Below are 111,779 nucleotides of genomic sequence, written 5' to 3' on the forward strand. Positions count from 1 at the left end.
ATCGACAGGTTGTGCAGGATCCGCTCGACCACCTTCTTCTCCCACTCGCCGTCGAAGCGGATCTGCTCGTCGAGCCAGCGCTCGAGCCATTCCGGATCCGGCAGGCGCGATTGCACGGTGTCGCGCGGGAACAGCGCCTGGTTCACGTGCAGGTTGGTCGGGTGCAGCGGCTTCTCGGTGCGGCGCGCCGACGCCATCAGCACGCCGATCTTCGCGAAGGCCGCACGTGCGACGTCGCCGCTGTTGTTCAGCGCCTTCTTCATGTAGCGCAGATACGCGCCGCCATGACGCGCCTCGTCGCGCGAAATCGTTTCGTAGATCTGCTTGATGACGGGCTCGGTGTGCCAGTCGGCCGCGCAGCGGTACCAGTGGTTCAAACGGATCTCGCCGCAGAAGTGCAGCATCAGCGTCTCGAGCGGCGGCGCAGGATCGAACTGGAAACGCACCGCGTGCAGTTCCTCCTCCATCGGCACCAGCTCCGGCTTGAAGCGGCGCAGGTATTCCATCAGCACGAGCGAATGCTTCTGCTCCTCGAAGAACCACACGCTCATGAACGCGGAAAAGTCGCTGTCGTGCTGGTTGTCGCGCAGGAACATTTCCGTCGCGGGCAGCGCCGACCATTCGGTGATCGCGTTCATCTTGATCGTCTTCGCCTGCTCGTCGGTGAGCAGCGAAGCGTCGAACCTGTCCCACGGAATGTCCTTCTCCATGTCCCAGCGGACAGCTTCGAGCGACCTGAAAAGTTCCGGATAGAGCATCGTCGTCACCGTCGTCGCCATGCAATCCGCACCGGCGCTCATGCCGACTGCGTCGACGCCGGCGCGGCGGCTTCCGCATCGGGCTCGCGATCGTCCCGATCGTCGTCCACCGAACGCGGCGCGAGCCGGCCGCGCAGCAACGCATGGTAGAACTGCCGATACGAGCGGTGGTAATAGCGGATGCGCGGCGCGATCGCGCCATGCAGGTCGTGCAACCGCTCGATCGGCAGGTTCGGCATCATGTGATGCTCGACGTGATAGTTGTTGCCGTTCGTGAACCACGTCATGAACGCGTTGCTCTCGATCGTCCGCGTGTTGCGGAACGGGTCGGTGCTCGTCAGGTCGCAGCGGTAGTGCTCGGGCATCTCGACCAGCGCGTGCACGGGCGCCGCGACGAACACGAGCGGGACGACCCACACCCAGACGACGAACCACGTGTGCAGCACGAACGACAGCGCCGCGAGCAGCGCGATCGCGGCCGCCATCAGCAGGTAGTCGCGGCGGATCGAGCGCGACACGAGCGCATTGTCGCCGAAGCGCGCACCCGGCACGACGAGCTTCACGACGTTCCTCGCGAACTGGATATAGTGCGCGGCCATCGACAGCCGCCACATCCACAGCCCGACATTGACGACGGGGCTCGCGCCGTACTGGTCGCCGTAGTCGAAGAACTCCTTGTTCTCCGGCGTGCCGAGCAGCCGGTGGTGGCGCAGGTGGCTGTCCTGGTATGCGTGGAACGACACGAGCATCGGCATGCCGAGCAGCACGCCGAACACCATGTTCAGGCGCTTGCTGCGGAATCCCTGGTAATGCAGCGCCTGGTGCTGCAGCTCGACGCCGTGCGCATACATCGCACCGATCAGCAGGATGCCGACCGCCTTCAGGATCACGAGCGCCGACAGCGCGAACATCATCCCGTGCGCGACGAGCGCAACGTATACAACCAGCTTCAGCGAGAAGACCACGCCGCTCGGGCGGCTCTTCATGTCTGTAACCGGTTTCGGCCGGGCGACAAGCGATGAGGTGACGGACAAGACGCTCTCCTTGGGCCGGGTTGCCCGGCACGATGACGCGGCGACGCTGGCGCGCTGCCGGGTTGCCATTCTTCTGTGAGTCGATGTTTCGGACAAACGAATTTTCCGAACGCATTGCATGACGCCCGCGCATGAGCGCACCACATCGTGAACTAGACGACCGGTCGAATGAGACCGACCAGTCACCTCGTGGATGCGTACCGCTCATGCATAGCCTGCATAGATTCCGTTTGTCGCCGCCGATCGATCCGGCAAGAATCCTCCTCACTCGACGAACGGCGCCGCCGGCACCGTGGCGCGAGCGGCCGTGTTCCTCAAGGGGAGAACCCTCGTGACGAAGTACGCATCCACCATTCATCGCCTGATCGAATCGCTCGAGGACGTCGCGGGCGCCATGCATCGCATGACGTTCGTCGATGATGCGGGCCGCGAAGCGGGCATCACGTACCGGCACTTCGCGCAAGAGGTGTTTCGCCAGGCCGGCGCGCTGCACGAGCTCGGCGTGCGCGAGAACGATCTGGTGATGCTCGCGCTGCCCGCGTCGGTCGAGCATGCGGCCGCGATGATGGCCTGCGTGATGACGGGCGCACTGCCCTGCACCGTGCCGGTTCCCGTGCGGCGGCCGACGGCCGCGCGGCAGGTGGCGGACGTCGCGTGCGAGCTGTACCGGCCGCGCCTCGTCATCGCCGCGGATGCACAGGCCGCGGCGTGGCGAGACGACGCGTTTCCGGCGGCCGCCACGCGCGTCGTCGATCTCGCGACGCTGTCGAGCGCCGCGAATGCCGGCGCGCGCGCGCCAATCAGCGCGAAGAGCGGCCACGATCCGCATCATGTCCAGCTCACGTCGGGTTCGACGTCGCATCCGAAAGCCGCGGTGCTGAGCCACGAGAACGTGATCGCGAACGTGGTCGGCATCGGCGGGTCGGTGCGCTTCGATATCGCGGCCGGCGACGGCACCGCGTCGTGGCTGCCGCTCTATCACGACATGGGGCTGCTCACGCTGCTGTCCAACCTGCATTACCGTGCGCCGCTGCTGATGATGCAGCCGAACAGCTTCATCCGGAATCCGCTCGGCTGGCTGAAGCGCATCGCATCGGCACGCGCGACGACGACGTCCGTGCCGACCTTCGCGCTGCGCTACTGCGTGCGCCGCTTCAACGCCGCCGCGATGGACGGCGTCGATCTGTCCGCGTGCCGCAACATCTTCATCGGCGGCGAACGCGTGGACGACGCGACGCTGCGCGATTTCGCCGCGACGTTCGCGCCGTACGGGCTGGCGGCGTCGGCGCTGCAGCCGTGCTACGGGATGGCCGAATCGACGCTCGCGGTATCGATGCATCGTGCATGGCACGAAGGCGCGGTCGAGGGCGCACCGTACGTGATCGCCGACACGCTCGACCGGCGCGCGCTGATCGAGCGCCGCGACGCGCAGCCGGCCGCCGCGAACGACGGGCGCGAGACGGAGACCGAAACGGTGCTCGCGATGGGCACGCCGATCGACGGGATGGCGTTCTGCATCCTCGACGACGGCGACCATGCGCTGGGCAACCGCGCGGTCGGCGAAGTCGCGATCCGCGGCACGTCGGTGATGCTCGGCTACCTGGCCCCCGACGACGGCACGATCGCCGCGCCGCTGACGGCCGACGGCTGGTTCCGCACCGGCGACATCGGCTACGTCGCGGACGGCCAGCTGCATATCCTCGGCCGCAAGAAGGAAGTCATCATCATTCGCGGCAGCAACTATTTCCCGCACGAGATCGAGGAAGCGCTCGCGTCGCACAGCGCGCTGCGCAAGAGCACGTGCATCGCGTTCGGCCTGCCCGACCCCGAAACCGGCACCGAGCGGCTGGTCGTCGCGATCGAGGCACGGCCCGTCGACGCGACGCCGCAAACGCGCACCGAGTGCCAGCAGTTGCTCGCGTCGCGCATCGGCTTCGCCGCGCAGGATCTGTGCTTCGTCGAACCCGGCTCGCTGCCGCGCACGACGAGCGGCAAGCTGCAGCGCCTGAAATGCCGCGATCTCTATGCGAACGGCGCGTTGCCCGTGATCGCCGCATCGGCCGCCGTCGCCGAAGCCGGCCAGGGAGCGTTCGCATGACGCCCGCGTCGCTTTCGCCGGTGCTCGAACTACGCGACGTCACGCGCGTGTACGAAGGTGCGGGCCGTGTCGTCGCGGTGCGCGGCGCAACGATCTCGATCGCTCCGCGCGACGTCGTCGCGCTCGTCGGCCCGTCGGGCAGCGGCAAGAGCACGCTGCTGAACCTCGCAGGCTTTCTCGACGTGCCGAGCAGCGGCGAACGCTGGCTCGAAGGCCGCCGGATCGACGACGCGCCGGACACGCTTGAACGGATTCGCCGCGAACGCATCGGCTTCGTGTTCCAGCAATTCAACCTGATTCCGGTGATGTCGGCGCTCGAGAACGTCGAGCTCGGCTGCTTCGCGTGGGGCACGCCGCGCACGCGGCGCGAACGCGCGCGCGCGATGCTCGACGCGGTGGGGCTCGCCGCGCGCGAACGGCATCGCCCCGGCGAGCTGTCCGGCGGCGAGCAGCAGCGCGTCGCGCTGGCCCGCGCGCTCGCCAAGGAGCCGGCGATCGTGATCGCGGACGAGCCGACCGCGAGCCTCGACAGCGCCAACGCGCGGGCGGTCGCCGAGTTGATCCTCGACACCAACCGCACGCTGGGCACCGCCTTTCTGATTGCGTCGCACGACGATCGTCTGTGTGCGCACCTGCCGCGCCGCATCGAGATGCGCGACGGCGTACCGGGAGTGAATCGTGAACTGGTCGACGTTTGCGTGGCGTAACCTCTGGCGCAACAAGCGCCGCACCGTGCTGACGATGGCGATGATCGGCGTCGCCGCGTTCGCGTCGAGCCTCGCGCTCGGCTACGTGATCGCGACCTTCGACGCGGTGCGCGAAGGGTCGATCGACAGCGGCGTCGGCCATGTGCAGGTGCTGCACCACGGCTATCTCGACCTGATCGGCGAGCGGCCGCTGCAGTACGGGCTGACCGCCGACGAGCAGGCGGCCGCCACGCAGGCGATTGCAAAGCTGCGCGGCGTCGCGACGACCGCGCGCGGCATCGACTTCGACGGCCTCGTGTCGAACGGCGACCTCAGCTACGGCTTCGTCGGCGAAGGGATCGAGCCGAACCGCGAGCCGCCCGGCTTCTTCGACTATCACACGGTGCTGTCGGGCCGCTACCTGTCGCCGACGAATGCCGGCACCGAAGTCGTCGTCGGCGCGGAACTCGCGCGCAAGCTCGGCGTGCGCGTCGGCTCGGTCGTGCAGTTGATGGCGTCGACCGCGCACGGCGGCATCAACGCGACCGACGCGCAGATCGTCGGCGTGATGAGCACCGGCAACAAGGACGTCGACGAACGGATCGTCGACGTGACGTTCACGGCCGCGCAGGCGCTGCTGCGCACCGACCGCGCGTCGCGCATCGCGGTGTTCCTCGACGACACCGCCGGCACGCCGGCCGCCGCCGCGACGCTGCGCGCCGCGCTGCCGACGCTCGACGTGAAGACCTGGGACCAGCTCGTGTCGCTCTATCACCAGGTCGTCGCGCTGTACAAGAACCAGTTCTCGGTGTTCGGCGCGATCCTGTGCGTGACGATCCTGCTGTCGATGAGCAACTGGATCTTGATGAGCATCGTCGAACGCCGCCGCGAGATCTCGACGCTGCGCGCGCTCGGCGTGCCGGCCGCGACGGTGCGCGGCGTGCTGATCCAGGAAACCGCGCTGCTCGGCCTGCTCGGCGCGGCCGCCGGCATCGCGCTCGCGCTGCTGACGATGGTCGCGCTCAATCACGCGCAGATCCACCTGCCCGCGCCGCCCGGCCGCGTGAAGCCGATCCTGCTCGAATTCACGGTGTCGCCCGCCGCCGTGGCCGCCGTCGAAGCCGCGTTCGTCGTGCTCGGCGTGGCCGCGGCGCTGCTCGCGACGCTCGGTCTCGCGAAACGCAACATCCTCGAAGGACTCGCCCCATGAATCGCATTCGCCTGACGTTCGCCGCGCTCGTCGCGTGCGCGCCGCTCGCCACGCAGGCGGCCGACACGCCGACGGCCCAGACCATGCTCGCCCGTGCCGACGCGTACCGCAGCACGGCCGCCGATACGCAGACCAACATCGAGATCACCAACGAGGTCGGCGGACAGTCCGGCGACGCGACGCGCTATCTCGTCTACACGCGCGGCAACGGCGACACGCTCGCGCTGACGCGCAGCGGCGAGAACGACGGCCAGAAGTACCTCGCGACGACGCGCGGGCACTGGTTCTACGTGCCGAACACGCGCAGCGCGGTGCGCATCAACGGGATGCAGCGGCTGCAGGGCGAAGTCGTGATCAGCGACATCACGCGCACGCACTGGGCGGACAGCTATCGCGCGACGGCCGCCCCCGGCACGACCACGATCGCCGGCAAGCCGGCCACCGAGCTCGACCTGAGCGCGACCGATCCCGACAACGTCTATCCGACGATCAAGCTGTGGGTCACGCCCGACACCGACGTGCCGGTGCGCGCGCAGTTCTTCCTGGCAAGCGGCCTGCTGTTTCGCAGCGCCGATTTCTCGGCGCCGGTCGACGCGAACGGCCGCAAGGTGATCCGCAAGATCACCTATCGCAACGAGGTCGAGAAGCAGCGCGCGAGCGTCGTCGACATCCTCGACGGTCAGCCGCGCAAGATCCCGTCGGGCTGGTTCAACCCCGACACGCTCGCCGATGGCCAGTGAGTACGACGCCGATGCCGATGCTCATCGTGACCGCCTCCGCTCATCACCCGATCGCGCCCGCCGCGGCTGGCCCGGTGTCGCGCTCGCGATCCCGCTCGCGCTCGGCTGCACGCTCGCGCATGGAGAATCGCTGATGGACCAGCTCGGCACGCTCAACGGCATCGGCTACGCGCGCTCCGTCGACAGCATGGACGGCCGCGCATTGCTCGGCCGCCTGATCGGCGACTCGCCGCGCAACCAGCAGGAAGCCGGGCTGCTCGCGCGCATCGATGGCGAGAACCTGTTCGTGAACGCGCGCGTGGTCGCCAGCAATCACTCGCTCGGCGCGCAGGCGAGCCGCTTCAACGAAGCCGGCGTGCGCTACGCGTTCGACAACGGCATCACGCTCACGGCCGGCAAGCGGATCGACGCGCTCGACACGTCGCAGGCGTTCTTCCCGCTCGGCTTCTTCCAGAAACGGGCCGCGACGGCCGACATCTACGATCGCTACGGCGACGTCGAAGGCACGCCGCTCGTCGAAGCGAAATGGGCGGGCGAGCAAACCACGCTGCAGTTCATCGCCGGCGAGAACCGCACGCTGCGCAACGACGTCGACAACCGCGACGTCGAAGGCGCGACGCAGCTCCTACGCGGCGCCTACAACTGGTCGGGCGGCTCGGCCGCGCTGCTCGCGGGCCATCACGCGGGCCGTGGCGGCGCGGGCGCGACGCTGTCGTTCGACGTCGCGCGCTCGAACACCGTCTATGCGAGCGCGTGGCTCGAACGCGGCACGACGCGGCCGCTGCCGGCCTTCATCGCGAACGGTACGCCGCTCGATTCGGCGGCCGCGTACGACGCCGTCGATCGCCGCAACGATCGCCAGTACATGTGGCGCAGCGCGCTCGGCATGCAGAGCGCGCTGCCCGGCAACCTGTCGCTGATCGTCGAGTGGTCGCACGACGAAGCGCGTTACGACGCAAGCCAGTGGCGCCGGATGGTCGGCGCGGCGCAGGCGAACAACGCGCTGCTGCCCGTCGCGCCCGGCGCCGCGCTGGCCGGCCTCGGCGGCACGGCCAACTTCGTGAGCGTCGACGGCAACCTGCGCGACTACCTGTTCGCGCGGCTCGGCAAGAAGATCGGCCGCGTCGAGTATTCGCTGCGCGGCGTCTATTCGCCGCAGGACAAGGGCCTGCTGGCGATCGCGCAGGTCGTCGCCGACGTGAACAAACGCGTGAGTGTCGATGTCGCCGTGTCGCACGCGTTTTCCGACAGCAGTTCCGAGTACCGGATGGTCGGTCTCGGCACCCGCATCGACGCCGCCGTGCGCGTGCGTTTCTGACTGGAACCCTGCCATGTCCACGCTTTCCGCCCCCACCCCGATCGCACCGCCGCTGCGCCTGCGCGTGGCCGACCAGGCCGCGTATCCGGTGCTGCGCCACCTCGACGCGATCGGCACGCCGCCGCACGCGGCGGCCCGGCTCGTCGAAGCCGCCGCCGTGCGGCTGCTCGACAGCGAGATGGTGATCGCGCTGCGCACCGCCGTACCGGACGTACTGCCGGATGCGTCCGCGTCGACACCGCTGCGGCACGACGAGGCGCCGCTCACCGAAGCGCTGCTCGAACAGATCGGCCGCGAAGGATTTCATCACCTGTTCAAGCCGTTCATGCGCGCGTTCATCCGCATCATGTTCGGGCTGTTCTTCTCCGACGACCAGAATCGCCGCGCATGCGAATGCATCGACGCCGGCCACCACTTCGCGTTCCTGATGAGCGATGGCGGCGGCCCGACCCTGGCTGCCTGGCGCACGGTCGTGCGCAGCGACGACAACGGGCTCGCGCTGACCGTCGACAAGGTATGGGGCATCGAGGCGCATCGCGACTGCATGGCCGTCGTCGCGGCACGCGTGCCGGGCGTGATGTTCCCGGCCGCCTATCTCGTGTGGCCCGACGAGTATCGAAAACTGAAACGCACGACCTGCGGCGCGCCGTTCCTCGCGGGCAACCTGCAGCTTGCGAACGTTGGCGGCCAGGTGCGCGTCGCCGCCGAGGATCGCCTGCGCATCGGCGGCCCGACCGTGTTCAACAAATACCTGACCGTCGTGCGGCCGTACTTCGTTCGCGCGCTGATGGCGCACGTCGGCTGGCTCGAACGGACGGGCCGCATCGAGCTCGACGCCGACGCGCGCGCCGTGCACCGCTTCATCGCGGACGCCGCGCGCGCCCAGACCGACGACGCGCATTACAGCTTCGGCAAGGTGCAGCGCGTGCTCGCGATCAAGCTGCTGTCGAACGAGTTCCTGTCCGCGCTCGTGCGCGACGGCAAGGTGCAGCTGTTCGACGACCAGCGCGACCTGCTGGCGTTTTCGAAGATGGAAGGCAGTTCGTACCGTTGTTATCACGAGCTTCGCAAGAGCCTGCGCTGCGAAGCCGGCAGTTGACCCACGCGACAGGCCGATCGATCCCGATCAAACCCACTCAACTCCAGGAGCTCCTCTCATGACGACCCAGAACGTTCCGGCCGACGCGCTCGACATCCTGTCCCGCGAAGTCGCGAAGATCCTCAACGTCGAAACCGTCGACACGGACGCCGGCATCGGCGAACTCGGCATCGATTCGCTGAACATCGTCGAGCTGATCGTGTTCTGCGAACAGCTTTACGGTTCGATCGATCCGGAAGCGCTGAACATCACGCAGTACACGACGCTGCAGCAGCTCGACGCGCAATTGCGCAGCCAGCAGCACGCGGCCTGACACGGCGATGCTCGCGCCCCTCGCCCCCATGGCGGCCGCCGCCGTCCAGCCGGCCCCGGCCACTGCGCTGACCGTGCAGGCGCTCGCGTACCGGCGCGTCGCGCCGTCGCGCGACGGCGTGGCCGCGCCGCTCGACGACACGGCCCGCGCGATCGGCACGCTCGCGTGCGCCGAACGCGAGCGGCTGTGCGGCGCGGTCGGCGCGGACGACTACGTGGTCAGCTCGACGATCCTGTCGATGCTGCTGATGAACGATTCGCCGCAGCATCGCGTGTTCGCGCAGGCGCTGGCCGGCGCGAACGACTACACGCCCGACTGGATGACCTGCTCGTACGAATGCGCGGGCTGGGGCTACGTGCTGCGCCGCACGCTCGCGACCGCGGCCGAGACGGGGCCGCGCACGTTGCTGCTGCAGATCGTCGACGTCGACGTGCACGGCTATACGTACTGGCACGGCAATCCCGCATGGGGACGCTCGGGCTTCGGCATCTGCACGCTGCTCGTCGACGTCGGCCGCGAACCGGCGCAGTCGGTGACCGCCGACGCCGCGCCGCCGGCCAGCGCGGTCGTGCGGCTCGGCCGCGACATCCGCACGTTCTGCGCGGCGCGCCCCGGGCTGCACGCGGCGCTGCCGTTCTTCCCGGCCACGTCGCGTCGCGCGCTGCTCGCGTCGGTCGGCAAGACACCGCTGCTGCCGGACGGCCACGGCGTGTTCGGGCATGCGTTCGGCAGCGACCCGTGGCTGTCGGTGCTGCTCGCGCACCGCGACGGCGACACGCCGCGCCGCGCGGCCGTCTGCTCGCTCGCGCTGAACGGCTATTACGCGATCGCGGACGTCGCGTTCGCGCCGGACGCGACGTTCTTTCTCGACGGCGAGGCATGACATGGTGCGTCCCGTTCATTTCACCTACCGGATCGAGCGCGACGCGCGGCAGCCGGTCGCGGTCGCGGCCAGCGCGTACCGGATGCCGCTCGGCACGCCGGCCGACTATGCGCGCGCCGCGCTCGCGGAAGCGGCCGGCGACGCGTACGACGCGGGCAATGCGTACGACGCGGCCGGCGGCGAGCGCCGCGTGCTGCTCGACCACGTGCAGTATTTCGGATTCCTCGCGGAAATCACCGCGCGGATCCGCGACGCCGTGCATCCGGATGCCCGCGTGTTCATCGAAGTGTGCGCGCCGTATTTCGGCGCGCTGCCGGCCGAACTGCTCGCGCCGCACGTGCTGCTCGGCGTGCACCTGTACGACGAAGCGTTGCGCGACGCCGCGCGCGGCGCACCGGTCGTATGGATCGGCGACCGCATTCTGCGCGATGCGGAATTCGCCGGCGACAACCGCGTGTGCTGCGCGATCTGGCCCGCGCGGCTCGCCGACGCGTTCGACGCGCAACTGCGCGGCGCGTGGCCGTCGTTCGCGATCCGGCTCGAACCGCATCCGGGCGCGTCGCGCGCCGCCGCCCCGCTCACCGATTCCGCCCATCATTCCGGCGCCGCCGCGCGGCCGGGGAGACCCTGACATGAATGACACGCTTACCGTGATGCAGGACACGGCCGATATCCGCTGGTCGATGCCCGTCGACGCGCTGATGTCGAACGACTACGCGCTGCGCGAAGAGGCGCTGAACCGGCTGTACGAGAAGGCGAAGGCCGCGCAGTGGGACGTCGCGACCGACGTCGACTGGCGCCACGACCTCGATCCGGCCAACCCGCTCGGCATGCCCGACCCGACGCTCCTGATCTACGGCACCGAGCTGTGGGGCAAGCTCGCCGACGCCGACAAGCGCGAGGTGCGCCATCACGCGCAGGGCTGGCTGCTGTCGCAGATCCTGCACGGCGAGCAGGCCGCGCTGATCTGCGCGTCGAAGCTCGCGTCGGCCGAGAGCGGCCTGAGCGCGCGGCTGTGCGCGGCCGCGCAGATGATGGACGAAGCACGCCACGTCGAGGCGTACGCGAAGCTCGTCAACGAGAAGCTCGACGTCAGCTACCCGATGAGCCGCTCGCTGAAGGGGCTGCTGCACGACACGATCACGAGCAGCGCGCTCGACATGACGAACCTCGGGATGCAGGTGCTCGTCGAAGGCATCGCGCTGTCGATCTTCCAGAGCGTCGTCGCGTACAGCACCGACCCGTTCATCAAGGACTTGTTCCTGCGGATCCAGCGCGACGAAGCGCGCCACTTCGCGGTCGGCCGGATCACGCTGTGCCGCGTGTACGCGGAAATGAGTTCGCACGAACTGCGCGAACGCGAGGAGTTCATCTGCGAAGGCGCGGCCGTGCTGTACGAACACCTGTGCGCGGACGACATCTGGGAACCGATGGGGCTGTCCAAGCGCGAATGCAGCGCGATGGTGCGCGAATCGCCGGTGTCGAGCTCGATTCGCCGCTCGATCTTCCGGCGCCTCGTGCCGACGATCCGCGAAATGGGCCTGCTCACGCCGACCGTGCAGGCGACCTTCGAAAAGCTCGACGTCCTCGACTACGCGGCGATGCCGCTCAACTGACATGACGATGCCCTCTTCCCACGCATCCCGCGACGCCGGCTTCTGGATCGGCATCGACGCGGTGGCCTACGAGCTGCCGGGCCCGCCCGTCGACATCGAGGCCTGGGCCGCCGAGCGCGACTATCCGGCCCAGCGGGCGGCCGCGATCGCGCAGTCGGGCAGCCGCTATTTCCACATGGCGCTCGACACGAGCGAGACCGATCTCGCGATCGCGGCGGTCGGCCGGCTGCTCGACACCGCGCGCGTGCATCCGTCCGACGTCGGCGCGATCGTGCACGTGCATACGCAGCAATTCAGCGTGCCGCCGGCGCCGCGCAGCCTGCCGCACGAAGTGGCCGCGCAGTTCGGCATCGAGCCGCTGTGGCTCGGCTCCGTCGCGCAACTGAACTGCGTGTCGGTCGCGGCCGGCATCGAAACCGTGCGCGCGCTGATGCGCCGCCATCCGCGGCTCGACGCGGCGCTCGTCGTGTCGTCCGACCGCGTGTACGGCGAGGACTACCGGATGCGGCAGATGACGGGCGTGCAGTGCGACGGCGCGGCCGCGATGCTGATCGCGCGCAACAGCACGAAGAACCGGCTCGGCGGCATCGCGATCGAAACGCACGCGAAATGGCATCGCGGGTCGGACACGGTCGCCGCGAACGAGGCCGACCTGATCATGATGGAGTGGCCGTACACGCGCCGTGCGATCGACGCGGCCGTCGCGCTCGAGCCGCATGCGCTCGACGCGTACGACCTCGTGCTGCCGCACAACGCCGACCTGCCCGGCTGGAACGCGCTATGCCGCGCGATGCGCGTGCCGGCCGAGCGGCTCTATGCGGACAACATCCATGCGCGCGGCCACGCGTGCTGTTCGGATTTCCCGATCAACCTGGCCGACGTCGGGCTCGATGCGCTCGCGCACGGCAAGCGCGTGCTCGGCGTGATGCAGTCGAACTGCGGCGCGTATGCGGCCGCCACACTTCATCCGGTGGGCCGCCATGACGCCTGAACGCCCGCTTCCGCCCGCCGCCGATCACGCGTGGATCGCCGACCTGCGTACGCCGTGCTACGTGTACGAGCCGGAGGTCGCGATCGCGCGCTACCGGTCGCTGAAGGCGCGGCTCGGCACGCGGCTGATCGTGTCGCTGAAGGCGAACCCGAACCAGGACATGCTCGCGCGCTGCGCGCATGCGTACGAGGACGGCGTCGAACTCGCGAGCCGCGGCGAACTCGATGCGGTAATCGGCCGGATCAGGACGCCGCGCTACCTGAACAATCCGTCGATGGACGAGATGTTCATGCGTGCGGGGCTCGCGTCGCGCTGCCATTTCGTGCTCGACAACCCGGACGCGGTCGCGCGTTTCGTGCCGCTCGCGCGCGAAGCGGCGGCCGGCGGCAGCACGCCGGGCGCCGTGCTGCTGCGCGTGAACGCCGGCGCGCTGGCCGGCGTTCATGCGCGGGCGCAGTGGCACGACCACTTCGGGATGACGCCGAACGAGGCGCACGACGCGGTGCGCACGCTCGCGGCCGCCGGCTTGCCCGTGGCCGGGCTGCACGTGTTCTCCGGCCCGCATTCGTTCATCCGCCAGGACCCGGCGCAGCCCGACACGCTCGTGCTGCCCGAACTGCTCGCGGCGCTCGCCCGCGATCTCGCGCCGGCCAACGGCGCGCCGCTCGGCTCGTTGAGCCTCGGCGGCGGCTTCGCCGACGATCATCCGGGCGATGCCGCGTTCGAGCGCTATGCCGCCGCGCTCGCGCCGCTGGCCGGCCAGTATTCGCTCGCCCATGAATCCGGCCGCGCGATCTTCGCCGATGCGGGCGTGTTCGCGACGCGCGTCGTCGCGGTGAAGGCGTGGCAGGACCGCACGATCGCCGTCTGCGACGGCGGGCTGTCCCATGCGTTCCTGCTCGCGCAGACCGAATCGGTGATGCGCCGCCTGGCCGCGCCGTCGCTCGTGCGCCGCGCGCCCGCGCCGCCGTCGCGCGGTGTGCCGACGCTCTACGTCGGCAGCACCTGCAGCCGCGCGGACGTGATCGGCCGCGACGACACGGGCGCGCCGCCGCAAGTCGGCGACATCGCAGTGTTCGCACGCTGCGGCGCGTATCACCGCACGTACTCGATGGCGCATTTCCTGTCCCACGAAGCCGCGCACGTGTACGTGCGGCCTGCCTGAACCAGAGGAGCCGATCATGAACGCATTGATCAGCATCGCCGACCTGCTCGAACATGGCGCTGCGCGCTGGCCGCATCGTCCGGCGTATGCCGACGGCGGCGGCACGCTGACTTACGACCAGCTCGCCCGCGCCGTCCGGCGCGCCGCCGCCGTACTCGCGGCGCGCGGCGTGCAGCCGGGCGAGCGCGTCGCGATCTACGCGCCGAAGCGCATCGAAACCGTGGTCGCGATGCTCGCGGCCAACGCGCTCGGCGCGATCTTCGTGCCGGTCAACCCGCAGTTGAAGGAAGCGCAGATCGAACACATCGTCGCCGACAGCGGCGCCGCGCTGTTCGTGACCGGCGCGCAGCGGCTCAAGCGCCTGCCGGCGCTCGCCGCGCTCGTCGGCACGCGGACGCTGCTGATCGAGGAACTGGCCGATGCGATCGATTCGCCCGGCACCGACACGCCGGCGTCGGCAGCCGCCCCCGCCGGCCGCCCGGTCGACGACGATCCGGCCGCGCTGCTCTACACGTCCGGCTCGACCGGCAAGCCGAAAGGCGTCGTCGTATCGCACCGCAACCTGGTGTCGGGCGCGTTCAGCGTCGCCGCATACCAGCAGCTCGCCGACGACGACGTCGTGCTCGGCGTGCTGCCGCTCAGCTTCGATGCGGGCCTGAGCCAGCTGACGACCGCGCTGGCGTCCGGCGCGTGCTACACGCCGCTCGACTTCCTGCAGCCGGCCGAAGTGCCGCGCCATTGCGACGCGTTCGGCGTCACGTCGATCACCGGCGTGCCGCCGCTGTGGATGCAGCTCGCATCGGCGGGCTGGAGCGACGCCGCGCGCACGCGGATCCGCCGCTTCGCGAACACCGGCGGCCATCTCGCGACGCCGCTGCTGCACCGTCTGCAGGCGCTGTTCACGCACGCGTCGCCGTACCTGATGTACGGGCTGACCGAAGCATTCCGCTCGACCTACCTGCCGCCCGCGGATGCGGCGCTGCGCCCGACGTCGATCGGCAAGGCCGTGCCGAACGCGGAAATCCTCGTGCTGCGCGCGGACGGCAGCGAATGCGCGGCCGACGAGCCCGGCGAACTCGTGCATCGCGGCGCATTCGTCACGCTCGGCTACTGGAACCGGCCCGAGCTGACCGCGCAGCGCTTTCGCCCGCTGCCGCGCCGGCACGGCGAGATTCCGCGCCCGGACGTCGCCGTATGGTCCGGCGACATCGTGCGGCGCGACGCGGACGGCTACCTGTACTTCGTCGCGCGCGGCGACGACATGATCAAGACGTCCGGCTATCGCGTAAGCCCCACGGAGGTCGAGGACGTGCTGTTCGCGCTGCCGCACATCCGCGAGGCCGCGGTATTCAGCGTTCCGCATCCGGCGCTCGGCGAGGCGATCGCCGCATGCGTCGTGTCGACGCTCGACGCCGACGCGTGCCGCATCGACATCGCCCGCGCGTGCCGCGACGCGTTGCCCACCTACATGAACCCGCTCGTCGTCGAGCCGCTGCCGGCGTTGCCGCGCAACCCGAACGGCAAGATCGACCGACCGGCGCTGAAAGCGCAGTATCGCGACGCGTTCGCGCGCCCGAACCTCGAGGAGACCGCCGCATGACCCCGTCGACGCTCGATGAACCCTGTGTCGGCGCGCCGCGCGTCGCCGCGCCCGGCACGCTCGCGTTGTCCGGCGGCGTCGTGGTGCTGCCGCCCGCCGTCGTGTTCAGCGCGATCCAGGCGCAGGAGCGCCATCCCGGCTACCGCCATCTGCTGCTGCCGCAGGCGCGCTTTGCGCGGCCGCGCGGCATGGGCGCGCTGACGCCCGACGAAGGCACGCGCCTCGCGCCGGGCGGCCGGCCCGCGCTGCGCGTCGCGCCGCCGGGGCGCAGCCTCGCCGATCTCGCCGCCGATGCGGCGCTCGACCTACGCGACCAGCTCGGCTCCGGCGCGCTCGCGCGCACGACGCATCTGATCGTCGCCAGTTGCGCGCTCAACGAAGGCATCGGCGACTCGGTCGTCGGCCGCATGCAGTACGAACTCGGGCTCCAGCGCGTTACGCCGTTCGCGCTCGGCCAGAACGGCACGCTCGGCTGGTATTCGGCGCTGATGCTGCTCGACGGGCTGCTGCTCGACGAAGGCGACCAGGCGCTCGTGATCCTCAGCGACAAGTGGCTCTACCCGTTCTTCCGCCAGTTCGGCGATCTGGTCGGTTACGGCGATGCGGCCGCCGCGCTGCTCGTGTCGCGCGCGGGGCCGGCGCCGGAGCCGGCCGCGTGGGGAGGCGTGCGCGCCGTCGCGATGGAGTTCGGACCATCGGTCGCCGATCCGTGGGCCGATGCGCCGGCCGCGCTGCGCGACACGCTCGCGCCGGTCGCCGCCCGCGCGATCCGCCGCGCGCTCGACCAGGCCAACCTGCGCGCGAACCAGATCGACTGGTGCGTGCCGCCGGGCTTCGATCCCGGCTTCGCGGCACGCGTGGCCGACGCCGCGTCGATCCCGGTGGGCGCGCGCATCCAGCACGACGGGGCCGGCCATCTGTCGTCGGCCGAATCGGCTGCCGCGCTGATCCGGCTCGCGGGCGCGCTCGATGAAGGCGAACGCCGCACGGTGCTCGTATGGGACGCGGCGCTGCATGGCGCGGCGGCGGCGGCCGTCGTCGATCTGGCCGGCGGCCTCGACGCCGCGCTCGATATCGAAGGAGACGCATGATGAGCGCCTACAAGGTAAGCCTGCGCGAGCTGCGCTTCTTTCTGTGGGAACTGTTCGAGGCCGATCGGCACTTCCTCGAACACGGGCCGTACAGCACGCACGATCGTGCGTCGATCGATGCGCTGCTCGAACGCGCACGCGACTTCGCGCTCGATCTCGGCCGCAGCTACCAGCAGGCTGACGTCGAGGGTTGCACGCTGCTCGACGACGGACAGGTACGGATTCCTTCGCATTTCCACGCGCTCTGGGCGCGCTTTCGTGACGAATGGTCGAACACGTTGTTCGGCACCGCGCACGGGCTGCCGCCGATCGTCACGCAGATGATCTACGAGATGTTCATGGGCGCGAATCCGTCGTTCATGACGTACGGTGGCTTCACGCGGCCCGCGGTCAAGCTGCTGCAGATGCACGGCACGCCGCACCAGAAAGCGCTCATCGCGCCGCTCGAAGCGTACCGCTGGGACGCGTGCTTCTGCGCGACCGAACCGCAGGCCGGCACCGACCTGACCGCGGTCGCGCTGCGCGCGACGCCGCTCGAACGCGACGTCTACGCGATCGACGGCGAGAAGGTCTATATCTCGGCCGGCATGCACGAGCTGACGGAAAACACGCTGTATTTCGTGCTCGGGCGCATCGATACCGCGTCGCCAGATTCGTTCTCGCTGTCGTGCCTCGTCGTGCCGCGCTTCTGGCCGGACGAGGAAACCGGCGAGCTGCGGCCGAACCACGTCGACTGCATCGGCCTGCCGCGCAAGATGGGGCTCAAGGGCTGCGCGAACACGCATCTCGTGTTCGGCGCGAACGGCACGACGAAAGGCTGGCTGCTCGGCGGCCGGCGCAACGTCGGCCTGCTGCAGTTGATGCCGCTGATGAACCAGGCGCGGATGAGCACCGGGATGTTCGGCGTCGGCGTCGCGTCGAGCGCGTACCTGCACGCGGTCGAGTATGCGGGCCGCCGGCTGCAGGGGCGGCCGATCGAGCGCGCGTCGAACACGAACGCCGCGCGCGTCGCGATCGTCGAGCATGCGGACGTGCAGCGCATGCTGGTCGACATGAAAAGCCGCGTCGACGGTTGCCGCGGCCTGCTCGGCAAGCTCGCCGCGACCGCGACGCGCGCGGCGATGCTCGAAGCGACGCCCGACGCCGACCCGGCCGAGATCGAACGCCACCGCAAGCTGCAACTGCTGCTGACGCCGATCTGCAAGGCGTTCATCTCCGACCAGGCATGGCGCATCTGCGAGACCGCGATCCAGGTGCATGGCGGGCTCGGCTATACCGACGCGAGCCCCGTCGAGCAGAATGCGCGCGACGTGAAGATCCTGTCGATCTGGGAAGGCACAAACTACATCCAGGCGCAGGACCTCGTGCGCGACAAGCTCGGCTTCGGCCGCCATTCTCGGCTGATCCAGTACTACCGCGACGAACTCGACGCATTCCTCGCCCAGCAGCATCACGCCGGCACGCAAGCGGAGCTTCGGCCGCTGTTCGACGCGCTGCGCGCGGGCGCCGACCGGATCGCCGCCGCGCTCGACGACATCGCGCGCGACGTGCAGGACGGCCACACGCATCGCAGCAGCCAGTTCTACACGCGCTTTCTGGAGATGTTCGGCGTGGTCACGTCGGCGTGGGTGCTGCTCGAATCGGCGACGATCGCCGCGCGCCGGCTCGATGCGCCGGAAACGGCCGACATGCCGGCCGAGCTCGCGTTCTATCGCGGCAAGCTGAAAAGCGCGCGCTACTACTTCGCGAACGTGCTGCCCGTCGTCGACCAGCACGCGGCCGTGATCGCCGCGATGGCGCACGCGGCGATCAGCGTCAGCAGCGACGAACTCGCCGCGGCGGAATGACATGGACACGACTCTCGATTCCGGCATCCCCGCTGCCCCGACCGCCGATGCGCCGCGCAACCTGCTCGGCCGCCCGACGACGCGCCATCGCGGCACCGACATCGACGGCGCGACGCTCGACCCCGAAGCGCTGCGCGTGCGCGATCTCGACCTGAACGCGCTGATCGGCGCGACGACGTTCGAAGGCGCGCTCGCGCATCTGTGGTTCGACGTCGCGCCCGGCCGCGCCGACCATCGCGCGCACGAGGCCGCGATCGCCGCGCGGCTCGCGGCGTTCGCCGACGCGCTGGCGCCGGGCTCGGCCGCCCAGTCGGTCGCGGCCAACCTCGGTGCGGCGGGCGTCGCGCCGGTGTTCGCGGCCGCGTCCGGCCTGCTGCGCGGCCTCGACGACGTGCTCGAACGCATGCGCGGCCCGGCACCGGACGATGCCGATCTCGACACGATGCTGCTGTGCGCGGCCGCCGCGCCGTTCCTGCTGCACGCGGCGATCGAGGGCCGGCCGTTCGCCGCCGGCCCGCGCGCCGGCGGCGGCACGGCGCTCGATGCCGCGCGGACGCAAGCGCAACGCATGCTCGCGCTGACCGGCGCGACGCGCCACGACGCGCCGGCGCAAGCCGCGATGGACATGCTGCTCGTCGCGTGGCACGCCGGCTTCGGCTACATCACGCCGACCGTGCTCGCGCCGCGCGTGGCGATCGGCACCGGCGTCACGCTGACGCAGGCGATCGCGTCCGGCTTCCTCGCGAGCGGGCCGTCGCACGTCGGCGCGGCGCTCGAAGCGATGCAGTGGCTCGCGGCGCTCGCGCGATCGGTGCCCGGCGGCGCCGGCGCACCGTCGGCCGCGCTCGACGCAGCCGGGCGCGCGGCGATCGATGCGGCGCTCGACGCGAAACGCACGCTGTACGGCTTCGGCCATCCGCTGTTCGTCGCCGATCCGCGTCCGCCGCACATGCGCGGCCGGTTCGCGGCCTGCGGCTTCGGCGGCGGCTACGTGACGCTGTTCGACGCGTGCTGCGCGCAGGCCGACGCGCGCCGCGCGCTGCGGCCGAACATCGATTTCCTGACCGCCGCGACGCTGCTCGAACTCGGCGTCGCCGCGCCGTCGTGGGGCGTCGGTGTCGGCCTCGGCGCGCGCATCGCGGCGATGGCCGCGCATGCGGTGGAACGGCGCCGCCGCCCGGCGTTCGGCGTCAACAGCGCGACCGCGCGACGGCTGCTGGCCGCCGTGCCGGTCGGCTGGCTGTGAACCCTCACCCTTTCGCACAAGGAACGTCATGCTGCTCAAGAACCTGCGCCCGGCGAACGACTACGATCGCTTCGCCACCGAAACGCTCGAACCGTGGGACCTGCTGTTCATCAGCCGCATCCGCCAGCTCGCGCGCGGGATGACGCCCGGCACGATCGCCGACATCGGCACGGCCACCGGCGTCGTGCCGGTGCGGCTCGCGACCGATCCGGCGATGCGCGGCTGGCGCTACGTCGGCATCGACCTCGATCCGGCAATGCTCGACGAAGGCCGCCCGCGCATTCGCGAACTCGGGCTCGACGACACGATCGAGATGCGCGTCGGCGACGCGCTCGCGCTGCCGTTCGACGCCGGCACGCTGACGATGGCGGTCGGCCGCGCGACGCTGCACCATCTGCCCGACAAGGCGTTGAGCCTCACCGAGATGTACCGCGTGCTGGAGCCGGGCGGCATCGCGCTCGTGCACGACATGCGCCGCGACGCGCCGCAGCACCTGCTCGACCGCTTCACCGAGATGCGCGCGGCCGCCGACTATCCGCCGACCCACGTCGAGGAAAAGATCACGCTCGACGAGGCGCATGCGCTAGTGGCAGAAGCCGGTCTGACGCAGGTTGCGTCGATCTACAGCCCGAGCGCGGGGCTCGGCGCGCTCGGCTTCGAAATCCTGCTGAAGAAACCGGCGCTGGCCTGAGCGATGACCGATCTCGCCTTCCTCGCCGCACATGCCGCCGTGCGGCTCGGCGCCGACGACGTGCACTGCGCGCCGGTCGCGCCCGGCGCGACGCTGCCGCTGTGCGTGAGCCCGCGCAGCGCCGAACTCGCGACGTCGCCGGAGACGTTCGTCGCGTGGTACCGCTCGCGGCTCGACACGATCGACACGCTGCTCGATGCATGCGGCGCGCTGCTGTGGCGCGGCTTCGCGGTGCCCGACACCGCCGCGTTCGGCCGCCTCGGCGCGCTCTACCCGGCGCACGCGAACGGCTACACGGCCGGCGCCGCGCCGCGCCGGCAGATCGACGGCCAGGTCTACGAGTCGACCCGCATGCCGCCGCCGTTCAAGATCGGGCTGCACCAGGAGATGGCCTACATGCCCGCATTCCCGCGCCTCGTCGCGTTCTACTGCCGGCAGCCGGCCGACGCCGGCGGCGAAACGCCGATCTGCGACATGCGCCGCGTGACCGCGCGCGTGCCGGCCGCGCTGCGCACGCGGTTCGCGGAACGCGGCGTGATGTACCTGCGCAATTTCGCGGCGCCGGGCGACCGCGCGGACGGCCTCGCCGCCAATCCGAACCTGCCGTTCGCCGCGTACCACCGTCCGTGGGACGACGCATTCGGCACGACGGCGCGCGACGAAGTGGAACGGCTGTGCGCGGAACGCGGCGTCGGCTGCCGCTGGCTCGACGACGGCAGCGTGACCGTGTCGCACGTCGGCAGCGCGCTGCGCACGCATCCGCGCACCGGCGAGACGGTGTGGTTCAACCAGGCGAGCGCGCAGCACCCGAACCCGCGCTCGATGGGCGCGCTCAGCTATCGCTACCTGCAGCGCATGTACGGCACGCGCGCCGCGTTTCCGTACGAGATTCGCTACGGCGACGGCTCGCCGATGCCGTTCGACGATCTGGTGGCGATCTACGACGCGCTCGACGAAGAGGAACGGGCGTTCCCGTGGCAGGCCGGCGACGTGCTCGTCGTCGACAACATGCTGGTCGCGCACGGCCGCAACCCATACCGCGGCGTGCGCGACACGCAGGTCATGCTGTTCGACTGAGGATGCCGACGATGAGCGTTTCGTTTCTTGCGTCCGTGCGCGCGATGTTCGGCCCGCCCGCCGCGTTCGACCGGCCGCGGCGAGCGGGCACGCCGCCGCTGCCCGACGCGCATGCGCCGGGCGCGGCGCTCGGCGCGCGCGCGATCGACGTCGCGGCCGGCGATTTCCGCTTCTCCGCGCGCCACGTGCGGTTCCGGCTCGGCGCGATCACCGCGATCGTCGGGCCGAACGGCTCCGGCAAGACCACGCTGCTCGAAACGCTGCTCGGCTTCCGGCGCGGCGGCAGCGACGTGCGCGTGCTCGACGTGCCGGCCGAACGCTTCATGCGCGATTCGCGCTCGCTGCAGCGGATCGGCGCGCAATTGCAGAAGGTCGAGTATCCCGATCACCTGCGCGTGTCGGAGATCGTCGCGCTGCACCGCGCGATGTACGCGCACACCGATGCGGCGATCGCCGACGCGCTCGGCATCGCCGAACTGCTCGACAAGCCGTGCCGCGCGCTGTCGAAGGGGCAGCGCCAGCGCGTGGACCTCTACGTCGCGCTCGCGCATCGGCCCGAGCTGGCCGTGCTCGACGAACCGTTCACGGGCCTCGACCGCCGCTACGCGGGCGTCGTGATCGACCTGCTGCGCCACCGCGCAAGCGGCACGAGCATCGCGATGATCTGCCATTCCGAGGAAGAACTGAGCGTGGTCGACGATCTCGTGTGGGTGCGCGACGGCGGCGTGCGCTACCAGGGCGACCAGGACACGCTGCGCGCCGAGCTCGTCGGCGATGCGCGCGCGGTCCTGCATTGCCGCGACGAAGCCGATGCGCGCGCGCTGCGCAAGCGGCTCGCGGCGCTGCCCGGCGTGACCGGCGTGCGCGTGTCGGCCGCGCACGTGGTCGAGGCGTTCGGCGATGCGACGCTGCATCCGAACGTGCACCGGATCGTCGGCGAACGGGGCATCCAGCATCTCGCGCTCGCGCCGAGCACGCCGGGCGACCTGCTGCGCCTGTGCACCGAGGGCCCGAGCCATGACTAAGGTGTTCCTGATCCTCGTGCGCAACGAGCTGCTCGGCTATCTGCGCAGCCGCTCGTCGCTGTTCTGGACGCTCGTGTTCCCCGTGTTCCTGCTGAGCGTGATGCTGTTCGCGTTCGGCGGCTCCGGTTCGCTCGGCACGGCCGACATCGCGTTCGAGTTGCCCGGCGGCGCGACGCCGTACAACCAGGCGTGCCAGGCGCAGATCGTCGCCAGCCTGTCGCACAGCGACACGGTGAAGGCAACCTTCGGCGGCCACGGCGCGCCGGCCGAGCGCGTGACCGTCGTGCTCGGCGCCGACGAGCGCGCGCCGGCGACGATCCGCTACGACTTCAACGGCTCGCTCGCGGTCAAGGCGGCATCGAGAGTCGTCGAGATCGCGCTCGCGCGCTGCGCCGCGCAGCGGCTTGGGCTGCTGGCCGCGCAGGCGCGCTTCGAGAACGCGGCGCCCACGCGCCGCCCGTTCGACTACGGCGCGTTCTTCGCGACCGGCATCCTGGTGATGGCGTTCATGGCGATCGGCCTGAACTCGACGACCACCGCGATCGCCGCGCTGCGCGAGCGCAATACGTTCAAGCTGTACGTGTGCTTCCCGGTGTCGCGCGGCGTGTTCCTCGCCGCGCTGATCGTCGCGCGGATGGCGATGATGGCGCTGTCGGCGCTCGTGCTGCTGACGGTCGCGCGCGTCGCGTTCGGCATCGCGCTGCCGATCGCGACGCCGGACGGGCTGCGCGCGTTGCCGATCGTGCTGCTCGGCGCGGCGATGGTGCTGAGCATCGGCGTGCTGCTCGCCAGCCGCACGCGCTCGCTCGCGGCCGCCGAGCTCGCGTGCAACGTCACCTACTACCCGCTGCTGTTCTTCAGCGACCTGACGATCCCGATGCACGACGCGCCCGCGTGGCTGAAGGCCGGGCTCGCGTTCCTGCCGACCAACCAGTTCGCGGTCGCGCTGCGCGGCGCGCTCGTCGACGGCGCGCCGTACGCGCAGCTCGCGCCGCAACTGCTCGGCATGACCGCGTGCACCGCGCTGTTCCTGTTCGCCGCCGCGCGGCTGTTCCGCTGGCACGACGCGTGACGCGTCGCCCCGCTGTTTCGACGAAGGAGAGACACAGATGAAATCGACCCATCCCATAACCGGCTACCTGCTGCACGCGAGCAACTTCCTGCCGGCGATCGTGTTCCTGTTCTACGGCCGGCTCGGCCCCGAACAGCCGGACCTGCGCTGGACCCACGCGTTCCTGATCGGCGGCGTGCTCGCGCTCGTGCACGGCGCGTGGCTGATGCGCCGCGCGGAGCGCAACAGCATCGCGCTCGGCGTCGACCTGTTCCTCGTGATCGGTGCGGTGCTCGCGCTGGTTTCGCCGACAGGTAGCCGTCTGTGGGGCGAGGAACTCGGGCCGGCCGCGATGCTCGTCTGCGTGCTGGTGGTCGGCATCGTGCATACCGCGTGGTCGGACGGCGGCTTCGTCGACGGCACGCTCGTCGATCGCGCGCGGGCGCGTTCGCTGTCGCTCGTGCTGCTCGCCGTCACCATCGTCGCGCTCGCGGTGTCGATCGCGATGCGCAACAGCCCGCTGTGGGGCGGCGTCGTGCCGCTGATCGCGCTGGTCGTCGTACGCGGCCGGCTGCGCAAGCAGCTCGCGCGGGCAGGCTGACGATGAACGCGCTGCCCGCACACGCGGCACACGCCGCGCCGCGGCACGCGCTCGCCGCGGCGCTCGGCGACGGCTGGCTCGAAGGCGCCGCATGCGAGCCGTATGCGACCGACGTCCTGCATCACGGCGGTGTGCCGCTCGGCGTCGCGCGGCCGGCATCGACCGCCGACGTGCGCGCGCTCGTTCGCGCCGCCGTCGCGCACCGGATCGCGCTCGTCGCCCAAGGTGCGCGCACGGGCCTCGTCGGCGCGGCCGTGCCCGATCGCGGCGGCACGCAATGCGTGGTGTCGTTCGAGCGGATGCGCGCCGTTCGCGCGTTCGATCCGGCCAATCGCAGCATCACGGTCGAGGCCGGCGTGCGGCTGTCCGACATCAATCGCGTCGCGGGCGACGCCGGGCTCTGCGTGCCGATCGATCTCGGCAGCGATCCGGCGGCCGGCGGCCTCGTCGGCGCGAACGCGGGCGGCAGCCGCCTGATCAAGTACGGCGACGTGCGCCGTCACGTGCTCGGCGTCGAAGTCGTGCTGGCGGATGAAGCCGGCACCGTGATCGACGCGCTCGCGCCGCTGCGCAAGCGCAACGCGGGCTTCGACGTCGCGCAATGCTTCATCGGCGCGAATGGCGCGAACGGGCTCGTCACCGCCGTGTCGTTCGCGCTCGCGCCGCTCGAACGGTCGTCGTGCGCGGTGTTCGTCGCGTTCGCGTCGTACGACGCCGCGCTCGCCGGCCTGCTCGCATTCGAACGCGCATTCGGCGAGATGCTGTCGGCGTTCGAATTCATGTCGGCGGCGGCGGTCGATTGCATCGCCGCCGCGTTTCCCGCATTGCGCGCGCCGTTCGAGGCCGGCACGGCCGCCTGCTACGCGCTCGTCGAGATCGCGACCGGCATGCCGGGGCTCGATGCGCTGCTGGAGGAGCGCGCCGTCGCGACGCTCGACGCGCTCGCAAGCGATCGCGCGGTGCTCGACGCCGCGTGCGGGCCGGCGGAACGGTTCTGGCGCATTCGCGACGCGCTGCCGGCCGCGGTCGCGCAGGACGGCCTGCCGCTGTCGTTCGACGTGTCGTTTCCGCGTGGCGCGCTGGCAGGATTCGTCACCGATGCCGAGCGGTGGCTCGCCGCCGCGCATCCGTCGCTGCGCTGTCATGCGTTCGGCCATTTCGGCGACGGCGGCTGCCATCTCGTCGTGTCGATTCCGCATGCCAACGCGGAACGCTACGGGGCGCTGCAGCAGGTGGCGCTGCGCGGCGCGCTGTACGACCGTGTCGTGCAGGCTGGCGGCTGCTTCAGCGCGGAACACGGCATCGGCCCGGTCAATATCGCGTACTACCGCAAGCACGTGCCGGCCGCGCAACGGCAACTCGCCGGCGCCGTCCAGCACGCGATCGATCCGCTCGGCCTGGTCGGGCGGGTCCGTTACTGATGCACCGCTTCGACACCCCACGGAGAATTCGCATGATGTCGCCATGCCCGCCCTGCCCAACCGTCGCCGCCGAGCCGGACGACGATCCGTCGTCCGCGGGCATTCCCGCGCTGCCCGACTCGGGTGCGGTGGTCAACGTACGTGGCGTCGCGTATGTCATTGAATTGCCGCCGCGTGACCATGCGCGGCCGGCGCTGTGGCGCGAGCTTGCGCACTGGCGCAACGATCGGTCGGGCGATGACGCATCGGACGGCGATGCCGAGCGCGATGCACCACCGGGTTAGGTGAGCGTTCGCGTCGCTCCGTGCGGTCGTGACGAGCGGCCGCACACGGTCGTCGTCGATGTCGATACAAGCGGGACTGCTGCTACCGGCGCCGATGCCGATGACCCACACCGCTTCACGCGGCGCGCCGAACACGGCCGCGTCGGCAGGCGGCTCACCCCGCCCGCGCCACCCGGAAGACCGACATCGCGACCTGCATCGACCCGGCCTGCTGCTCGAGCGCCGTCGCGGCGGCACTGGCCTGTTCGACCAGCGCCGCGTTCTGCTGCGTCATCTGATCCATCTGCGTGACGGCCTGGCCGACCTGGTCGATGCCCGCGCTCTGCTCGACGGTGGCCGTCGTGATCTCGGTCATGATCGTCGCCACGCGTCGCACCGACGACACGATCTCGTCCATCGCGCGCCCTGCCTGCGTCACGAGCGCATTGCCGTCGCGCACGTCGTCGATCGACGCGCCGATCAACTGCCGGATCTCCCGCGCGGCGCTCGCGCTGCGTTGCGCCAGCGTGCGCACCTCGCCCGCGACGACCGCGAAGCCGCGCCCGTGTTCGCCCGCGCGAGCCGATTCGACCGCCGCGTTGAGCGCGAGGATATTGGTCTGGAAGGCGATCCCGTCGATCATCCCGGTGATCTCCGCGATCTTCTGCGAGCTCGCGTTGATCACGCCCATCATGTCGACCGCGCGGCCGACCAGTTCGCCGCCGTGCTGCGCGAGGTCCGCCGCGCTTGCCGCGAGCGTGCTCGCCTGCTGCGCATTGTCCGCGTTCTGGCGCACCGTCGACGTCAACTGCTCCATGCTCGCGGCCGTTTCCTCGAGCGACGCCGACTGCTGCTCGGTACGGCTCGACAGGTCGAGGTTGCCGGCCGCGATCTCGCGTGCGGCCGTATGGATCGCATCGCTGCTGTCGCGCATGCCGGTGACGGTCGCCGCGAGCCCCGCCTGCATCCTCTTCATCGCCGCGAACAGCTGGCCGATTTCGTTTCGGCCGGCATCGGGCACCGTCACGGTCAGGTCGTTCGACGCGATGCGGTCGAGCAGCGCGGCCGCGTTCGCGAGCGGCCGCGACACGATCGCGCGCAGCGCGAAGTGCGTCGTGACGATCAGCGCGAGCGCCAGCGCGACGCCGATCCCGACCATCGCGATGATGCGCGTATAGGCGGCGTTGTCGGCGTCGATCGAGTCTTGCGCGAGCTGGTTGGCGATGCGCTGGAATTTCTCGACGTTCGCCGAATACACCTGACCGGCGAGCGTGATCTCCTTGTCGTTGATCGCCGCATACGCGGTGGTGTCGCCGTTGCGTAGCGCGTCGGCCGCACGCGCGAGCACGCTCGCGAGATGCGTCGACGACTCGACGAGCGCCTGCTTCAGGTCCGCGCCGAGGTTGCCGACCGGTGCGGCATCCTTGAACGCCTGCGTTTCCTTCGCGGAAAGATCGAACGTGCGTTGCGCGCTTTGCAGCGCCGAGTCGCGCTGCGCCGGATCGTCGTGCTCCTTCAGCGCCGAATACGCACGGACGAGCGCCGAGCGGGTACGCGTGCTGTCCTTGTAAGCGTCGTTGACGAGCGACGTCTGCGTCGCGATTTCGTGCAGGCGCTTCGCGTTCGTGTTCGCGCTGCCGAGCGCGACGATCCCGACGATGCCGCCGACGACGATCATCGCGGCGAACGCGGCGAGCACGGCAAGCAGACTGCTTTTCACTTTCAGATCACGCATGGCGAATCGACTCCCGAAGTTATCCCTTATCGGTTAACGACGGCGGCTGCTCCAACTTGAGTCGATCGACCGGTAGTTCGCGGCGCGGGCGAGTGTGCGAGTGCGGTTGCATTCCGTTCGCGAAACGGGCGGCACGCGATCGATGCCGCCCGTTGCGCCGCACACCGAATCAGTTCGTCCCGTCGTACGTGACGATCTCGACCCAGTTTGCGCCCTTGCCGACCGGATACTTGCCGATTGCGTCGAGATGTCCGGTAACGCGATCGATTCGGTACACGGCCAACGTCGGCGACAGTTGCCCGGCCGCGAGCAGATACCTGCCCGACGGATCGATCGCAAAGCCGCGCGGCTGCGGTTCGGTCGCGAACGTGCCGATCTGCGCGAGCGTGCCCGACTTCGCATCGACGCGATACGCGGCGAGCGTGCTCGACGTGCGCTCCGATGCGTACAGGAAGCGCCCGTCCGGCGTCAGATGCAGGTCGGCGCCCCACGGCTTGTCGCCGTGAAAATCGGGCGGCAGGATCGACACGGTCTGGATCGCCCGCGCATCGGCGCCGCCGTGCGACAGCGCGAGCACGTGCAGCTTGCCGTCGAGTTCGTCGATCAGGTAGGCGAACCGCCCGTTCGACGAGAACACGAAATGGCGTGGACCGGATTTCTCCGGCAGCCGATACGCAGGCTCGCCCGTGTCGGTCAGCGTGCCGGTCGACGCATCGAACGGCAAGCGCAGCCACGCGTCGGCGCCGAGCACCGACGCGAACGCATAGCGGCCGTCCGGCGACGGGCGGATCGCATGCGCCATCGGGCCGGTCTTCACCGTCTGCTGCACGTCGCCGGCCACGCCGTCCGCGCCGATCCGGTTCACCGCGAGCAGGTTGCCGCCATACGACGCCGAGAACAGGTAACGGCCCGACGCATCGGTCGACACGTACGCCATGCTGTCCGCGAGCGGCGCGCGGCCCAGCTCGCTCAGCCGCCCGTCGAGCGGATTGATCGCGAAGCTGACGACGCGATACGGCGTCGAACGCAATGCCGCGTACAGGCGCCGATGATCGGGCGACAGCGCCATCGGCATCACGGCGCCGCCGACCGGCACGGTTTCGATCGCGGTCAGCGCACCGGTCGCCGTATCGACGCCGAACACCGAGATGTCGCGGCTGTCGCTGTTCGACACGTACGCATACGTCGCCGCGTGTGCCAACGAAGCCACCATCGTCAACGCGGCCGCCGCCACGGCGCGCCGCAGGAGAGTCGTTTTCATGGAAGTGACGTGAAGTGAAGAAAGTGAACCGTGGATGCGACCGCGGCGCCGGACACCCTCGGTCGTCCGGCGCCGCGACGGGCGAAGCGTGCGATCAGAACACGGCGTGCCCGCTGATCACGCTCGGCAGCCACGTCGAGAAGAACGGCATGTACGTGACGATATTGATCGCGCTGAAGATCGCGAGGTAGTACGGCCACGCCATCTTCGTGGTCTCGCCGATCGACACGTTGCCGATCGCGCAGCCGACGAACTGCACCGAGCCGATCGGCGGGTGCACGAGGCCGAGCGAGCAGTTCAGCAGCAGCATGATGCCGAACTGCACCGGCCCGACCCCGCACGCCATCGCGATCGGCAGGAACAGCGGCGTCGTGATCAGGATGTGCGCGGCCATGTCGACGAACGTGCCGAGGAACACCTGGATGATGTTGATGTACAGCAGCATCAGCCAGGGCGCGGCGGTCGACTGCTTCAGCAGCCCTTCGATCGCATCCGGAATCTCCAGGTACGACATCTGGAAGCGCAGCATGTTGGACACCGCGATCAGCAGCAGCACGACGCCCGTCGTGCGCGCCGCATGCGACAGCGCGCGGCGCAGCTTCTCGGCCGTCAGCGTGCGGTAGACCACCGCGGTCAGCACGAGCGAGTAGACCACGGCGATCGCGGCCGCTTCGGTCGCGGTGGCGATGCCCTTCGCGACGCACACGAGAATGATCGCGATCACCATCAGCCCGGGCACCGCGCCGACGAAGCTGCGCAGCACCGCATACCAGCCGGGAAACCGCGGCAGCGCGGACGAGCCGTCCTCGCGGCGCGGATAGCCGTGACGCACGGCCTGCCAGTATGCGGCGGCGAGCACGAAGCCCATCACCCACAACACCGGCAACAGGCCCGAGAACAGCAGGTCGCCGATCGACACGCCGCTCACAGGCTGGCCGTGCAGCATCCCGGTGATGCCCTGCGCGGCGAACGCGTAGATGATCATGTTGGTCGACGTCGGCATCAGCGCGCCGGCGAGCGACGCATGCGTCGTCACGTTGACCGCGTACGCGGCGCTGTAGCCTTCGCGCTTCATCAGCGGAATCACCACGCCGCCCATCGCCGACGTATCGGCGGTCGGCGAGCCCGACACGCCGCCGAACAGCGTGCACGCGACGACGTTCGCCATCCCGAGGCCGCCGCGGAAGTGGCCGACGGTCGCCTGCGCGAAGCGCAGGATCCGGTCCGCGATGCCGCCGTGCAGCATCAGTTCGCCGGAGAAGATGAAGAACGGCACCGCGAGGAACGAGAACGCGTTCATCCCCGAGATCATCGCCTGCATCGCGGTCGCGATCGGCAGGCCTTCGACCATGTAGGTCAGTACGCACGCAATGCCGAGCGCGAACGACACGGGCACGCCGAGGACGAGAAAAATCAGAAAACTGACGGACAGGATCGCGAGTTCCATGGCGTTATTGTCCCGACGAAGAACGACGAAGCGCGAGCAGGTGCTCGAGCGAGAAGAGGATGATCGCAACCGCCGCGGGCATCGTGATCAGGTAGCGCACGCCTTCGGGCAGCCCGATGATCGGGATGCGGTCGCCCATCGTCTCGGCGGCCATGCTGCCGCAGCCGATCACGATCATGATCGCGAACGCGATCAGGCTCAGGTGCTGAATCGCGATGACGACCGTGCGCGCCTTCGGCGACAGCCGGCGCACCAGCGAATCGAGGCCGATATGCCCGCCGTCGCGCACCTTCATCGCCGCGCCGAACATCGCGATCACGATCACGAGCAACAGCGCGATCGGCTCGACGAAATCCGGCGCGTTGTCGAACACGTAGCGCATCACGACCGCGTAGAACACCAGCACCGTGAGCACCGCGAGACACGCCGACGCGATTCCCGCCAGCACGCGGAACAGCACGTCGTTCACGCAGCGCAACAGCGGCGCGGCGTGCGGCCGCGCGGGCCCCGCGCCGTCCGGGGCGGCAGCCGGCGAGCCCGCGGCCGCCGCGCCGTTCAGGGAAGTGCGACGCGTCACTTGGTTGCCTCGATCTCGTCGACGATCTGCTTCATCTGCGGCGTCTTTTCATACTTGGTCCACAGCGGCTGCATCGCCTTCACGAACGCCGCGCGGTCGACCTGCGCGGCCGGCACGATCTTCGCGCCGCCTTTCGTCACCAGTTGCTGCGCGGACGCCTCGCGCGCGGTCCACAGCTTCTGGTAGTACGGTACCGAATCGGCCGCCGCCTTCCTGATCGCCGCCTGCTCCTGCGGCGACAGCGTGTCCCAGACTTTCTTCGAGAACACGAGCACTTCGGGCGTCATCGCGTGCTGCGTCTCCGAGTAATCGGGCGCCACTTCGTAGTGCTTGGTTTCCTCGTACGACGGCAGGTTGTTTTCCGCCGCGTCGACGAGGCCCGTCTTCAGCCCCGTGTACACCTCGGCGAATGGCATCGGCGTCGGCGTGCCGCCCATCGCCTTGATCTCGTCGACCATCAGGTCGGACGGTTGCACGCGCACCTTCAGCCCCTTCATGTCGGCCGGCGTGCGCACCGGGCGCTTCGCGTAGATCGAGCGCGCGCCGCTCTCGTAGAACGTCAGCGCGATCATCCCCTTCGCGGTGAACGCGTCGAGGATCTTCTGGCCGGCCGGGCCGTACATCGCCTTGCGGAAATGGTCGACGTCGCGGAACAGGAACGGAAACGACGGGATCAGCGATTCCGGCACGATCTCGTTGAACGACGCGCCGTTCACGCGCGCCATGTCGATCGCGCCGATCCGCACCTGGTCGACCGTGTCCTTCTCCGAACCGAGCGCGCTGTTGCCGAACACCTTGATCGAATCCTTGCCGCCCGTCTGCTTCGACAATGCCTCGCCCATGAACTTCACGGCCATGTTGGTCGGGAAGTTGTCGCCGTGCACGTCCGCCGAGCGGAACACGCGCGCGTGCGCGGACATCGCGAAGCCGGTCATCAGCGCAACCGCCAGGGCGGTACGGGAGCCGGTGAATCGGTGCTTCATGGTGAGTCTCCTTGATGGTCGATCGTTGTTGTGCGGCGATCCGTCGGCACGCACCTGCGTCGCCGGGGCGCTTCGTCGGACCGCGGAGTCATACGTCGTATGATGTGTTGAGCGAATGTACGTCGGTTAATCGTTTAACTCACTCGGTGCATACCCCTATAACCTTTACCATCACGGGTCTTTTGCAGAAATCGGGGAACTGTATTCCCAGTATCTCAATTGTTTCGAGAAACGTTTTCCGGCGGCGAATCAGCAGGCGGTCGGACGCTGGCACCGCAGCCTCCCCGCATCCGACAGCCTTCTTTCGCTTCGCATCTCCACGTTATAGGATGACTGATCAGGCGACGCATTCGATCGATCCGGCCGGCGCGCCTACGGCAGCGAGGCGCTCGTCGGGCTCCCTGGAATGGATCGGCCGAATCCGTACGGGGTCCACGCGGGAGCGGCGCTATGACACGCGAGCGATCCGTCGCCGTCGCGCGCGGCCCGGCAGGCAGGTACGCGCGATGCTCGCCCGGACAGCGTGCCACGCGAAAGGAGCCTGTGATGTCGACCACGAAGCCATCAGCGATACCCGACCCGGCTACCCCGCCGAACGCCGGCGACGAAGGCCCGGCGGACGCGCCGGGCGTCGGCGAGGACACGTGCCGCGTGTGCCGCGGCACCGGCCGGGTGGAGGGCCAGCCGTGCACCGTCTGCGGCGGGACCGGCAAGATACTGCAGGGAATCGGCGGCGGATAGAGCCCGACGCGGCCGCGCCGGCGCGCATCGGTCGCTCAGGTCTGCATGACCAGCGACGTCAGTTGCGCGGCGCGGGCCACGTCGGTTTTCGTGTAGATCGACTTGATCTGCGCGCGGACCGTGCCGATCGATACGCCGCGCAGCGTCGCGCATTCCTGCGGCGAGCGCCCGTCGCAGCACAGCAGCACGGCGAGATCGGCCTCGGCCGACGACAGCCCGTAGAACACCCGCAAGCGCTGCGCGCGCGCCGCCGGCGAGCGCAGGTCGGCGGCCGTCATCAGCGCCGCGACTCCGGGCCGTTCACGCGCGAGGCGCGACTGTTCGGGAACGGGAATCAGCGCGAGGGGCAGCGGCTCGCCCGTCGCGCGCCGCAGCAACAGCCCGCCGCGCGCGAACGCATGTCGCCATTGCGCATCGTCGACGCAGCCTTCCGGCGCAAAGCGCCCGTTCACGATCCGCAGCGCCGGTTCCGCGGCGATCAGCTGATCGGCCGCGCGGTTCGTATAACGCAACTCGCGTCGCGCGCCGAGCAGGAACACCGGCACCGGCACGGCGTCGAGCGCGGATTCCGCGGCGGCCACGCGCGCCTCGAGCTCGCCGATGCGTGCGTGGATCCGCAGCGCCCGGCTGATGTGCGCGCCCATGATTTCGATGGTGCGGCGCTGGTCGTCGGACAGGCCCTGCGCGTCGGGCCCGCTCTGTACGCTCAGGAACGCGCCGGCGCGCTCGCCGCGGTGGATGTACAGGCCCGAGATGCTGCCGAGCCCGAACGGCTGCAGGAATTCCCGATAGAACACGCCATGTGTGCGCTGCCGCACCGACAGGTGCTTGACGTCCTCGAACCAGCGCCCTGCCGGCCAGTCGGCGGCAACCGGCACGACCGGGTCGTACAGGTAGAACTCGGTGTTGTAGCTGCGGTGGCACGCGGCCACCCATGACGAATCGTCGCCGGCCGCCCGCTCGATCGCCGGCACCCGCGCCGCATCGTCGAACGACAGCAGCGTCGCCATGCGTACGCCGACCGACAAACGCAGCCCGTCCAGCACCGCTTCCCATCGTTGATCGCCCAACGCCGCGGCGTAGACGTCATCGATCCATGCCGATGGAATCAACCCGTTCGTCTGCATCTGACCACCCCGCGCCGTGCGTTTATGTCGAACGCCGTTCGCGAATCTTACTCAATCGGTCTGGTTGTTCAAATCGGCGATGCGGGTTTGGTCGAAATACCACGTCTGTTTCCGCTTCTCGTCAGACGTAATGGTCGTTTTCGACACGGCGACGCAATCCGTGTCGACTCAGGCGACTGCCTGCGCGGTGCAGGCCGAGCGGGATGGCGGCCAGGTAAAGCAGCGACGACGACGCGATGGACCGCGTTTCGCTGACCTGCCCGACGATGTGCTTACTTCATCGCCGCGAACCGCGCTTCCATCGCGTCGATCTTCGCGAGCACGGCTTCGCTCAGCTTTCTGACGTGACGCGGCACGTTGGGCGTCGACAGCAGTTCCTCGATACGCCCGCGCCAGTAGCGCGGATGCCGGACGCGACCCGGGCCCGACATCGACACGTCGTCGACGTCCGTCTCGCTGTCCAGCAGCGCCACCATTCTCTGGATGTGAGAGAGCTCTCGTTCCACATAGTCTCGTGCGAGCATAGTGATTGACATTCCCCGAAATACGACATCAGACCTACCGCGATCCATGCGCGATCACCCGCGGCGCCAACCACGCACCGCGCACGTGGCGCATCGGCGCACGCGACGACCGCGTCGATCGCCGCGAAACGGCAGGCCTGCTCGATTGTTCTGGTGATATCCGGTCTCCGGTGCCTTGTTGACCATCGTAGGCGTACCGCTCGGCGCCGGCATCCCCAAAAGTGGGGATGCCGGCCGATATGGGCCGGGAACGGCTTCCGGAAATGACGGGGTGGAAAAACGGCGGGTGCGTCACGGCGCGACAGATTCCCGACAACACGATGGCGCGCGTTGCGGCGAGTCGCGCGGGTTTCACATCTGACGAATGGAGCGCCGGCAAGCCCGGCACGATCCGCTCTTTCCGCGCGGACCTGCTCGAACCCCGATCGCACGCCGACGCGATGGCCGATTGCGGCACGGTGTTCCCTCCCGCGTCGCCCTTCACGATCACGGTCGGCGATCCGCGGAAGGCGCTGGCCGATCCGGCGGCGCTCGGCACGCGCACCGTCTCGAGACGGCAAAACCGTACGCCGTCGCCTGCGGCGTGTCGTGCCGACCAGCAGTTGCGCCGCGATCTCCGGCGACAACGCCTATCTCGCGGCGACGTCCGATGGTGTGTTCACCGAAGCAACCTGGGAACACCGGTTCGTCGCTGCCCCGTCAACCCGGTTCGTATTCGAAGACGGTTGCCGGGCGCGAAGGATGGAAGATCGCCGCAAAGCGGCTCGTTCCGTCGGCCCGGCCACTCCGGATCAACCGACAGCGGCGCCGCGATTCAGCCCGAAGATGAAATCGGCTTCGACCGCCGCGCCCTTCGGCAATTGCAGCACGCCGACCGACGAGCGCGTATGGACACCGGCGTCGCCGAGCACCGCGTACAACACGTCCGACGCGCCGTCGGCCACTTCGCTTTGCATCGTGAAGCCCGGTGCGCTTCGCACGTACACGGTCATGCGCGGCACCGTCGCGATCGCATCGAGCGTGCCGCACTGGTTGCGGATCAGCGACAGCGCACGCAGCGCCGAGATACCGGCCGCGCGGCGGCCGTCGTCCAGCGAAACGGATTCGCCCACGATACCGACGAAATGCACGACTTCCCCGATTCGCGGAATCTGGCCGGCAATGTAGGCCGTCCTGCCATCGACCAGAACCGGCGTGTACTTTCCGCCAATGCGGATCGTTTCGTCCGGATCGAATCCGAAATCGGCGGCGACCTGTTTCAGTCTGTCATCCCTGTTCATCAGTGAATTCCCCAATCCTTCTGAAAAGAGATAAAGAATAATTGAGTCTCAGAAGCTTGTCCCGCATGAGAGGATCGGACGCAAACGATCCAATCGAACCACTTCTCAGGTGTTCGAAGCAGTCGCGCATTGCCATATCGACAATGGAATCCGTAGTCGGCGCAATTTTCTTCATCATTCGGGCTGAAACCGCTATCATGTATGGACACAACCTGAAGAGTGATATATGGCAACTTACAAGGAACTGAAAGCCCAAATGGATGCTTTGGCCGAAAAAGCCGAAGCAGCGCGCGTCGCGGAATTCCAGGCGATCGTCGACGACATCCGCACCAAAGTCGCGGAATACGGCATTACCGAAAAAGACATTTTCGGTACGCGCCGCGGTCGGCCGTCCAAACAGGCGGGCGCCCCCGTGCAGGCGAAGTATCGCGATCCGAAGACCGGGGCGACCTGGTCGGGCCGCGGTCGCGCGCCCGCATGGATCAAGGATGCGAAGAATCGCAATCGATTCCTGATCCAGGAATAAGATTCCCGCCCTGTGCCGGCGCGCGATTCCACGCGCTGTCCGGCGATTGCGGCATTGATTGGGGCATCGATACCGGCGGTATTCCAAGGCCGCACCGGTAGACGAGGTTTTGCCCGATCGGCGTGTCGCGCGCCGGCCTATCGACCGCGCGTGCCGCACGCCAATCCTTTCTTCAGCGTTCGTAATAGACGGCAAGCCAGACGGTTGGCACTTCGTCATGCGTCCACGCGACACGATGGCGGCAATGCGGCTCGATCAGCACGTAATCTCCGGCGTGCATGTCGAGCCGCGTTGCATCTTCTTCGAATTCGAGCACGGCCGCACCGGACAGCAGCACGACCCATTCGGCCCGCGGGTCGTCATACCAGAATCCGTCCGGGCTCGCGTGCCCCATCGATACGATTCGCTCGACATTCACGCGCGCGCCCGTCACGAGCATGTCGATTCGCTCGTCGCCGCCGCGCCGCCCTTCGACGCTGAATAAATTACCGGTTTGAAGTGGCATGGCTTCGTCTCGTCGTTGACTGTCGGGTAAAGGATGCGGGTTTAAAGGCGACCGGAAATGTCCGCTGCACGCTGACGTCGCCCGGGTTTGCACGAGTGCCGTTAAAAGCCGCGTCAAAAAGATGAAGAATGACGGCGATTTCACCGGCGCTCATTCGTTGCAGCGATAAAGCACGCACCCGGCATTCTTTTAGCGGCGCGCACGTCACCACGGGCCATTTCGGTTAAAGCGGGCCGACATCCGGCCGGCCTGCGCAGCGTCGAGCCTGGGCCGTTCACGCGAATAACGGGCTTGCGAACGTGCGTCGATCGACGCATTTTCCGTTCGCTGTCCGGCATGAGCAAGCATCGGCCCGTACATTCATTCTTTATTTCGATTCGCGGTTGCGTTTGCCCGATCAGCGACGATATTGTCCGGGCCATCGATATCGATACAGGCGCCAACGAAGTGCCGGCCCTCGCGGCGCCCGGCATCGATTGGCGCGTCGCGCATCCGGGCACGCGTCTTCGCCGGTCGTTTGAAATCCCGCCCGGCGGCTCGCGTCAGACCATCGCCCTCAACCACCCCAGCAACGCCGCCTGCGCACTCCCGTCCGCCACCGGCGCCGGCGTCAACAGGTAGTAATCCGATCCATCCTCGACAAATCCCATCGGGGCAACCAGTACTCCGCTTTCGATATCGTCGCGCACCAGGTGCCACGGCCCGATCGCCACCCCCAGCCCCGCGACGGCCGCCTGCAAACTGAAGTAGAAGTGATCGAACCGCTGCCCGCGCCGGCCCGCGGCCGGCTGATTCGCGGCCACCGCCCATGCATTCCACGCGTCCGGCCGCGTCCGCGCATGCAGCAGCGCTGCGTCGTGCTTCAGCGCACGGGCGCCGCGACGCGACGCAAACCACGCGCCGACCTTGTCCGGCCGGCAAACCGGCCCCACCCGTTCGGCGAACAGATGCTCGGCGTGATACGCCGCCGGCCACGCGAAATCGTTGCGACGAATCGCCATGTCGATACCGCCGTCGAACGAGAACGGCCCGCCTGCGGCGGCCAGATGGATGTCGATGCCTGCATGCCGCGCCTGGAAATCCGGCCAGCGCGGGATCAGCCAGCGCATCAGCAGCGTCGGCTCGCACGACAGGACCGACCGCCGCGTACGGGCGGCCTCGGCGCGCAACGTGTGGGCGGCGTGACGCATCAGCCCCAGGCCATCGTGGACGGCCTGGGCGAGCGTGCGGCCCGCCTCGGTCAGGAACACGCGACGACTGCGCCGCTCGAACAGCGCCACACCCAGATCGTCCTCGAGCAGACGTACCGCGCGGCTGACCGCGCCGTGGGTCAGGCACAGCTCGTCGGCCGCGCGGGTGAAATTCTCGTGGCGCGCCGCCGCCTCGAAGCAACGCAGCGCCATCAGCGACGGCAAGCCGGTACGGATAGATTGTGATTCAGACTCACCATTCCGGTCAGAAATCATCGTTTTTCCCGATGAAGCATGGTGGGTAGGATTGTGCCACCAAGACATCGATCGCGGGAGCGACGCCATGACCGAGTTGATAGTCGTAGTCACCATTACGCTGCTGGCCGTCATCAGCCCCGGCCCGGACTTCGCGATGGTCACGCGCAACAGCCTGATGCTGTCGCGTCGTGCCGGCGTGCTCACCGCATGCGGGATCGGGCTCGGCGTGATCGTCCACGTGAGCTACACGCTGCTGGGCGTCGGGCTCCTGATCCGTCAGTCGCTGTGGCTCTTCAATGCCGTCAAGCTGATCGGCGCGATCTATCTGATCTACCTCGGCGCAAGAATGCTCATGACGAAAGCCGGCGATGCGCAAGCCGACGCCGCCGTCGCGCCGCTGTCCGATCTCGCCGCGCTGCGCACGGGCTTCCTGACCAATGCGCTGAACCCCAAAACCACGGTATTCATCGTCAGCCTGTTCATGCAGGCCGTCCGGCCCGACACGCCGTTGATCGTGCAGATCGGCTACGGCGCATTCATCGTGGGTGCACACGCCGGCTGGTTCAGCCTCGTGGCGATCTGTTTCTCGGCCACGCGTGTTCGCGATCGCCTGCTGTCGCTGCGGCACTGGATCGACCGCACGTTCGGATGCCTGCTGGTGGGCTTCGGCGTCGCGCTCGCCATCGCACGTGGCGGGCGCTGACGCTCGACCCGCGGCGCATGCGCGGCGCCGATTGCCCGACGCGCGTATGCACGGCGCTCGTATGCACGACGCCCGTATGCACGGCGCCGACAACGTCAAAACGTACGCGCGATCGCCCGTGCTTCGTCGATCGCCCGGCTCCGATCGACCTTCCCGTCCGGGCCGAACAACGTGCGCTCGACGACGATCCCGGTGATGTCCGTCACGCCCACGAACTTGAGCCACGTTTCCATGTAAGGGCGCTGCAGATCGAACTCGGCGGCCGGCGTAAACGACCCCGGCGACTGATAGGCAAGCCCGCGCGCGTAGACCACCGCCGCCTTTTTCCCGGCCAGCTTGCCGGTAAAACCCGTTTCGTCGAACGTGAACAACACATCCTTCTGCGAGATCACGTCGATCAGGTGCTTGAGCTTGTACGGAATGCTGAAATTCCACAGCGGCACGCCGAACAGAAACCTGTCCACTTCGTGGAACGGCGCCGCGAGCCGTTCGATCTGCCGCCACGCGGCCGCCTGCTCCGGCGTCAACGCCGTGCCGCTCAATCCCGCATATTTCGCGGCAAGCGCGGCCCCGTCGAATTCGGGCATCGGCAGATCCCAGATGTCGAGCTTCCGGATCTCGTGATCGGGATGAGCCTGCCGGTAGGTGTCGAGAAATGCATCGCACACCTCGATGGATGCCGAATAGGCCTTGTTGGGTGAGCCTTCGATATAGAGCACGCGTGTCATGGAGCCGGTCCTTGTCAGGAGTGACGGCGGCGCGCCCCATGCGCGCTCGCCCACCGTGCTTCGCAGCCTAGCGGGTGAGCCTATAATCTGGAAACGATATTAATTGATCAAATTAACCCGGATGGGTGATGAATGAATCCTCCCCTCGATACGGCGCTCCTTCATACGTTCGTCGCGGTCGCCGACGTGCGCAGCTTCACCGGCGCCGGGCGCCGGCTGAATCTCAGCCAGTCCGCGGTCAGCGCGCAGATCGTTCGCCTCGAAGAACAGGTCGGGCAGGCGCTGCTCGTGCGCAATACGCGCAGCGTCACGCTGACCGGGCATGGCGAAACGCTGCTCGGCTACGCGCGCGCGATGCTCAACCTGAGCGAGGAAGCGCGGGCAAGGCTCGGAACGGATCGAGCGGCCGACGTCAAGCTGAGGATCGGCGTATCGGAGGACTTCGCGGGCGGCTGGCTGCCCGACCTGATGCGCCGCCATGGCGCCGCCCGGCGCGGCCTACGGCTGGATCTCGCCGTCGATATCGGCGACAGCCTGTTTCGCCGGCACGCACGCGGCGAATTCGATGTCGTGATCGGGAGCCGCTGCTCGCACGCGGGCCACGGCACGACGTTGTGGCAAGAGCCGCTCGCCTGGGCATTCGCGCGCCACGAGCCGCTTCCGGAAGGCGACGTGCCGCTCGCGTGCTTCCCCGATCCGTGCCCATACCGCGGCGCCGCGATCAAGGCGCTCGCGCTGGCCGGCATGCGCTACCGGATCGCGTGCGAAAGCCCGAGCGTGGCCGGCGTGCTGGCGTTCGCACGGGCCGGCATCGCGATCGCGCCGATGCCGCGCAGCGCGATCGACGACACGCTGCGGGAACTGGGGCCGCCCGAGGGCTTGCCGCGGCTGCCCGATATGGAATTCGTGATGATGCACGACCCGCGGATGCCGGCGGCCGTCGAATTCGCCGCGACGATTCTGGACGAGACGGCGGCCCGCACGGGCGCCGGCAAGCGTCGCCATCGTCACGGTGTCACGCCTGCATGAACGCCCACGGGCCGCGGCGCCGGCACATGCGGAAGGCCGCGCGTCGTGCGTGGCGCGGCCGCGGTGCTACCGCGCGGGACGCAACGCGAAACCCGTCAGCGCGCCGGCGACACAGAGCACGCCTACGTACAGTTCCGGCGCGTGCGGATTCGTCTTCAGCATCAACGACACGAACACCGGCGTGAGGCCGCCAAACAGCGCATACGCGACGTTGTACGAAAACGAGATGCCGGAAAAGCGTACGGCCGGCGGAAACGCGCGCACCATCGCGACCGGAATGGCCGCCACCGCACCGACGAAGAAGCCGCACGCCGCGTAAAGCGGCAGCAGCAGCGACGCATCGACGGCGAGCCGCGCGGCCATCAACCAGAACGATGCACCCAGCAACAGGCAGCCGACGAAGATCGTGCGCGCCGTGCCGATTCGCCCCGCGATCGACCCGGCGACGACGCATCCGATCGTCAGGCAGAACGTCGCGGCCGAATTGGCCTGCAGCGCGAGCGCGGGCGCGATATGGAAGCGCTTGGCGACGAGCGTCGGCGTCATCAGGATCACGACGACGATCGCCGCGGTGAGCGTCCAGGTGAGAATCATCGACGCGATCACCGCGCGGCCGTGGTCGCGCAGTACCGTCTTCAACGGCGCCTCGGCGACGAGCGCCCGGTTCCGCTTCATTTCGACGAATACGGGCGTTTCGTCGAGCCAGCGCCGCAACAGCGCCGACAGCACGCCGAACAACCCGCCGACGACGAACGGCAGCCGCCACGCATACGCGTCGATCGCGGCCGGCGAATAGTGATGGTTGATCGCGGACGCGATCAGCGAGCCGAGCAGGATGCCGAGCGTCAAGCCGCCCGTGAGCAGCCCGCACGCGTAGCCGACATGGCGCGGCGGCACGTGCTCGGCCACGAACACCCACGCGCCAGGCACTTCGCCGCCCACCGCCGCCCCCTGCAACAGCCGGCACACCAGCAGCAGCACGGGCGCGGCGATCCCGAGGGACGCGTAGGTCGGCAGCAGGCCCATCGCGAGCGTCGGCAGCGCCATCAGCATCACGCTCAGCGTGAACATCCGCTTGCGGCCGACGAGATCGCCGAAGTGAGCCAGCACCACGCCGCCGAGCGGCCGCGCGAGATAGCCGGCGGCAAAAATGCCGAAGGTCTGCAACTGGCGCAGCCAGTCGGGAATCGCGGGCGGAAAGAACAGCTGGCCGATGACGGCCGCGAAGAACACGTAAATCACGAAGTCGTAGAACTCGAGCGCGCCGCCCAGCGCCGCGAGCACGAGCGTTCGGTGATCGCTGCCGGTCAGCGGGCGGTTCGGTACGGCCGGAAGCGAAAGCGGATGGGTGGAATTCATCTTCTGAAAAGGTCCGGGGGAAGGGGAAGCGGGTGACGCCAACGGTGTGCTACTGGCTAACAACACCTGAGCAGTAGCGGTCATTCCATTGCGTGACGATGATTCGGCACACGGTTCGAGATCGATCGCCGCCCCATCGGGAATAGTTGGCGCGACTCGCGTGTTCTATACCAATGGGTGGGCCCGTTGGCCCGGCCCGTCACATGCGGATACCGCATGCATGACACGTCGACGGTTTTCCATCTGGAGCAATCATGCGGTTTGCGGTTCTCGGCGCCGGCGCGGTCGGCTGCTACTTCGGCGGCATGCTCGCGCTGCACGGCCACGATGTCGTGTTCATTGGCCGGCCGCTTCACGTCGACGCGATCCGCGCCCACGGCCTGCGCCTGCATACGCGCACGTTCGACCAGCGCGTGCCGGTCGACGCATCGATCCAGACCGACGCGGCCCGATCGGCCGAGGTCGTCCTCGTCTGCGTGAAGTCCGGCGATACCGCCGACGTGGCACGCGCGTTGCGCGACGTGCTGGCCCCGCACGCGATCGTGGTCAGTCTGCAGAACGGCGTGGACAACGCCGCGCTGCTGCGCGCCGAGCTCGACCGCCCCGTCATTTCGGCTGCCGTCTACGTGGCGAGCGAGATGGCCGGCCCGGGTTATTTGCTGCACCACGGCCGCGGCGATCTCGCGATCGAGGCGTCGCCGTCCAGCGAACGGCTCGCGCACGTGCTGCGCGAAGCGGGCATTCCGACCCGGATCGACGACGACGTGCGCGCGACGCTCTGGCGCAAGTTCATGCTGAATTGCGCGTACAACGCAATTTCCGCGATCGTGCATCTGCCCCTCGGCGAGATGCCGCATCGCGACGCGCTGCGCGCGACGATGGGCGCGGCCGTCGCCGAGTGTCTCGCCGTGGCGGCCGCCGAAGGCGTCCATTTCACCGAAGGGCCGGCGGAGATCGTCGCGCAAATCGAAGCGACGATTCCCGCCGGCCAGTATTCGTCCACCGCGCAGGATCTCGCGCGTGGCAAACCGTGCGAGATCGACCACCTGAATGGCGCGATCGTGCGGCGCGGGCTGGCCGCGGGCATCGATACGCCGGTTAACCGGACGCTCCATTTGCTCGTGAAGATGCTCGAAGCGAAGGCCGCCGCCCGCGCGTGACGGGCGGCGGTCGATGCAAACGCGCTTGCGCCGTGCAGGTTCGCCGCACCGCTCCCCGGTCGGCCCGCTTCGTCACCGGGTCGCGGCGTTTGCCGTTGCGCAGCGCCGGATACCGCCGGTCATCCCCGTTCGGCGAACAATCGCTCGAGCGCGGCGGCGATGCCTGCACCGTACGCCGGGTCCGCCCGCGAGCAGTTGTCGATGTGACGCTGCCGCACCGCCGGCGACACGCCGGCAATCTGCCGTGCGGTGGTGTCGAACAAACGCTGCCGCTGCCGTGCGTCCATCAGTCGGAACAAATCGCCGGGCTGCTGGTAATGGTCGTCATCGACGCGATGATCCCAGTGCGCGGCCGCGCCGTCGAGTTCGAGCGGCGGTTCGTCCTGTTGCGGCCGGTCCGACCACGCGCCGCTGCTGTTGGGCCAGTACGCGGGCGCGCCGCCGAGATTACCGTCGGTGCGCATCGCGCCGTCGCGGTGGTAGCTGTGGAACGGGCACTTCGGCGCGTTCACCGGAATATGCGCGAAGTTCACGCCGAGCCGGTATCGCTGCGCATCGCCGTAGGAAAAGAGGCGCGCCTGCAACATCCGGTCGGGCGAATAGCCGATGCCCGGCACGACGTTCGCGGGCGAGAACGCGGCCTGCTCCGTCTCGGCGAAGAAATTGTCCGGATTGCGGTTCAGTTCGAATTCGCCGACCTCGATCAGCGGAAATTCGGCCTTCGGCCATACCTTGGTCAGGTCGAACGGGTTGAACCGGAATGCTTTCGCCTGCGCATCGGTCATCACCTGAATGTACAGCGTCCAGCGCGGGAAATTGCCGGCCTCGATGCTGTCGTACAGATCGCGCTGATGGGTTTCGCGGTCCTTCGCGATCAGCGCCTCGGCCTGCGCATCGGTCAGGTTCTCGATGCCTTGCTGCGAGCGGTAGTGGAATTTCACCCACGTCCGTTCGTTCGACGCATTGATCATGCTGTAGGTATGGCTGCCGAAGCCGTGCATGTGCCGGTACGAGCGCGGAATGCCGCGCTCGCTCATGACGATCGTCACCTGGTGCAGCGCCTCGGGAAGCAGCGTCCAGAAATCCCAGTTGTTTTCCGCGCTGCGCATGCCCGTGCGCGGGTCGCGCTTGACGGCATGGTTGAGATCGGGAAAGCGCAGCGGATCGCGAAAGAAGAACACCGGCGTATTGTTGCCGACGATATCCCAATTCCCTTCCTCGGTGTAGAACTTCAGCGCGAAGCCGCGGATGTCGCGCTCCGCATCGGCCGCGCCGCGCTCGCCGGCCACCGTCGAGAAGCGGACGAACATCGGCGTCTGCTTGCCGATCCCGGAGAACAGTTTCGCCTTCGTATACCGCGAAATGTCGTGCGTCACGGTGAAGGTGCCGTATGCGCCGGCACCCTTCGCATGCATCCGGCGCTCCGGGATCACTTCGCGATCGAAGTGCGCGAGCTTCTCGATCAGCCAGACGTCCTGCAGCAACGCGGGGCCGCGCGGGCCGGCCGTCTGGATGTTCACGTTGTTGCTGACTGGTGCGCCGTTCGCATGCGCAAGTTCGCGCGGAACCCGATTCTCTGACATGTCCAGTTTCCCCCAACCGTCTGCGGTTTCGATTCGTCAGTCGCGCGCATCCCGCCACGGGTTCAGGTATCGCGCGTCGTGAGGACGGCCGTCGGCCGATCCATGCATCGATTAGAAACGGGCGATGTATCCGGGATTTGTCTGGCGTGTATCCGTTTGTACGCGCCGCGCCGTCACGCCTGTTCGGACCATGCCGGCACGCACCCGCGATGCGGTGAAGCCGTAGCGGCGGCGTCGCGCGCCGCACGGGATCGCCTCATCGCGACATCGCGGTGCCGACAACCTCGGCGTGCCCCTTCGTGTTGCTTACGATCGTTCATCGGCGGCGATCCGCTCGCCGAGCGCGCCGAGGTCCGTCTCGCCGGACGCCGCGATCAGCGCGTAGGCCAGGCTGGCCCGGCGCCAGGTCACGACATCCATGTTGCCGACCTGCCGACGGCCGGGCGCGGTATCGGGTCGTTCGTCCTTCATCACGCACAGCGCGACGGGCAGGCCCTTCTCGGGCAGATAGACGATCTGCACGAGCGGCTTGCGGTTGAAGTTCAGGCGCTGGATGCGCTTGAACGTCAGACCGGCCGCGCGCAAGTCAGGAATCCGGATCGGCAGCCCGTCGACACGGTGAACGCTGTCGACCGTACGCGCGACGGCAGCGAGATTCGATGCGTCGGACGCCACCGTATCGCGCGTGTACAGCTGCTGGCAGTTCACGGCCGCCGTGATCCATGGCGACATCGTCGCCTGCGCGGTCACGGATTCGCGCTGTGCCGCGACATCGCGCACAGCCGTGTCCGGGGCGTAGCGCAGGATGGCGCCGCAACTGAACGCGCCGGCGACGAAGGCCACCGCGAGCCACGGCACCATCGCACGCATGGGTGAGCGCCCGGGCGGCGAGGCCGGCACCGCGGCGCGCCGATCGTCTGCGTTCGCGAACGGCGCCGCCGGCGCGGCATGCGCGTGCGCGAGCCCGTCGACCTCGCGGACGAGGCGCGGCGGCACGGGCGGCACCGGCTGTCGCTCGAACGCACGGCGATACGGCAACACCGACGCTTCGAACAACGCAACGCGCGCGGCGATCTCTGCCGACGTTTCGATCGCCCTGTCGACTTCGGCGCGTTCATGCGGCGCAAGTTCGCCATCCACGTATGCCATGAGCAGGATGTCGTCCATTTTCATGCCCCCTGGTCTTCGGCATTCGCCGCGCGCGTTGCACGCGGTGCGCCTTGCTCGCCGAACAGCGCACCGATCGCCTGGCGTGCACGCGACAACCGGCTCATGACCGTGCCGAGCGGTACGTCGAGCACGTTGGCCGCTTCCCTGTACGTGAAACCCTCGACGCCGACCAGCAACATGACGACGCGCTGCGCTTCCGGCAACTGCTGCACCGCCCGGACGATCTGTGCATCGAGCGCCTGCTGCTCGAAGGTTGACGCCGCGGGATCGGCCACGGTTTCCAGCAGTTCATCGTCCCAGTCCATGCCCGCGCGCCGCCGCACGCTGCGCGCGCGAAGCTCGTTGAGCCACGTGGACTGGACGATGGAGAACATCCAGCTGAGCGGCGCGGTTTCCGGCTGTAACTGATGGGCGCGTTCGAGTGCGCGCACGCACGCACACTGCACGAGATCCTCGGCATCGTGCCGATCGCCGGCGAGGCGCAGCGCGAAAATCCACAGCCGCGGCAGCATTGCAGGGAGCATCGCGGACAGTTCGGCGGCGGTCATCGACGTCGAGCCCCCCGCGGTTGCGCCGGGCCGGCGTTGATCGACTGCAGTATCTGACGTGTGTGCATGGGTGTTGGCGAAATTGACCGGGCAGCGCCCCTCCAGCCCGTAAACAGCTGGACGGCCCGGATATTCCATCTGCATCACGATGTATCCATGCCGCGCACGTACGCAATACGATACAAATCGGTCGGCACGCGGCCGACACGGGCTCGCCCACGCGCGGGTTTTTCCAGGAGAATGGCGCTGCAACGGCGAGCACCCTTTCGCGTGTTCGTCCAGGACAACTTCCACGGAGAGACTACCGATGTACCGACATGCACTCGCCACGCTGGTCTTCACCGGCATCGCGATCTCGAATGCAGCGTGCGCGCAGACCATCAAGCCGATCAAGGCGTCGGCCTCCGACCTCGCCGGCGCCATCTTCGCGCGCGGCGACGCGGCGAAGCAGGATGCCGCTCCCGGGCACGATGCGGATGCCGTGACGTTCACGTCCACCGACACGGCCTTCCAGACCGGCGTGTACCGATCCGGGCCCTCGCACGAGGAAATCGCCGGTCCGCAAGGGCTGCCGTACAACGAATTCCTGTACTTCCTGTCCGGCAGCGTGAAACTGACGTCGTCCGACGGTTCGGTGATGGTCGTGAAGACCGGCGAAGCGGTCACGCTGCCGAAGGGATGGACCGGGCATTTCGACACGCCGGGCTATACCAAGCTCTACGCCACGTACAACCCCGACGACGCGAAACCCGCCCCCTCCGCCTCGCAACCTCCGGCAGCGGCGCGATAGCGCACGGGGCTCAGCACGCCGCCGGCGCCATCCGCTTCCGGTGTTCGACGATGGAAAGTACCAGCGCCGCCAATCCGCATGCGGCGATGAGCGTGAGCAGCATCGTCCGGCCCAGGTTGACCAGCACCAGGCTGCCGAGCGCCGGGAAGCCGAACACGCCGACGAAATAGGACGCGACGAACCACGTGAGCACCGCGTGCCGGTGCCGCGTGTGCGCGCTGTTGACGGCTTGCGCCTGCACGATCGGATAGATCAGGCCGTAGCCGGTGCCGAGCAGCACGGCGCTGGCCGAGTGAAGCAGCGCGTTGTGCGGCACCGCGAACGTCACCGCGACGCTCAGGATCATGAAGCCGAGGAGGATCTGCGTGGTCGCGTCGACGCGCATCCGGATCACGAGCGCGCCGAGCAGCCAGCGAATGATGACGACCGTCGCCGAATACAGGCCGAAGAACGTTCCGGCCTTCACGCCGGTTTCCGTCGCCATCGACATCTGGAACGTCATCAGCCCCGAGAACACGCTCGAGCCGAGCGCGATGATGGCGATCGGATAGATCGCGTTCGTGCGGGCGATCGCCGCCATCTCGCGAACCCACCGGTCGCGCGCCGGCCGTGCGGCCGGCGGCGACGCCGGCGACAGGCGGCCGAAATACTCGAGCATCAGCGCGGCCATCGCGCACAAGCCGCCGACGGTGCAAAACACGGTGCCGGTCGTCCAGTGCCAGTTGCGTATCGCGAGCGCCGCAACCGCCGGCCCGCCGCCGACGCCGGCCATCTGGAACGACCCGAACCGCAGGAACCAGCGCTCGCGCTCGTGATCGGTGGTGCGCTCGGCGAGCATCATCGGCGCGGCCAGATAGAAGCCGCCCCAGCCGACTCCGACGAGCAGCCCGGGCACGGCGCTCAACGAGCCGGTGCGCCCGATCAGCGCGAAGCCGACGACGCCCGCGCCGACCATCAGCGCGGCCAGCGCGGTGGTGCGGGCCGTGCCGATCCAGCGGGCCAGCCACGCGACGAGCGGCAGGCCGAGCAGCGCACCGACCAGCGCCTGGACGAGCGCGATGCCGGTATCGATCTCGCCCCCGCCCGCCGAACGGAAATGCATCGACAGCAGGAACGTCGCGCCGTATCCGCACGCGGTCAGCAGCGCGCCGAGCAGCACGAACGACGCAACGCGCGGGGACATCGTATCCGCACCGGCCATCACGCCCCCTGTTCGTTTCGACATGCCGTATCGGCTCACGCGACCGCAAGCGGCAGCGTCACTGTCGCCTCGAGGCCGCCGGTGCTGCGATTGTTCAATTGCAGTTCGCCCTGCATCGCCCGCGTCAACCGACGCGCGATCGCGAGCCCGAGCCCCGAGCCCGGCGCACGCGCGGCCGTCTGCGGCGCGCGGTACCACGGCTTGAACACCGCCTCGAGCTCCGCCGGCACGATGCCCGGCCCGGAATCCACGACCGTCAGCATCACGCGCCGCGCGTCGACCTGCACGCATACGCGAACGTCGTCCCCATAACGCAATGCGTTGTCGATCAGGTTGACGAGCACACGGCGCAGCGCATGCGGGAAGGTCACGAGCGGAAGGCCCACGCGTCCGTCGAGGCCGATGCGCTGGCCGGCGTCGCGATAGTTGCCGACCAGCGCACCGAGCAGCGCATCGGCGTCGACGCGGCGCGGCGGCTCCGGCACGCTGCATTGCAGCCGTGCGCACACAAGGCTCGCCTCGACGAGCTCATTCATCTCCGCCAGATCGCGCTCGATCGCGTCGCGCAACGCGCCGTCCTCCAGCATCCCGCTGCGCAGCATCAACCGTGTGAGCGGCGTACGCAGGTCATGCGCATAGGCGGCCAGCACGTGCAGCAATTCCGTCATGCGCTCGGCGTGCTGGCGGTGCGCGCCGTCGATCGCGCGCGCGAGTTTCGCCACCGACGGCGCACCGCGCTGGATCAACGTGTCGGGCAGCGATTCGATGCCGTTGTCCCCGATCGCATCGGCCAGGCGGCCGACGGTCGCGTCCAGTCTCATCAGGCGGAGCAGCTTCAGCCCCAGTACCGCCGCGACCAGTGCAACCAGGCCCGCGAATGCAGCGGCGATCAACAGCTCGTGCGTCGCCGCCGTCTGCCACGCGCGCGCGAGCATCGCGCGCACGTCGTACATCGCCGCCGCAGCCAGCAGTACACCGGTTGCGAGCATGAAGCGCACCGGCCAGACGACGAACTCGCGCGCATGCGCGAAGATCGTGCGGACGAGGGTGCGCAGCGCGCGCGTGAGCCTGGACTCAAACAAGGCTTCTGACGATAAAGTCGGAAAGTTCGCCATCTTGGTTCTCCTGTCGCCGTCGCCGCGGACGGTACGAGACAGATGAAAACACGCAGCGGGGCCGCGCACCATCAAACAAGCGGCCATTCATCCCCTACGAAGGTTTAGGTTGGCAGCGCGGCACGGCCGCCGATCAGACGTAACCGAGCGCGCGCGCGAGCCACGTTTCGAGCTCCCGCGCATCGAGCGGCTTTTCCAGCAGGCACAGCGCGGTGCTCGCGCGCACGCGCTCGCGTTCGCGCGCCGTCGCGAACGCCGTGACGAACAGGGTAGGAATGCGCAGGCCCAGCGCGTCGATTCGCGCCAGCAGGTCGATGCCGTCCATCGCCGGCATCTGGACGTCGCAGATCAGGCAACCCGCGCGGCGCGACACGTCCGACGCGAGGAATGCCGCTCCCGACGCGAACTCGCACGCGTTCCCGCCCAGCGACCGCACGAGGCTTCTCACGGCGGCGCGCACGAACGGGTCGTCGTCGACAATCGCTACGAGATCGGTGGCTGAGAGTGAAAGAGGCATCCGTGCTGATGGCGAGGGGAACGGACCGGCCCGTCCCACATACTGCGATCCAGATCGCCAGCATACCCGCGCGCTGCCGCGCCGCCACCATATCTACGTATGGGTCGACCTTGCGCCGACCGCGCTCGGCCCGGGCCGGTTCACGCTAATCGCCGGCGGGCAGCTCGATGCCGAGCGCACTCATCTTGCGCACCAGTTCGGCGACCGAACGGCATTTCATCTTTCGCATCGCCTGGCCGCGATGGATCTTCGCCGTGATCTCCGCAATGCCCATGTTCCCCGCCACCTGCTTGTTCATCAGCCCCGTCGCGACGTGTTGCAGCACCTCGCGTTCGCGCGGCGTCAGCGATTCCCAGCATGCGCGCAGGTCGAGCAGCGACTGGCTGGCCTCCAGGCGCTTCGCGTCGCGCTCAAGCGCCGCCACCACTGCATCGATCATTTCCTGGTCGTGAAACGGCTTGGTCAGGAAATCCACCGCGCCCGCCTTCATCGCCTTCACCGTCATCGCGATGTCGCCGTGCCCCGTCATGAAGATGATCGGCATCTGCGGACCGCCGTTCTCGACCAGCGACTTCTGGAACGCGATCCCGCTTTGCCCGCGCAACCGCACGTCGAGCACGAGGCACGACGGGCCGCTGCCCTTCGGCGCCGCGAGAAATGCTTCGGTCGACGCAAATGCGTGCACCTCCAGGTCGATCGAGCGCAGCAGGCCGGTCAACGCGGCCCGCACGAATTCGTCGTCGTCGACGACGTAGACGACACGGCCGCTTTGGTCTTCGGATGAAGGCGCCACGTTTGGCATTCTGATCTCGGGCATTGCAATTCTTCGCTTGTGAATGTGCTGGAGCGGCCGCGGTCGGTTCGACGGCATCGCGACGCACGCCGCGCGGCGCGCGGCACCCTTGAAAACACGCCCCCCCCGCGGATTATTCCAGCCGCCCTCCGCCGCGGCAACCGCGGGCCGCGCACCCGCGGTTCATGCCCCGCCTCGACTTCGTCACGCGCGCGGCACTCGCGCGTACGGCGGCGCCGGCGCGCAGACGAACGCGAACGTCGCCTGCCCGACCCGCTCCGCTTGCGCCCGCCGTCGCGCGCATCTGTATCCGCATGTATCGGGTTTTCGCATCGATACATGACCTTGCAAAACGGCGCGCACCGGACACATGCGAGATACCTGCCAGGCGCTCAATACACACACGGCGGCACCTGACGCCAACCACGACGCGGCGGCCCCATGCGGGCGTCGCCATCGGGTGCCGCGACGACGTTCCCATCCATCCCGCTCCAGGAGATTCACATGAATGCCTCGAAAATCACCTTCGTGCTCGCCGCCCTTGCAACCACCGCATCGGTGTACGCGGCGTCCCCCGCCGAGTCGGCCGCCGCCGGTTACGACGCACCGGCTGCCACGCAATGGGCGCCCGTCGCCGCGATGCCGAAGACCCGCTCGGAAGTCCGCCACGAGCTCGCGCTCGCGCGTCGGAACGGCGAGCTCGACGCGCTCAGGAAGCTCTATTCCGGGCATTGATCGCCCATCCTGCCAACCGGCCGGGTACCGGCGCGCACCGCCGGCATCCGCGCCGTCACCGCGTTGCCCCCGCGACTTCGGGCACGCCGCCTTCCCATGAAGCGAACCGAACTTGCAACGATGCTTCCCGACCTGCTGCCGCGCCTGCGGTCGTTCGCGATGCGGTTGACCGCGAATCGACACGACGCGGACGAGCTCGTGCAGCGCGCCTGCCTTCGCGCCCTCGAACGCGCGCATCAGTTGCGGGCCGGCACATCGCCCGTCAGCTGGGTCTTCTCGATCATCCATTCGATCTGGCTCAACGAACTGCGCCGGCGCAATCATCGCGATCGCCTGCTGCTCGAATGGAGCCACGCAGCGGCGGAGACGGTCGCCGATCCGCGCGCCGCATCCGAGACGCGCGTCGCCGTCGGCCAGATCCTCGCCGCCGTCGAGCGGTTGCCGGCATCGCAGCGCAGTGCGCTGCTGCTCGTCAGCATCGACGGACTCAGCTATCGGCAAGCCGCCGCCGCACTGGACGTCCCGGTCGGCACCATCATGAGCCGGATATCGCGGGCGCGCAAAGCGATTCGCGTCGCGCTCGATGCATCCGGCACGGCGCACGCGCGGCTTGCACGACCGGCCGCGGAATAAACCGCGCGCGTCGCGTGTTCAGTGTAGGCAAGCGCTTCCGCAACGACGGAGGCACCCGGCCCTTCACGACTCGAAACCCACATGTCAGCGCTTTCCAGGATGCTACTCGTCTATGACGGAACCGATGAGGCTCAGGCCGCGCTTGCGCGATGTTCGGCGCTGTCGCGCGCGCTGTCCGCGGCGGTCGACGTCGTGGCCGTGGTCGACCCGGCAACCGCGAACGCGCAGTCGGCCGGGCTGCTCAGCGATCTCGCGCACCGTCGTCTCGAGGAGTTCGCCCGGGACGAACTGCAACGCGCGCTCGGCACGCTCGCCGACGACGGCATCGTCGCGCGTGGCTTCGTGCGCTTCGGACGTGCGGCCGATGCCGTCGCCGCGCATGCGATGACGACGCGCGCCGACCTCGTCGTCGTCGGGCACCGGGCCCGCAGCGGAATCGCGCGCTGGTGGCGCGGGCGCCCCGTCCATTTCGATCTGGCCGAGCGCCTTCGCGGCGTGTCCCTGATCGTCGTGACGGTCGATGCGGCGTAGGCCCGTCACGCGGCCGCCTCGACCCGCTCGACCGCGTCGTGCACCGGTGCGTCGCTGCATGGCGCAATGGTCGCGGCGAGGATCATGCGCTGCCGATTGGCACTCAGGCAGACATCGCTGGCGCGCGGACGAAACACGCGGTCACCGCGCTCGATCGTGCGCCCCGTCAACGCGCAGACCGCCGGCGCGCGTGCGCGGCTCCTGCACCAGATCTGCTCGGTGTATCGCCCCGAACGCGCATCGCTCCATGACACGCTGATCAACGACGACGAAAGGCGCTCGATCACCGCGATCGCGGAAAGCGGCTCGTCTCGCGCGAATGCGCGATCGTCGTCGTCCAGGCGCAAGCCGAGGCGACGCGACTTGTATCGCGTGCGCTGCGCCTGCAGGCACACGTCGCGTTGCTCCAGCGAAGGATGGAGGACATTGATCAACGTGCGAATCATGATGTCTGCTTCAGGCAGTGTCGCCATCACCCTTTCTCCCACCGATCGGGTCAGTCGTATGAAAGCGGGCGCACGCATGCCGCCGGCGATGCGCCCGCGCGTCGCTCAGGCGCCGCCTTCCTCGCGCAGCGTGAGCCGGCTGTTGACCGACGTGACGCCGCGCACCTTGCGCGCCGCCTCGACCGCCAGACGATCCTGGTCTTCGCTCGTGATCTGGCCCGACAGCGTGACGCGTCCGGTCGCCGCGTTGCCGAACACCGCGATCGGCATGCCTTCCAGCCCCTTCGTCCGGTACAACGCCTTCTCGACCGTGCGCGAGAACGTGCGGTTGGCTGCCCGTACCGCCTTCTTCGACGTGCCGGCCGCCGGCGTGGACGTGACCGCGGCGTTCGCGCCGGCCGTATCGAGCCGCTCGTCGGCGAACGCGCGCAGGTTGACGCCTGCGATCAGGACAACGGCCAGGCCGCCGGTTACGACGATGTGTCGGAGTTTCATGATGGATTCCTTGGATGTCTGGTATCGAGTCGACCACTACGCATGTGCCGGTGACGCGCATCGTCACGATGCGAACGGATCGCGCGTGCGCAGCTTCGCGCATCAGGCGCGACGCATGCCGCGAAACCGTCGTCGTTGCGATCCGTGTACCGGTGGAACCAGCATAAGGGGATGCGTCGACGCGCTCCATAGCATCTGCAGGTGTTCGGGGTGATGCATCGGCATGAGGTATCGCATACGTTGGTATAGGCATCCGGTCCGTTCATGCGCATCCGCTCGCGATCGTGCCTGGCCCGCTCACATCGGAAACAGCGGAAGCGTCACCGTTGCCCGCGTTCCGCCGTCCGGCCGCGGCGTCAGCGCGAGCTGACCGTGATGCGCGTCGACGATGGATTTGCAGATCGACAATCCCATGCCCATTCCGTGCGGCTTCGTGGTGAACAGCGGCTCGAAGAGACGCGCGGCCAGCTGCGGATCGAAGCCGTCGCCGCGATCGTCGATCCGGATGCACACCCGGTTCCGGTCCGACTCGCACGTCAGTACGATGACACGCTCGTGCTCGGGCGTGCGAAGCATGGACTCGGCGCCGTTCATCAGCAGGCTGATGATCGCCTGCTGCAACTGCGTGCGTTCGCCGCGCATCGGCAGCGGCGCCGCGCATCCGTCGATCCGCAAACGCACCTTCATCGCGTCGAGCGTGCTTTCCAGGATGTCGGCCGTCTCGCGCAGTGCATCCGCGAGATCGAACTCGGCGAACACCGGCGCCGCCTGCCGCGCCTTCGCGCGCAACGCGCTGATGATGGTCCGCGCACGCACCGCGCATGCGCAGATGTGCGCGAGCATCTCGCGGGCCGCGTCGATATTCGGCACGCCGCGATCGAGCCAGTTCAGCCCGGCGCGCGCCGACGTGTCGATCGCCGTGACCGGCTGCGCGACCTCGTGCACGATCGACGCCGCCAGCTCGCCGTACGCGGTGAGCCGGCCGACGCGATCCATCTCGGACTGTGCGTCGCGCATCGCCGCTTCCATCGTGGACAGCCGCGCGTGCTGCGCGGCAAGCTCGTCGCGCAACCGCAGGTTCTCCAGGACGAACCCCGCGTGCAGCGCGATCATCTCCACGAGCGCGACCTTCGCCGGCGTGAAGATGCCCGGCAAGTCGCCGTGTTCGAGATACAGCGCACCGAGCAATGCGCCGTTGCATCGGATCGGCACGCAGATCACCGCGCGCGGCTTGCGCCGGCGCACGTAGTCGTCGGTGCGCCATTGGTCGGCCGCGCAGGCGTCGCGCAGCACGAGTCCGTTGCGCAGGTGCACGGCGGCGGCGACGATCGGAACCGGCAGTCGATCGGCCGGCGGTCGCTCCCGGCGCGGCGCATTCGGCGCGGTCGCGTCGGCGGCCCGCTCCCAGCCGCCTTCACGCAGGACCGCGATCGCCCCCCACGTGGCCGCCGCGCCGTGCATCGCGGCATCGAGCAGCGCGCCGATGCGCGCTGCCGGCGGCACCTCGTCGGCCATCGCGCGCGACACGTGACGCAACACGTGCATGTCCGGCGCGAGCAGCGATCGACCCATCAGTTCGTCGAGGACCGGGCTCATGTCGGGACCGGCCGCGTCGGCGGCCGATTTCCACACCGTCCGCGCAGCGAAAGCGCTGCAGGAATCGTCGAGTTCGTTGTTCATGCGTCTATCTCCCGCGTACCGGATTTCGGCCTCGTCCGACCTGAATTCTACGTTTCATGTAGTGAGTACTCCACAAACGAATGTTAGCAGCACTTTCTCGAAATAAAAATGTGAAGATACGTTTCCGGTGCGTTATCCTGCGGCCAACCACCTCAAACCACAACGATAAAGCATTGATTCATATCGATATTTATCTTTTGTTGCGCACCGCTCGCGAGATCAGTAGAATCCTCACATTCATGTAGCGTTCCCTGTATCAAATTCAAGGAATGCCGCCATCTCGGGTATTTTCATGCGGCATGGCCATACGGCCGTGCCGGTGTAGGAACGGTATGACTCAGGCAGCAAAAGGCAAGGCGGTGCGCGGAACCGGTGTCCGGGAGGCAGCGGCACAGGAAACCCGCGACAAGATCCTGCGCGCGGCGACCAAGGTGTTCGCGCGCTACGGCTACGAAGGCGGCAGCGTGGAGCGGATTTCCAGGCTGGCGAAGTCCTATGACCGGATGATCTACTACTACTACGGGAGCAAGGAGGGGCTGTTCGTCGCGGTGCTCGAGGGCATCTACCGGCGGATGGACGAGGCGGAGCTCAGGATGGCGCCCGACCCTTCCGATCCCGTCGAAGCGCTGAAGTCCGTGATCCGCTTCAAACTGGACTACTATTGGCGCAATCCCGATTTCATCACGCTGCTGAATACCGAGAACCTGCACCAGGGCAAGCACTTGTCGAAGCTCGAGCGGCGCGGCGAATATTCGTCGCACGCGGTGCAGATCGTCACACGGATTCTCGACAGCGGTGTCGAACAGGGGTTGTTCCGCAGCGGGTTGAACGCGCGCGACGTATTCCTGCTGATCATTTCGGCCGCGTATTTTTATACGTCGAACCGTTATACGCTGTCCGCATTCCTCGGCGAGGAACTGAACGCGCCGGATGCCATGCGCCGCTGGGAAGCGTTCGTGATCGACAGCGTGCTGCGGGTCGTCCGCAAGGATGCATCGACCGGCGATTGAATGCGTTGCGTGCCGAGATCGGCGCGCGTAATCATGAAGATTCCCACACCGTCGTGATGAACTATCTTCGCGCCCACACCCTCGACGAAGTATTCGGCGCGCTCGCCGCCGAACCGCGGCCGCGCATCGTGTGCGGGGCCACGGACGTCTTCGCGGAGCTCGCGCTCGTGCCTGCCCGGTCGTCATGGCTGGACGTCAGCCGCATCGACGCGCTGCACGGCATCGCGCTGCGCGACGACGTCGTCCGGATCGGCGCGGCCAGCACGTGGGCCGCGATCGCGCGCACGGCATGGCTGCCGACGGCGCTCACGGAAGCCGCCGCCACCATCGGGCCGCGGCAGATTCGGGTGCAGGGAACGATCGGCGGAAACGTGTGCCACGCGTCGCCGGTCGCGGACGGCATCCCCGCGCTGCTCGCGCTCGACGCGCACGTCGAACTGGCGAGCGTGCGCGGCGTGCGCCGCTTGCCGTTGGCCGAATTCCTGCTAGGCAATCGCGTGGTCGCGCGCGATGCGGACGAACTGCTGGTTGCCGTGCTGTTCGTACAACCGCCCGCGCACGATCGCACGTCGTTCATCAAATACACGAATCGCGACGGCCCGGCGATCGCCGTCGTATCGGCCGCCGCGCGGCTGCGCGTCGATGCCGCCGGCACGATAGCGGCAGCGGCCGTCGCCGTGGGCGGCGCATCCGGCGTCGCGCGCCGGATGCGGGCGCTCGAGGCCGCGCTGGCCGGCCGCCGGTGCGACGACCTGGCCGACACGATCGCAGCGGCGCCGCTCGCGGAGCTGACGCCGGTCGACGACTGCCGCGCGACGGCAGTGCATCGCCTTCATCTCGCGCGGCTGGCCGTGTCGCGCGCCTTCACATGCTGCATCGAGGAGAACGCCCGTGGCCCACTCCCCGCCTGACCCGCTTGCCGACGTACGCGATACGACAGCGGACGACAGCGCTCCGGCTCGCCCCGAACCGGACTGGTTCGAACTCAACGGTACGCGGCGCGGCCTGCCGGCAGACCGCGCGCAGCGGCTGATCGACCACCTGCGCGCCGACCTGCGCCAGTTCGGCACCAAGGAAGGGTGCCGCCAGGGCGATTGCGGCAGTTGCACGGTGATCGTCGACGGCGAGGCGCGCTACGCGTGCCTGATTCCCGTCGCGCAGGTCGCGGGGCGCCGCATCGTCACGGTCGAAGGCCTGGCCGACGGCACGCGGTGCGGCAGCCGCCTGCAGGACGCGTTGCTCGCCCATCAGGCGGTGCAATGCGGTTTTTGCACGCCGGGCATGCTCACCGCGGCGGCGGCCGCGATCGACGCCGGCGAAGTCACCGACCGTGCGAGCGCGCGGGCCGCGATCGACGGCGTGCTGTGCCGCTGCACGGGTTACCAGAAGATCGTCGATGCCGTGACCGAGGTCGGCTGCGGGGCGGCCGCGCGCGGGCGGACGCCCGCGCCGGCCGAAGGGCCGTCCGTCGGCGTCCCGCTCACGCGCCTCGACGGCCCCGGGAAAGTCGACGGCAGCCAGCGCTTCGGCGCGGATGCGTATCCGGCCGACAGCCTGTTCCTGCGCGCCGTGCGTTGCCCGCATCACCGCGCGCGTTTCACGTTCGGCGACCTCGCCGCATTCGTCGACGCGCATCCGGGCGTGCATCGCATCCTCACGCACGCCGACGTGCCCGGCCTCAACGTGCACGGCGTCGCGACCCCGTATGCGGACCAGCCCGTGCTGGCGGAGCACGAGGCGCGCCACCATCTCGAAGCGGTCGCGCTGGTGGTCGGCGAGCGCGCGGCGATCGCCGCGCTCGACCTCGATCGCTTTCCGGTGCGGTGGGAACCGCTGCAGCCGGTCCTCGCGGTCGACGATGCGAGGCGTGACGACAGCCCGCAACTGCACGCCGATCGCCCCGGCAACGTGCTGATCGAGGGACTCGTGCGCCGCGGCGATGCCGAGCACGCGTTACGGGACGCCCGCCACGTCGTCACGGCCACGTTCGCATCGAGTTTCGTCGAGCATGCGTATCTCGAACCGGAGGCTGGCTGGGCGAGACGCGTGGGCGACACCGTCGAGATTCATTCGTCGACGCAAGCGCCGCATCCGCATCGCGCCGATCTCGCGCGCATTCTCGCGATCCCGCCCGAACAGGTGCGCGTCGTCGCGACGGCGGTCGGCGGCGGCTTCGGCGGCAAGCTGGACATGACGGTCCAGCCGCTGCTCGCGATCGCGGCGTGGCATCTCGGGCGGCCCGTCGCGATGGTGTTCTCGCGCGAGGAATCGATGGCCACGTCGACCAAGCGCCATCCGGCGCGCATCACGTCCAGCATGGCGGCCGATGCCGACGGCCGGCTGCGCGCGGTGACGTTCGACGGCGACTACAACACCGGCGCGTTCGCGTCGTGGGGAACGGCCGTCGCGAACCGCGTGCCCGTGCATGCCGGCGGGCCGTACGTGATTCCCCACTACACGGCGCGCTCGCGCGCGATTCATACCCACGTCACGCCGGCCGGCGCCTTTCGCGGCTTCGGCGTGCCGCAGACGACGATGTCGCAGGAACAGCTGATCGACGAGCTCGCGTTCGCGACCGGCATCGATCCGCTCGAATTCCGCGCGATGAACGCGCTGCGGCCCGGCGACGCGCTGCCGACGGGCCAGGTGCTCGACGACAGCGTGGGGCTCGTCGCGTGCCTCGATGCGCTGCGCCCCGCGTGGCGCGACGCGCACGCGCGGCTCGCGACGCTCAATGCGGCGTCGCCGGGGCATCTGCGCCACGGCGTCGGCGTGGCCGCCTTCTTCTACGGCTGCGGCAACACCGCGTTGCCGAACCCGTCGACCGTGCGCTTCGGCATCCGGCCCGACGGCACGATCGTCCTGCACCAGGGCGCGGTGGACGCCGGCCAGGGCGCGAACACCGTCATTCCGCAAATCGCCGCCGACGCACTCGGCGTGCCGGTCGACCGCCTGCACTTCGTCGGGCCGGACACCGCACTGTCGCCGGATTGCGGCCGCACGTCGGCGTCGCGCCAGACCCTCGTCACCGGTCGCGCCGCCTTTCTCGCCGGCACGATGCTGCGCCGCCGGCTGCTCGCGTTCGCCGGCGCGGCTTCCGATGCGCGCATTTCGGCCGATGCGTGCGGCATCGCCGTCGACGGCCGCCCGCTCGACCTGCGTGCGCTGCCGGTCGACGCGCACGGCTACGCGATCGCGGCCGAGGAAAGCTTCGATCCGCCGACCACGTCGCTCGATGCGGCGGGGCAAGGCACGCCGTACGCGACCTACGCGTTCGGCGCGCAAATGGCGGAAGTCGCGGTTGATTGCGACAGCGGGCGCGTGCGCGTGGTGAAGGTCGTGGCCGCGCACGACGTCGGCAGGATGGTGAATCCGACACTGCTCGAAGGCCAGATCGAAGGCGCGGTCGCGCAAGGCATCGGCATGGCGCTGATGGAGAAGTACCGCCCCGGCGAGGGCAACAATCTGCACGACTACGTGATTCCGACGGTGCACGACATGCCCGACGTGCAGTCGATCTTCATCGAGGCGCCGACGGCTATCGGCCCGTACGGCGCGAAAGGCATCGGCGAGCCGGCGCTGGTTCCGACGGCGGCGGCCATCCTGAATGCGATTCATCATGCAACCGGCGTGCGCATCCGCGAAGCCCCCGCCACGCCGGACGTCGTGCTGCGCGCGCTCGCCGCCCGCACCTCGGTTGCCGCGCTTCGATAGCGGCGTTCCTACCTGGCGAACAAGAACGATGACGACAACGAGACAAGCCGATCAAGCATCGCTGGGCGCCGCACGGCGCTCGTCCTGGTACGCGGAACTCGATCCGGCCGGCAAGCGCGCCTTCAAGGCCGCATTCGCCGGCTGGGCGACCGATGCGTTCGATTTCATGGTGTTCAGTTTCGTGCTGGCCTCGCTGATCGACCTGTGGGGCCTCGATCGCGGCAAGGCCGGGCTGTTGAGCACCGTGACGCTGATCTTCTCGTCGGTGGGCGGGTGGATCGCCGGCATCCTCGCGGACCGCTACGGGCGCGTCAAGGTATTGCAAGGCACGATCCTGTGGTTCTCGGTCTGCACGCTCGCGATCGGCTTCGCGCAGGACTTCGAACAGATTTTCGTGCTCCGCGCGCTGCAAGGACTCGGCTTCGGCGGCGAATGGGCGGTGGGCGCCGTGCTGATCGGCGAGACCGTCGCACCGGCCCATCGCGGCAAGGCGGTCGGCCTCGTGCAGAGCGGCTGGGCCGTCGGCTGGGGCTGCGCGGCGGTGCTCTACGGCATCGCGTTCTCAGTGCTGCCCGAGTCGCTCGCGTGGCGCAGCCTGTTCTGGGTCGGCATCGTGCCGGCGCTGCTCGTGCTGTATGTGCGCAAGCACGTGGCGGAACCGGAAGCGTTCGTGCAGGCCGACGCCGCGCGCCGGCAAGGCGCGGGCCAGCCGTCGGTGTGGACGATCTTCTCGCGTTCGCACGCGCGCCGCACCGTGCTGGCCGCGCTGCTGTGCACCGGCATCCAGGGTGGTTTCTATGCGATGTCCACGTGGCTGCCGGCCTTCCTGAAGATCGAGCGGCACCTGTCCGTGCTCGACACCGGCGCGTATCTGTTCGTGATCGTCGTCGGGTCGTTTTGCGGCTATGTCGTCGGCGCGTACCTGTCCGACTGGTGGGGGCGCCGACGCAACTTCATGCTGTTCTCGGTGCTGTCGCTCGCGTCGGTGTGCCTGTACCTGACGCTTCCGCTTTCGAATGCGCAGATGCTGTGGCTTGGCTTTCCGCTGGGCTTCTCGTCCTGCGGGATCTTCAGCGGAGTCGGCGCATACCTGACGGAGCTGTACCCGTCGACCGTACGCGGCAATGCGCAGAGCTTCACGTACAACTTCGGCCGCGGCATCGGCGCGCTGTTTCCGAGCCTCGTCGGCATGTTGAGCCATTCGCTGGGGCTCGCGTCCGCGATCGCGATCTTCGCCGGCGCGGCCTATGGCGTGGTGCTGCTGGCTGTGCTGCTGCTGCCGGAGACGAAGGCGCGGTCGCTTTGAGTCCGGGGCGGCCCGTCACGCGAGCGCCGCTTCGCGCAGACGGAACTGCGCGACCGCCGCGCTCAGCCGCGCGCCCTGTTCGTCGAGCGACAGCGCCGCGGCCGCCGCCTCCTCGACCAGCGCGGCATTGCGCTGCATCGTCTGCTCCATCTGGATCACCGCGGCGTTCACCTGCTCGATGCCCGACGACTGCTCGTCGAATGCCTGGCTGGTTTCGCCCATGATCGCGTTGACGCGCTCGACCGCCGCGACGAGCTCGGCCATCGCCGAGCCGGCCAGCGCGACGAGGCCGCTGCCGTCTTCGACGCGTCGCGCGGAATGGCCGATCAGCTCGCGAATTTCCTTCGCCGCGGCGGCACAGCGCTGCGCGAGCCCGCGCACCTCGGTCGCGACGACCGCGAACCCGCGCCCCTGCTCGCCCGCGCGCGCGGCTTCGACGGCGGCGTTCAACGCGAGAATGTTCGTCTGAAACGCAATGCTCTCGATCACGCCGACGATGCCGGAGATGCGCGTGGAGCTCTGCGAGATTTCGGACATCGTCTCGACGACGCGCTGCATCGCTTCGCCGCCGCGCGACGCGATGCCGGCCGCGCCCTCGACGTACGTGCGCGCATCGCGCGCGTTGTCCGCGTTCTGGCGCACGGCCGCCGTCAGTTGCTCGACGCTCGCGGCCGCCTGCTGCAGCGATACGGCCTGCTGCTCGGTGCGCGCGGACAGGTCGACGTTGCCGCTCGCGATCGTGCGCACGTCGCCGACGATCGTCTCGGTGCTCGCGCGCACCTGGCTCACGGTATCGACGAGGCCGTCCTGCATCCGCTTCAGCGCGTTCAGCAGATACGCCATCTCGTTCTCGCCCGGCACGACGACCGCGCCGGTCAGGTCGCCTTTCGAGATTTTCTCGAACTGATCGACCGCGAGGTTGATCGGCTCGATGATCGCTTTCGCAAGCACGCGCTGCGCAACGAAGCCGACGACGAGCGCCAGCACCGCGACCACGCCCATCCCCCACACGATTCGGTGGAAATTGACGCCGGCCGCATCGTAGCGCGCCTTCTGGCGCGTGACCTGGAACGATTCGAGCGCGTCGATCGCCGCCTGGTAGGCCGCGAACAGCGCGGGCGGCGCGGTGCGCTGCGTGTCGAGAAAGTTGAATGCGTCGTCGCCGTCGAGCTGCGACAGCGCCTTCAGGAACACGCGGTCGAGCAGCGCGCGACGATGGGTCTGCAGCGTGTCGAACAGCGCCTGTTCGCCGGCGTCGCGCGCGTGCAGACGCGCGTACGCGTCCAGTTCGTCGTTGCTCTGCCTGAGCAGCGTGTGGAGTTGCGCGACTTCCGCCTTCGCGGGCTGGCCGGCGCTGATGATCTGCGCGACGTCGCTCATGCGTTCGCGCAGCACGAGCATGCGCTCGGAGCTGGTCTTCAGGTGCAGCAGCGACGCGGTATCGTCGCGATACATCGCCTCGAGCGAGCCGTTGCCCATGTAAAGGGCCGCGATGCAGGCGCCGACCACCAGCACGAGCAGCACGGTATAGCCGGCGATGGTCGCGAGGAGGCCACCACGGATAGTGAGTTGTTTTCGCATGACGTTCCCTTGAGCCGGCCCGGCACGGCCAGCGGCGGAGGTGAATTCCGGAACACGAACGACGCGCGCCATCGCGCAATACGCGGCGCGGGGCTGCGAACACGTTAACGGCGCGGGAAACGGGCGGCTTTTATCCGCACGCGACGCGAATCTGGACGATTGCGACAGAGAGAGGCGGAAGCAGCGCGGCTACCGGCCGTCGCCGGACCTCGAACGAATCTCGTCGGCCGACGCGTCGCGCGGGTGCGCGGCGGTCCGCCAAACGTTTTCCCACGCGTCCTTCACCATCGCCCGCCGGTCGCCGGTCGCCGGCATCGCGTCACGCGTCGGTCTCGTAAAACAGGCCGTATTCGCCGTTCGTTCTCCTGATTCGCGCGAACCCCGCTTCTCCCAGATGCATGCCGGCGATCAGCAGCCGTTCCGAGCTGACCCGGTCGAGCAGCCGCGAACGCGTCGCCACCGCCTGCGACGCATCGTGGTCGAACGCAATCGACACGTCCGGCCGCTTGATCTGGATGTGCGGAAAATGCACGATATCGCCCCACACGAGCAGGCCCTGATCGCCGGATTCGAGCACGTATCCGGTATGTCCGTCGGTATGCCCCGGCAGCGGCAGGGCCGTGATCCCCGGCAGCACCTTGCCTGCATCGAAGACCCGAAGCGCGTCGCCGTAAGCGTCGAATACCTGACGCGCGATCCGGAAATTGCCGCGGGCGCGCTCGCTGGCGCGGCTCAGGTTGCCATCGTCCCGCCAGAATTCGACCTCGCGCCGATGCGCGACCAGCTCCGCATTCGGAAACGCAACCTGTCCGGCCCCATTCACGAGCCCGCCGACGTGATCGGGATGGGCGTGCGTGAGCAGGACGGTGTCGATCGCGGCAGGATCGATACCGGCGAGCCGCAAATTGTCCTTCAGGCGGCCGCCCCATTGTTTGATGCCGCCAGCCCCTGCGTCGACGAGAATCGTGCGGCCCGCGCCGCGCACCACGTAGCAATTGATATGCACGGCGGACGGCTGCTGCTGGCCGGCCGCACGCTGCATCCCGGCAGCATCGGCCACGTCGATATTCGACAGGACATCGAGGCCGGCCGTCAGGTAGCCGTCGCTGATCGCGGTGATCGTGAAATCCCCGACACGCCGGCCGGGAAACGTCATGTTGGACACCATGCTTCTCCGGAGTGGCTAGTTTCGGGCGTGAAGGTTCGGCTCGGCATGACCGAAACAACGGATGCGTGCCGTCAGGCCCGTGCGGCGCACGACGGCGCGATCCAGCGCCTCCATGAATGCATGCATGACCGCGGGCGAGCGAAGCGACGCCTCGCGATACTGGATTTCCGCGAAAACGGGATGCCCGCATCCGTGCCGAACCGCCACGTAGATGACGTGGACGTTCCGCGGCTCCGCCTGAAGAACATCCGTACAGAGTTCGATGCAGTCGCCGGAAAGTTCGTCAAGGCGTGCGTCAGGCGGCATGCGCCGTGCATCGATATGGAAAGTCACGTTAGGCATCGCGGGCCCCTTTTGCGAGTTGCTCCGTGATCGGCGCGTACAGGTCGAGGCCGGCCGGCACGTTCCCGGCGACAGGGGCATCGCTCCGCGGCAGGACCGCGAGCCAGCGGCGCGCCGGATACCGCTCCAGCGCCACGGCCTGCATGGCCAGCGGCTTCAGGCCCAATCCGATCAACGGGTCGGGTCCGCTGGCGCTCAGCGCGAGCAGTTCGTCGGCATCGACCGCCGGCGCACGACCGATATCGCTGTAGAGATTGCGGTGCCAGTCGGTGATGTGTTGCTGCCAACGCGCGAAATTGCCGCCGCCTTTGCGCCGATATTCATCGCCGGTCAGCACGTCGAGACCATCGATCGTGTGAACGGCCAGATAAACGGGGCAGCCGGCGCCGATCGCCTTGAAACGCTGCGACGTGTGAAAGCCGCTGACCGAGATGAGGGCCGGCAGCTTTTCGAGACTGTAGAAGTCGTTCCATTCGGCTTCGCCGGCAGGGTCGGCGAAGGTGCATTCCACGGTGTAGATCATCGGATTGTCCTGTGTGACGGATCGGCATCCCGCGCTTCGAATGCGGGATATTCAGTGCAGTGACGTAATGCTAATCTGCTGTTTTCCGCGTAGATATCGACTTAAAGTCAGCCTTCAGTGATATTTGTTCAAGCTGACGGTCGAACGCGCTCCGACCGCGAGACTCCGATGCGACGCAAGATCCCGAGCAATTCCGCGCTCCTGGCCTTCGAGGCGGCGGCCCGACACGGCAGCTTCGCCCGCGCCGCGGACGAGCTGGCGCGCACCGAGGGCGCCGTCAGTCGCCAGATCGGCCGGCTGGAGGCATTCCTCGGCGTGACGCTGTTCGAACGCGTCGGCAACCGGGTGCGGCTCGCGCCCAACGGCACGCGATACGCGGTACAGGTGCGCGAGATTCTGGATCGGCTCGAACGGGACAGCCTGTATCTGATGGGGCAGCCCGTCGAAGGCGCGAGCATCGACATCGCCGCGATTCCGACCTTCGCGACCCGCTGGCTGATCCCGCGGCTCAAGCGCTTTCAGGATCGCCATCCGAACGTCACCGTGCATATCGCCGAACGGATGGAGCCCTTCCTCCTGGCCGGCAGCGGATTCGACGCGGCCGTTCATTTCGAACATCCGGCCTGGGCCGGCATGCATCTGCATCCGCTGCTGGAAGAGGTGCTGGTACCCGTCTGCAGTCCGGCGCTTCTCGAAGGCGTCGGCGCGCACCCGTCGCTGGATGCGCTGCCGCGCCTTCACCGGCGGCAGAATCCCGACGCGTGGCAAATCTATGCGCAGGAGACCGGCATCGAGCTGACCAATTCGGCGGTCGGCCCACGATACGATCTCCATTCGATGCTGATCGAGGCCGCGCTGGCCGGGCTGGGCGTCGCCCTGGTGCCGCGCCTTTACGTCGGGTCCGAACTTGAACAAGGGCGGCTGGTCGCGCCCTGGCCCGACGGCAATGCGATTACCAAGCACTTCTGCCTCGTGCTGCCCGAGCCGATCGAATTGAGCGCGGCGCCGGTGCGGGCGTTTGCGGAGTGGGTGCTGGGCGAGGCGCGAGGGTTGGTGCGTTGATGCCGCGCCCGACGTTCATCGCGACACGGATCAGGAAAGCTCTTTACGGATGATGCAGACCGATATCGAAGCCCCGGGGCCCGCCGGCCCGCTGCGCGGCACGCTGTTGTCTCCTGCGACGGCCGATGTTCCGGTGGTGCTGATCGTGCCGGGATCGGGCCCGACTGACCGGAACGGCAACAATCCCTACGGCATTCGGGCATCGACCTATCGTTTGCTAGCCGAAGGATTGCTCGATCGAGGCATCGCGTCGGTTCGCATCGACAAGCGCGGCATGTACGGTAGCGCTTCGGCGATCGCGGATGCGGACGACGTCACGATCGACGACTACGCAGCAGACGTCCGCGCGTGGGTGGCCGCCATCCGGACGCGGACCGGTGCGCGCCGGGTATGGGTGCTCGGGCATAGCGAGGGAGGATGGGTCGCGTTGTTGGCGGCGCGGCAGACCGCCGATATTTCCGGTCTGATCCTCGTGTCAACACCGGGACGGCCGCTCGGACAGGTATTGGCGCAGCAACTGCAGTCGAACCCCGCGAATGCCGGTGTACTGAGCAACGCGATGTCGATACTCGAATCGCTCGAAGCCGGGAAGACGGTCGACGCGGCCGACATCGATCCCGCGCTGATGGCGTTGTTCAGGCCGCAGGTTCAGCGGTTCCTGATGAGCGAATTGGCGATCGATCCGGCCGCCCTTCTCACTGGCTATACGAAGCCGGTGCTGATCGTGCAGGGCGCGCGCGATATTCAGGTTGACGTGCAGGATGCGCAGCGGTTGAAGGACGCGAATCCACGCGCCCGGCTGACAATTGTCGCGAATGCCGATCACGTGCTCAAAACCGTCCACGCGGACGCGCGGGACGACAACCTTGCCGCGTACTCGGATCCGGATCTTCCTTTGGCAAGCGGTGTCGTGGAAGCCATTTCGGCATTCGTTCGGGAGCCGAATGGCGGCGGCCTGGGTCATCCTGCGCTTTCGCAACGGAAAAACGCGCGATGACGCACCTGATTCGATTCCGGGTTCGGCCTGTTTATCACGGTAGCGATCTGCTGGTCGAAATACTCGATGACCACCGCGCAGCCGACTTTCCGGATATCGCCGAGATCCTCCGGGATGCGCTGCATGCCGTCCGGCTCGCGCATCCGGACGGCCTCGACGACCCGCACGTCGCCTTGTCGCAGGACCGCTATTTCAGCTATTGGACGTATGATCGCGGCGACTATGAAATCGACGACGATATCTGGGGCTGGTGTGCCACCGCGCCGGTGAACAACCGGGTCATCGTCACGGACATCGAGCGGGCGCTGCTGGCGACCGGAAAATTCATCAAGGAACCCGTGGATTTCGGCAAGTTTGCGTGACGCAAAGCGATCGCATCCGCCGGTACTTCGAACCGCCGCTCCCCTCCGCTAATCCAGATAGGGCTCCAACACACCCGCGATCCAGTCCATGAAAGCCCGCACGCGCGGCGAAAGATTGCGCCGATGGCGCAGACGCCGGCCGATGCGTCGCCTGAAGAAATGTCGCCGGGCGATCTCGAAACGGCCCGCCGCTATGGCGCACGCGTCGCGATGATTGCCGGCCAGCTTCGTGCCGGCCAGTCACGCGGCGACTGACGCCAGGCTTCTCCGAATTCGACGATCGATTCCCGCGCCGCGCATCACTTCGGAAACACGCCCTTGCTCATCGCATCGAGCTGCCGAACGATCTCCGCGCGCAATTCGGCCGACAGCTCGACGCTGTCGAGCAGTTCGGAAATCCACAACCCGTCGGCGGCGAGCCGGCAGATCATCAGCGTCGCGGCCCGCTCGAGCGGCACCGGGTCGGGCCGTGTCCATTCGCGCATCGGCACCGACCAGCGCGCACGCGTGTCCTGCTCGGTGATCATCGACGCGACCAGCACGCGCAGCACATCGATACTCGCAGCCGGGTTGGCGGCATCGAGCACCGCGTGCAGATACGCGCGCGCCGCCGCGCCGTCGCCACTGGAATCGGCCGCCATCCGCGCGGCCAGTTGCGCGCCGAACCGTTCGGTCGCCTGCCCGAACAGCGCATCCAGCAGCCCCTGCTTGTTCGCGAAGTGATATTGCAGCGCGCCTTTCGTCACGCCGGCACGCTCGGCCACCGCATCGAGGGTCAATGCGGCCACGCCGTGATGCGTCGCGATCTCCGACGCGGCCGCCAGCAATTGCGCGCGCACCTGGTCCGGCGCTTTTTTTCGCCGCACGCCGGCCACAGCGGTAGCCGGCGGCGCCGATGATCCTACAGGCGCGCGTGCACCGGGCGTTCCAGCCGGTTCGACAGGCGCGGACACGTCGCGCGGCGTGGGTTCGAGGCGTTTTTTCATGACGCGGATGGTAGCACCGCCCGTCTCGATATAAACATTCCATCTGGATGGTATGATCCGCCGCATGAACAAGACTACCCCCTCTCCCTGGTCCGCGCTCGACACGGCCATCGCGCGCGGACGCGACGCACTCGTGCGCCTTCAGCAGCCCGACGGCAGCTGGTGTTTCGAACTCGAATCCGACGCGACGATCACCGCGGAATACATCCTGATGATGCATTTCATGGACAAGATCGACGACGTGCGCCAGGAGAAGATGGCGCGCTACCTGCGCGCGAACCAGCGGCTCGACACGCATGGCGCATGGGATCTGTACGTCGACGGCGCGCCGGACGTGTCGTGCAGCGTGAAGGCGTACTTCGCGCTGAAGGCGGCCGGCGACAGCGAACGGGCGCCGCACATGATCCGCGCGCGCGACGCGATCCTGACGCTCGGCGGCGCGGCGCGCGCGAACGTGTTCACGCGCATCCTGCTCGCGACGTTCGGCCAGGTGCCGTGGCGGGCGACGCCGTTCATGCCGGTCGAATTCGTGCTGTTCCCGAAGTGGGTGCCGATCTCGATGTACAAGGTCGCGTACTGGGCGCGCACGACGATGGTGCCGCTGCTGGTGCTGTGCTCGCTGAAGGCGCGTGCGCGCAATCCGCGCAACGTGTCGATCCGCGAGCTGTTCGTCACGCCGCCGGAGCAAGAGCGCCAGTACTTCCCGCCCGCGCGTGGCATGCGCCGGTTGTTCCTCGCGCTCGACCGCGCCGTCCGCCCTATCGAGCCGCTGCTGCCGAAGCGCTTGCGGCAGCGCGCGATCCGGCACGCGGAAGCGTGGTGCGCGCAACGGATGAACGGCGAGGACGGGCTCGGCGGCATCTTCCCGCCGATCGTCTACAGCTATCAGATGATGCAGGTGCTCGGCTACCCGGACGATCATCCGCTGCGGCGCGACTGCGAGAACGCGCTGGAGAAGCTGCTGGTCACGCGGCCGGACGGCAGCATGTATTGCCAGCCGTGCCTGTCGCCGGTGTGGGACACCGCGTGGAGCACGATGGCGCTCGAACAGGCGCGCGGCGTCGCTGCGCCGGAAGCCGGCGAGTCGGCCGGCGCGCTGCGCGAGCTCGATGCACGCATCGCTCGCGCGTACGACTGGCTGGCCGGGCGGCAGGTGAACGACCTGCGCGGCGACTGGATCGAGAACGCACCGGCCGGCGTCGAACCGGGCGGCTGGGCGTTCCAGTACGCGAACCCGTACTACCCGGACATCGACGATACGGCGGTCGTCACCGCGATGCTCGATCGCCGCGGCCGCACGCATCGCCACGCGGACGGCACGAATCCGTACGCGTCGCGCGTCGCGCGCGCGCTCGACTGGATGCGCGGGCTGCAATCGCGCAACGGCGGCTTCGCGGCGTTCGACGCCGACTGCGACCGCATGTATCTGAACGCGATCCCGTTCGCCGACCATGGCGCGCTGCTCGATCCGCCCACGGAAGACGTATCGGGCCGCGTGCTGCTGTGCTTCGGCGTGGCGAAGCGCGCGGACGACCGTGCGTCGCTCGCCCGCGCGATCGACTACGTGAAACGCACGCAGCAGCCCGACGGCAGCTGGTGGGGCCGCTGGGGCACGAACTACCTGTACGGCACGTGGAGCGTGCTGGCCGGCCTCGCGCTCGCCGGCGAGGACAAGTCACAGCCCTATATCGCACGCGCGCTCGACTGGCTGCGCGCGCGGCAGCATGCGGACGGCGGCTGGGGCGAGACGAACGACAGTTACATCGACCCGAAACTAGCCGGCACGAATGGCGGCGAGAGCACGTCGAACTGCACCGCGTGGGCGCTGCTCGCACAGATGGCGTTCGGCGACTGCGAATCCGATTCGGTGCGGCGCGGCATCGCGTATCTGCTGTCGGTGCAGCAGGAAGACGGCTTCTGGTGGCACCGTTCGCACAATGCGCCGGGCTTTCCGCGCATTTTCTACCTGAAGTATCACGGCTATACCGCGTACTTCCCGCTGTGGGCACTCGCGCGTTATCGGCGGCTTGCGGGCGCGAAGGATGCGGGTGCAACCACGTCGTCCGCGTCCGGCGCGCCCGCCCCACGCGCAACGGACAGCGCGCTCGCCTGAGCCGGAATCCCGGCCGACACGGCAACACGCCGGCACGCCCGCCGGCGTCCGGCGTGCTCGACACACGTTTCGTCCCCCTTCCCCGCTCACGCGTCGCGCGGCGTCCGCATCCGCGCGAACGCGTCGCGCAAATCCGCGCAGAACGCATCGCCGATCATCGACAGCGGCTGCGACGCGGACGTCACCAGGTAGAAGTGATCTGGCACGGCCGGCTCGAACGGCTTGACGGCCACGCGCTCGCCCGCATACGCGGCCGTCACCGGATCGATCAGCGCGACGCCCGCGCCGTTCGCGACGAACGCGACGATCGTCCGTGACAGTTGCGCCTCGATCGACAGCACGCGCGCCACGCCGGCTTCCACGAAAACGCGGTCGATCGCGCTGCGCGCCTCGAAACTCGGCGGAAACGAGATGAACGGTTCGCCGCGCAGATCGGCCGGCCGCACGACGCGCTTGCGCGCGAGCCGGTGCCCGCGCGGCACGATGCAGCGCATCGCGCTTTCCGCGAGCCGCTCGCCGCGCACGGCCGGATGCGGAACGGGCTCGGCGATCAGCCCGACATCGCACTGCCCCGACGCGACCTTGTCGACGACGGTCGACGCACTGTGCGCGAGCAGCGTGATGTCGACGCCCGGATGCGCGTGCGAGAAACGCGTGACGAGCTCCGGCAGCAGATCGAGCGCGACGGCGGGCGAGCCGGCCACGCGCAGCGTGCCGCGCCGCATCGCGCGGATCTGCTCGGCGGCCTGCGCGACGCGATCGAGGCCGACGAACGCGCGCTCGACTTCCTCGTACAGCACGCGCGCCTGCGCGGTCGGCGTGAAGCGGCCCTGCTGCCGCTCGAACAGCACGAAGCCGATCCGCGCCTCGAGATCGGCGATCAGCCGGCTCACGGCCGGCTGCGAGATATGGAGCTCGCGCGCCGCGCGCGTGACGGTATGACGCTGCATCACCGCACGAAACGCTTCGATCTGGCGAATCCTGAGCGAGGGCGTGGTCATAACACTGGATTATGGATCGTTGATCAAGCTGTATTGGACAGCCCATTTTGCCTGTCCGAACATCGGTTCCGCAACGTACCGAAAGCAAGGAGACGCGCCGCCATGGGATATAACACGCAACCGCCTCACCCGCGACAACGGAGCCGCGCATGACCGCGCGCCGCTTCGACGTCGTCGTGGCCGGCGGCGGCCTCGTCGGCATGGCCATCGCGTGGGGCCTCGCGCGTCTCGGCCAACGCGTCGCGGTGTGCGACGGCGACGACATCGCGTTTCGCGCGGCGCGCGGCAATTTCGGGCTCGTGTGGGTGCAGGGCAAAGGCGGCCGCTGCCTGCCGTATGCGCGCTGGTCACGCGAATCGTCCGAGCGCTGGCATGCGTTCGCCGCGCAGTTGCAGCGCGAAACGGGCGTGGACTGCGCGTTCGAACGCCCGGGCGGCATCGAGCTGTTCGAACATCGCACGGAACTGGACAGCGCGACCGACCTGCTCGAATCGCTGCGCCGGCAGGAAGCCGCGCTGTCGTACGAAGTACTCGATCCGGCGGCGCTGCGCCGTCTCGTTCCCGCGGCATCGCCGTCGCTCGCCGGCGCGCTCTGGTCGCCGAACGACGGTCACGCGAATCCGCTCGTCACGCTGCGCGCGATGCTGCAGGCGTTCCAGCAGTGCGGCGGCATCTATCTGCCGCGCAGCGAAGTCGCCGAGATCCGCCCGCGCGCCGGGCGCTTCGAGATCGACACGCGCGATGCGCGGCTCGAAGCCGGGCGCGTGGTGCTCGCGGCCGGCCTCGACAACGCGCGGCTCGCGCCGATGGTCGACCTGCGCGCCCCGATCTCGCCGTTGCGCGGCCAGATCATGGTCACCGAGCGCGTCGCGCCGTTTCTCGACTATCCGACGCTCGTCGTCCGGCAGACCTCGGAAGGATCGGTATTGCTCGGCGACTCCGCCGAAGACGTCGGCTTCGACGACGGCCAGACGCGCCCGGCGATGGTCGACATCGCGCGCCGCGCCCGCGCCGCGTTCCCGGCGCTGGCCCATGCGCGCATCGTGCGCGCGTGGGGTGCGCTGCGCATCATGACGCCCGACGGCTTGCCCGTCTACGAAGCGTCGGCCACGTATCCCGGCGCATTCATCGCGATCTGCCACAGCGGCGTGACGCTCGCGGCGGCCCACGCCGATCTCGTCGCGCCGTGGATCGCCGGCGGCGCCGCGCCGGCCGACCTGTCCGCCTTTACCACCGCGCGCTTCGCCGCGCCCACGGAAGCCCGGCATGTTTGAATCCCTCATTCCCGCCGCCGCGATGCTCGACCGCGTGCGCATCCATATCGACGGCACGCCGCACGACGTGCCCGCACACGACAGCGTCGCGGCCGCGATGCTCGCCGCCGGTTCGGCCGCGTGCCGCACGAGCGCCGTGAGCGGCGCGCCGCGCGGCCCGTTCTGCATGATGGGCGTGTGCTTCGACTGCCTCGTCGAAATCGACGGCGTGCCGAACGTGCAAGGCTGCATGACGCCCGTCGCCGACGGCATGCAGGTGCGCACGATGCACGGCAAGGCGAGGTTCGCATGACGCGCCGCCAGTGCGACCTGCTGATCGTCGGCGCCGGGCCGGCCGGAATGGCGGCGGCGATTGCCGCGCGCGCGGCCGGCTTGTCGGTGGTCGTCGCGGACGAGGGCCGCGCGCCCGGCGGCCAGATCTACCGCAACGTGGCCGATGCGCCGGCGCCGCTCGCGCAATGGCTCGGCGCCGACTACGCGGCCGGCCGCCCGCTCGTGGACGGCCTGCTCGCCAGCGGCGCGCATTACCTGCCGCGCAGCGTCGTGTGGCAAATCGCGTTCGAGCCGGAACCCGTCGCGATGCTCACGCAAGGCGGCCCGTCGCGCGGCACGCTCGACATCGGCGCGCGCGCGGTGCTGATCGCGACCGGCGCGCAGGAGCGGCCGTGGCCGGTACCCGGCTGGACGTTGCCCGGCGTGATGGGCGTCGGCGCCGCGCAGACGCTGCTGAAAGCGTCGGGGCTCGCGCCGTCGACGGACGCCGTGCTCGCGGGCAGCGGCCCGCTTTTGTGGCTGTTCGCCGCGCAATTGCTGAATGCCGGCCGGCGCGTGCGCGCGCTGGTCGATACGACACCGCGCGATGCGTGGCGCCGCGCGCTCCCGCATGCGCTGCCGGCACTGCGCGGTGCCGACTATCTGCTCAAGGGCTGGCGCATGCTGCGCGCGGTGCGCCACGCCGGGATTCCCGTCTATCGCGGCGCGACCGACGTCCGCATCGACGGCGACGAGCGCGCCGAACGCATCCGCTTTCGCGACGCGCACGGCGTCGCGCAAGCGCTCGACACGTCGCTCGTGCTGCTGCATCAGGGCGTCGTTCCGTCGACGCAGCTCGCGCGCTCGCTCGGCTGTGCGCATGAATGGGACGAGTCGTCGGCATGCTGGCGGCCGCGGTGCGACGCGCGCGGCCGCAGCAGCGTGCCGCACGTGTGGATCGCGGGCGACGGCGCCGGCATCGGCGGCGCACGGGCGGCGGCACTGGCCGGCGAAATATCAGCGCTCGACATCGCCGTGCAACTCGGTGCGCTCGATGCGCAACGGCAGGCCGCACGCGAACGCCCGGTGCTGCACGCATTGCGCCGCCACCTCGCGGTGCGCCCGCTGCTCGATGCGCTGTACACGCCACCCGCCGCGCTGCGCCGCCCCGACGACGACACGATCGTGTGCCGCTGCGAGGAAGTCACGGCCGGCGAGATCCGCCAGCTCGCGACGCTCGGCTGCCAGGGGCCGAACCAGATGAAGGCGTTCACGCGCTGCGGGATGGGCCCGTGCCAGGGGCGCTGGTGCGGCACGACGGTCGGCGAGCTGATCGCCGACGTGCAGCAACGCGGCGTCGGCGACGTCGGGCACTACCGGATCCGCGCGCCGATCAAGCCCGTCACCGTCGGCGAGATGGCCGACGCCCTCGAACTGTCGAACGATTTTCAGCGCGGCGAATTCCCGAGCTGACGCGCATGCCCACTCTTCCCCACACGAACGGAGCCTGACCATGAAGACGCGCATCACGATTCTCCTTGCCGCCGCCGCGATGGCCGTCGCGTCGCCGGCATCGGCGAAGGAATGGACGACCATCCGCATCGGCGTCGATCCGACCTACCCGCCGTTCGAATCGACCGCGGCCGACGGCAGCGTGAAGGGCTTCGACATCGATCTCGGCAACGCGCTGTGCGCGAAGCTGAAGGCAAAATGCGTGTGGGTGTCGAGCAGTTTCGACGGGCTGATTCCGGGGCTCCAGGCGCGCAAGTTCGACGTGATCCTGTCGTCGATGGCCGCGACCGAACAGCGGCGCCGGCAGATCGACTTCACCGACCGCCTGTACCGCAACCAGACGCGGCTGATCGCGCGTACCGGGTCGGGGCTGCTGCCGGACGCGGCGAAGCTCGCCGGCAAGCGCGTCGCGGTCGAGCAGGGCACGGTCCAGGAAACCTATGCGCGCGAGAAGTGGGCGGCCGCGAAGGTCGAGGTCGTGCCGTATCCGAGCTACGACCAGGCGTACGCGGATCTCGTCACCGGGCGCGTCGACGGCGTGCTGATGGATGCGGTGCAAGGCCAGCTCGGATTCCTGGCGACGCCGCGCGGCAAGGGCTTCTCGTTCGCGGGCGGCGTGGTGTACGACGCGAAGATCATGGGCAACGGCGATGCGGCCGGCGTGCGCAAGACCGACACCGACCTGCGCGACGCGCTGAACCGCGCGATCGCGCAGATTCGCAGCGACGGCACCTACGACACGATCCAGTCGAAATATTTCGACTTCGACATGTACGGGAATTGACGACACGCGTGCGCGCGCCGCGTCGTGCGCAGGCAAGTGGATCCGGTCCGGATTGCATGAACAAGTTCCTTTAGGACACAATCTTCCGATCTTGAGTCCGATAAGGTCTGACATGCTCGACATCCGCCAGCTTCAATATTTCATCGCGGTCGCGGAAGAGGAACACGTCGGCCGCGCCGCCGAGCGCCTGCACATCTCGCAATCACCGCTCAGCCGCCAGATCGCGCAGCTCGAGGAAAAGCTCGGCCTCACGCTGTTCGAACGCAGCCAGCAGCGCATTCGTCTGACGCGCGACGGGCGCACGTTTCTCGGCGAAACGCGCGCGTTCCTGCGCCACGCGAACCGGCTCGAATCGCTCGCGCGCCGGCTCGGTCGCGGCGACGAAGGCGGCCTCTGCATCGGCTACCTCGAAACGGCCACGCACTCGGGCGTGCTACCGCGCGCGTTGAAAACGCTGCGCGCCGGGCGCCCGTCCGTTCACATCGCTTTGTACAACTATCAATCGGCCGCGCAGCTCGAAGGCTTGCGCGAGCGCAGCCTCGACATCGCGCTCGTCACCGAGCCGCCCGCGCCGGACGATCCCGAACTCGATTCGACGAAGGTGCTGGACGATCCGATGCTGCTCGCGATGCCCGACGGGCATCCGCTCGCGAAGAAGAAGACGCTCGTCGCCGACGATCTCGCCGCGCAGGCGTGGATCGGCGTCACGCAGCAGGACAGTGCGCCGCGTCACGGCGCGTTCGTCGCGGCCTGCGCGAAGGCCGGTTTTTCGCCGGACATTTCAGTGGAAGCGACCGAGCCGCTCGCCGCGCTCGGCCTCGTCGCGGCCGGGCTCGGCGTGACGATGATCCAGCAGAGCCTGCGTCACCAGGTGCCGGAAGGCGTCGTGCTGCGCGCGCTGCCGTGGTTCAGCTACCGCACGCCGCTGTGGGCCGCATGGCACAAGGTCAATCTGCGGCCGCTGGTCGGAATCTTCCGCGAGATCCTGACCGGCGAGGAAGTCGCCGCGACCGTGGCGAAATAAATCCGCGAACGCGCGGGGCGTCGTTGCATCACGGCGCCTTACGCGCCTGTCGCGAGTGTGACGATCGCTTCGCAACCCTGACTGTCCTCGCGCCTTGCGCGGCTTCCGCTTCCGGTCATCGCCTTTCAGGATCGACGATCGGCCGGCAGCGGCGCATTGGCCGCGATCAGACCTTGTTCGCGCATCTCGCGCCAGAAGTCGGCCGGAATCGCCGCGTTCAGCGCCGCCTGGTCTTCCGCGATCCGCTCCGGACGGCTCGCGCCCGGGATCACCGCGACGGTGGCCGGATGCGACATCGAGAACTGCAGCGCGGCGGCCTTGATCGGCACGTTGTAGCGCGCGGCGATCGCCTTGATCCGCTCCACCTTCGCGAGGATTTCCGGCGAAGCCTTCTGGTATTCGAAGTGCGTGCCGCCCGCGAGCACGCCCGAGCTGTACGGGCCGCCGACGACGATCCCGACGCCGCGCGCGGCCGCCGCCGGCATCACGCGCTGCAGCGCGCGCTCGTGATCGAGCAGCGTGTAGCGGCCGGCCAGCAGCATGCCGTCCGGTTGCGGCTCGGCAAGGTCGAGCACCAGTTCGATCGGTTCGACGCGGTTCACGCCGAGGCCCCATGCGTTGATCACGCCTTCTTCGCGCAGCTGGCTCAGCACGCGGAATGCGCCCTTGCGCGCCACTTCGAATTGCGCGAGCCATTCGTCGCCGTAGAAGTCCTGCGCGATGTCGTGCACCCACACGATATCGAGGCGGTCGGTGCGCAGGCGTTTCAGGCTGTCCTCGATCGAGCGCAGCGTCGCGTCGGCCGAGTAGTCGTTGACGATGCGGTTCGGCCGGCCGTGTTCGAACAGGCCGCCCTTTTCGCCGAGATCGCGCGCCGACACGTCTTCGATTTCGTCGAGAATCACGCGGCCAACCTTCGTGCTCAGCACGTATTCGTCGCGCGAATGGTTCGCCAGCGCGTCGCCGAGGCGGATTTCCGCGAGGCCGGCGCCGTAGAACGGGGCCGAATCGAAATAGCGGATGCCGTGTTGCCACGCGGCTTCGACGGTGGCCGCGGCTTCCGCGTCGGGGATGTTGCGGAACATGTTGCCGAGCGGGGCGGTACCGAAACCGAGGATCTTGTTGCCGGGCAGCGCGAGACTCATGATTTTCTCCAGGGAACGAGGGAAAGCGGGTTCAGTCTAGGGAAGCGGGTTAAGTCTGTCCAAGACGGAATTCGACACAGTTGAGTCGCTCAAGGTCTGATAGGCCGATTCGCGGCGCGTTTCGATCGCGAGCCGCGGCGCCTGTTCGGGCGAGACGCCCGGCCCGCAACGCGGCCGACCGAATTCACGTTCGATTCGTGACTCGGGATCAAAAATGATTTAGCCCGACAGTCGTTTTTCCGCGACGCCGCCGTACCTATATTGGCTGCACACGCAACGACATCGACGTCGTCGACGTTGGTTGCGGTTCACTCGACCAGACAGGTACCCATGATGAAAACGCTCGTTACTTCCACGCTTGTCGCACTGATCCTTTCCGCACCGGCGCTGTCGTTCGCGCACCAGGCCGACCATCAACTGACCCGCGCCGAAGTGAAGGCCGAAATGGCGCGCCTCGTGGCCGTCGGCTACACCCCGGCGATGGATCACAACCAGTATCCGGCCGCGATTCTCGCCGCCGAAAAGCGTGTGCGTGAAAACGCCGTCGCACAAGGCGCGCCGAATGCCGCCTCGGCCGCGGACAAAACCGGCTACGGCAACGAAGCCCGCACCACCGACGAATCCGGCCGCGCGATGATGGTCAACGGTCGCGACTCGATCTATCGCGGTCATTGAGTCCCGTCGGCGTGCAAGAGAGCACGCCTTTCGATACGCGCAACCGCTCGCCCTTCCCCTCCGCATGGCCGGCCCGGATCGCCTGAACAGGCATTCGGGCCGCGCGTCGTCACTGCACTTCAGCTCCCTCGCCCTCCTCCTCGAAACAGGCTGGCCCGTCGCCGCTGCAGGCAGCGATTCGTGACTGCGCAGTACAAGTTCTTATGCCGCTTCATCCGTTTATCCGCCGCGCGCCGCGCACGATACTTCGCACGGTCCGGCGCCACGCGCCCCACTCGACATTTCGCACGCACATGAACCGATATCCAGGATTGAAGCGCATCGCGCGGCCGGCCGTGCTGGCCGCCGTTCCGCTGGCCGCGCTGTTCGCGTTGTCCGGCTGCCAGTCGGACGACAAGGCGCCGGCCGCGACGCCAGGCGTGATCGTCAGCGCGCCCGTCGCGCGCGACGTCAACGACGTCGACGTCTACACCGGCCGCTTCGAAGCGGTCGACACCGTCGACGTGCGCCCGCGCGTGAGCGGCTATCTCGACAAGGTCGCGTTCCAGGACGGCGCGCTCGTCCGCAAGGGCGACCTGCTGTTCGTCATCGACCCGCGTCCGTACCAGGCGGCCGTCACGGCCGCGCAGGGCGCGCTCGAACGCGCGCAGTCGCAACTGAAGCTGAGCCGGCAGGATTTCGAGCGCGCGAGCATCCTGATCAAGACCGATACGATCGCGCAGAGCCTTTACGACCAGCGCAGGCAGGCGGTGCAAAGCGCGCAGGCCGAAGTGACGAGCGCGCAAGGCGCACTGGAGCGCGCGCGGCTCGACCTGTCGTTCACGCGCATCGTCGCGCCGATGTCCGGCCGCATCAGCCGCAAGCTCGTGAGCGAGGGCAATCTCGTGAAAGGCGGCGACAGCGACGCGACCGTGCTGACGACGATCGTGTCGCAGGATCCGATCGACATCTACTTCGACGTCGACGAGGAAAGCTACCTGCGCTATACGCGCGAAGCACGAAAAAGCGGCGGCAACGCGTCGTCGCGGCAGGTCGCGATCGCGCTGCCGGGCGATGCGCAGCCGTCGCTGACGGGGACGATGGATTTCGTCGACAACCGCCTCGACGACTCGACCGGCACGCTGCGCCAGCGCGCCCGCGTCGCGAATCCGGACCGGCGTCTGAGCCCCGGCCAGTTCGGCCGCGTGTACCTGTCGAGCCGCGTCGCGCACCGCGCGCTGCTCGTGCCGGATACGGCCGTCGCGACGGATGCGACGCGCCGCGTGCTGTACTTCGTCGACGCGAACGGCACCGTCGCGATCCGTCCGGTGACGCCGGGCCGCCTGTACGGCAACCTGCGCGAAATCGCCGCGGGGCTGAACGCGAGCGATCGCGTGATCGTCGACGGCTTCCAGCGCGTGCAGGCCGGCGACAAGGTCAAGGCCGTGCCGCGCACGATCGAAGCGGCCACGGCGGCCCGCGCGGCGAACGGCACGGCCGGGAGCGCGCAATGAATCTCGGCCGCCTGTCCGTGCAGCAGCCGGTGCTCGCGATCGTCCTGTCGATCGTGCTGACGATCGCCGGCGCGCTGGCCTATTTCTCGCTCGCGGTCTCCGAGTATCCGGACATCGCGCCGCCGACCGTCGTGATCCAGGCGACCTATCCGGGCGCCTCCGCGGAAACGGTCTCGCAAACGGTGTCGACGCCGATCGAACTGGAAGTGAACGGCGTGGAAGACATGCTGTACATGTACAGCCAGGCGACGTCGGACGGCAGCCTGAACATCACCGTGACGTTCAAGCCCGGCACCGACGTCGACAAGGCGCAGGTGCTCGTGCAGAACCGCGTCGCGCTCGCGACGCCGCGCCTGCCCGAGCCCGTGCAGCGCAGCGGCGTGTCGGTGCGCAAATCGTCGCCGACGCAGCTCGGCACGATCTTCCTGTACTCGCCGGACCAGCGCTACGATCCGCTGTACGTGTCGAACTACGCGATCCGCAACGTCGCGGACGTGCTCAAGCGGATCGAGGGCGTCGGCGACATCAACCCGCTCGGCGCGCGCGAATACTCGATGCGCATCTGGCTCGACCCCGAGCGCGTCGCGTCGTTCGGCCTGAGCCCGGCCGACCTGATCGCCGCGGTACGGTCGCAGAACACGCAGCTCGCGGGCGGCGTGGTCGCGCAGGCGCCGATCACGAACCAGGCGTTCCAGCCGAACCTGATCTTCGAAGGGCGGCTCAAGCGCCCCGAGGATTTCAGCGACATCGTCGTCAAGCAGGGCAAGGACGGCAGGCTCGTGCGGATGAAGGACGTGGCACGCGTCGAAGTGGGCGCACTCGCGTATGCGACCGACAGCTACATGCTGCGCCACCCGACGATCGCGCTGCAGGTGCTGCAGCAGCCCGGCGCGAACGCGGTCGCGACGATGGCCGCGGTCGAGAAGAAGATGGCCGAGCTGGCCACGGACTTCCCGAAGGGCATCGTCTACAACATCGGCTACAACCCGACCGCGTTCATCGGCGACAGCATCCACGAACTCGTCAAGACGATCTACGAAGCCGTCGTACTCGTCGTGTTCGTCGTGCTGCTGTTCCTGCAGGGCTGGCGGCCGTCGATCATCCCGATCCTGTCGATTCCGGTGTCGCTCGTCGGCACGTTCGCGGCGATGGCCGTGCTCGGCTATTCGATCAACAACCTGACGCTGTTCGGCCTCGTGCTCGCGGTGGGGATCGTCGTCGACAACGCGATCGTCGTGGTCGAGAACGTCGAGCGGCACCTGTCGGCCGGCGCCCGGCCACGCGATGCGACGCTGCTGACGATGAAGGAAGTCGGCGGCGCGCTGTTCGCGATCACGCTCGTGCTGTGCGCGGTGTTCGTGCCGACCTCGTTCATTCCCGGCATCTCGGGCCAGTTCTTCCGCCAGTTCGGCGTGACGATCGCCGTGTCGACCGCGATCTCGTTCTTCACGTCGGTGACGCTCGCGCCCGCGCTGTCCGCGATGATGCTGAAAGCGCACGCCGGCGACCATGACGCACCGGCGCCGGCATCCCGCATCGCCGCGCCGTTCGCGCCGGCGATGCGCGCCGCACGGCGTTTCTCGAACGCGTTCAACCGCGTGTTCCAGCGCCTGTCCGATGCGTATGGCCGGCTGGTCCGCAAGATCGTCCGGATCGTCCCCGCGATGGTCGCCCTGTACGCGGTGCTGATCGCCGCGACCGGCTATCTGCTCGTGTCGAGCCCGAAGGGTTTCATTCCCGCGCAGGATCGCGGCTACCTCGTCGTGCTCGTGCGCACGCCCGACGGCGCGACGCTGGAGCGCACCAGCGCGGTCGCGCGCAAGATCGAGGACATCGCGCTGTCGGTGCCCGGTGTCGCGCGCGTGCCGGTGTTCTCCGGCGTCAACGCGGCGACCGGCACGAACTCGGCGAACAGCGCCGGCCTGTTTCCGGTATTCCAGCCCTGGCCGGAACGCAGGAAGCAGGGCCTGACGATTGAGAAGATCGCGGCCGAGATGCGCCGACGGCTGGCGAGCATCACCGAAGCGTCGATCGTCGTCGCGATGCCGCCGCCGGTGCAGGGCCTCGGCAGCACGGGCGGCTTCGCGATGCGGCTCGAAGATCGCAACGGCCTCGGCACGGCCGCGCTCGCGAAGGCGACACAGGATCTCGTCGCGGCCGCCAACCGCACGCCCGGCATGGTCGGCGTCTACACGCCGTACTCCGCGACGAGCCCGCAGGTGCACGTCGAGCTCGACCGCGAGAAGGCCGAGATGCTCGGCGTGCCGAGCCAGGCGATCAACGACGCGGTCGAGACGTATTTCGGTTCGACCTACATCAACGACTTCAACATCGTCGGGCGCACCTACCGCGTGACCGCGCAGGCGGACCTGCCGTTCCGCGTCGGCGCGTCGGATCTCGCGCGGCTGAAGGTACGCAACCGCGACGGCGAGATGGTGCCGATCGGCAGCGTGACGCGTATCGACGACATGCTCGGCGTCGATCGCGCACCGCGCTACAACCTGTATCCGGCCACCGAAATCAACGGCGATACCGCGCCGGGCCTCGGCTCGGGCTTCGCGATCAAGACGATGGAAACGCTCGCGAAACAGGTGCTGCCGCCCGGCATTTCGTTCGAATGGACCGATCTGTCGTACCAGCAGACCACGGCCGGCAACACGGGGCTGCTCGTGTTCCCGCTGTGCGTGCTGCTCGTCTATCTGGTGCTCGCCGCGCAGTACGGCAGCTGGAGCCTGCCCGTATCGATCCTGCTGATCGTGCCGATGTGCCTGCTTGCCGCATCGCTCGGCGTGCGCGCGCTCGGCCAGGACGTGAACATCCTCACGCAGATCGGCTTCATCGTGCTGGTCGGGCTCGCCGCGAAGAACGCGATCCTGATCGTCGAGGTCGCGAGGCAGCTGGAGGCCGGCGGCGCCGCGCTCGTCGAGGCCGTCGTCGAGGCATGCGTGCAGCGGCTGCGCCCGATCGTGATGACGTCGCTCGCGTTCATCCTCGGCGTGCTGCCGCTCGTGATCTCCGAAGGCGCGGGCGCGGAAATGCGCCAGGCGGTCGGCGCCGCGGTGTTCTTCGGAATGATCGGCGTGACGTTCTTCGGGCTGCTGTTCACGCCCGTGTTCTATGTGATGGTTCGCCGGCTCGCGATGCGCAAGACCGCTGTCGCAGCCGTCGCGATGGAGGGAGTGCAATGAAGTTCGTTCGACTCGTGGCCGCGCTGTCCGCCGCGGCCGTCCTGGCCGCGTGCACGAGCGCGCCGGTCGCCACCGTCACGCCGCCGCCTCTGGCGGCGACCTATGCGAACGCGGATCTCGCGGCCGGCGGCCCGGCCGCCGACACCGGTGCGTGGTGGCATGGCTTCCACGATCCGATCCTCGACCGGCTGGTCGACACCGCGCTCGCGAACAACCTCGACCTGCAGGCGGCCGTCGCACGCATCGACGCAGCCCGCGCGGTGCGGATCGGCGCGGCGTCGCAATGGTTCCCGTCTCTCGACCTGAATGCCGGTGCCAGCCGTCGGCGGCTGTCCGCCTCGCAGGCGTTCCCGACCGATACGCCGACGACGGGCAACGCATTCGACCTGAATGCGAGTCTTGCCTGGGAAATCGACATCTTCGGCCGCATCCGTCAAGGCGTGTCGGCGGCCGACGCGGATATCGCATCGGCGCAAAACGATGCGGCGGCCGTGCGGATCGCGACGATCGACGAAACCGTGCGGACCTACGTGACGGTGCGCGGCCTCGAACAGCGGCTCGCGCTGGTCGAAGCCAACGCGTTGAGCCAGCGCAGCACCGAGGAATCGACACGGCGCCTGTTCGACGCGGGCGTCGTGCCGGTAGCCGACGTCGACCGCGCCGCCGCGCAGACGGAAACGACGCTGGCCGAGCTGCCCGCGCTGCAACTGCAGCGGCAGGCCGCGATCCATCGGCTGTCGATCATCACCGCGTCGACGCCGCAGGAGGTCTATGCGCGGCTCGACCCGCCCGCGCCCGCGCCGGTGTGGACCGCCGCCGCACCGGGCATCGGCACGCCGGCCGACCTGCTGCGCCGGCGGCCCGACGTGCGCGCGGCCGAGGCTCGCGTCGTCGCGGCCTATGCGCGCATCGGCGTGGCCGAGGCCGACCTGAAGCCGCACCTGCAATTGATCGGCGTGATCGGCGCGGCGATCGACGGCTTCTCGGGCGCGTCGCTCGCGCGTTCGCTCGCGTGGATGGCCGGCGCCGGCGCGAGCGCGCCGCTGTTCGACGGTGGACGGCGACGCAGCGTCGTCGCGCTGCGTCGCGCGCAGGCCGACCAGGCGCTCGCCGCCTATCGCACGGCGGTGCTGACGGCGGTCGGCGACGTCGAGACATCGGTGGCCGCCGTCGCCCGCAATCACGGCCGGACCGAGCGCCTCGAGCGCGCGGTGTCGAATGCGCGCGGCGCCTATACGCAGATCAACCGGTCGTGGCGCAGCGGCGAATCGGCGTTCATCGATACGCTGGAAGTGCAGCGTGCGCTGCTCGCGGCCGAGGATTCGCTCGCGCAGGCACGCACCGATGAAATGCTGAGCCAGGTCAGGCTGATGAGCGCGCTGGGAGAGTAGGCGCGCGGCTCGGGTTCGACCGATGCGCGAAGGGCGACGGGTTCGATGTCATTCGAACCCGTCGCCCTTTTTACTGCGTGGCCGGTGACGTGCCGTGCCGGTTCAGTCGATGTCGCCGCCTGCCTTCAACTGCGCGCCCACATAGTCGAGAAAGCTGACGATGCGCGACGACAGCGTCGCATTGCGATAGAACACCGCATGAATCGGCTGGCGGAACTCGACCGTGTCGTCGACGAGCAGTTCGACGAGGCTGCCGTCGCGGCGATGCGTGCCCGTCATGTAGTCGGCGAGGCACACGATGCCCGCGCCAGCGAGCGCGAGCGTCAGCAGCGTCTCGCCGCTCGACGCCTGCAGCGCCGGATGAATGCGGTACACGCTACCGTCCGCGGCGCGCAGCGGCCATTGGTTCAGCGTTTCCGGCTGCACGAAACCGAGCAGCGTATGGCTCACGAGATCGGCGACGCTCGCCGGCACGCCGGCTTTCTCCAGATAGGCCGGGCTCGCCAGAATGCGCAGCCGGCTGCTGCCGAGCCGGCGCGCATGCAGCGTCGAATCGCGCAGCTCGCCGATCCGGATCGCGACGTCGGTGCGCTGTTCGAGCAGGTCGATGATTTCATCGCTCGTATGGAGTTCGACCGCGATCGCCGGATACGCTTCGCGAAAGCCCGGCATCATCGGCGCGATCACGTGCTGCATGAACGGCATCGCTGCATTGATCCGCAACCGCCCGGCCGGTGCCTCGCGCTGGCTGACGATCTGTTCCTCGGCGAATTCGACCGACGCGATGATCTCGCGCACGTAGTCGAGAAAGAGCTTGCCCTCCTCGGTCAGTTCGAGGCGGCGCGTCGTGCGGCGAATCAGCGTGGTGTCGAGTTTTTCCTCGAGGCGCCGCAGGATCCGGCTCATCACCGAGGTCGGCTGGTGCAGTTTGTCGGCCGCCCCCGTCAACGAACCGGTATCGGCGATGGTCACGAACGCGAGCATCTCGTCGAGGGTCGTCTTCATGGTCGGCACTCGTCAGCGGTATCAGGGACCGTCACGATAGTGCCCACGCACCCGTTTGATAAGCGGGCGCACGCGCGAATGACAGTTGATTTCGATTCAATAATTCCCGCCGAATAGTGCCCGGACAATCGGCGTGAAGCGGGAGGGTTACCGCCTGTCGCCGAGCGCCCCGAGGATCCGGTAGGCAACCTTCACGCGATCCTCGATCGGCACGTTCCCGTTCGCGAGCATCACGATCGCGATCCGCTTCGCGGGAACGAACGCGACGTACGTGCTGAAGCCGGCGGTCGAGCCCGTCTTGTTGATCCACGTCGCGGCGCTCGGGGCGAGCGGCGGCTGGATCGCGCTGGCCGGCACCGCGTCGAACAGCATCTTCGGCGCATTGCCCGCGAGCAGCGTCGGCAGCACGACCGGGTACGGATACTGTTCCCAGATCAGATCCTGCGTCAGCGGCCCCGCGCGGAAATAGCCGGTGTGCGTGCGTTCGATCGCGCGCTGCAGGCGCGGCGCGGTCTGGATCATTCCCATGTTCGCCTGCACGAAACGCAGGAGGTCGGCCGCCGTGGTCCGCACGCCGTACGCCGGCTGCCATAGCATGCCCTCCGTCATCCGCACGGGCTTGCCGTCCTTCGCGTAGCCCTGCGCATAGTCGGCCATCCGCGCGGCGGGCACGTCGATGTACGTGTGCGTCATCCCGAGCGCGGGAAAGAGCCGCTGCTCCATCAGCGTCGCGAAATCCTGGTGCATCGCCTTCGCGGTCAGCCAGCCGAGCATGCCGATCGCGACGTTCGAATACTTGCGGTGCGTGCCCGGCGCATACTCGGGCCGCCATGCGCGGAGATAGCGGATCAGGCCCGCGTCGTCGCGAATGCTGTCCGGCACCTGCAGCGGCGTTCCGCCGGGCGTGTGCGTGCCGAGCTGAAGCAGCGTCACGACGCCGAACGGCTTGCCCTGCAGCTCGGGCAGATATCTGGCCGCGGGGTCCGCGAGCGACAGTTCGCCGCCCTCCTGCGCGTCCGCGGCGAGCGTCGCGGTCAGCGTCTTGCTGACCGAGCCGATCTCGAACAGCGTGTCGCCCGTCACCGGCTTGCCGGTCTGCTTCGACATCACGCCGTAGTCGAACACGTAGGGCTTGCCGTCGGCGACGACGCCGATCGCCATGCCGGGAATCGCGTACTGCTTCATCAGCGGCGCGATATGGCGCGTGACGGTGTCGTGGAGGTCGTCCTGCGTGACGGCGGCCGCGCGACCGGCGGTGGCGGTCGCGCATGCGGCGACGAACAGGGTCGCGGCGAAGCGTGTCGCGTTGAATCGCATGAGTGCGGTTCCTTTCGATTTCCGATGGTTGCATGAGCAACGGATACGGCGGCGCCGCGCATAGAGGGCGGCGCCGCCGGCCTGTCGAAGCAGGACTATCCGTTATCGCCCGGCCGCCAACAATCGACGATATGTTGCGCGAGGCGAAAGAAAAACTTATGAGGTACGGCGAATGGCACCTTGTCGAAAATCGACGGAAAAGAGATAAGCCTCGTCAGTTCCACGCGCGCTGGCCTGCCGCGCGATTGATTCACCCGCCCGGATCGAGGTCGAACTCGACCTGCGGGCCGACCTGCCCAAGTGGCAGATCATGCAGCGCGTGCCGTGGATCCCGCCGACAGCTTGATGGTCAGAACGCGCCCGGCAGCGGGCCGCGCGCCGCGCCTGCATGTCATCCCGGCAGCCGGTCGAGAAACGCGAGCATCGCCGCATTGAACCGCGCGGGCCGCTGCAGCGGCGCGAAATGGCTCACGCCGGGCAGGATCGTCAGCGTCGCTCCCGGGATCGTGTGCGCCAAGTACGCCGCATGCTCGGGCCGGATGAATTCGTCGTGCTCGCCCTGCACGATCGCAACCGGCACGGCGATCGCCGCGAGATCCTGCGCGGTGTAATTCGGTTGCGTGCGCATCATTTCACTGACGGCGGCGACGAACGCGTCGAACTGATCCGGTGTCGCCGACAGTCGCGCGTAGTCCTTGCGATGCCGCGCGAAACAGCGATCGATCAGCGGGCTCGGCGCCATCTCCTTCGTGCCGCCCGGATCCATGTTGCACGCGAAGAAGAACACGCCGGCGGCGCGTTCCGGTGCGCGAGCGGCCAGCACGAGCGCGATGCATGCGCCGTCGCTCCAGCCGACGAAGCGTGCACGGTCGACGTGCAGCGCGTCGAGGACGGCCAGCACGTCCGATGCCATGCGTTCGTACGAATAGGGGCCGTCGTCGCGCGTGCTGCGGCCGTGGCCGCGGCTGTCGATCACGATCGCGCGGTAGCCGGCCGCGAGCAGCGCCGGCACCTGGTTGCCCCAGTTGCCGCCGTGGCCGAGGCCGCCGTGCAACAGCACGACCGCCGGCCCCTGGCCGTACGACGCGTGCCAGATGCGCGCGCCGTCGTGGTCGAGCCATCCTTCGGCATCGGCCGCCGGCAGCGGCGGGCCACCGTGCGCGTCGAAGCGGACGAGTTCGTCGTCGTCGAGTTCCGCACTCATCGTTCAGCCGTCCTTCAGAGGGAGACGCGCTTGCGATTGTAATGCGTGCGGCCGATGCCGCCGTGGCCACTCAGGCCTGCGTCGACACCAGCCCGCCCGCCTGCGAGCCGCCGGATTTCGCGAGCGCCGCGGCAAGTTGCGCGATCGCCGTCGCGAGCGCGGCCGAGATCGTGCTGGCTTCCGCGCTCAGCGACTGCTGTTCGACGGCCGCGGACGGGTCGTCCTTCGCCCGCTGCGCCGCGGCGGCCATCTGCCGCTCCAATGTCGCGAGCTGCTTCTGCAGCCGCTCGATCAGCGCCTTCAACTGGGCGACCGCCGGGTCTTCCGACGATGCACCGGCCGTGCCGGGCGTTTCGCCGGCGGCGCCGGTGGCATCCTTCGTGGCGGTGGTGCTCGACGTGTCAGTCGCTGCGGCGGCACCTGTCGCGCCCGTTGCGCCCGTCGTACTCGCGGCATCCGTCGCGCCGCCGGTCAACGGTCTCGCGGCGGCCGGGTTCGTGGTCATGGCGCTGTCCGCGAGCGGGGATCGCGCGGTCGTGGAGAAATCGATCTGCATCGTGTCGGTCCGTGTGTCGGTTGACGAAGTGACATGGCGGAAATCGCCTTCCAGTTCGTTTACGGCATTCATCACACGAAACTTGAATATCGGGGGTCGGGTGGATTACTGCACGATGACCGAAATTGATGGCGAAAGGGCCAGATTCGCGGCATGGCGGCGCTGGTAAAATCGCCGCTTCGCCGGCTGGATACGCACGTCGGACGCTCGTTCGGGCCCGAGCGCGCGATGCCGCCGGCTTCGACTCCGGCCTGTCGAGGCGCGGCACGCAACGTCTGCCGACGACGCCCTCGCGGCTTCCCGGGTTGCCTTTTCCGTCCGCCTGCACGCGTGCCCCGCTCACCGCCCGAGCGGCGAACGCCGTGCGGCACGCATTCACCTCATCACGCATTCGAGGAACACACGATGGCCCGCATCGGCGCCTTCTGCATCACGACGTGGCTCGCCGCCGCGATTCTCTACTTCGGCCAGCACTCGGTCGCGATGATCGTGCTCAGCGGTGTCGTGGTATTCGGCGGGTTCGATCTGCTGCGTCCGTAACGGCACGGCCGTACCGTCCGGTGCAAGCGCATCGGGCGCTTCTTTCCGCACGCATCCTCGCATGCGCGTCGCCGGTTCGCCCGCTCCTTCATCCGTTGAAGGGGCGCGTGCCGTTCACGGCCGAACGGCCCGCTCGGGTTCCGTCGCCACCAGCCGTGAACAAAGCCCGTTCAGCGCGGCAACGTCCTCAACGAAGACGGCCCGCCCGTCAGCGCGATCCGCTTGCCCGTATCGCGCAGCTTGCCGCCTTCGACCGCATACAGCGCAAGCTGCCGTTCGACGTTGAACTGCACGATCACGTGCCGGCTGTCGGCGGTAAACACGATGCCCTGAGCGGCTTCGCCGCCCGGCACCTCGCTCACCTTCACGGCCTGCCCGTCGCGGATCTCGAACAGCAGCACCTTGCCGAGCTTGCGGCGGCCGGGGTTGTCGGCCGTCAGGTTCGAGCCGTCCATCGCCTGCACCGCGATCCATCTCCCGTTCGGCGAAATCGCGACGCCTTCCGGCAGCGACGGCACCGTCAGGTACTGCACCGTGCGAAACGGCACGCGCGACACGTCGATCAGCGCGACCGAATCGGCGTCGCCCGCGAGCGTGCCGGTGTAACCGGGCAGCCCGGCGAGCCCGACGTTGCTGACGACGGCCCAGCGGTTGTCGCTCGACACGTCGATCGTGTACGGCGCGACGCCCGTGCTCAGCCGCGTGCCGCTGTCGGTCACCTTGCCGTCGTCGACGTTCAGCACCGCGATGCCCTGCTCGTCGCGCAGCGACACGAGCGCATGCTTGCCGTCGTGCGTGAAGCTGATTCCGGCCAGCCGCTTCTTGCCGATTTTCAGGGCGCTGTCGAGCGTCACCTGCGTGCCGTCGATGCGCAGGATCGACACGCTGCCGTCGACGTTGGCGACGAGCGCGAGCCGGCCCGAGCGGTCGATCGCGATCCCTTGCGGATGCGTGCCGAGCTCGACGCGCGTGATCGCGGGCGGCGCGGTGTCGAGATTCACGACTTGCAGGAACGTGTCGAACACGAGCTGCTTCGCGGCCGTGTCGTAGCGCGTCGGCGCGCCGACCAGCGCGAGCTTCGCGTCCGGCGTGATCGCGACGGCCTGCGGCGGCCCCTGGATGCCGTTCTCGACGTCGATCTGCGCCGCGACCTTCGGCGGGAACGTGCTGGCGTCGAGCAGCGTCAGCGTGTCGGCGGGCGGGGACGGCAGAAAGGTGTCGCGGCCCTCGACACGCTGGTACTTGCCGTCGTTGCCGGACACGATCCAGTCGGCGGCGTGCACGGCGACGGCCGTCGTGGCCAGGGTCAGCGCGGCGAGCAGGCGCGCGCCGCGCGGGCGGAAAGGATTCGAATGCATGGCGGTCGGTTCTCCGGATCGGTTGCGGACGCAATGAATTGCCCGGCCCTGCTGCCCGACGGGCCGGCGCCATCGGATGATGCCCGAAAGCGCGCGCGCCCGGCGTCTCGCACCCGGTTCGGTTCCGTCAATCCGTGCGTCGCGTGCCCGACGGCCACTCGACGACGTCGTCGAGCGGATACACCGGCCGCGCGAGCCGCTCGTAGCGGAACAGCCCGAAGTCCGAGCCCGTCACGCCGCGGCTGTCGCATTCGACCAGCGCGGACGAAATCGGCACGAACACCGGCCGGCAATGCCCGTCGCGCGAAACGGTTCGCGCCGCACGCTGATCGGGAACCCCATGCCCGCGGCGCGGCGGCGTACCGGGGCGGCACGCGTCAGCGCGGCGGCGTGCGGATTTTCCCGTCGACCTTCAACGTGCGCCGGTCGCGCGCGACCTCGTACTCGACCGTCTGCGCGGGCGCGACCGCGCCATAGGATCGGCCGTTGACGTAGACGACGCCGTCGTGCAACTCGACCCGGTCGCCGTTGACGGTCGCGGCGGCGCTGTCGCCCTGCAATACCGCGCCCGAACAACCGGCCGTCGAAAAGCTGCGGACCGACGCGTCCGCCATCGCGGCGTTTCCGCCGCCCCGATCCGCCGCATGCGCGGCGCTGCACGGCGGCGCGTCCATCGCGCCGGCGGCATGAAGCGGCGCCGCGCCGATGCCACTGCCGGCAAGCAACGCGATCGTCATCGGCAACAGCTTGTTCATCGTGATCTCCGTGGTCCGCGGTCGTCGATCGGGGGTCGGTCGACGCTCCGGCTCGCAAGTCGGCCCGCTCCGCCAGTATGCGGCCACTTCCGCACGCCGGGCCATCGGCTTGGGTACCCCGCCGTGCCGCGCTGGTCCTCGCGCGTCGATCCGCCTGACCGCCGGGTCGCACGGCGGCGGCGCCTGCGAAACAACCGACCCCACGTGAAAAATCCGCCTTGCATAAGTTGCGACTCGCAACTATCGTTGATTGCGATCCGCAACTTTCCGGGGACAAACCATGGACCTCATCGACGTGCCGGCCAAGCCGCGCGACGCAACCATCCTCGAGCTGCGCGACTTCTCGCGCAAGCTGGTGCGCGAGCTCGGCTTCATGCGTGCGACGCTGGCCGACAGCGACTGGGCGCCGTCGGCCGTGCACGCGATCCTCGAGATCGGGATGACGCCCGGCATCAACGCGAAGGATCTCGGCGCGATCCTCCGGCTCGACAAGTCGAACACGAGCCGGCAACTCGCGCGGCTCGAAGCGGCCGGGGTCGTGGAGCGGCGCGTGTCGAGCGAGGACGCGCGCGCGATCGAGCTGTACCTGACCGCCGAAGGCAAGAAACTCCGCAAACGAATCGACACGTTCGCGACCGATCAAGTGTCGAACGCGCTGCGCCGGATGATGCCGGCCGACCAGCAAGCGCTGCTGCGTTCGCTCGCGCTGTATGCCGATGCGCTCGCCCAGGACAATGCGGCCAGGGCGCCCGTTGCACCCGCCGAGGCGCCGTCGATTCGCGACGGCTATCAGCCGGGCTGCATCGGCGACATCGCGAGCCTGCATGCGCGCTTCTACGCGGAACACTGGGGGTTCGGCGCCTTCTTCGAACAGCGCGTGGCGACCGAGCTGGCCGCCTTCGCGGGCGCGCTGCCTGCCGACGGCAAGGCGCTGTGGCTGTGCCAGGAAGACGGGCGCACGCTCGCGTCGCTCGCGATCGACGGCGACCCGGCGACGGGCGTCGCGCACCTGCGCTGGTTCATCGTCAACGACGCGTTGCGCGGCTCGGGCGTCGGGCGCCGGTTGATGACGCTCGCGATGCAATTCGTCGACGCACACCGGTTTCGCGAGACGTACCTGTGGACGTTCAAGGGGCTCGATGCCGCGCGCCATCTGTACGAGTCGTTCGGCTTCGCGCTGACGAGCGAATCCGCGGGCACGCAGTGGGGGACGGAGGTGGTCGAGCAGCGCTTCAGCCGGCCGGGGCCGGCGGGCGGCTGAGGTTCAATGGACCGTCGTCGATCCGGCGGGCTTCATGACGCTCGCTACAGAACGGGGACACGACACGGCGAACGCGCGCGGTCCATCGGCGTATCCGTCCGGCGAGGCATCGAGCAACGTGACGCTGCTGTAAGCCGATGCCGACCGGGATTCGCCAATCGGAACCGGCTGTTGGCGCGGTGAAGACAGTGCGTCGAACGGAGGGCGACGGAGCTGAACCGTGCCTGCGGCGGTTCGAGCCGACGTACGTTGCCGCCGACGGTCGCCGAATGGATCGATCGCCCTATCGCAGCGCGTGCTCCGCCGCGAACGCATCGTCGATGAACCGGATCACGTCGTCGAGCGACGACGTGCACGTGGCGTCCGGGGCAAGCGACCGAAACGCGCCATCCGGCCCGAAGCAGACGAGCGGCTTGCGCCAGCGCTGCGCGAGCGCGATCTCCTCGGCCGTCCCGTGCCCGCCCGGCAGCGCGACGATCAGGTCGCTGCTCAGCACGTTCACATAGTTGCGATTGATCGCGTCCGGCGCGGCGCCCGGTTCGCGCCGCGGCAGCGGCGTGAGGATCGGAATGTCGACGAACGGATGCGGATAGCCGTCGAGCGGCACGAAGCCCGCGACCGGATCGGCCCGTGTCGGCAGGATGCCGATCGATCGGCCGGCCCGACCGGGCACGCCGGCGAACGCGCGCGCGACCGCCAGCATCACGCCCTGCCCGCCGCCCGTCAGCAGGTTGAACCCGGCCTGCGCGAGCCACGCGCCGAGCGGTTCCGAAAACGCGAGCCACGGCTCCTTGCCCGAGCCCATCACGCCGATCGTCCTGTTGTTCCGTTGCATCGTGGTTTCCGGTGAAATCGTGGCGGCATGCGCGCGTCCCGCGCTCATTCGAGCTCGACGCCCTTGAGCTCGGGAATCAGGAACACCGTCGCGACCATGTCGAGCACGTAGAGGCCGGCGAGCAGCGCGATGGCCGTCTGGAACGAGTAGTGCGCGGCGAGCGCGCCGACCGCGACCGGGCCGAAGCCGCCGACCGCGCGGCCGATGTTCCACAGCACGTTCTGCGCGGTCGCGCGTGCGGCCGTCGGATAGCCTTCCGACATCAGCGTCCCGTAGCCGCCGACCATCCCGTTGACGAACATCCCCATCAGCGCGCCGGCCCACAGCATCGCCGTCGGGTCCGACAGCCGCGCATACGCGATGACCGTCACGACCGAGCCGAGCTGGTACAGCAGGAACGTCGGCTTGCGACCGATGCGGTCGGCCAGTTGGCCGAACACCCAGACACCGATCATCATCCCGACGACGGTCGCCGCCGTCCACACGCCCGATTTCGTCAGCGAGAAACCCATCTGCTTCGACAGGAAGGTCGGCAGCCAGATCATGATTCCGTAGTAGCCGAAATTCTGGACCGAACACAGGATCGCAATGCCGACGCTCGTGCGCGCGGTGCGGCCGTCGGCGACGAGCATGCGGAACGCGTTGGACTTCGGCTGCGTCGCGCGCCGCGCGAACGCTTGCGGCTCGTGCAACTTGTTGCGCATCACCCAGGCGAGCAGCGCGGGCAGCACGCCGACCGCGAACATGCCGCGCCAGCCGATGTGGAGCAGCAGCAACGGCGTCACGAGCGCGGCCAGCAGCACGCCGGCCTGCCAGCCGAGCGCGACGTAGCACGACACGCGGGCGCGCTTGGCTGCAGGCCACGCTTCGGCCACGAGCGCCATGCCGATCCCGAACTCGCCGCCGAGGCCGATGCCCGCGATGGTGCGATAGACGAGCAGATCCTGGAAGCCGCGCGCGAATGCGCACAGGCCGGTGAAGATCGCGAACAGCAGGATCGTCCAGGTCAGCACGCGCACGCGCCCGTAGCGATCGCTCAGCGCGCCGAACACGATGCCGCCCGCGACCGCGCCGACCAGCGTCCATGTGACCAGCTCGCCGCCCTGCCCGGGCGTCAGGTGCAGCGCCGCCGTGATCGCCGGCAGCATGAAGCCGAGGATCAGCAGGTCGAAGCCGTCCATCGCATAGCCGATCGCCGATCCGGCCAGCGCCTTCCACGCGTATGCGCCGACCTGCTCCGCGCCCGGGGCCGACGGCCCGCCGAGCGTCGAAGATTTCATGTTTGCCGCCATGGTGTCCTGCCACGAATGTCCGGCGACATTCTAAGGCCTGTGCCCGCGAACGACGCGGGCGGATGCGCGCCGGCCCGCGCTGGCCGGACGGCTGGCGGGAAACGACGGACCACGGCGGCAACGAACGGGGAAGGAAAAAGGAAGGGGAAAGGGAAAACGTCGATCCGGTGCGGCGGCGAGGCCGGCGATGCGCGATCAGGCCGGACACCGGATGAAAGACGGCAGGCGGGAGGAATATCGCCGTCCGGCCCGCCTGCGCGAACCGGACGACGCCGGATGGCCCGGCGGCGCGGCGGGCTTCAGCCCTGATCGTCGCCCGGCCACCAGGTTTTGGCTCCGCGGTCGACGGCAAGCGTTTCGAGATCCTTGCCTTCGAGCCATTTCGGCCGCGGGCCGCGCCCCGACCATGAGCGGCCGGTCGTCGGATCGTAGTACTTCGCGGGCGCCTTGCGCTTGCGCTGGACGATGTAGCCGAGCGCGCTCAGCACTTCCTGCTGCGAAATCCCCAGCAGCTCGACCTGTTCCTTGAAGGCCGCGAGCGCGGCTTGCTTCTCCTTCTGCTTCGCCTCCGACAGCTTGATGTTCAGGTCCCGAAGTTGTGCTTCGAGTTCCTGCAGGGCCTGGGTCATGTATTCATCCTCTTTGGGCATGTTTTTGCAAAAAGCTCCGATGGCCGAACCTACCACGAAGTTCCGCCGATCGGGGCTGTCAAATAGGTGAATCGTCCACCTGAGCCGGCATGATTTGCGCGATGAGCACGAAACGACGTCGTGCGTCACTGACAGGCAGCACCGGCCGGCAACGGGCGGCGCGCCGCGAGTGGACGGCGGCCGCAAGTGATTCGCCGCACCTGTCACGGGCGCGGCATGGCGCGAATGATAGCAGTGCGCGGCATCGTGTTGCAGAAGTCGCCGGCCGGGGTCGATGCGAGCCGGCGGTTCAGCAGTCTTCGCCGCCGGCCTCCCAAGCGATCCGGTCGAACAGCGCGCGCAGCTTCGCGCCGCGCGCCGCGTTCAGCGCTCTCGCATGCGCGACGCGCCCGGCCAGATGCGCGCGGAAATCCGGATGCGCGTCGCGATTCTGCGACGCCGGGCCGTGCCGGATGCAATTGGTCAGGATGGCCTTCAGGCGATCGAACGCGTCGCGCGCCAGGTTCGGATGACGGTTGACCACCACGCCGGCCAGTTGCTGCCGCGTGCCGCGCCGCATCACGCGGGTCTTGCGCAGTTGCAGCGCGAAGCCTTCCTCGAGTGCGATCGCGGCGACCCGGATCTGCAGCCGCTCGACGTCGCGCGCGAGCGCGCCGCCGCCGGAAAACGCGAGATCGTCCGCATAGCGCGTATAGGTCGCATCGAGCGAACGCGCGAGCGCGGCGAGCCGCATGTCGAGCCGGAACGCGCAGAGGTTGGCGAGCGCCGGCGACGTCGGCGCACCCTGCGGCAGATGCCGTTCGCGATAGCGCTGGCGGCCGATCCAGTCGAACCGGTCGCGCAGGTCCGGCGCGAGCAGCCGCGCCGACGGCACGCGATTGGTGCACAGCCCGGTGAGCGTCCGCGCGACTTCGGCCGGATACCCGAGCGTCACGAACAGCGCGTGAACGCGCGCCGCGCGCACCGATACGAAGAAATCCGCGAGATCGAAGCGCACGACGACATCGCGATCCGCATGCGGCGCCGCGAACGACACGATCCCGTGCCCCTTGCGAAATCCGTGTACCGCGCCGTGCGGCGCAACGCGATCGAGCAGCGCGTGCAGGATGCGGCGCTGCGCTTCGCGCAGCCGCCCCTTCGGGATTTCGACGAGCCGGCACCCGCCGCTGCGCTTGTCGACCGCGACGTACGTGTAGTGATGCAGCGGCGTGGCGCTGCCGCGCGCGTCGACGCGCCAGTGATCGGACAGCCAGTCGAGTTCCGGCACGCTCACGCCGAGCCAGCCGGCGAGATCGCCGGGCGTCGGCCAGTGCGGCACGTCGCAGCCGGCGAGCGGCGCCGGCAGCGGCCGCTGCACCAGCGGCCGCCGCACGATGCGGACCACCACGGGCCGACGGTCGCCATGCCAGGCACGCACGAACGCGGGCGCCTCGGCCAGCACCGCCGCGAGCGTGTCCGTATCGGTATCGGCCCACTCCGCGCCGAAGCGGACGAGCGCGAGGCCCGCGCATTCGTGCGCCCACGGCGGCGCTTCGCCGAGCACGGCGGCCATCCGCGCGACGACGCCGTCGCGCTCGGGCGAACCGGCGAGCATCGCCTCGGCAATCGTGCGGGTGGTGTCGCGCAGGGATGAGTGCATGGACGCAGAGGGGCGGGACGACGAGTCAACGTGACGGGTGCTGCGAGGGGTCATGTTGCGCGACGCGCAACGGATTCCCTTGCGGCGCATCGGCGTCTCGATCCGATCCACGGGGTAGCCCCGTAGTCCTGGAACATCGGCTGCCTGTTCCGGGCGTGTGCTTGACCCGCCGCCCCGCGTCGCGACTTTAATGGGCGGCGGCGCCAGGTGTCAAATCGAGCCGGACGACGCACGATGCGCGACGCCGCCCCCGCTTCCCTACATGTTGCCCGCCAGATGAAACCGCGACGCCGGATGCCACAGCCTCACGGACGTGGCGACCTGCTCGCCGACCCACGTGCGGCGTCGCAGCAGCAGACACGGTTCACCGATTTCCATCACGAGATGGCGCCGCACCTGCGCATTGGGCTTCTCCGCGTAGATCCGGAACTCCGCGCGCTGGATCGGCGCCAGTCGCACCATGTAGTGATTCGGCGTCTCGAGCGTGAAGTCCTGCTCCAGATACGCGGGAAACAAGGCCGGATTGACGTAGCGATCCTCGAACTGGATCGGTTCGTCCTCCTCGTAATGCACGATACGCGAATGAAACACGGGCCCGGCGCGCAGCCCGAGCGCCTCGATCGCGTCCGGATCGACGCTGCGCTCGATCAGCAGCACGCGCGCACTGTGCCGATGGCCGCGCTCGGCAATTTCGTCCGCGATGTTGCGGATTTCCAGCACCGTCGACTCGTAATGCCGGCGCTCGACGAACGTGCCGGCCCCCTGGATGCGCGTCAGCACGCGCTCGGCCGTCAGTTCGCGCAGCGCGCGCGACACCGTCATCCGCGCCACGCCGAATTCCTTGACCAGTTCGGCCTCGGTCGGGATCGCGCCGCCGGGCTTCCAGTCGCCCTTCGCGATCCGCTCCACGACGTAGCGCTTGATCTGCTGATAGGCCGGCAATGCCCGCGCCGGCACGGTGTCGGCCGATGCCGACGCCTGCCGTGCGGAAAGTCTGCGTTCCGTTTCGCTCATGCGCCCTCGCGCGAATGAATGTGGGGTGATCGGCCCGTCGTTGGCCGTCGTCACTGCAACGAAGGCGGCACACCCGCGACGATGCCGGCCGCGATCGCGATATCGTCCGCGAGCGGCCGGTCGTCGCGATACGCCGGCACGCGTTCGCGCACATGCCGCCACAGCGCATCGGTCGACGCGGCGCGCGCCGTTTCGCCCGGCTGCAGATCGTACGCCTGCGCGGCGGCGAGCAGTTCGATCGCGAGCACGCGCGTCGTATTCTCGATGATGTCGAGCGCCTTCAGCGCGGCCGGCGTCGCATGACACAGGTGATCTTCCTGCAGCCCCGACGTGATGCCGCCGTCGAGGCTCGCGGGCGCGGCAAGCCGCTGGTTCTGCGCGACCAGCGCGACCGCCGTGTACTGCGCGATCATGAACCCCGAACAACTGCCGCCCGGCGCGGCAAGAAACGCCGGCAGCCCGCTGACGAGCGGATTCACGAGCCGGTCGAGGCGCCGCTCGGCGATCGCCGCGACCTGCGCCATCGCCGCCGCGAGGCTGTCCATCGCGAGCGCGATGCCCGCGCCGACCGCATGCGCCTGCGAATGCACGGCCGGCGTCTCGCGCGTGCCGGCCACGATCGGATTGTCGGTGACGGACGCGAGTTCGCGATCGACCACCTCGGCCGTGACGTCGAACACGTCGCGCGCCGCGCCATGCACGTGCGGAATCGTGCGCAGGCTGAGCGGATCCTGCGTATGCCGGCCGCTCGCCGCGGCAAGCATGCCGCTGTCCGCCAGCAGCGCACGCAGGCGGGCGCCGACCTCGCCGATACCGGGCGAAATCCGCAGCGCGAGCGAAGCCGGATCGAAGGCGGCGAGTTGCCCGCCCAGGTTCTCGAAACTCGTCGCCGCGATCCAGTCGGCCCAGTCGAGCAACCGTTCGGCGCGAGCCAGCGCGAGCGCCGCCAGCCCCGTGACGCACGGCGTGCCGTTGACGAGGCTCAGCCCTTCCTTCGCGCCGAGCACGAGCGGTTCGCGGCCGATGCGCCGCAGCGCGTCGGCGCCGCGCAGGCGTTCGCCGCGATGGCGCGCATGGCCGTGCCCGACACAGACGAGCGCGACATGCGCCATGTGGGTCAGATACCCGACCGAGCCGTGCGCCGGCACTTCGGGCAGGCAATCGTGCTCGAGCAGCGCGACGAGCTGGTCGACGACGTCGGCACGCACGCCCGAATGCCCGTGCGCATAGTTGTTGATCGCGGCCGCGATGATCGCGCGCGTTTCGGCCGCGCCGAGCGGCATGCCGACGCCCACCGCGTGACTCATCAGGATGTTGTGCGACAGCATGCTCTGCTGCGCGGGCGACACGATCACGTCGCACAGCGCGCCGACGCCGGTATTGACGCCGTACGCGCGAATCCCGCGCGCGACGATCTCGTCGACGAGTTCGCGGGCGGCCGCGACACGCGCGCGCGTCTCGTCGGCCAACGCCAGCGGCTCGCCGGCCGCCACGGCCGCGACCTGTCGCCAGTCGAGCGGCTGCGCCGCACGGAATACGGTCATGGCAGCCTCAGTTCGTCGTGCGGTCGTGGTGGCTCGACACGAATTGCCGGAAGCGCTCGGAGGTCTGGCCGCCGAAGACTTCGTCGGGCGTCCCGTCCGCGTCGACCTCGCCCTGATGCAGGAACATCACGCGATTCGACACGTGGCGCGCAAAGCCCATTTCATGCGTGACGACCAGCATCGTGCGCCCCTCCTCCGCCAGCGAGCGCATCACGCGCAGCACCTCGCCCACCAGTTCCGGGTCGAGCGCCGACGTCGGTTCGTCGAACAGCATCACCTTCGGATGCATCGCCAGCGCGCGGGCAATCGCGACACGCTGCTGCTGGCCGCCGGACAGATGCGCGGGATAGTAGCCGCGCTTGTCCGCGAGGCCGACGCGCGCGAGCAGCGCCTCGGCCTCCTCCACCGCTTCCGCGCGACTGCGCTTCTGCACGCGCAGCGGTCCCTCGACGAGGTTGTCGAGCACCGTCATGTGCGACCACAGGTTGAAGTTCTGGAACACCATCCCGAGCTGCGAGCGGATCCGGTCGACCTGGCGCCGGTCGCTCGGATGCAGCTTGCCGTCGCGCGCACGCTTCATCGCCAGCTCCTCGCCCGCGAGCGCGACGGAGCCGTCGTCGGGTGTCTCGAGCAGGTTCAGGCAACGCAGGAACGTGCTCTTGCCCGACCCGCTCGCACCGAGGATCGAGATGACGTCACCCTCGTGCGCGTCGAGCGAAATGCCCTTCAGCACATGGTGATCGCCGAACGACTTGTGGATGTTTCTGACCGACAGCGCGACGGGGGCGGCGGGGTTCATCGGATTCTCCTGGAAAGAATGGGCGCGCTCAGGACGCGACGCGCCGGGCATTGCGGGTCGCCGCGGCTGGCGCACCGGACGGCTTCGGCGCACGCAGGTGCCCCGAGAGCCGCCATTCGAGCGCGCCGAGCAAGCGCACGACGATGAAGTTCAGGCCCAGATAGATCACGGCCGCGCAGACGAACACCTCGGTCGTCCGGTAGGTCTGCTGAATGATCTGCTGCGCGACGCCCGTCACTTCCCACACGGTGACGAGGCTCGCCAGCGCGGTCGACTTGACGAGCAGCACGGCTTCGGTCGAATACGCGGGCAGACACTGGCGCAGCGCGATCGGGCCGATCACGCGCCGCAGCAGCGCGAAACCCGACAGGCCGATCGAATAGCCGGCCTCGATCTGCCCGACCGGTACGGCCATCAACCCGCCGCGCAGGATTTCGGCCGTGTAGCCTGCCGTGCACAGCGCGAGCGACAGCACCGCGCAGACGTACGGCTCGCGCAGCAGCGGCCACATGAAGCTCTCGCGAATCACGCCGAACTGGCCGAGCCCGTAATACACGAGGAACATCTGGATCAGCAGCGGCGAGCCGCGAAACACGAGGATATAGGCCCGCGCGAAGCGGTTCGGCAGCCAGCGCGGCGACACGCGCATCGTGACGATCACGAGCGACAGCAGGCCGCCGAGCACGAGCGATGCGAAGAACAGGCCGAGCGTGGTCGGCACGGCCGCCAGCAACTGGCGCAGCGTGTCGACGAGAAAAGCGAAATCGATGGACATGCCCGTTCTCCGTCAGTTGCGCGCGAAATTGCGGCGGAACGACCGGCCGACGATCGCCTCGGCCCGGTTGAACACGCGGTTCGACAAGCCCGTCATCAGCAGATACAGCGCACCGCCCGCGACGAAGAACACGAAGTACTGGTGAGTCGAATTGGCGGCGATCTGGCTCGTGCGGAGCAACTCGGCAAGCCCGGTGACCGAGATCAGTGCGGAATCCTTCAGGCTCAGTTGCCAGACGTTGCCGATACCGGGCAGCGCGAAGCGAAGCACCTGCGGAACCAGGATGCGCCGCAGCACCATGCTACGCGGCATGCCGATCGAACGCGCCGCTTCGAGCTCGCCTTTCGACACCGCGAGCACCGCCGCGCGATAGACCTCGGCCTGATAGGCGCCCGAGATCATCCCGACCGCGAGCGCGCCGATCACGAACGGCGGCACGCCGATGAAGCCTTCCGCGCCGAACCACTGGCCGACGGCCGTCACGAGCGTCGAGCCGCCGAAGTAGAACAGATAGATGACGAGCAGTTCGGGCACGCCGCGAAATACCGTCGTATACAGATCGCCGAGCAGGCGGGCGGTGCGGTAGCGCGACAGCTTCGCCGCCGCGATCGCCGCGCCGATCACGGCGCCGACCGCCAGCGCGGCGAGCGTCAGCGCGACCGTCATCAGTGCGGCGAGCAGCAGCACACCGCCCCAGCCTTCGGTGCCGAAGCCGAGCATTTCAAGAATCGCCATGCGTGCCTCCCGGCATGTGTTGAGTGAATCCGCTGGATGCGTGCCGCCGCGCGCCGTTCGACGAACTTACGCGACGGCGGCCGAACACGCGCTTACGGGGTGACGTCGGTCTTGAACCACTTGTCGGCGAGCTTCTTCACGGTGCCGTCCGCGAGCGCCGCGCCGATCGCCGTATCGAACTTCGTCTTCAGGTCGGCATCCTGCTTGCGGAACGCGAGCCCTTCGCCCGGCCCCCAGATCGGCCCGCCGAGCTTCGGCCCCGCGAGCACGATCGATGCGTTGTCCTTCTTCGCGTTGTTCGCCGCGTAGTACGTGACGTCGTCGAACGAGGCGTCGATGCGCCCGGCGACCAGATCGAGATCGCGTTCGGGCGACGTCTTGTACACGCGAATCGACGCAATGTCCTTGAAGCTGTCGTTGATGAATTTCGTGTAGACGGTGCCCGACTGGATACCGATCGTCTTGCCCTTCAACTGCTTGCGCAGCGTGTCGACGGTAGGCTTGTCCGCGTTGGCGTCGCCCGTCAGCTTGACGATCGGCGCGCCGGGCGCGGCCTTCGGCAGGATCTTCGTATCGGTGACGGCGAACGTCGCCGGCGTCGCCGCGTACGGACGCGAGAACAGCAGGATCTTTTCGCGCTCCGGCGTGATGGAAATCGCATCCATCAGGACATCGAACTTGCCGGCCTGCAGGCCCGGAATCATCCCGTCCCAGTCCTGCGCGACCATGTTGCACTGCACCTTGATCCGCTCGCACACGTTGGCGAGCAGTTCCGGTTCGAAACCGCCCAGCTTGCCGCCCGGCAGCGTGAGGTTCCACGGTGCGTAGCCGCCTTCGAGCGCGACCGTCACCGTCTTCCATTCCTTCGCCTGCACCGGTGCCGCGAGCGTGGCCGCCGCAGCCGCGATGACGCCGATCGTCCTGATTGCCCACTTGATGCGCTTGCCGTTCACGAGATTCTCCTTGCGTTGAAGTTCGCCATCCCTTCGGTGCAGCGAGCCGCCTCAGGAATTTGTCTATACAAGCATGCAAGAAGAAAAACAGCGAGACAAGCAGTGATCAATAAAAACGCGGGAAACGCGGGAAATCCCCTAATTTCAGGGCTCTGGCGTGCATCGTCGCGGGGAATTCCGGCACATGTTTGGTGCAATTCGAGCGAGCGAATCTCAATGATGACTAGACAAATCCTGAATTCGATCGCGAGTGCGCTCAGACGTGAAACACGTCTGAGGATTCGGGCTCGTACGTGCCTGCGCGTTGCCGGATGCGTTGGCGACGCGCAATACGGCATCTGCATCGGGGTCGGGCAATCCGCCATCGCCAGCGGCGCGGGTGCTGCGTTCGTGCGATGAATATCGGGCGGCAAGTCGCCCGACTGACGCCCGGGAAGCGCGGCTGTACGCTTCGCGGCGGATTGGTACCGCGAGCCGCGAAGGACGCCGATCCTACCGCGCCTGCGGCGCGTCGCGCAGCACGGTCCGCAACGCCGTATCGAACGGCGTCGCGTAATCGATTCCGAGCGCGCGCACGCGCGCCGCATCGAGATGGCAGTCGTACGGGCGCGGCGTTGCGTCGGTCGGCTGCGTGATCGGCACGAGCGACGCGTCGATGCCGAGCGCGGCCGCGATTCGCCGCGCGATGTCGTACTTCGTCATCGGCTCCTCGCTCGACCAATGGCGGATGCCCGTGACGGACTTCCCCGCGAGATGGCGCAGCGTCAGGTCGCGGATGACCTGCGCGACGTCGGGCGTCCAGGTCGGATAACGGATCGCCCATGCGTCCATGCCGACCGCGTCCGCGCCCGGTCGCGCGGACGCGACGACGGCCGGCACGAGGCTCGTGACGGCCGATTCGCTCCAGTCGGCGATCGGGCCGAAGAGCAACGGCAGGCGCAGCACGCACGACAGCGGCGAGGCGGCGAGGAGCGCGGCCTCGCCTTCCAGTTTGGTGCGACCGTAGATGTTCAGCGGGTTCGGAGTGGCGTCCTCGCCGTACGGGGCTGCGTTGCCGTCGAACACGTAGTCGGTCGAGATGCCGAGCGTCCATGCGCCGAATCGCGCGGCGAGCGCGCCGATGCGGGCCGGCGCCGCGACGTTGATGGCGCGGGCCGCGGCCGGGTCGCGTTCGCAGACGTCGGGGCGGCGTTCGGCGGCGCAAATGACGACGGCAGCGGGCCGGCACGTTTCGAACAGGCGCTCGAGAGCCGGCTCGTCGAGGACGTCGAGTTCGGCGATGTTTTCCGGCGGCAATGCGAGCAGTTTTGCGCCGGCGCCTTGCGGGTGCCGGATGGTTGCGAGCAGCGTCAGCGACGGTTCGCGGAACAAGGACGCGGCAACCGCGCGGCCGAGCAGGCCGGACGCGCCGATGACGAGGACGGTGGGACGGTCGATCGGTGAAATCTGGTTTGGCATGGGTGGCGCTCGATCACGGAAACGAATGGATTATCGGGCCTATTGGACAGTATGAACGGCTCGCATCCGGTCGGAACATGATCGCCCGCTTCTTCGCCCCGCTTCTTCGCCTCTTTCTTCATCCATTTCCCGCCCGCCAACGGCTTCGTGCAATGCGTGATCCCCGATGCGGATTCCGGCCGCGAGCGCATGCGCTGCCCGCGGTGCCTGGCCACGACTCCGGTTCCGTCGTCGGCACGCGCGCCGCCCCAGCGTCGCCCGCAAAAACGAAGCCCGGCACGCTTGCACGTACCGGGCTTGTGATACCGAACGGAAACTTCGTCGTGCCTTACTTCCGGTCGACAGAATACCGGCCCGGCCCGCTCAACGCGAGCAACAGCAGCCCGCCGATGATGCTCACGTTCTTGTAGAAGTTGATCATCGCCATGTACTGCTCCATCCCCTGCAGCGCCCAGTAGCGATGGCCGATCAGCGCGGTCGCGAGCGTATAGGCGGCGAATGCCAGCGCGAGCGGACGCGTATAGAAGCCGATCGCGATCAGCACGCCGCCCACCAGTTCGACCGCTACCGCGATCGCGGCCGCGAGTTCGGGCGCCGGATTCCCCGTCGACGCCATGTACGCGACCGTGCCCGAAAAGCCGTGCAGCTTCTGCCAGCCGAACAGCACGAACAGGATCATCATCAGCACGCGAGCCGCCAGCAGCAGCTCGTCCTTCTTCGACTCCAGTGAAACGTAACGCATGGCAATCACCCTTGAATTGACGGTTTGATGCATCCGCTGCCGCTGCGCGTCGAATCGGCGCGCGATGCCGGCAACGGACCACTCTTCGCGCAGTCGCGCGGCAAGCCAGGTGGCCCGCCGCCGAAGAATCCATCCGGTGACGCCGCGACTGACGGCGCGCGCCGGATCGGTTCTGGCGAAGCACGGGTGCAGTCTACTGTCCCACGAAAATTCATCAATCCGCCGAAACACGATTTGCTGTCTCGAAATAGTGGACAATCGCGGGAGAGCGGCCCATCCGGTGACGGCCGGCCAGTGCGGATGGCGGACGATTCGCTCCAGACCAGCCTTGCCAACTGATACCGGCAAGGAAGAACACCTCTCGCCGAGCGATACATTCGCTTGCTGCTTGGCCTGTTCAATCCGGAGAACGGGATGATCGACGTGCGGACGACCGCACTGGCCGACGATCTGAAGCGTGTCGCGCAGCAGCAGTCGAATCTGTCCGACTATGCCGCGCAACTGACCCGGCAGTTCGTGACGTCGTGAATGACTGCGAATGGCAGCCGCATCGCGAAGCGGCAGGCATTGCCGCCAGCAACGGGAAGGAAATCGCGATGATGGCGCCGCGACTGCGACGCCTCGCGCAAGACGGGTCGTTCGGGCACGCAGCGGATGTGCCGCATGCACGGCACGGCATGCGATGCGATCACGCGCCGCGCTGCTGGCGGCGCGCGTCCTCCGTTATGACGCCGCGATCCGCCGGCGGAAATGTTCGGTGCCGGCCACGATCTTGTCGAGTACCGCGTCGAGCGCCCAGAAGCGTTCGCGCACGTCGTAGTCGATCGCACGGCATTTGATCGACCCGAACGTGCCGATCCGCTGGTGATAGAGCTTCGCGAGCGCCGGGTAGCCCAGCGCCTCCGATACCGCCGAGACGACCAGGAACGTCGAGAGTTCGTCGGCCAGCGCCGGATTCGATTCGCCTTGCGTGCGCAGCCACTGGTAGAGATCGGGATGGAAGTTCGTGAACACGCCGTTGAAACCGGCCGACCCGGCCTTCATCGCGTCCCACGCGATCGCGGCGTTCGCGTTCAGGATTTTCAGCGGCGACCCCGCGGCCAGCGCGACGCGCCGCTTCACCGTCGCGAGATCGCAGCTCACGTCCTTGAGCATCACGAATCGGCCCGTATCGATGCACGCGCGCAACTCGTCATCCGACAGAAGCCGCCGATAAGGCGCCGGACATTCGTACAGGCCGAGCGGAAGATCCGACGGCAGCCGCGCGAGCAGCCGGCGCAGATGGTCGAGCAACGCGGCGCTGCCCTTGCGTTGCGGATCGAGCCGGTTGGTCACGAGCACGACGCCCTGCGCGCCCGATTCGGCCGCCGCGCACAGTTCGGCGACCTGCGCGTCGAGGTCGTCGCTGATGTGGCCCGACGCGACGACCGGCACGCGCCCGGCCACGCGATCGACCACGAAACGCGCGAGCGCCGCGCGTTCGGCCAGGCTCAGGAACTGCATCTCGCTCGATTGCGCGACCGCGAACAACGCATCCGAGCCGTGCGCCAGATACCATTCGATGAGCCGCTCGAGCCCGGCGTAGTCGATCGCGCCGGCGTCGTCGAACGGCGTCAGCATCACCGGCACGATCCCCTCGATCGTCACGTTCGATTGCTGCGGGTAGTGCATCTGTTTCTCCTTGCTTCAATGAATGCGGATGCAGGCTGCAAGCTCAAGCCGGCAACGGTCCGGGCGCGGCGTTCGCGGCCTGTTCGGGAATCGGCTTGCGCACCAGCAGCAGGTACGCCATCGCGCCGGCGAACGCGATCGCCGCCGCGGTAAGCAGCGCGGGCACGAACGACCACTTCTGCGCGATGACGCCGGTCAGGATCGGGGCCAGCGCGCCGCCGATGAAGCCGCCGAAATTCTGGATCGCGCCGAGCGACGCGATGCGGCTCGGCGGCGCGGCTGCCGTCGCGAGCGCCCACGAGCACGCCGACGCCGCGTTGGCGAGAAAGATCACCACCGAAATGCATGCGAGCGCAACCGTATTGCTCTGCACGAGCGCGGCCGGAATCGTGAACGCGACCATCCCGAGCATCGCGGCCACCACCGCGTTGCGCCGGCTCACGACCGGCGACCGGCTGCGGCGCGTGACGAGATCCGACAGCCAGCCGGCGACCAGCGAACCGACGAACCCGCACAGGAACGGCACCGACGCGGCAAACCCCGTGCGGATCAGGCTCATGTGCCGCTCCATCGTCAGGTAGCCCGGCAGCCAGGTCAGGTAGACCCAGTTCAGGTATACGGAGCCGAAGAAGCCGATCAACATCCCCCACGTCGTGCCGTGCGAGAACAGGCTGCGCCATTCGACGAAGGTCAGTTTCGGCGCGGCGACCGCGCTCTGCGCATCGGCATCGAGATAACCGCGTTCGGCGGCGGACAGTTGCGCGCGCACCGGATCGCGATACAGCGCGAACCACACGACGGCGACGACGAGACCGAGCGCGCCGGTCACGATGAACGCCCAGCGCCAGTGAAACGATGCAACGAGCACCGACAGCAGCAACGGCGCAAGCGCGGTACCGAGCGGCGACGCGGCATTGAAAATGCCCGTCGGCGTGCCGCGCGCGCGCAGCGGAAACCAGTTGCTCACCACGCGCGCGGCCGACGGGAATTGCGGCGCCTCGCCGATGCCGAGCACGATGCGCGCGACGATGAACCAGCCGAAGGTGGATACGATGCCGCCCGCCGCCTGCGCGAACGACCAGACGATCAGCCCGATGCCGAGCAGCCGGCGCGGGCCGATGCGGTCGACCAGCCCGCCGACCGGGAACTGGCACAGCGCATAGCTCCACGAGAAGGCCGACAGCAGCAGCCCCATCTGCGCGAGCGACAGGCCGAGATCGCCGCGGATCGCGGAACTCGCTACGGCCAGCGTGCCGCGATCGAGATAGTTGACGATCCCGCTCGCCATCAACAGCGCGAGCGCGATGCGTTGACCGCGCCGAATCCGTGGCGGCGCGTGCGGAACAGCTTGATTGTCGTTCATGTCGATTGTCTCCATGTCACTGTCAGCGGCCGGGTTCGGCCATTCCGTCGGATGCGGAATTCAGGTCTCTATACGGTCGACTTCGTCGCGCGTCGGAATCGATGTCTGTGCGCCGCGGCGCGTGACGCTGATCGCGGCCGCACGCTGGGCGAAGCCGATCGCGTCGTCCATCGATGCGCCGCCGGCCCGCGCGACCGCGAACCCGCCGACGAACGTGTCGCCGGCCGCGGTCGTGTCGACGGCCGCCACCGCGAGCGCACGATGGCGGCCGCTCCCTGCGCTGCCGCGCCAGCAGACACCGCGCGCGCCGAGCGTGACCAGCACGTTGCCGACGCCCTTCGCGCGCAGCGCATCTGCGGCGCGCGCTGCCGACGCGTCGTCGCCGACCGCGATGCCGGTCAGCGACTCGGCCTCGGTTTCGTTGACGACGAGATAGTCGACCCGCGCGAGCAACGCATCGAAGAGCGGCTGCGCGGGCGCCGGATTGAGCAGCACCGGCGTGTGGCGCGCGCTTGCGCACGCAATCGCGCGCGCCACGCTGGCGACCGGCACTTCGAGCTGGCACACGAGCAACGCGGCGGCGGCGATCGCGTCGCACGCCGCGTCGATCCGGTCGGCATCGACGCACGCATTCGCGCCGGGCACGACGACGATGCTGTTCGCGCCGCCGTCGTCGACGGTGATCGTCGCCACGCCGGTCGCCGTGTCGGCGATCCGGTGCAAGTGCGTCACGTCGATGCGCTCCGCCGCCAGCGCCCCGTGCAGGCGCGCACCGAACGCGTCGTCGCCGACGCAGCCGATCATCGCGACCGATCCGCCCAAGCGCGCGGCCGCCACCGCCTGGTTCGCGCCCTTGCCGCCGTGAACGGTCTCGAACGTCGTGCCGAGCAGCGTCTCGCCCGGCACCGGCAGGCGCGGCGCGCGCGTGACGAGATCGATGTTGACGCTGCCGACGACGGCGATACGTGGTGTCCGTAAGCCGTTCATTGCTGAATGTAATCGCTTACATTTGCGGTCGACAAAATGACCGAAATGGTCATCGTCTCGGAAAATTTCGCCATACGGATCGAACAAGTGTCTGACATAATAGGGAAGCAGCAGCACGATAGCGCTTACATTCTCGCAGGGTTGGTCGGGAATGCAAGCGGGAGCATCACGAATCGAGGGTAAACAATGACGCTTTTGACGGCACACGGCAGCGGCACGGCCGCCCTCCCCGGAGACGGCCGATGAGCACGCCCCGCGCACGCCGCGGCAGCGGCCGCTCGGTGCTCGGCGACGTCGCGAAACTGGCCGGCGTATCGACCGCGACCGTCTCTCGCGTGTACAACGATCCCGGCAAGGTATCGGCCGACGTGCAGCAACGCGTGCGCGACGCGGCGCTCGCACTGAACTGGATCCCGAATGCGGCCGGCCGCGCACTGGCGTCCACGCGCACCCACATCACGGGCGCGATCATTCCGACCCTCGACGACCAGGTGTTCGCGTCGCAGGTTGCCGGCATGCAGACGGTCATGGCCGAGCACGGCATCACGCTGTTCCTCGGCTGCTCGAACTACGACCCCGCGCAGGCGCTCGAGCAGGTGCGCGCGATGCTGTCGCGCGGCGTGGAAGCCGTGTCGCTGGTCGGCGAAGCGTATCCGCCGGAACTGTTCGAACTCCTTGCGATGCATCGCGTGCCGTACGTCGTCACGTATGCGTACCGTGACGACAGCCCGCACTGCTGCATCGGCTTCGACAACCGTGCGGCATTCGCGCGGCTCACCACGCACCTGCTCGACCTCGGCCATCGCGATTTCGCGATCATCATGCAGCCGTCGACGGACAACGACCGTGTCCAGGCCCGCCTGCGCGGCATTCACGACACGCTGGCCGCGCACGGGCTCGCGGTGCGTCCCGTCCATCAGCACGAAGGCGCGGCCACGATCGCGTTCGGGCGGGCGAGCCTGCGTGCCATTGCCGGCAGCGATGCGGCGACGCGGCCGACGGCCGTGATCTGCGGCAACGACGCGCTCGCGCTCGGCGCGTTGCTCGAGGCGCAGGCGCTCGGCATCGACGTGCCTGGGCAGTTGTCGATCACGGGGTTCGACGACGTCGCGCTCGCGCGCGAAATCCAGCCGCCGCTGACGACGATGTGGGTGGATACCGACGCGATCGGGCGCCAGGCTGCGCGTGCATTGCTCGACGCGCTCGAGAACGGCGCCACGGGGCCCGGCCATGCGGTCCAGCCCGAGTTGCGCATACGGGAATCCGCGGCGGCGCCGGCGCGTGCGGCGCGCCGAAGCAAGAAATAGCGGGCAGCGCCGGCTTACTGCATCACGTCGATCGGCAGCGTCTTGTCGAGATTGTCGTGCCACGCGTTGATCGTCTTCGGCACGGTTTTCTTCCACGCCGGCACGTTCGAGTAGTAACGCATCCGGACGTTTTCTTGGCGTCGAACACCAGCAGCCCGATCCACAGATCGGTGCCGCGGCGCATCACGATCGCCGCGTTCGTCGTCGCGATGCCGCCGCGGCAACGTCAGCCGTCGAACGGCACCAGTTCGTAACTCGTGCTCCGGCCGCCGGACGCCGAGCGACGCAGCATGTGCTGCTCGACGAGCTCCGTGATATCGCGCAGCGCCGTATCTTGCGAGCATTTCGCGAGGGCGGCCCACTTGGTGGTCGTCAGCTTGCCTTCGAAGCCGTCGAGCAGGCGATTCATGACCTTGACCTGGCGTTCGTTCATCGCGACGCCCGCGCATCGCTGCCAGAAGCGCGCCTTGATCAGCACCGCATCGAGCGTCGTGTGCGCATGATCGATGGCCCGGCCAAGCGTGTTCAGAAACCACGCGAGCCACTCCGTGACGTCGAGCGAGCCGCGCTGCGTGCGCTCCAGCACGTCGTAATACGCGTTGCGCTCCCGCTGGATCTGCGCGGACAGGCTGTAGAAACGCTGCGGGCTTCGATCGGCGCGTGCCAGAACCAGATCCCCGAGCGCGCGCGCGATACGACCGTTGCCGTCGTCGAACGGGTGGAGCGTGACGAACCACAGGTGGGCCAGGCCGGCCCGGATCAGCAACGGCTCGGCCGGCGGCGCATTGAGCCACGCGAGAAAGCGCCCGATCTCGTGCGGCAGGCGTGCGGCAGGCGGCGCCTCGAAATGCACGCGCTGCCGACCGATCGGCCCGGAGACCACCTGCATCGGCCCGCTCGCATCCGAGCGCCAGCCGCCGACCGTGATCCGCGACAGCCCGGAATAGCCGGTCGGAAACAGCGCGGCATGCCACCCGAACAGCCGCGCTTCGGTGACCAGTGCGGCCGAATGAGTCGTCGCGTCCAGCACCATGTCGACGACGCCTTCGACGTGGCGATCGACCGGCGCGAGCGCGCCGATGTCGACGCCGAGCCGGCGCGCAATCGACGACCGCACCGATGCGACATTCAGGTTCTCGCCCTCGATCGCGCTGGTCTTGACGACGTCCTCCGTCAGCGCGGCCAGGCTCGCCTCGTCGCGCAACGTCAGGCCGACATCCGCCAGTCGGCCGATCAGCATGCCTTGCGCACGGCTGACGTCGGCGAGCGGCGCGGCGAGGGCCGGAAGGTCGAAGCGCCATGCCGGCCAGTCGGCCGATTCCCAGATAAAGGTGTAATCTCCGCTCATCATGCGGAGATTATCCACTCATTCGCCGCACGACTCAACAATCTCCGCAAATCATGCGGAGATTAATCGCCCCATTCACCGCAAGGCGGCCGGCTACCGTACCCGGCCCGCCCCGCTCGCCCCCGTCGGCGCCGGCTCCCCGAGCCGTTCCGCAAGAAACCCGATGAACGTGCGCAGCGTGACGAACCCTTCCCGATGCTGCGGATACACCGCATTGAGGGTGATCGGCGACGGCGCATACGCGTCGAGCACCGGCACCAGCGCACCACTGTCCAGCGCCCCGCCGACGATGAAATCCGGCAGCAGCGCGATGCCGAGCCCGGCGATCGCCGCGTCGCGCACCACTTCGCCGTTGTTCGCGACGAGCGGACCCTGCACGTCGAATGTGCGCGCCGCGCCGTCGACGCGGAATTCCCAGCCGACCCGCCGCTCGCGCCCGTACAGCACGCATGTGTGGCCGGCCAGATCGGCCGGCGTTTGCGGCATGCCGTGCCGCTTCAGGTACGCGGGGCTCGCGCACGCGATCATCCGCCACGCGCCGAGCGGACGGGCAATGAGCGTCGAATCCTCGAGC

Annotated in this window: 108 protein-coding genes and 4 pseudogenes (1 of these 112 running past the window's edge); 55 read left to right on the top strand and 57 right to left on the bottom strand. The window is 68.5% G+C overall.

Annotated elements, in window-relative coordinates:
* Positions 1 to 758 (bottom strand): ferritin-like domain-containing protein (locus CFB52_RS29455; RefSeq protein ID WP_180278286.1); only part of this gene is annotated, 758 nt, incomplete at its 3' end.
* Between the two features lie 38 nt (positions 759 to 796).
* Positions 797 to 1,744, bottom strand: a complete 948-nt coding sequence (locus CFB52_RS29460; protein WP_060009028.1) for a fatty acid desaturase — start codon at positions 1,742 to 1,744, stop codon at positions 797 to 799.
* Positions 1,745 to 2,123: 379 nt separating this feature from the next.
* Here CFB52_RS29460 and CFB52_RS29470 point away from each other — a divergent pair, with 379 nt between their 5' ends.
* The 23 genes from CFB52_RS29470 to CFB52_RS29580 are packed head-to-tail and all read left to right on the top strand — an operon-like array spanning position 2,124 to position 25,845.
* Entirely contained in the window at positions 2,124 to 3,890 is a 1,767-nt protein-coding gene (locus tag CFB52_RS29470; RefSeq protein ID WP_257220738.1) for a fatty acyl-AMP ligase, read from the top strand.
* Positions 3,887 to 4,597 (top strand): ABC transporter ATP-binding protein, encoded by a 711-nt coding sequence (locus CFB52_RS29475; RefSeq protein ID WP_059579134.1) that lies wholly within the window; start codon positions 3,887 to 3,889, stop codon positions 4,595 to 4,597. Before CFB52_RS29470 ends, CFB52_RS29475 begins: the two co-directional genes overlap by 4 nt.
* The gene (locus CFB52_RS29480; RefSeq protein ID WP_060009037.1) at positions 4,569 to 5,786 is read left to right on the top strand and encodes an ABC transporter permease; all 1,218 of its coding nucleotides are present in this window, start codon (positions 4,569 to 4,571) and stop codon (positions 5,784 to 5,786) included. Before CFB52_RS29475 ends, CFB52_RS29480 begins: the two co-directional genes overlap by 29 nt.
* Entirely contained in the window at positions 5,783 to 6,526 is a 744-nt protein-coding gene (locus CFB52_RS29485; RefSeq protein WP_099318228.1) for an outer membrane lipoprotein-sorting protein, read from the top strand. Before CFB52_RS29480 ends, CFB52_RS29485 begins: the two co-directional genes overlap by 4 nt.
* Positions 6,516 to 7,844: a hypothetical protein gene (locus CFB52_RS29490; RefSeq protein WP_099318229.1), complete on the top strand. Its 1,329-nt coding sequence runs from the start codon at positions 6,516 to 6,518 to the stop codon at positions 7,842 to 7,844. The genes CFB52_RS29485 and CFB52_RS29490 overlap by 11 nt, the downstream gene beginning before the upstream one ends.
* Positions 7,845 to 7,857: 13 nt before the next feature.
* A complete protein-coding gene (locus CFB52_RS29495) occupies positions 7,858 to 8,943 on the top strand; it encodes a hypothetical protein (protein ID WP_060009045.1) in 1,086 nt (361 codons plus the stop codon).
* Positions 8,944 to 9,001: 58 nt separating this feature from the next.
* Positions 9,002 to 9,256: an acyl carrier protein gene (locus CFB52_RS29500; RefSeq protein WP_006481176.1), complete on the top strand. Its 255-nt coding sequence runs from the start codon at positions 9,002 to 9,004 to the stop codon at positions 9,254 to 9,256.
* Between the two features lie 7 nt (positions 9,257 to 9,263).
* Positions 9,264 to 10,139, top strand: coding sequence for a hypothetical protein (locus CFB52_RS29505; protein WP_099318230.1), 876 nt, complete (start codon positions 9,264 to 9,266; stop codon positions 10,137 to 10,139).
* 1 nt (position 10,140) lies between these two features.
* Positions 10,141 to 10,770, top strand: coding sequence for a hypothetical protein (locus tag CFB52_RS29510; RefSeq protein ID WP_060009051.1), 630 nt, complete (start codon positions 10,141 to 10,143; stop codon positions 10,768 to 10,770).
* Between the two features lies 1 nt (position 10,771).
* Positions 10,772 to 11,755 (top strand): ferritin-like domain-containing protein, encoded by a 984-nt coding sequence (locus tag CFB52_RS29515; protein ID WP_059579151.1) that lies wholly within the window; start codon positions 10,772 to 10,774, stop codon positions 11,753 to 11,755.
* 1 nt (position 11,756) lies between these two features.
* Positions 11,757 to 12,746 (top strand): 3-oxoacyl-ACP synthase, encoded by a 990-nt coding sequence (locus CFB52_RS29520; protein WP_059579154.1) that lies wholly within the window; start codon positions 11,757 to 11,759, stop codon positions 12,744 to 12,746.
* Positions 12,736 to 13,911, top strand: coding sequence for a PLP-dependent decarboxylase (locus tag CFB52_RS29525; RefSeq protein ID WP_099318231.1), 1,176 nt, complete (start codon positions 12,736 to 12,738; stop codon positions 13,909 to 13,911). The genes CFB52_RS29520 and CFB52_RS29525 overlap by 11 nt, the downstream gene beginning before the upstream one ends.
* A gap of 16 nt (positions 13,912 to 13,927) precedes the next feature.
* On the top strand, positions 13,928 to 15,511 hold the full coding sequence (locus CFB52_RS29530; RefSeq protein ID WP_099318232.1) for an acyl-CoA ligase (AMP-forming), exosortase A system-associated: 1,584 nt from the start codon (positions 13,928 to 13,930) through the stop codon (positions 15,509 to 15,511).
* A complete protein-coding gene (locus CFB52_RS29535; RefSeq protein ID WP_060009058.1) occupies positions 15,508 to 16,602 on the top strand; it encodes a hypothetical protein in 1,095 nt (364 codons plus the stop codon). The genes CFB52_RS29530 and CFB52_RS29535 overlap by 4 nt, the downstream gene beginning before the upstream one ends.
* On the top strand, positions 16,602 to 18,449 hold the full coding sequence (locus CFB52_RS29540) for an acyl-CoA dehydrogenase (RefSeq protein WP_180278282.1): 1,848 nt from the start codon (positions 16,602 to 16,604) through the stop codon (positions 18,447 to 18,449). Before CFB52_RS29535 ends, CFB52_RS29540 begins: the two co-directional genes overlap by 1 nt.
* 1 nt (position 18,450) lies before the next feature.
* On the top strand, positions 18,451 to 19,695 hold the full coding sequence (locus tag CFB52_RS29545; protein ID WP_099318234.1) for a citrate/2-methylcitrate synthase: 1,245 nt from the start codon (positions 18,451 to 18,453) through the stop codon (positions 19,693 to 19,695).
* Between the two features lie 28 nt (positions 19,696 to 19,723).
* Positions 19,724 to 20,386 (top strand): class I SAM-dependent methyltransferase, encoded by a 663-nt coding sequence (locus CFB52_RS29550; protein ID WP_059579171.1) that lies wholly within the window; start codon positions 19,724 to 19,726, stop codon positions 20,384 to 20,386.
* Between the two features lie 3 nt (positions 20,387 to 20,389).
* On the top strand, positions 20,390 to 21,463 hold the full coding sequence (locus CFB52_RS29555) for a TauD/TfdA family dioxygenase (RefSeq protein ID WP_059579174.1): 1,074 nt from the start codon (positions 20,390 to 20,392) through the stop codon (positions 21,461 to 21,463).
* 11 nt (positions 21,464 to 21,474) lie between these two features.
* Positions 21,475 to 22,488 (top strand): ATP-binding cassette domain-containing protein, encoded by a 1,014-nt coding sequence (locus CFB52_RS29560; protein WP_059579610.1) that lies wholly within the window; start codon positions 21,475 to 21,477, stop codon positions 22,486 to 22,488.
* Positions 22,481 to 23,560 (top strand): ABC transporter permease, encoded by a 1,080-nt coding sequence (locus tag CFB52_RS29565; RefSeq protein WP_099318235.1) that lies wholly within the window; start codon positions 22,481 to 22,483, stop codon positions 23,558 to 23,560. Before CFB52_RS29560 ends, CFB52_RS29565 begins: the two co-directional genes overlap by 8 nt.
* Before the next feature lie 37 nt (positions 23,561 to 23,597).
* Positions 23,598 to 24,140, top strand: coding sequence for a permease (locus CFB52_RS29570; RefSeq protein WP_089465930.1), 543 nt, complete (start codon positions 23,598 to 23,600; stop codon positions 24,138 to 24,140).
* Positions 24,141 to 24,142: 2 nt separating this feature from the next.
* Positions 24,143 to 25,561: an FAD-binding oxidoreductase gene (locus CFB52_RS29575; protein WP_089465931.1), complete on the top strand. Its 1,419-nt coding sequence runs from the start codon at positions 24,143 to 24,145 to the stop codon at positions 25,559 to 25,561.
* A 32-nt stretch (positions 25,562 to 25,593) separates the two neighbouring features.
* Positions 25,594 to 25,845, top strand: a complete 252-nt coding sequence (locus CFB52_RS29580; protein WP_059579186.1) for a hypothetical protein — start codon at positions 25,594 to 25,596, stop codon at positions 25,843 to 25,845.
* Positions 25,846 to 25,999: 154 nt separating this feature from the next.
* Here the strand turns inward: CFB52_RS29580 and CFB52_RS29585 are convergent, their stop codons facing one another.
* The 5 genes from CFB52_RS29585 to CFB52_RS29605 all read right to left on the bottom strand — a co-directional run bounded on the left by CFB52_RS29585 (position 26,000) and on the right by CFB52_RS29605 (position 31,827).
* A complete protein-coding gene (locus CFB52_RS29585; RefSeq protein WP_089465932.1) occupies positions 26,000 to 27,559 on the bottom strand; it encodes a methyl-accepting chemotaxis protein in 1,560 nt (519 codons plus the stop codon).
* Between the two features lie 169 nt (positions 27,560 to 27,728).
* Positions 27,729 to 28,820: a beta-propeller fold lactonase family protein gene (locus CFB52_RS29590; protein WP_099318236.1), complete on the bottom strand. Its 1,092-nt coding sequence runs from the start codon at positions 28,818 to 28,820 to the stop codon at positions 27,729 to 27,731.
* A 94-nt stretch (positions 28,821 to 28,914) separates the two neighbouring features.
* Entirely contained in the window at positions 28,915 to 30,267 is a 1,353-nt protein-coding gene (locus CFB52_RS29595; RefSeq protein ID WP_059579193.1) for a TRAP transporter large permease, read from the bottom strand.
* A 4-nt stretch (positions 30,268 to 30,271) separates the two neighbouring features.
* Positions 30,272 to 30,844 carry a TRAP transporter small permease gene (locus CFB52_RS29600; protein WP_059579196.1) on the bottom strand — a complete coding sequence of 191 codons (573 nt, stop codon included), beginning with the start codon at positions 30,842 to 30,844 and terminating at the stop codon, positions 30,272 to 30,274.
* Positions 30,841 to 31,827, bottom strand: a complete 987-nt coding sequence (locus CFB52_RS29605) for a TRAP transporter substrate-binding protein (protein ID WP_089465933.1) — start codon at positions 31,825 to 31,827, stop codon at positions 30,841 to 30,843. Before CFB52_RS29605 ends, CFB52_RS29600 begins: the two co-directional genes overlap by 4 nt.
* A 546-nt stretch (positions 31,828 to 32,373) precedes the next feature.
* On the opposite strand from CFB52_RS29605, the gene CFB52_RS29610 reads away from it, so the two are divergent.
* A complete protein-coding gene (locus CFB52_RS29610; protein ID WP_081066444.1) occupies positions 32,374 to 32,568 on the top strand; it encodes a hypothetical protein in 195 nt (64 codons plus the stop codon).
* A gap of 35 nt (positions 32,569 to 32,603) precedes the next feature.
* Here the strand turns inward: CFB52_RS29610 and CFB52_RS29615 are convergent, their stop codons facing one another.
* From CFB52_RS29615 to CFB52_RS29630, 3 genes are all read right to left on the bottom strand, one after another.
* Complete coding sequence (locus CFB52_RS29615) at positions 32,604 to 33,638, bottom strand: helix-turn-helix transcriptional regulator (RefSeq protein ID WP_256940237.1); 1,035 nt, start codon at positions 33,636 to 33,638, stop codon at positions 32,604 to 32,606.
* A 329-nt stretch (positions 33,639 to 33,967) separates the two neighbouring features.
* A complete protein-coding gene (locus CFB52_RS29620) occupies positions 33,968 to 34,219 on the bottom strand; it encodes a hypothetical protein (RefSeq protein ID WP_059639011.1) in 252 nt (83 codons plus the stop codon).
* 791 nt (positions 34,220 to 35,010) lie between these two features.
* Positions 35,011 to 35,499, bottom strand: coding sequence for a RidA family protein (locus tag CFB52_RS29630; protein ID WP_099318237.1), 489 nt, complete (start codon positions 35,497 to 35,499; stop codon positions 35,011 to 35,013).
* Between the two features lie 226 nt (positions 35,500 to 35,725).
* On the opposite strand from CFB52_RS29630, the gene CFB52_RS29635 reads away from it, so the two are divergent.
* Positions 35,726 to 36,025, top strand: a complete 300-nt coding sequence (locus tag CFB52_RS29635; RefSeq protein ID WP_059579211.1) for an H-NS family nucleoid-associated regulatory protein — start codon at positions 35,726 to 35,728, stop codon at positions 36,023 to 36,025.
* Between the two features lie 172 nt (positions 36,026 to 36,197).
* Here CFB52_RS29635 and CFB52_RS29640 read toward each other — a convergent pair whose 3' ends face one another.
* Both CFB52_RS29640 and CFB52_RS29645 read right to left on the bottom strand, forming a co-directional pair.
* The gene (locus tag CFB52_RS29640) at positions 36,198 to 36,530 is read right to left on the bottom strand and encodes a cupin domain-containing protein (RefSeq protein ID WP_099318238.1); all 333 of its coding nucleotides are present in this window, start codon (positions 36,528 to 36,530) and stop codon (positions 36,198 to 36,200) included.
* 542 nt (positions 36,531 to 37,072) lie between these two features.
* Positions 37,073 to 37,996: a LysR family transcriptional regulator gene (locus CFB52_RS29645; protein ID WP_099318239.1), complete on the bottom strand. Its 924-nt coding sequence runs from the start codon at positions 37,994 to 37,996 to the stop codon at positions 37,073 to 37,075.
* Between the two features lie 67 nt (positions 37,997 to 38,063).
* On the opposite strand from CFB52_RS29645, the gene CFB52_RS29650 reads away from it, so the two are divergent.
* Positions 38,064 to 38,681 carry a LysE family translocator gene (locus CFB52_RS29650; protein ID WP_099318240.1) on the top strand — a complete coding sequence of 206 codons (618 nt, stop codon included), beginning with the start codon at positions 38,064 to 38,066 and terminating at the stop codon, positions 38,679 to 38,681.
* 95 nt (positions 38,682 to 38,776) lie between these two features.
* Here CFB52_RS29650 and CFB52_RS29655 read toward each other — a convergent pair whose 3' ends face one another.
* Entirely contained in the window at positions 38,777 to 39,409 is a 633-nt protein-coding gene (locus tag CFB52_RS29655; RefSeq protein ID WP_099318241.1) for an FMN-dependent NADH-azoreductase, read from the bottom strand.
* A gap of 132 nt (positions 39,410 to 39,541) precedes the next feature.
* Between CFB52_RS29655 and CFB52_RS29660 the strand changes: the two genes are divergently transcribed.
* A complete protein-coding gene (locus tag CFB52_RS29660) occupies positions 39,542 to 40,438 on the top strand; it encodes a LysR substrate-binding domain-containing protein (protein WP_059579224.1) in 897 nt (298 codons plus the stop codon).
* A gap of 66 nt (positions 40,439 to 40,504) precedes the next feature.
* Here the strand turns inward: CFB52_RS29660 and CFB52_RS29665 are convergent, their stop codons facing one another.
* Positions 40,505 to 41,797 (bottom strand): MFS transporter, encoded by a 1,293-nt coding sequence (locus CFB52_RS29665; protein ID WP_059639005.1) that lies wholly within the window; start codon positions 41,795 to 41,797, stop codon positions 40,505 to 40,507.
* Positions 41,798 to 42,051: 254 nt separating this feature from the next.
* Between CFB52_RS29665 and CFB52_RS29670 the strand changes: the two genes are divergently transcribed.
* The gene (locus CFB52_RS29670; protein WP_059579231.1) at positions 42,052 to 42,957 is read left to right on the top strand and encodes a ketopantoate reductase family protein; all 906 of its coding nucleotides are present in this window, start codon (positions 42,052 to 42,054) and stop codon (positions 42,955 to 42,957) included.
* A gap of 119 nt (positions 42,958 to 43,076) precedes the next feature.
* Here the strand turns inward: CFB52_RS29670 and CFB52_RS29675 are convergent, their stop codons facing one another.
* The 3 genes from CFB52_RS29675 to CFB52_RS29685 form a co-directional block, all read right to left on the bottom strand.
* Entirely contained in the window at positions 43,077 to 44,540 is a 1,464-nt protein-coding gene (locus tag CFB52_RS29675) for a catalase (protein WP_059579234.1), read from the bottom strand.
* A 306-nt stretch (positions 44,541 to 44,846) separates the two neighbouring features.
* Positions 44,847 to 45,689 carry an anti-sigma factor gene (locus CFB52_RS29680; protein ID WP_257220751.1) on the bottom strand — a complete coding sequence of 281 codons (843 nt, stop codon included), beginning with the start codon at positions 45,687 to 45,689 and terminating at the stop codon, positions 44,847 to 44,849.
* A 20-nt stretch (positions 45,690 to 45,709) separates the two neighbouring features.
* Positions 45,710 to 46,258, bottom strand: a complete 549-nt coding sequence (locus CFB52_RS29685; protein WP_059639001.1) for an RNA polymerase sigma factor — start codon at positions 46,256 to 46,258, stop codon at positions 45,710 to 45,712.
* Between the two features lie 307 nt (positions 46,259 to 46,565).
* Here CFB52_RS29685 and CFB52_RS29690 point away from each other — a divergent pair, with 307 nt between their 5' ends.
* Complete coding sequence (locus CFB52_RS29690) at positions 46,566 to 47,048, top strand: cupin domain-containing protein (protein ID WP_089465943.1); 483 nt, start codon at positions 46,566 to 46,568, stop codon at positions 47,046 to 47,048.
* Positions 47,049 to 47,058: 10 nt separating this feature from the next.
* Here the strand turns inward: CFB52_RS29690 and CFB52_RS29695 are convergent, their stop codons facing one another.
* The 4 genes from CFB52_RS29695 to CFB52_RS29710 form a co-directional block, all read right to left on the bottom strand.
* Positions 47,059 to 48,252: an MFS transporter gene (locus CFB52_RS29695; RefSeq protein ID WP_089465944.1), complete on the bottom strand. Its 1,194-nt coding sequence runs from the start codon at positions 48,250 to 48,252 to the stop codon at positions 47,059 to 47,061.
* 32 nt (positions 48,253 to 48,284) lie between these two features.
* Entirely contained in the window at positions 48,285 to 49,364 is a 1,080-nt protein-coding gene (locus CFB52_RS29700) for a sensor histidine kinase KdpD (RefSeq protein ID WP_099318243.1), read from the bottom strand.
* A gap of 133 nt (positions 49,365 to 49,497) precedes the next feature.
* The gene (locus CFB52_RS29705; protein WP_059579247.1) at positions 49,498 to 49,881 is read right to left on the bottom strand and encodes a response regulator transcription factor; all 384 of its coding nucleotides are present in this window, start codon (positions 49,879 to 49,881) and stop codon (positions 49,498 to 49,500) included.
* Positions 49,882 to 50,026: 145 nt separating this feature from the next.
* Entirely contained in the window at positions 50,027 to 50,698 is a 672-nt protein-coding gene (locus tag CFB52_RS29710) for a response regulator transcription factor (RefSeq protein ID WP_059638998.1), read from the bottom strand.
* Between the two features lie 480 nt (positions 50,699 to 51,178).
* Between CFB52_RS29710 and CFB52_RS29715 the strand changes: the two genes are divergently transcribed.
* The 3 genes from CFB52_RS29715 to CFB52_RS29725 all read left to right on the top strand — a co-directional run bounded on the left by CFB52_RS29715 (position 51,179) and on the right by CFB52_RS29725 (position 52,573).
* Positions 51,179 to 51,409, top strand: a complete 231-nt coding sequence (locus tag CFB52_RS29715) for a DUF4148 domain-containing protein (RefSeq protein WP_059638997.1) — start codon at positions 51,179 to 51,181, stop codon at positions 51,407 to 51,409.
* A 96-nt stretch (positions 51,410 to 51,505) separates the two neighbouring features.
* Positions 51,506 to 52,042, top strand: coding sequence for an RNA polymerase sigma factor (locus CFB52_RS29720; protein WP_059579252.1), 537 nt, complete (start codon positions 51,506 to 51,508; stop codon positions 52,040 to 52,042).
* Between the two features lie 81 nt (positions 52,043 to 52,123).
* Positions 52,124 to 52,573, top strand: a complete 450-nt coding sequence (locus CFB52_RS29725) for a universal stress protein (RefSeq protein ID WP_226094162.1) — start codon at positions 52,124 to 52,126, stop codon at positions 52,571 to 52,573.
* A 5-nt stretch (positions 52,574 to 52,578) separates the two neighbouring features.
* Here CFB52_RS29725 and CFB52_RS29730 read toward each other — a convergent pair whose 3' ends face one another.
* From CFB52_RS29730 to CFB52_RS29740, 3 genes are all read right to left on the bottom strand, one after another.
* Positions 52,579 to 53,097 (bottom strand): DUF3331 domain-containing protein, encoded by a 519-nt coding sequence (locus CFB52_RS29730; RefSeq protein ID WP_226224397.1) that lies wholly within the window; start codon positions 53,095 to 53,097, stop codon positions 52,579 to 52,581.
* Positions 53,098 to 53,124: 27 nt separating this feature from the next.
* The gene (locus tag CFB52_RS29735; RefSeq protein WP_059579260.1) at positions 53,125 to 53,514 is read right to left on the bottom strand and encodes a BON domain-containing protein; all 390 of its coding nucleotides are present in this window, start codon (positions 53,512 to 53,514) and stop codon (positions 53,125 to 53,127) included.
* A gap of 297 nt (positions 53,515 to 53,811) precedes the next feature.
* Positions 53,812 to 55,194 (bottom strand): sensor histidine kinase, encoded by a 1,383-nt coding sequence (locus tag CFB52_RS29740; protein ID WP_059579263.1) that lies wholly within the window; start codon positions 55,192 to 55,194, stop codon positions 53,812 to 53,814.
* Positions 55,195 to 55,526: 332 nt separating this feature from the next.
* Here CFB52_RS29740 and CFB52_RS29745 point away from each other — a divergent pair, with 332 nt between their 5' ends.
* From CFB52_RS29745 to CFB52_RS29760, 4 genes are read left to right on the top strand one after another with little or no spacing between them, the layout of a single operon-like run.
* Positions 55,527 to 56,204 carry a TetR family transcriptional regulator gene (locus CFB52_RS29745; RefSeq protein ID WP_059579268.1) on the top strand — a complete coding sequence of 226 codons (678 nt, stop codon included), beginning with the start codon at positions 55,527 to 55,529 and terminating at the stop codon, positions 56,202 to 56,204.
* Positions 56,205 to 56,260: 56 nt separating this feature from the next.
* Positions 56,261 to 57,115 carry a xanthine dehydrogenase family protein subunit M gene (locus CFB52_RS29750; protein WP_099318323.1) on the top strand — a complete coding sequence of 285 codons (855 nt, stop codon included), beginning with the start codon at positions 56,261 to 56,263 and terminating at the stop codon, positions 57,113 to 57,115.
* A complete protein-coding gene (locus tag CFB52_RS29755) occupies positions 57,096 to 59,918 on the top strand; it encodes a molybdopterin cofactor-binding domain-containing protein (protein WP_099318245.1) in 2,823 nt (940 codons plus the stop codon). Before CFB52_RS29750 ends, CFB52_RS29755 begins: the two co-directional genes overlap by 20 nt.
* Positions 59,919 to 59,946: 28 nt before the next feature.
* Positions 59,947 to 61,224, top strand: coding sequence for an MFS transporter (locus tag CFB52_RS29760; protein WP_099318246.1), 1,278 nt, complete (start codon positions 59,947 to 59,949; stop codon positions 61,222 to 61,224).
* A gap of 15 nt (positions 61,225 to 61,239) precedes the next feature.
* On the opposite strand, the gene CFB52_RS29765 is transcribed toward CFB52_RS29760, so the two are convergent.
* The 4 genes from CFB52_RS29765 to CFB52_RS29785 form a co-directional block, all read right to left on the bottom strand.
* Complete coding sequence (locus tag CFB52_RS29765) at positions 61,240 to 62,805, bottom strand: methyl-accepting chemotaxis protein (RefSeq protein ID WP_060009129.1); 1,566 nt, start codon at positions 62,803 to 62,805, stop codon at positions 61,240 to 61,242.
* A 319-nt stretch (positions 62,806 to 63,124) separates the two neighbouring features.
* Complete coding sequence (locus CFB52_RS29775) at positions 63,125 to 63,970, bottom strand: MBL fold metallo-hydrolase (protein WP_099318324.1); 846 nt, start codon at positions 63,968 to 63,970, stop codon at positions 63,125 to 63,127.
* Between the two features lie 18 nt (positions 63,971 to 63,988).
* On the bottom strand, positions 63,989 to 64,315 hold the full coding sequence (locus CFB52_RS29780; protein ID WP_060009132.1) for a hypothetical protein: 327 nt from the start codon (positions 64,313 to 64,315) through the stop codon (positions 63,989 to 63,991).
* Entirely contained in the window at positions 64,308 to 64,838 is a 531-nt protein-coding gene (locus tag CFB52_RS29785) for a sugar ABC transporter (protein WP_099318247.1), read from the bottom strand. The genes CFB52_RS29780 and CFB52_RS29785 overlap by 8 nt, the downstream gene beginning before the upstream one ends.
* Before the next feature lie 168 nt (positions 64,839 to 65,006).
* Between CFB52_RS29785 and CFB52_RS29790 the strand changes: the two genes are divergently transcribed.
* Genes CFB52_RS29790 through CFB52_RS29800 form a run of 3 tightly spaced genes read left to right on the top strand, consistent with a single transcriptional unit; the run spans position 65,007 to position 67,259 of the window.
* Positions 65,007 to 65,900, top strand: coding sequence for a LysR substrate-binding domain-containing protein (locus CFB52_RS29790; protein WP_099318248.1), 894 nt, complete (start codon positions 65,007 to 65,009; stop codon positions 65,898 to 65,900).
* A 49-nt stretch (positions 65,901 to 65,949) separates the two neighbouring features.
* Positions 65,950 to 66,897, top strand: a complete 948-nt coding sequence (locus tag CFB52_RS29795) for an alpha/beta hydrolase (protein WP_099318249.1) — start codon at positions 65,950 to 65,952, stop codon at positions 66,895 to 66,897.
* A complete protein-coding gene (locus CFB52_RS29800; protein ID WP_099318250.1) occupies positions 66,894 to 67,259 on the top strand; it encodes a hypothetical protein in 366 nt (121 codons plus the stop codon). The genes CFB52_RS29795 and CFB52_RS29800 overlap by 4 nt, the downstream gene beginning before the upstream one ends.
* A 48-nt stretch (positions 67,260 to 67,307) precedes the next feature.
* On the opposite strand, the pseudogene CFB52_RS35340 reads toward CFB52_RS29800, so the two are convergent.
* Positions 67,308 to 67,385 (bottom strand): annotated as a pseudogene (locus CFB52_RS35340) (transcriptional regulator); the annotation flags it as partial.
* On the opposite strand from CFB52_RS35340, the pseudogene CFB52_RS29810 reads away from it, so the two are divergent.
* Positions 67,374 to 67,514 (top strand): annotated as a pseudogene (locus CFB52_RS29810) (NADPH-dependent FMN reductase); the annotation flags it as partial. The pseudogenes CFB52_RS35340 and CFB52_RS29810 overlap by 12 nt on opposite strands.
* Before the next feature lie 44 nt (positions 67,515 to 67,558).
* Here the strand turns inward: CFB52_RS29810 and CFB52_RS29815 are convergent.
* Positions 67,559 to 68,245, bottom strand: coding sequence for a TetR/AcrR family transcriptional regulator (locus tag CFB52_RS29815; RefSeq protein WP_099318251.1), 687 nt, complete (start codon positions 68,243 to 68,245; stop codon positions 67,559 to 67,561).
* Between the two features lie 52 nt (positions 68,246 to 68,297).
* Between CFB52_RS29815 and shc the strand changes: the two genes are divergently transcribed.
* Positions 68,298 to 70,358: a squalene--hopene cyclase gene (gene shc / locus CFB52_RS29820; RefSeq protein WP_099318252.1), complete on the top strand. Its 2,061-nt coding sequence runs from the start codon at positions 68,298 to 68,300 to the stop codon at positions 70,356 to 70,358.
* Between the two features lie 86 nt (positions 70,359 to 70,444).
* Here the strand turns inward: shc and CFB52_RS29825 are convergent, their stop codons facing one another.
* Entirely contained in the window at positions 70,445 to 71,359 is a 915-nt protein-coding gene (locus tag CFB52_RS29825; protein WP_059579298.1) for a LysR substrate-binding domain-containing protein, read from the bottom strand.
* A 149-nt stretch (positions 71,360 to 71,508) separates the two neighbouring features.
* On the opposite strand from CFB52_RS29825, the gene CFB52_RS29830 reads away from it, so the two are divergent.
* From CFB52_RS29830 to CFB52_RS29850, 5 genes are all read left to right on the top strand, one after another.
* Positions 71,509 to 72,633, top strand: a complete 1,125-nt coding sequence (locus CFB52_RS29830) for an FAD-binding oxidoreductase (RefSeq protein WP_099318253.1) — start codon at positions 71,509 to 71,511, stop codon at positions 72,631 to 72,633.
* On the top strand, positions 72,626 to 72,925 hold the full coding sequence (locus tag CFB52_RS29835; RefSeq protein ID WP_099318254.1) for a (2Fe-2S)-binding protein: 300 nt from the start codon (positions 72,626 to 72,628) through the stop codon (positions 72,923 to 72,925). The genes CFB52_RS29830 and CFB52_RS29835 overlap by 8 nt, the downstream gene beginning before the upstream one ends.
* Complete coding sequence (locus CFB52_RS29840; RefSeq protein ID WP_099318255.1) at positions 72,922 to 74,358, top strand: NAD(P)/FAD-dependent oxidoreductase; 1,437 nt, start codon at positions 72,922 to 72,924, stop codon at positions 74,356 to 74,358. Before CFB52_RS29835 ends, CFB52_RS29840 begins: the two co-directional genes overlap by 4 nt.
* A gap of 40 nt (positions 74,359 to 74,398) precedes the next feature.
* Complete coding sequence (locus CFB52_RS29845; protein ID WP_099318256.1) at positions 74,399 to 75,181, top strand: ABC transporter substrate-binding protein; 783 nt, start codon at positions 74,399 to 74,401, stop codon at positions 75,179 to 75,181.
* 112 nt (positions 75,182 to 75,293) lie between these two features.
* On the top strand, positions 75,294 to 76,205 hold the full coding sequence (locus CFB52_RS29850; protein WP_099318257.1) for a LysR family transcriptional regulator: 912 nt from the start codon (positions 75,294 to 75,296) through the stop codon (positions 76,203 to 76,205).
* A gap of 125 nt (positions 76,206 to 76,330) precedes the next feature.
* On the opposite strand, the gene CFB52_RS29855 is transcribed toward CFB52_RS29850, so the two are convergent.
* Positions 76,331 to 77,350 (bottom strand): aldo/keto reductase, encoded by a 1,020-nt coding sequence (locus CFB52_RS29855; protein WP_099318258.1) that lies wholly within the window; start codon positions 77,348 to 77,350, stop codon positions 76,331 to 76,333.
* A 330-nt stretch (positions 77,351 to 77,680) separates the two neighbouring features.
* Between CFB52_RS29855 and CFB52_RS29860 the strand changes: the two genes are divergently transcribed.
* From CFB52_RS29860 to CFB52_RS29875, 4 genes are all read left to right on the top strand, one after another.
* Positions 77,681 to 78,025 (top strand): DUF4148 domain-containing protein, encoded by a 345-nt coding sequence (locus tag CFB52_RS29860; protein WP_180278287.1) that lies wholly within the window; start codon positions 77,681 to 77,683, stop codon positions 78,023 to 78,025.
* Between the two features lie 293 nt (positions 78,026 to 78,318).
* The gene (locus CFB52_RS29865) at positions 78,319 to 79,518 is read left to right on the top strand and encodes an efflux RND transporter periplasmic adaptor subunit (RefSeq protein WP_099318259.1); all 1,200 of its coding nucleotides are present in this window, start codon (positions 78,319 to 78,321) and stop codon (positions 79,516 to 79,518) included.
* Complete coding sequence (locus CFB52_RS29870) at positions 79,515 to 82,706, top strand: efflux RND transporter permease subunit (RefSeq protein WP_099318260.1); 3,192 nt, start codon at positions 79,515 to 79,517, stop codon at positions 82,704 to 82,706. The genes CFB52_RS29865 and CFB52_RS29870 overlap by 4 nt, the downstream gene beginning before the upstream one ends.
* Positions 82,703 to 84,097, top strand: a complete 1,395-nt coding sequence (locus CFB52_RS29875) for an efflux transporter outer membrane subunit (protein ID WP_099318261.1) — start codon at positions 82,703 to 82,705, stop codon at positions 84,095 to 84,097. Before CFB52_RS29870 ends, CFB52_RS29875 begins: the two co-directional genes overlap by 4 nt.
* A 102-nt stretch (positions 84,098 to 84,199) precedes the next feature.
* On the opposite strand, the gene CFB52_RS29880 is transcribed toward CFB52_RS29875, so the two are convergent.
* The 4 genes from CFB52_RS29880 to CFB52_RS29895 all read right to left on the bottom strand — a co-directional run bounded on the left by CFB52_RS29880 (position 84,200) and on the right by CFB52_RS29895 (position 88,179).
* Positions 84,200 to 85,102 (bottom strand): LysR substrate-binding domain-containing protein, encoded by a 903-nt coding sequence (locus CFB52_RS29880; RefSeq protein WP_099318262.1) that lies wholly within the window; start codon positions 85,100 to 85,102, stop codon positions 84,200 to 84,202.
* A 147-nt stretch (positions 85,103 to 85,249) separates the two neighbouring features.
* The gene (gene ampC / locus CFB52_RS29885) at positions 85,250 to 86,419 is read right to left on the bottom strand and encodes a class C beta-lactamase (protein ID WP_099318263.1); all 1,170 of its coding nucleotides are present in this window, start codon (positions 86,417 to 86,419) and stop codon (positions 85,250 to 85,252) included.
* A gap of 391 nt (positions 86,420 to 86,810) precedes the next feature.
* Positions 86,811 to 87,623 carry an alpha/beta fold hydrolase gene (locus tag CFB52_RS29890; protein ID WP_099318264.1) on the bottom strand — a complete coding sequence of 271 codons (813 nt, stop codon included), beginning with the start codon at positions 87,621 to 87,623 and terminating at the stop codon, positions 86,811 to 86,813.
* Between the two features lie 70 nt (positions 87,624 to 87,693).
* Entirely contained in the window at positions 87,694 to 88,179 is a 486-nt protein-coding gene (locus CFB52_RS29895) for a hypothetical protein (RefSeq protein ID WP_060009244.1), read from the bottom strand.
* Positions 88,180 to 88,584: 405 nt separating this feature from the next.
* Between CFB52_RS29895 and CFB52_RS35250 the strand changes: the two genes are divergently transcribed.
* Positions 88,585 to 88,719 carry a hypothetical protein gene (locus CFB52_RS35250; protein ID WP_006767081.1) on the top strand — a complete coding sequence of 45 codons (135 nt, stop codon included), beginning with the start codon at positions 88,585 to 88,587 and terminating at the stop codon, positions 88,717 to 88,719.
* Between the two features lie 170 nt (positions 88,720 to 88,889).
* Here the strand turns inward: CFB52_RS35250 and CFB52_RS29905 are convergent, their stop codons facing one another.
* The 3 genes and pseudogenes from CFB52_RS29905 to CFB52_RS29915 all read right to left on the bottom strand — a co-directional run bounded on the left by CFB52_RS29905 (position 88,890) and on the right by CFB52_RS29915 (position 90,832).
* Positions 88,890 to 90,077, bottom strand: coding sequence for a beta-propeller fold lactonase family protein (locus CFB52_RS29905; RefSeq protein ID WP_099318265.1), 1,188 nt, complete (start codon positions 90,075 to 90,077; stop codon positions 88,890 to 88,892).
* A 127-nt stretch (positions 90,078 to 90,204) separates the two neighbouring features.
* Positions 90,205 to 90,372 (bottom strand): annotated as a pseudogene (locus CFB52_RS29910) (microcystinase MlrC family protease); the annotation flags it as partial.
* An 82-nt stretch (positions 90,373 to 90,454) separates the two neighbouring features.
* Entirely contained in the window at positions 90,455 to 90,832 is a 378-nt protein-coding gene (locus CFB52_RS29915) for a sugar ABC transporter ATPase (protein ID WP_089465963.1), read from the bottom strand.
* A 280-nt stretch (positions 90,833 to 91,112) separates the two neighbouring features.
* Between CFB52_RS29915 and CFB52_RS29920 the strand changes: the two genes are divergently transcribed.
* On the top strand, positions 91,113 to 92,093 hold the full coding sequence (locus CFB52_RS29920) for a helix-turn-helix domain-containing GNAT family N-acetyltransferase (protein ID WP_060009174.1): 981 nt from the start codon (positions 91,113 to 91,115) through the stop codon (positions 92,091 to 92,093).
* 283 nt (positions 92,094 to 92,376) lie between these two features.
* Here the strand turns inward: CFB52_RS29920 and CFB52_RS29925 are convergent, their stop codons facing one another.
* From CFB52_RS29925 to CFB52_RS29980, 12 genes are all read right to left on the bottom strand, one after another.
* Entirely contained in the window at positions 92,377 to 92,928 is a 552-nt protein-coding gene (locus CFB52_RS29925; protein ID WP_373453026.1) for a DNA-binding protein, read from the bottom strand.
* Positions 92,929 to 92,972: 44 nt separating this feature from the next.
* A complete protein-coding gene (locus tag CFB52_RS29930) occupies positions 92,973 to 94,220 on the bottom strand; it encodes an MFS transporter (protein ID WP_099318266.1) in 1,248 nt (415 codons plus the stop codon).
* 299 nt (positions 94,221 to 94,519) lie between these two features.
* Positions 94,520 to 94,849 carry an H-NS family nucleoid-associated regulatory protein gene (locus tag CFB52_RS29935; protein WP_059579344.1) on the bottom strand — a complete coding sequence of 110 codons (330 nt, stop codon included), beginning with the start codon at positions 94,847 to 94,849 and terminating at the stop codon, positions 94,520 to 94,522.
* A gap of 310 nt (positions 94,850 to 95,159) precedes the next feature.
* Entirely contained in the window at positions 95,160 to 96,509 is a 1,350-nt protein-coding gene (locus CFB52_RS29940) for a reverse transcriptase family protein (protein WP_099318267.1), read from the bottom strand.
* A gap of 258 nt (positions 96,510 to 96,767) precedes the next feature.
* Positions 96,768 to 97,523: a histidine utilization repressor gene (gene hutC, locus CFB52_RS29945; protein ID WP_059638968.1), complete on the bottom strand. Its 756-nt coding sequence runs from the start codon at positions 97,521 to 97,523 to the stop codon at positions 96,768 to 96,770.
* A gap of 50 nt (positions 97,524 to 97,573) precedes the next feature.
* Positions 97,574 to 99,067, bottom strand: a complete 1,494-nt coding sequence (gene hutH, locus CFB52_RS29950; protein WP_099318268.1) for a histidine ammonia-lyase — start codon at positions 99,065 to 99,067, stop codon at positions 97,574 to 97,576.
* A 7-nt stretch (positions 99,068 to 99,074) separates the two neighbouring features.
* Positions 99,075 to 99,866, bottom strand: coding sequence for an ABC transporter ATP-binding protein (locus CFB52_RS29955; protein ID WP_099318269.1), 792 nt, complete (start codon positions 99,864 to 99,866; stop codon positions 99,075 to 99,077).
* Positions 99,867 to 99,894: 28 nt separating this feature from the next.
* Entirely contained in the window at positions 99,895 to 100,641 is a 747-nt protein-coding gene (locus CFB52_RS29960; protein ID WP_059579357.1) for an ABC transporter permease, read from the bottom strand.
* Between the two features lie 12 nt (positions 100,642 to 100,653).
* Positions 100,654 to 101,376 carry an ABC transporter permease gene (locus CFB52_RS29965; protein ID WP_059638966.1) on the bottom strand — a complete coding sequence of 241 codons (723 nt, stop codon included), beginning with the start codon at positions 101,374 to 101,376 and terminating at the stop codon, positions 100,654 to 100,656.
* Between the two features lie 92 nt (positions 101,377 to 101,468).
* Positions 101,469 to 102,329 carry a transporter substrate-binding domain-containing protein gene (locus CFB52_RS29970; RefSeq protein ID WP_059638965.1) on the bottom strand — a complete coding sequence of 287 codons (861 nt, stop codon included), beginning with the start codon at positions 102,327 to 102,329 and terminating at the stop codon, positions 101,469 to 101,471.
* Between the two features lie 492 nt (positions 102,330 to 102,821).
* Positions 102,822 to 103,787 (bottom strand): SDR family oxidoreductase, encoded by a 966-nt coding sequence (locus CFB52_RS29975; protein ID WP_099318270.1) that lies wholly within the window; start codon positions 103,785 to 103,787, stop codon positions 102,822 to 102,824.
* 328 nt (positions 103,788 to 104,115) lie between these two features.
* A complete protein-coding gene (locus CFB52_RS29980) occupies positions 104,116 to 104,529 on the bottom strand; it encodes a DoxX family protein (RefSeq protein WP_060309990.1) in 414 nt (137 codons plus the stop codon).
* A 24-nt stretch (positions 104,530 to 104,553) separates the two neighbouring features.
* Between CFB52_RS29980 and CFB52_RS34455 the strand changes: the two genes are divergently transcribed.
* Positions 104,554 to 104,868, top strand: coding sequence for a hypothetical protein (locus tag CFB52_RS34455; protein WP_124658550.1), 315 nt, complete (start codon positions 104,554 to 104,556; stop codon positions 104,866 to 104,868).
* A 42-nt stretch (positions 104,869 to 104,910) separates the two neighbouring features.
* Positions 104,911 to 105,057: a hypothetical protein gene (locus CFB52_RS34845; protein ID WP_180278281.1), complete on the top strand. Its 147-nt coding sequence runs from the start codon at positions 104,911 to 104,913 to the stop codon at positions 105,055 to 105,057.
* 195 nt (positions 105,058 to 105,252) lie between these two features.
* Here the strand turns inward: CFB52_RS34845 and CFB52_RS29985 are convergent, their stop codons facing one another.
* From CFB52_RS29985 to rbsK, 3 genes are read right to left on the bottom strand one after another with little or no spacing between them, the layout of a single operon-like run.
* The gene (locus CFB52_RS29985) at positions 105,253 to 106,200 is read right to left on the bottom strand and encodes a dihydrodipicolinate synthase family protein (RefSeq protein ID WP_059638963.1); all 948 of its coding nucleotides are present in this window, start codon (positions 106,198 to 106,200) and stop codon (positions 105,253 to 105,255) included.
* 43 nt (positions 106,201 to 106,243) lie between these two features.
* The gene (locus CFB52_RS29990) at positions 106,244 to 107,563 is read right to left on the bottom strand and encodes an MFS transporter (RefSeq protein ID WP_099318271.1); all 1,320 of its coding nucleotides are present in this window, start codon (positions 107,561 to 107,563) and stop codon (positions 106,244 to 106,246) included.
* A 60-nt stretch (positions 107,564 to 107,623) separates the two neighbouring features.
* Positions 107,624 to 108,550, bottom strand: a complete 927-nt coding sequence (gene rbsK / locus CFB52_RS29995; protein WP_099318272.1) for a ribokinase — start codon at positions 108,548 to 108,550, stop codon at positions 107,624 to 107,626.
* 242 nt (positions 108,551 to 108,792) lie between these two features.
* Here rbsK and CFB52_RS30000 point away from each other — a divergent pair, with 242 nt between their 5' ends.
* Complete coding sequence (locus tag CFB52_RS30000) at positions 108,793 to 109,857, top strand: LacI family DNA-binding transcriptional regulator (RefSeq protein WP_060967228.1); 1,065 nt, start codon at positions 108,793 to 108,795, stop codon at positions 109,855 to 109,857.
* A gap of 14 nt (positions 109,858 to 109,871) precedes the next feature.
* On the opposite strand, the pseudogene CFB52_RS30005 reads toward CFB52_RS30000, so the two are convergent.
* The 3 genes and pseudogenes from CFB52_RS30005 to CFB52_RS30015 form a co-directional block, all read right to left on the bottom strand.
* Positions 109,872 to 110,071: pseudogene (locus CFB52_RS30005) on the bottom strand (hypothetical protein); the annotation flags it as partial.
* A gap of 12 nt (positions 110,072 to 110,083) precedes the next feature.
* Complete coding sequence (locus tag CFB52_RS30010; protein WP_099318273.1) at positions 110,084 to 111,208, bottom strand: Fic family protein; 1,125 nt, start codon at positions 111,206 to 111,208, stop codon at positions 110,084 to 110,086.
* Between the two features lie 90 nt (positions 111,209 to 111,298).
* Positions 111,299 to 111,779, bottom strand: partial view of a LysR family transcriptional regulator gene (locus tag CFB52_RS30015; protein ID WP_099318274.1) — the 3' portion only. Its footprint extends 437 nt past the window's final position; the window shows 481 of its 918 coding nt (coding positions 438–918); its start codon lies beyond the right edge, outside the window — the gene reads right to left on this strand; it ends in the stop codon at positions 111,299 to 111,301.

The organism is Burkholderia sp. AU18528 (assembly GCF_002223215.2).
GTDB lineage: Bacteria > Pseudomonadota > Gammaproteobacteria > Burkholderiales > Burkholderiaceae > Burkholderia > Burkholderia semiarida.

What these genes read in the sequence shown, in the direction of transcription:
- CFB52_RS29585 (WP_089465932.1), bottom strand. Translation starts at nt 27,559, where the DNA reads ATGCGTGATCTGAAAGTGAAAAGCAGTCTGCTTGCCGTGCTCGCCGCG.
- CFB52_RS35250 (WP_006767081.1), top strand. Translation starts at nt 88,585, where the DNA reads ATGGCCCGCATCGGCGCCTTCTGCATCACGACGTGGCTCGCCGCCGCG.
- CFB52_RS29655 (WP_099318241.1), bottom strand. Translation starts at nt 39,409, where the DNA reads ATGACACGCGTGCTCTATATCGAAGGCTCACCCAACAAGGCCTATTCG.
- CFB52_RS29665 (WP_059639005.1), bottom strand. Translation starts at nt 41,797, where the DNA reads ATGAATTCCACCCATCCGCTTTCGCTTCCGGCCGTACCGAACCGCCCG.
- CFB52_RS29730 (WP_226224397.1), bottom strand. Translation starts at nt 53,097, where the DNA reads ATGCGTGCGCCCGCTTTCATACGACTGACCCGATCGGTGGGAGAAAGG.
- CFB52_RS29560 (WP_059579610.1), top strand. Translation starts at nt 21,475, where the DNA reads ATGAGCGTTTCGTTTCTTGCGTCCGTGCGCGCGATGTTCGGCCCGCCC.
- CFB52_RS29710 (WP_059638998.1), bottom strand. Translation starts at nt 50,698, where the DNA reads ATGCCCGAGATCAGAATGCCAAACGTGGCGCCTTCATCCGAAGACCAA.
- CFB52_RS29795 (WP_099318249.1), top strand. Translation starts at nt 65,950, where the DNA reads ATGATGCAGACCGATATCGAAGCCCCGGGGCCCGCCGGCCCGCTGCGC.
- CFB52_RS29865 (WP_099318259.1), top strand. Translation starts at nt 78,319, where the DNA reads ATGAACCGATATCCAGGATTGAAGCGCATCGCGCGGCCGGCCGTGCTG.
- CFB52_RS29870 (WP_099318260.1), top strand. Translation starts at nt 79,515, where the DNA reads ATGAATCTCGGCCGCCTGTCCGTGCAGCAGCCGGTGCTCGCGATCGTC.
- CFB52_RS29975 (WP_099318270.1), bottom strand. Translation starts at nt 103,787, where the DNA reads ATGCCAAACCAGATTTCACCGATCGACCGTCCCACCGTCCTCGTCATC.
- CFB52_RS29890 (WP_099318264.1), bottom strand. Translation starts at nt 87,623, where the DNA reads ATGAGTGCGGAACTCGACGACGACGAACTCGTCCGCTTCGACGCGCAC.
- CFB52_RS29510 (WP_060009051.1), top strand. Translation starts at nt 10,141, where the DNA reads ATGGTGCGTCCCGTTCATTTCACCTACCGGATCGAGCGCGACGCGCGG.
- CFB52_RS29905 (WP_099318265.1), bottom strand. Translation starts at nt 90,077, where the DNA reads ATGCATTCGAATCCTTTCCGCCCGCGCGGCGCGCGCCTGCTCGCCGCG.
- CFB52_RS29880 (WP_099318262.1), bottom strand. Translation starts at nt 85,102, where the DNA reads ATGAAGACGACCCTCGACGAGATGCTCGCGTTCGTGACCATCGCCGAT.
- CFB52_RS29825 (WP_059579298.1), bottom strand. Translation starts at nt 71,359, where the DNA reads ATGACCACGCCCTCGCTCAGGATTCGCCAGATCGAAGCGTTTCGTGCG.
- CFB52_RS29620 (WP_059639011.1), bottom strand. Translation starts at nt 34,219, where the DNA reads ATGCTCGCACGAGACTATGTGGAACGAGAGCTCTCTCACATCCAGAGA.
- CFB52_RS29610 (WP_081066444.1), top strand. Translation starts at nt 32,374, where the DNA reads ATGTCGACCACGAAGCCATCAGCGATACCCGACCCGGCTACCCCGCCG.
- CFB52_RS29670 (WP_059579231.1), top strand. Translation starts at nt 42,052, where the DNA reads ATGCGGTTTGCGGTTCTCGGCGCCGGCGCGGTCGGCTGCTACTTCGGC.
- CFB52_RS29985 (WP_059638963.1), bottom strand. Translation starts at nt 106,200, where the DNA reads ATGCACTACCCGCAGCAATCGAACGTGACGATCGAGGGGATCGTGCCG.
- CFB52_RS30010 (WP_099318273.1), bottom strand. Translation starts at nt 111,208, where the DNA reads ATGATGAGCGGAGATTACACCTTTATCTGGGAATCGGCCGACTGGCCG.
- rbsK (WP_099318272.1), bottom strand. Translation starts at nt 108,550, where the DNA reads ATGAACGGCTTACGGACACCACGTATCGCCGTCGTCGGCAGCGTCAAC.
- CFB52_RS29705 (WP_059579247.1), bottom strand. Translation starts at nt 49,881, where the DNA reads ATGCCTCTTTCACTCTCAGCCACCGATCTCGTAGCGATTGTCGACGAC.
- CFB52_RS29640 (WP_099318238.1), bottom strand. Translation starts at nt 36,530, where the DNA reads ATGCCACTTCAAACCGGTAATTTATTCAGCGTCGAAGGGCGGCGCGGC.
- CFB52_RS29875 (WP_099318261.1), top strand. Translation starts at nt 82,703, where the DNA reads ATGAAGTTCGTTCGACTCGTGGCCGCGCTGTCCGCCGCGGCCGTCCTG.
- CFB52_RS29525 (WP_099318231.1), top strand. Translation starts at nt 12,736, where the DNA reads ATGACGCCTGAACGCCCGCTTCCGCCCGCCGCCGATCACGCGTGGATC.
- CFB52_RS29735 (WP_059579260.1), bottom strand. Translation starts at nt 53,514, where the DNA reads ATGAAACTCCGACACATCGTCGTAACCGGCGGCCTGGCCGTTGTCCTG.
- CFB52_RS29475 (WP_059579134.1), top strand. Translation starts at nt 3,887, where the DNA reads ATGACGCCCGCGTCGCTTTCGCCGGTGCTCGAACTACGCGACGTCACG.
- CFB52_RS29840 (WP_099318255.1), top strand. Translation starts at nt 72,922, where the DNA reads ATGACGCGCCGCCAGTGCGACCTGCTGATCGTCGGCGCCGGGCCGGCC.
- CFB52_RS29500 (WP_006481176.1), top strand. Translation starts at nt 9,002, where the DNA reads ATGACGACCCAGAACGTTCCGGCCGACGCGCTCGACATCCTGTCCCGC.
- CFB52_RS29595 (WP_059579193.1), bottom strand. Translation starts at nt 30,267, where the DNA reads ATGGAACTCGCGATCCTGTCCGTCAGTTTTCTGATTTTTCTCGTCCTC.
- hutC (WP_059638968.1), bottom strand. Translation starts at nt 97,523, where the DNA reads ATGAGCGAAACGGAACGCAGACTTTCCGCACGGCAGGCGTCGGCATCG.
- CFB52_RS29845 (WP_099318256.1), top strand. Translation starts at nt 74,399, where the DNA reads ATGAAGACGCGCATCACGATTCTCCTTGCCGCCGCCGCGATGGCCGTC.
- CFB52_RS29645 (WP_099318239.1), bottom strand. Translation starts at nt 37,996, where the DNA reads ATGATTTCTGACCGGAATGGTGAGTCTGAATCACAATCTATCCGTACC.
- CFB52_RS29675 (WP_059579234.1), bottom strand. Translation starts at nt 44,540, where the DNA reads ATGTCAGAGAATCGGGTTCCGCGCGAACTTGCGCATGCGAACGGCGCA.
- CFB52_RS29800 (WP_099318250.1), top strand. Translation starts at nt 66,894, where the DNA reads ATGACGCACCTGATTCGATTCCGGGTTCGGCCTGTTTATCACGGTAGC.
- CFB52_RS29555 (WP_059579174.1), top strand. Translation starts at nt 20,390, where the DNA reads ATGACCGATCTCGCCTTCCTCGCCGCACATGCCGCCGTGCGGCTCGGC.
- CFB52_RS29930 (WP_099318266.1), bottom strand. Translation starts at nt 94,220, where the DNA reads ATGGCGGCAAACATGAAATCTTCGACGCTCGGCGGGCCGTCGGCCCCG.
- CFB52_RS29685 (WP_059639001.1), bottom strand. Translation starts at nt 46,258, where the DNA reads ATGACCGCCGCCGAACTGTCCGCGATGCTCCCTGCAATGCTGCCGCGG.
- CFB52_RS29535 (WP_060009058.1), top strand. Translation starts at nt 15,508, where the DNA reads ATGACCCCGTCGACGCTCGATGAACCCTGTGTCGGCGCGCCGCGCGTC.
- CFB52_RS29725 (WP_226094162.1), top strand. Translation starts at nt 52,124, where the DNA reads ATGTCAGCGCTTTCCAGGATGCTACTCGTCTATGACGGAACCGATGAG.
- CFB52_RS29760 (WP_099318246.1), top strand. Translation starts at nt 59,947, where the DNA reads ATGACGACAACGAGACAAGCCGATCAAGCATCGCTGGGCGCCGCACGG.
- CFB52_RS29915 (WP_089465963.1), bottom strand. Translation starts at nt 90,832, where the DNA reads ATGAACAAGCTGTTGCCGATGACGATCGCGTTGCTTGCCGGCAGTGGC.
- CFB52_RS29785 (WP_099318247.1), bottom strand. Translation starts at nt 64,838, where the DNA reads ATGATCTACACCGTGGAATGCACCTTCGCCGACCCTGCCGGCGAAGCC.
- CFB52_RS29835 (WP_099318254.1), top strand. Translation starts at nt 72,626, where the DNA reads ATGTTTGAATCCCTCATTCCCGCCGCCGCGATGCTCGACCGCGTGCGC.
- CFB52_RS29855 (WP_099318258.1), bottom strand. Translation starts at nt 77,350, where the DNA reads ATGAGTCTCGCGCTGCCCGGCAACAAGATCCTCGGTTTCGGTACCGCC.
- CFB52_RS29740 (WP_059579263.1), bottom strand. Translation starts at nt 55,194, where the DNA reads ATGAACAACGAACTCGACGATTCCTGCAGCGCTTTCGCTGCGCGGACG.
- CFB52_RS29605 (WP_089465933.1), bottom strand. Translation starts at nt 31,827, where the DNA reads ATGAAGCACCGATTCACCGGCTCCCGTACCGCCCTGGCGGTTGCGCTG.
- CFB52_RS29745 (WP_059579268.1), top strand. Translation starts at nt 55,527, where the DNA reads ATGACTCAGGCAGCAAAAGGCAAGGCGGTGCGCGGAACCGGTGTCCGG.
- CFB52_RS29485 (WP_099318228.1), top strand. Translation starts at nt 5,783, where the DNA reads ATGAATCGCATTCGCCTGACGTTCGCCGCGCTCGTCGCGTGCGCGCCG.
- CFB52_RS29790 (WP_099318248.1), top strand. Translation starts at nt 65,007, where the DNA reads ATGCGACGCAAGATCCCGAGCAATTCCGCGCTCCTGGCCTTCGAGGCG.
- shc (WP_099318252.1), top strand. Translation starts at nt 68,298, where the DNA reads ATGATCCGCCGCATGAACAAGACTACCCCCTCTCCCTGGTCCGCGCTC.
- CFB52_RS29460 (WP_060009028.1), bottom strand. Translation starts at nt 1,744, where the DNA reads ATGAAGAGCCGCCCGAGCGGCGTGGTCTTCTCGCTGAAGCTGGTTGTA.
- CFB52_RS29815 (WP_099318251.1), bottom strand. Translation starts at nt 68,245, where the DNA reads ATGAAAAAACGCCTCGAACCCACGCCGCGCGACGTGTCCGCGCCTGTC.
- CFB52_RS29505 (WP_099318230.1), top strand. Translation starts at nt 9,264, where the DNA reads ATGCTCGCGCCCCTCGCCCCCATGGCGGCCGCCGCCGTCCAGCCGGCC.
- CFB52_RS29780 (WP_060009132.1), bottom strand. Translation starts at nt 64,315, where the DNA reads ATGCCTAACGTGACTTTCCATATCGATGCACGGCGCATGCCGCCTGAC.
- CFB52_RS29520 (WP_059579154.1), top strand. Translation starts at nt 11,757, where the DNA reads ATGACGATGCCCTCTTCCCACGCATCCCGCGACGCCGGCTTCTGGATC.
- CFB52_RS29635 (WP_059579211.1), top strand. Translation starts at nt 35,726, where the DNA reads ATGGCAACTTACAAGGAACTGAAAGCCCAAATGGATGCTTTGGCCGAA.
- CFB52_RS29980 (WP_060309990.1), bottom strand. Translation starts at nt 104,529, where the DNA reads ATGCGTTACGTTTCACTGGAGTCGAAGAAGGACGAGCTGCTGCTGGCG.
- CFB52_RS29690 (WP_089465943.1), top strand. Translation starts at nt 46,566, where the DNA reads ATGTACCGACATGCACTCGCCACGCTGGTCTTCACCGGCATCGCGATC.
- CFB52_RS29590 (WP_099318236.1), bottom strand. Translation starts at nt 28,820, where the DNA reads ATGAAAACGACTCTCCTGCGGCGCGCCGTGGCGGCGGCCGCGTTGACG.
- CFB52_RS29990 (WP_099318271.1), bottom strand. Translation starts at nt 107,563, where the DNA reads ATGAACGACAATCAAGCTGTTCCGCACGCGCCGCCACGGATTCGGCGC.
- CFB52_RS29700 (WP_099318243.1), bottom strand. Translation starts at nt 49,364, where the DNA reads ATGGCGAACTTTCCGACTTTATCGTCAGAAGCCTTGTTTGAGTCCAGG.
- CFB52_RS29580 (WP_059579186.1), top strand. Translation starts at nt 25,594, where the DNA reads ATGATGTCGCCATGCCCGCCCTGCCCAACCGTCGCCGCCGAGCCGGAC.
- CFB52_RS29860 (WP_180278287.1), top strand. Translation starts at nt 77,681, where the DNA reads ATGATGAAAACGCTCGTTACTTCCACGCTTGTCGCACTGATCCTTTCC.
- CFB52_RS29650 (WP_099318240.1), top strand. Translation starts at nt 38,064, where the DNA reads ATGACCGAGTTGATAGTCGTAGTCACCATTACGCTGCTGGCCGTCATC.
- CFB52_RS29565 (WP_099318235.1), top strand. Translation starts at nt 22,481, where the DNA reads ATGACTAAGGTGTTCCTGATCCTCGTGCGCAACGAGCTGCTCGGCTAT.
- CFB52_RS29935 (WP_059579344.1), bottom strand. Translation starts at nt 94,849, where the DNA reads ATGACCCAGGCCCTGCAGGAACTCGAAGCACAACTTCGGGACCTGAAC.
- CFB52_RS29850 (WP_099318257.1), top strand. Translation starts at nt 75,294, where the DNA reads ATGCTCGACATCCGCCAGCTTCAATATTTCATCGCGGTCGCGGAAGAG.
- CFB52_RS29550 (WP_059579171.1), top strand. Translation starts at nt 19,724, where the DNA reads ATGCTGCTCAAGAACCTGCGCCCGGCGAACGACTACGATCGCTTCGCC.
- CFB52_RS30000 (WP_060967228.1), top strand. Translation starts at nt 108,793, where the DNA reads ATGAGCACGCCCCGCGCACGCCGCGGCAGCGGCCGCTCGGTGCTCGGC.
- CFB52_RS29960 (WP_059579357.1), bottom strand. Translation starts at nt 100,641, where the DNA reads ATGTCCATCGATTTCGCTTTTCTCGTCGACACGCTGCGCCAGTTGCTG.
- CFB52_RS29720 (WP_059579252.1), top strand. Translation starts at nt 51,506, where the DNA reads ATGAAGCGAACCGAACTTGCAACGATGCTTCCCGACCTGCTGCCGCGC.
- CFB52_RS29765 (WP_060009129.1), bottom strand. Translation starts at nt 62,805, where the DNA reads ATGCGAAAACAACTCACTATCCGTGGTGGCCTCCTCGCGACCATCGCC.
- CFB52_RS29575 (WP_089465931.1), top strand. Translation starts at nt 24,143, where the DNA reads ATGAACGCGCTGCCCGCACACGCGGCACACGCCGCGCCGCGGCACGCG.
- CFB52_RS29715 (WP_059638997.1), top strand. Translation starts at nt 51,179, where the DNA reads ATGAATGCCTCGAAAATCACCTTCGTGCTCGCCGCCCTTGCAACCACC.
- CFB52_RS29940 (WP_099318267.1), bottom strand. Translation starts at nt 96,509, where the DNA reads ATGCACTCATCCCTGCGCGACACCACCCGCACGATTGCCGAGGCGATG.
- CFB52_RS29925 (WP_373453026.1), bottom strand. Translation starts at nt 92,928, where the DNA reads ATGCAACGGAACAACAGGACGATCGGCGTGATGGGCTCGGGCAAGGAG.
- CFB52_RS29545 (WP_099318234.1), top strand. Translation starts at nt 18,451, where the DNA reads ATGGACACGACTCTCGATTCCGGCATCCCCGCTGCCCCGACCGCCGAT.
- CFB52_RS29920 (WP_060009174.1), top strand. Translation starts at nt 91,113, where the DNA reads ATGGACCTCATCGACGTGCCGGCCAAGCCGCGCGACGCAACCATCCTC.
- CFB52_RS29955 (WP_099318269.1), bottom strand. Translation starts at nt 99,866, where the DNA reads ATGAACCCCGCCGCCCCCGTCGCGCTGTCGGTCAGAAACATCCACAAG.
- CFB52_RS29495 (WP_060009045.1), top strand. Translation starts at nt 7,858, where the DNA reads ATGTCCACGCTTTCCGCCCCCACCCCGATCGCACCGCCGCTGCGCCTG.
- CFB52_RS29540 (WP_180278282.1), top strand. Translation starts at nt 16,602, where the DNA reads ATGAGCGCCTACAAGGTAAGCCTGCGCGAGCTGCGCTTCTTTCTGTGG.
- ampC (WP_099318263.1), bottom strand. Translation starts at nt 86,419, where the DNA reads ATGCGATTCAACGCGACACGCTTCGCCGCGACCCTGTTCGTCGCCGCA.
- CFB52_RS29680 (WP_257220751.1), bottom strand. Translation starts at nt 45,689, where the DNA reads ATGGCATACGTGGATGGCGAACTTGCGCCGCATGAACGCGCCGAAGTC.
- CFB52_RS29570 (WP_089465930.1), top strand. Translation starts at nt 23,598, where the DNA reads ATGAAATCGACCCATCCCATAACCGGCTACCTGCTGCACGCGAGCAAC.
- CFB52_RS29965 (WP_059638966.1), bottom strand. Translation starts at nt 101,376, where the DNA reads ATGGCGATTCTTGAAATGCTCGGCTTCGGCACCGAAGGCTGGGGCGGT.
- CFB52_RS29830 (WP_099318253.1), top strand. Translation starts at nt 71,509, where the DNA reads ATGACCGCGCGCCGCTTCGACGTCGTCGTGGCCGGCGGCGGCCTCGTC.
- CFB52_RS29630 (WP_099318237.1), bottom strand. Translation starts at nt 35,499, where the DNA reads ATGAACAGGGATGACAGACTGAAACAGGTCGCCGCCGATTTCGGATTC.
- CFB52_RS29490 (WP_099318229.1), top strand. Translation starts at nt 6,516, where the DNA reads ATGGCCAGTGAGTACGACGCCGATGCCGATGCTCATCGTGACCGCCTC.
- hutH (WP_099318268.1), bottom strand. Translation starts at nt 99,067, where the DNA reads ATGACCGTATTCCGTGCGGCGCAGCCGCTCGACTGGCGACAGGTCGCG.
- CFB52_RS29750 (WP_099318323.1), top strand. Translation starts at nt 56,261, where the DNA reads ATGAACTATCTTCGCGCCCACACCCTCGACGAAGTATTCGGCGCGCTC.
- CFB52_RS29895 (WP_060009244.1), bottom strand. Translation starts at nt 88,179, where the DNA reads ATGCAGATCGATTTCTCCACGACCGCGCGATCCCCGCTCGCGGACAGC.
- CFB52_RS29660 (WP_059579224.1), top strand. Translation starts at nt 39,542, where the DNA reads ATGAATCCTCCCCTCGATACGGCGCTCCTTCATACGTTCGTCGCGGTC.
- CFB52_RS29530 (WP_099318232.1), top strand. Translation starts at nt 13,928, where the DNA reads ATGAACGCATTGATCAGCATCGCCGACCTGCTCGAACATGGCGCTGCG.
- CFB52_RS29515 (WP_059579151.1), top strand. Translation starts at nt 10,772, where the DNA reads ATGAATGACACGCTTACCGTGATGCAGGACACGGCCGATATCCGCTGG.